This window comes from Actinoplanes sp. NPDC049265 (assembly GCF_043197135.1).
Classification (GTDB): domain Bacteria; phylum Actinomycetota; class Actinomycetes; order Mycobacteriales; family Micromonosporaceae; genus Actinoplanes.
In genome coordinates this window covers 1-115343 of record NZ_JBICSP010000013.1, presented here as the reverse complement: position 1 = coordinate 115343, position 115343 = coordinate 1, and the positions used below count along the sequence as shown (strand labels likewise).

94 protein-coding genes and 1 riboswitch are annotated in these 115343 nt (G+C 69.2%); of the genes, 51 read left to right on the top strand and 43 right to left on the bottom strand.

Features of this window, described 5'->3' with window-relative positions; genetic code table 11:
* Window positions 1-89: 89 nt before the first annotated feature.
* The 3 genes from ACGFIO_RS28260 to ACGFIO_RS28250 form a co-directional block, all read right to left on the bottom strand.
* Entirely contained in the window at window positions 90-824 is a 735-nt protein-coding gene (locus ACGFIO_RS28260) for an ANTAR domain-containing protein (protein WP_392830177.1), read from the bottom strand.
* Window positions 825-1549: 725 nt separating this feature from the next.
* Window positions 1550-2275, bottom strand: a complete 726-nt coding sequence (locus tag ACGFIO_RS28255; protein WP_392830175.1) for a GAF and ANTAR domain-containing protein — start codon at window positions 2273-2275, stop codon at window positions 1550-1552.
* Between the two features lie 41 nt (window positions 2276-2316).
* Entirely contained in the window at window positions 2317-2973 is a 657-nt protein-coding gene (locus tag ACGFIO_RS28250; protein WP_392830173.1) for a GAF and ANTAR domain-containing protein, read from the bottom strand.
* Window positions 2974-3537: 564 nt separating this feature from the next.
* Between ACGFIO_RS28250 and ACGFIO_RS28245 the strand changes: the two genes are divergently transcribed.
* A complete protein-coding gene (locus tag ACGFIO_RS28245) occupies window positions 3538-4608 on the top strand; it encodes a diacylglycerol/lipid kinase family protein (protein ID WP_392830171.1) in 1071 nt (356 codons plus the stop codon).
* A 237-nt stretch (window positions 4609-4845) separates the two neighbouring features.
* Here ACGFIO_RS28245 and ACGFIO_RS28240 read toward each other — a convergent pair whose 3' ends face one another.
* A complete protein-coding gene (locus ACGFIO_RS28240) occupies window positions 4846-5133 on the bottom strand; it encodes a hypothetical protein (RefSeq protein ID WP_392830169.1) in 288 nt (95 codons plus the stop codon).
* A gap of 156 nt (window positions 5134-5289) precedes the next feature.
* Here ACGFIO_RS28240 and ACGFIO_RS28235 point away from each other — a divergent pair, with 156 nt between their 5' ends.
* The gene (locus ACGFIO_RS28235; protein ID WP_392830167.1) at window positions 5290-5652 is read left to right on the top strand and encodes a hypothetical protein; all 363 of its coding nucleotides are present in this window, start codon (window positions 5290-5292) and stop codon (window positions 5650-5652) included.
* 91 nt (window positions 5653-5743) lie between these two features.
* On the opposite strand, the gene ACGFIO_RS28230 is transcribed toward ACGFIO_RS28235, so the two are convergent.
* Window positions 5744-6619 (bottom strand): LysR family transcriptional regulator, encoded by an 876-nt coding sequence (locus ACGFIO_RS28230; protein WP_392830165.1) that lies wholly within the window; start codon window positions 6617-6619, stop codon window positions 5744-5746.
* Window positions 6620-6739: 120 nt separating this feature from the next.
* On the opposite strand from ACGFIO_RS28230, the gene ACGFIO_RS28225 reads away from it, so the two are divergent.
* Both ACGFIO_RS28225 and ACGFIO_RS28220 read left to right on the top strand, forming a co-directional pair.
* Complete coding sequence (locus ACGFIO_RS28225; protein ID WP_392830163.1) at window positions 6740-7738, top strand: NADP-dependent oxidoreductase; 999 nt, start codon at window positions 6740-6742, stop codon at window positions 7736-7738.
* Window positions 7735-8136, top strand: coding sequence for a nuclear transport factor 2 family protein (locus ACGFIO_RS28220; protein WP_392830162.1), 402 nt, complete (start codon window positions 7735-7737; stop codon window positions 8134-8136). Before ACGFIO_RS28225 ends, ACGFIO_RS28220 begins: the two co-directional genes overlap by 4 nt.
* Before the next feature lie 86 nt (window positions 8137-8222).
* Here ACGFIO_RS28220 and ACGFIO_RS28215 read toward each other — a convergent pair whose 3' ends face one another.
* Window positions 8223-9395, bottom strand: coding sequence for a monooxygenase (locus ACGFIO_RS28215; RefSeq protein WP_392830160.1), 1173 nt, complete (start codon window positions 9393-9395; stop codon window positions 8223-8225).
* Between the two features lie 153 nt (window positions 9396-9548).
* Between ACGFIO_RS28215 and ACGFIO_RS28210 the strand changes: the two genes are divergently transcribed.
* On the top strand, window positions 9549-10820 hold the full coding sequence (locus tag ACGFIO_RS28210; protein WP_392830158.1) for a sensor histidine kinase: 1272 nt from the start codon (window positions 9549-9551) through the stop codon (window positions 10818-10820).
* Window positions 10817-11491 carry a response regulator gene (locus ACGFIO_RS28205; RefSeq protein WP_392830156.1) on the top strand — a complete coding sequence of 225 codons (675 nt, stop codon included), beginning with the start codon at window positions 10817-10819 and terminating at the stop codon, window positions 11489-11491. The genes ACGFIO_RS28210 and ACGFIO_RS28205 overlap by 4 nt, the downstream gene beginning before the upstream one ends.
* Window positions 11492-11670: 179 nt before the next feature.
* Here the strand turns inward: ACGFIO_RS28205 and metH are convergent, their stop codons facing one another.
* From metH to ACGFIO_RS28190, 3 genes are all read right to left on the bottom strand, one after another.
* On the bottom strand, window positions 11671-15447 hold the full coding sequence (gene metH / locus ACGFIO_RS28200; protein WP_392830154.1) for a methionine synthase: 3777 nt from the start codon (window positions 15445-15447) through the stop codon (window positions 11671-11673).
* Between the two features lie 241 nt (window positions 15448-15688).
* Complete coding sequence (locus tag ACGFIO_RS28195) at window positions 15689-16684, bottom strand: ribonucleotide-diphosphate reductase subunit beta (RefSeq protein ID WP_392830152.1); 996 nt, start codon at window positions 16682-16684, stop codon at window positions 15689-15691.
* A gap of 38 nt (window positions 16685-16722) precedes the next feature.
* Window positions 16723-19050 carry a ribonucleoside-diphosphate reductase subunit alpha gene (locus ACGFIO_RS28190; protein ID WP_392830150.1) on the bottom strand — a complete coding sequence of 776 codons (2328 nt, stop codon included), beginning with the start codon at window positions 19048-19050 and terminating at the stop codon, window positions 16723-16725.
* Window positions 19051-19171: 121 nt separating this feature from the next.
* Window positions 19172-19377, bottom strand: a riboswitch (cobalamin riboswitch).
* A 6-nt stretch (window positions 19378-19383) separates the two neighbouring features.
* Between ACGFIO_RS28190 and ACGFIO_RS28185 the strand changes: the two genes are divergently transcribed.
* From ACGFIO_RS28185 to ACGFIO_RS28175, 3 genes are all read left to right on the top strand, one after another.
* The gene (locus ACGFIO_RS28185; protein ID WP_392830148.1) at window positions 19384-20337 is read left to right on the top strand and encodes a hypothetical protein; all 954 of its coding nucleotides are present in this window, start codon (window positions 19384-19386) and stop codon (window positions 20335-20337) included.
* Window positions 20338-20543: 206 nt separating this feature from the next.
* Window positions 20544-21527, top strand: a complete 984-nt coding sequence (locus tag ACGFIO_RS28180) for a pentapeptide repeat-containing protein (protein WP_392830147.1) — start codon at window positions 20544-20546, stop codon at window positions 21525-21527.
* Window positions 21528-21535: 8 nt separating this feature from the next.
* Window positions 21536-22396, top strand: a complete 861-nt coding sequence (locus tag ACGFIO_RS28175; RefSeq protein WP_392830145.1) for an ABC transporter substrate-binding protein — start codon at window positions 21536-21538, stop codon at window positions 22394-22396.
* A gap of 19 nt (window positions 22397-22415) precedes the next feature.
* Here the strand turns inward: ACGFIO_RS28175 and ACGFIO_RS28170 are convergent, their stop codons facing one another.
* Both ACGFIO_RS28170 and ACGFIO_RS28165 read right to left on the bottom strand, forming a co-directional pair.
* Window positions 22416-22892, bottom strand: a complete 477-nt coding sequence (locus ACGFIO_RS28170; RefSeq protein WP_392830143.1) for a hypothetical protein — start codon at window positions 22890-22892, stop codon at window positions 22416-22418.
* A gap of 653 nt (window positions 22893-23545) precedes the next feature.
* The gene (locus tag ACGFIO_RS28165; protein WP_392830141.1) at window positions 23546-24658 is read right to left on the bottom strand and encodes a hypothetical protein; all 1113 of its coding nucleotides are present in this window, start codon (window positions 24656-24658) and stop codon (window positions 23546-23548) included.
* A 168-nt stretch (window positions 24659-24826) separates the two neighbouring features.
* On the opposite strand from ACGFIO_RS28165, the gene ACGFIO_RS28160 reads away from it, so the two are divergent.
* The 4 genes from ACGFIO_RS28160 (at window position 24827) to ACGFIO_RS28145 (ending at window position 29280) form a co-directional block, all read left to right on the top strand.
* Window positions 24827-25273 (top strand): hypothetical protein, encoded by a 447-nt coding sequence (locus ACGFIO_RS28160; protein ID WP_392830139.1) that lies wholly within the window; start codon window positions 24827-24829, stop codon window positions 25271-25273.
* A 31-nt stretch (window positions 25274-25304) separates the two neighbouring features.
* Window positions 25305-26111: a hypothetical protein gene (locus tag ACGFIO_RS28155; protein ID WP_392830138.1), complete on the top strand. Its 807-nt coding sequence runs from the start codon at window positions 25305-25307 to the stop codon at window positions 26109-26111.
* Between the two features lie 89 nt (window positions 26112-26200).
* Window positions 26201-27001, top strand: coding sequence for a hypothetical protein (locus ACGFIO_RS28150; RefSeq protein ID WP_392830136.1), 801 nt, complete (start codon window positions 26201-26203; stop codon window positions 26999-27001).
* Between the two features lie 65 nt (window positions 27002-27066).
* Window positions 27067-29280, top strand: coding sequence for a hypothetical protein (locus ACGFIO_RS28145; protein ID WP_392830134.1), 2214 nt, complete (start codon window positions 27067-27069; stop codon window positions 29278-29280).
* A 68-nt stretch (window positions 29281-29348) separates the two neighbouring features.
* Here ACGFIO_RS28145 and ACGFIO_RS28140 read toward each other — a convergent pair whose 3' ends face one another.
* Genes ACGFIO_RS28140 through ACGFIO_RS28110 form a run of 7 tightly spaced genes read right to left on the bottom strand, consistent with a single transcriptional unit; the run spans window position 29349 to window position 41530 of the window.
* Window positions 29349-29867, bottom strand: a complete 519-nt coding sequence (locus ACGFIO_RS28140; protein ID WP_392830132.1) for a monooxygenase family protein — start codon at window positions 29865-29867, stop codon at window positions 29349-29351.
* Between the two features lie 52 nt (window positions 29868-29919).
* Complete coding sequence (locus tag ACGFIO_RS28135; RefSeq protein ID WP_392830130.1) at window positions 29920-32133, bottom strand: alpha-galactosidase; 2214 nt, start codon at window positions 32131-32133, stop codon at window positions 29920-29922.
* Window positions 32130-35261, bottom strand: coding sequence for a glycoside hydrolase family 2 TIM barrel-domain containing protein (locus ACGFIO_RS28130; protein WP_392830128.1), 3132 nt, complete (start codon window positions 35259-35261; stop codon window positions 32130-32132). The genes ACGFIO_RS28135 and ACGFIO_RS28130 overlap by 4 nt, the downstream gene beginning before the upstream one ends.
* Window positions 35262-35272: 11 nt before the next feature.
* The gene (locus ACGFIO_RS28125; protein WP_392830126.1) at window positions 35273-38311 is read right to left on the bottom strand and encodes an alpha-mannosidase; all 3039 of its coding nucleotides are present in this window, start codon (window positions 38309-38311) and stop codon (window positions 35273-35275) included.
* A 7-nt stretch (window positions 38312-38318) separates the two neighbouring features.
* A complete protein-coding gene (locus ACGFIO_RS28120; protein ID WP_392830124.1) occupies window positions 38319-39212 on the bottom strand; it encodes a carbohydrate ABC transporter permease in 894 nt (297 codons plus the stop codon).
* A 1-nt stretch (window position 39213) separates the two neighbouring features.
* Window positions 39214-40155, bottom strand: a complete 942-nt coding sequence (locus ACGFIO_RS28115; RefSeq protein WP_392830122.1) for a carbohydrate ABC transporter permease — start codon at window positions 40153-40155, stop codon at window positions 39214-39216.
* Window positions 40156-40165: 10 nt separating this feature from the next.
* On the bottom strand, window positions 40166-41530 hold the full coding sequence (locus ACGFIO_RS28110) for an ABC transporter substrate-binding protein (RefSeq protein ID WP_392830120.1): 1365 nt from the start codon (window positions 41528-41530) through the stop codon (window positions 40166-40168).
* A 208-nt stretch (window positions 41531-41738) separates the two neighbouring features.
* Between ACGFIO_RS28110 and ACGFIO_RS28105 the strand changes: the two genes are divergently transcribed.
* Window positions 41739-42965, top strand: coding sequence for an ROK family transcriptional regulator (locus ACGFIO_RS28105; protein WP_392830118.1), 1227 nt, complete (start codon window positions 41739-41741; stop codon window positions 42963-42965).
* Window positions 42966-43077: 112 nt separating this feature from the next.
* Here the strand turns inward: ACGFIO_RS28105 and ACGFIO_RS28100 are convergent, their stop codons facing one another.
* From ACGFIO_RS28100 to ACGFIO_RS28080, 5 genes are all read right to left on the bottom strand, one after another.
* Window positions 43078-44079, bottom strand: a complete 1002-nt coding sequence (locus ACGFIO_RS28100) for an Acg family FMN-binding oxidoreductase (RefSeq protein WP_392830116.1) — start codon at window positions 44077-44079, stop codon at window positions 43078-43080.
* 88 nt (window positions 44080-44167) lie between these two features.
* Window positions 44168-45013, bottom strand: a complete 846-nt coding sequence (locus tag ACGFIO_RS28095) for an SPFH domain-containing protein (protein WP_392830114.1) — start codon at window positions 45011-45013, stop codon at window positions 44168-44170.
* A 218-nt stretch (window positions 45014-45231) separates the two neighbouring features.
* Window positions 45232-45768, bottom strand: a complete 537-nt coding sequence (locus tag ACGFIO_RS28090) for a hypothetical protein (protein ID WP_392830113.1) — start codon at window positions 45766-45768, stop codon at window positions 45232-45234.
* Window positions 45769-45859: 91 nt separating this feature from the next.
* Entirely contained in the window at window positions 45860-46591 is a 732-nt protein-coding gene (locus ACGFIO_RS28085; RefSeq protein WP_392830111.1) for a GAF and ANTAR domain-containing protein, read from the bottom strand.
* Between the two features lie 38 nt (window positions 46592-46629).
* Window positions 46630-47361 (bottom strand): GAF and ANTAR domain-containing protein, encoded by a 732-nt coding sequence (locus ACGFIO_RS28080; RefSeq protein ID WP_392830109.1) that lies wholly within the window; start codon window positions 47359-47361, stop codon window positions 46630-46632.
* A 220-nt stretch (window positions 47362-47581) separates the two neighbouring features.
* Between ACGFIO_RS28080 and ACGFIO_RS28075 the strand changes: the two genes are divergently transcribed.
* From ACGFIO_RS28075 to ACGFIO_RS28060, 4 genes are all read left to right on the top strand, one after another.
* The gene (locus tag ACGFIO_RS28075; protein WP_392830107.1) at window positions 47582-48145 is read left to right on the top strand and encodes a GNAT family N-acetyltransferase; all 564 of its coding nucleotides are present in this window, start codon (window positions 47582-47584) and stop codon (window positions 48143-48145) included.
* Between the two features lie 361 nt (window positions 48146-48506).
* A complete protein-coding gene (locus ACGFIO_RS28070) occupies window positions 48507-48800 on the top strand; it encodes a hypothetical protein (RefSeq protein ID WP_392830105.1) in 294 nt (97 codons plus the stop codon).
* Window positions 48801-49329: 529 nt separating this feature from the next.
* Complete coding sequence (locus ACGFIO_RS28065; RefSeq protein ID WP_392830103.1) at window positions 49330-50088, top strand: ATP-binding protein; 759 nt, start codon at window positions 49330-49332, stop codon at window positions 50086-50088.
* Between the two features lie 194 nt (window positions 50089-50282).
* Window positions 50283-50570: a hypothetical protein gene (locus ACGFIO_RS28060; protein WP_392830101.1), complete on the top strand. Its 288-nt coding sequence runs from the start codon at window positions 50283-50285 to the stop codon at window positions 50568-50570.
* A gap of 157 nt (window positions 50571-50727) precedes the next feature.
* Here ACGFIO_RS28060 and ACGFIO_RS28055 read toward each other — a convergent pair whose 3' ends face one another.
* Window positions 50728-50856 (bottom strand): hypothetical protein, encoded by a 129-nt coding sequence (locus ACGFIO_RS28055; protein WP_392830099.1) that lies wholly within the window; start codon window positions 50854-50856, stop codon window positions 50728-50730.
* 317 nt (window positions 50857-51173) lie between these two features.
* On the opposite strand from ACGFIO_RS28055, the gene ACGFIO_RS28050 reads away from it, so the two are divergent.
* A complete protein-coding gene (locus ACGFIO_RS28050; RefSeq protein WP_392830097.1) occupies window positions 51174-51578 on the top strand; it encodes a DUF5994 family protein in 405 nt (134 codons plus the stop codon).
* Between the two features lie 138 nt (window positions 51579-51716).
* Window positions 51717-52784 (top strand): fatty acid desaturase family protein, encoded by a 1068-nt coding sequence (locus ACGFIO_RS28045; RefSeq protein WP_392830096.1) that lies wholly within the window; start codon window positions 51717-51719, stop codon window positions 52782-52784.
* Window positions 52785-53013: 229 nt separating this feature from the next.
* On the opposite strand, the gene ACGFIO_RS28040 is transcribed toward ACGFIO_RS28045, so the two are convergent.
* Both ACGFIO_RS28040 and ACGFIO_RS28035 read right to left on the bottom strand, forming a co-directional pair.
* Window positions 53014-58683, bottom strand: coding sequence for a PQQ-binding-like beta-propeller repeat protein (locus ACGFIO_RS28040; protein WP_392830094.1), 5670 nt, complete (start codon window positions 58681-58683; stop codon window positions 53014-53016).
* Window positions 58684-59226: 543 nt separating this feature from the next.
* Window positions 59227-59643, bottom strand: coding sequence for a hypothetical protein (locus ACGFIO_RS28035; RefSeq protein WP_392830093.1), 417 nt, complete (start codon window positions 59641-59643; stop codon window positions 59227-59229).
* 167 nt (window positions 59644-59810) lie between these two features.
* On the opposite strand from ACGFIO_RS28035, the gene ACGFIO_RS28030 reads away from it, so the two are divergent.
* From ACGFIO_RS28030 to ACGFIO_RS27975, 12 genes are all read left to right on the top strand, one after another.
* Complete coding sequence (locus tag ACGFIO_RS28030) at window positions 59811-61505, top strand: sensor histidine kinase (RefSeq protein ID WP_392830091.1); 1695 nt, start codon at window positions 59811-59813, stop codon at window positions 61503-61505.
* Window positions 61502-62140, top strand: coding sequence for a response regulator (locus tag ACGFIO_RS28025; protein ID WP_392830089.1), 639 nt, complete (start codon window positions 61502-61504; stop codon window positions 62138-62140). The genes ACGFIO_RS28030 and ACGFIO_RS28025 overlap by 4 nt, the downstream gene beginning before the upstream one ends.
* 244 nt (window positions 62141-62384) lie before the next feature.
* Complete coding sequence (locus ACGFIO_RS28020; RefSeq protein ID WP_392830087.1) at window positions 62385-63893, top strand: hypothetical protein; 1509 nt, start codon at window positions 62385-62387, stop codon at window positions 63891-63893.
* Window positions 63890-66001, top strand: a complete 2112-nt coding sequence (locus ACGFIO_RS28015; protein WP_392830085.1) for a tetratricopeptide repeat protein — start codon at window positions 63890-63892, stop codon at window positions 65999-66001. Before ACGFIO_RS28020 ends, ACGFIO_RS28015 begins: the two co-directional genes overlap by 4 nt.
* 309 nt (window positions 66002-66310) lie before the next feature.
* Complete coding sequence (locus ACGFIO_RS28010; RefSeq protein ID WP_392830084.1) at window positions 66311-66442, top strand: hypothetical protein; 132 nt, start codon at window positions 66311-66313, stop codon at window positions 66440-66442.
* On the top strand, window positions 66439-66528 hold the full coding sequence (locus tag ACGFIO_RS28005) for a K(+)-transporting ATPase subunit F (protein WP_392830082.1): 90 nt from the start codon (window positions 66439-66441) through the stop codon (window positions 66526-66528). The genes ACGFIO_RS28010 and ACGFIO_RS28005 overlap by 4 nt, the downstream gene beginning before the upstream one ends.
* The gene (gene kdpA / locus ACGFIO_RS28000; RefSeq protein WP_392830080.1) at window positions 66528-68177 is read left to right on the top strand and encodes a potassium-transporting ATPase subunit KdpA; all 1650 of its coding nucleotides are present in this window, start codon (window positions 66528-66530) and stop codon (window positions 68175-68177) included. The genes ACGFIO_RS28005 and kdpA overlap by 1 nt, the downstream gene beginning before the upstream one ends.
* 74 nt (window positions 68178-68251) lie before the next feature.
* Entirely contained in the window at window positions 68252-70369 is a 2118-nt protein-coding gene (gene kdpB / locus ACGFIO_RS27995) for a potassium-transporting ATPase subunit KdpB (RefSeq protein WP_392830078.1), read from the top strand.
* A gap of 5 nt (window positions 70370-70374) precedes the next feature.
* The gene (locus tag ACGFIO_RS27990; protein WP_392830076.1) at window positions 70375-71238 is read left to right on the top strand and encodes a potassium-transporting ATPase subunit C; all 864 of its coding nucleotides are present in this window, start codon (window positions 70375-70377) and stop codon (window positions 71236-71238) included.
* A gap of 23 nt (window positions 71239-71261) precedes the next feature.
* The gene (locus tag ACGFIO_RS27985) at window positions 71262-73760 is read left to right on the top strand and encodes a DUF4118 domain-containing protein (protein WP_392830074.1); all 2499 of its coding nucleotides are present in this window, start codon (window positions 71262-71264) and stop codon (window positions 73758-73760) included.
* Window positions 73757-74434 (top strand): response regulator, encoded by a 678-nt coding sequence (locus ACGFIO_RS27980; protein WP_392830072.1) that lies wholly within the window; start codon window positions 73757-73759, stop codon window positions 74432-74434. The genes ACGFIO_RS27985 and ACGFIO_RS27980 overlap by 4 nt, the downstream gene beginning before the upstream one ends.
* Before the next feature lie 168 nt (window positions 74435-74602).
* Window positions 74603-75445: a hypothetical protein gene (locus tag ACGFIO_RS27975; RefSeq protein WP_392830070.1), complete on the top strand. Its 843-nt coding sequence runs from the start codon at window positions 74603-74605 to the stop codon at window positions 75443-75445.
* Window positions 75446-75694: 249 nt separating this feature from the next.
* Here the strand turns inward: ACGFIO_RS27975 and ACGFIO_RS27970 are convergent, their stop codons facing one another.
* On the bottom strand, window positions 75695-77125 hold the full coding sequence (locus tag ACGFIO_RS27970; RefSeq protein WP_392830068.1) for an alpha/beta hydrolase: 1431 nt from the start codon (window positions 77123-77125) through the stop codon (window positions 75695-75697).
* Between the two features lie 174 nt (window positions 77126-77299).
* On the bottom strand, window positions 77300-77995 hold the full coding sequence (locus ACGFIO_RS27965) for a hypothetical protein (RefSeq protein WP_392830066.1): 696 nt from the start codon (window positions 77993-77995) through the stop codon (window positions 77300-77302).
* A 574-nt stretch (window positions 77996-78569) separates the two neighbouring features.
* On the opposite strand from ACGFIO_RS27965, the gene ACGFIO_RS27960 reads away from it, so the two are divergent.
* From ACGFIO_RS27960 to ACGFIO_RS27950, 3 genes are all read left to right on the top strand, one after another.
* Window positions 78570-79541 carry a hypothetical protein gene (locus tag ACGFIO_RS27960; RefSeq protein ID WP_392830064.1) on the top strand — a complete coding sequence of 324 codons (972 nt, stop codon included), beginning with the start codon at window positions 78570-78572 and terminating at the stop codon, window positions 79539-79541.
* A gap of 212 nt (window positions 79542-79753) precedes the next feature.
* Window positions 79754-81346, top strand: a complete 1593-nt coding sequence (locus ACGFIO_RS27955; RefSeq protein WP_392830062.1) for a hypothetical protein — start codon at window positions 79754-79756, stop codon at window positions 81344-81346.
* Window positions 81347-81503: 157 nt separating this feature from the next.
* On the top strand, window positions 81504-81836 hold the full coding sequence (locus tag ACGFIO_RS27950) for a hypothetical protein (protein WP_392830061.1): 333 nt from the start codon (window positions 81504-81506) through the stop codon (window positions 81834-81836).
* A 105-nt stretch (window positions 81837-81941) separates the two neighbouring features.
* Here the strand turns inward: ACGFIO_RS27950 and ACGFIO_RS27945 are convergent, their stop codons facing one another.
* From ACGFIO_RS27945 to ACGFIO_RS27930, 4 genes are read right to left on the bottom strand one after another with little or no spacing between them, the layout of a single operon-like run.
* On the bottom strand, window positions 81942-82562 hold the full coding sequence (locus ACGFIO_RS27945) for a hypothetical protein (RefSeq protein ID WP_392830059.1): 621 nt from the start codon (window positions 82560-82562) through the stop codon (window positions 81942-81944).
* Window positions 82563-82567: 5 nt separating this feature from the next.
* Window positions 82568-83401, bottom strand: a complete 834-nt coding sequence (locus ACGFIO_RS27940; RefSeq protein ID WP_392830057.1) for a hypothetical protein — start codon at window positions 83399-83401, stop codon at window positions 82568-82570.
* Window positions 83398-83763 carry a hypothetical protein gene (locus ACGFIO_RS27935; RefSeq protein ID WP_392830055.1) on the bottom strand — a complete coding sequence of 122 codons (366 nt, stop codon included), beginning with the start codon at window positions 83761-83763 and terminating at the stop codon, window positions 83398-83400. Before ACGFIO_RS27935 ends, ACGFIO_RS27940 begins: the two co-directional genes overlap by 4 nt.
* On the bottom strand, window positions 83760-84440 hold the full coding sequence (locus ACGFIO_RS27930; RefSeq protein WP_392830053.1) for a hypothetical protein: 681 nt from the start codon (window positions 84438-84440) through the stop codon (window positions 83760-83762). Before ACGFIO_RS27930 ends, ACGFIO_RS27935 begins: the two co-directional genes overlap by 4 nt.
* Before the next feature lie 111 nt (window positions 84441-84551).
* On the opposite strand from ACGFIO_RS27930, the gene ACGFIO_RS27925 reads away from it, so the two are divergent.
* Window positions 84552-84845 carry a transcriptional regulator gene (locus tag ACGFIO_RS27925; RefSeq protein ID WP_392830051.1) on the top strand — a complete coding sequence of 98 codons (294 nt, stop codon included), beginning with the start codon at window positions 84552-84554 and terminating at the stop codon, window positions 84843-84845.
* Between the two features lie 368 nt (window positions 84846-85213).
* On the top strand, window positions 85214-86098 hold the full coding sequence (locus tag ACGFIO_RS27920; RefSeq protein WP_392830050.1) for a LuxR C-terminal-related transcriptional regulator: 885 nt from the start codon (window positions 85214-85216) through the stop codon (window positions 86096-86098).
* 35 nt (window positions 86099-86133) lie between these two features.
* Here ACGFIO_RS27920 and ACGFIO_RS27915 read toward each other — a convergent pair whose 3' ends face one another.
* The 5 genes from ACGFIO_RS27915 to ACGFIO_RS27895 form a co-directional block, all read right to left on the bottom strand.
* Window positions 86134-87504 (bottom strand): cytochrome P450, encoded by a 1371-nt coding sequence (locus ACGFIO_RS27915; protein ID WP_392830048.1) that lies wholly within the window; start codon window positions 87502-87504, stop codon window positions 86134-86136.
* Window positions 87505-87546: 42 nt separating this feature from the next.
* Window positions 87547-88497, bottom strand: a complete 951-nt coding sequence (locus tag ACGFIO_RS27910; protein WP_392830046.1) for a hypothetical protein — start codon at window positions 88495-88497, stop codon at window positions 87547-87549.
* Entirely contained in the window at window positions 88494-90035 is a 1542-nt protein-coding gene (locus tag ACGFIO_RS27905; protein ID WP_392830044.1) for a prenyltransferase/squalene oxidase repeat-containing protein, read from the bottom strand. The genes ACGFIO_RS27910 and ACGFIO_RS27905 overlap by 4 nt, the downstream gene beginning before the upstream one ends.
* A complete protein-coding gene (locus tag ACGFIO_RS27900) occupies window positions 90032-91120 on the bottom strand; it encodes a polyprenyl synthetase family protein (RefSeq protein WP_392830042.1) in 1089 nt (362 codons plus the stop codon). Before ACGFIO_RS27900 ends, ACGFIO_RS27905 begins: the two co-directional genes overlap by 4 nt.
* Before the next feature lie 591 nt (window positions 91121-91711).
* Entirely contained in the window at window positions 91712-92725 is a 1014-nt protein-coding gene (locus ACGFIO_RS27895; protein WP_392830040.1) for an acyltransferase domain-containing protein, read from the bottom strand.
* 168 nt (window positions 92726-92893) lie between these two features.
* Between ACGFIO_RS27895 and ACGFIO_RS27890 the strand changes: the two genes are divergently transcribed.
* Window positions 92894-93109 carry a hypothetical protein gene (locus tag ACGFIO_RS27890; protein ID WP_392830038.1) on the top strand — a complete coding sequence of 72 codons (216 nt, stop codon included), beginning with the start codon at window positions 92894-92896 and terminating at the stop codon, window positions 93107-93109.
* Window positions 93110-93133: 24 nt separating this feature from the next.
* Here ACGFIO_RS27890 and ACGFIO_RS27885 read toward each other — a convergent pair whose 3' ends face one another.
* The 3 genes from ACGFIO_RS27885 to ACGFIO_RS27875 form a co-directional block, all read right to left on the bottom strand.
* Complete coding sequence (locus tag ACGFIO_RS27885; protein WP_392830037.1) at window positions 93134-93895, bottom strand: SDR family NAD(P)-dependent oxidoreductase; 762 nt, start codon at window positions 93893-93895, stop codon at window positions 93134-93136.
* 98 nt (window positions 93896-93993) lie between these two features.
* The gene (locus tag ACGFIO_RS27880) at window positions 93994-95199 is read right to left on the bottom strand and encodes a cytochrome P450 (protein ID WP_392830036.1); all 1206 of its coding nucleotides are present in this window, start codon (window positions 95197-95199) and stop codon (window positions 93994-93996) included.
* A gap of 2 nt (window positions 95200-95201) precedes the next feature.
* On the bottom strand, window positions 95202-95873 hold the full coding sequence (locus ACGFIO_RS27875) for a TcmI family type II polyketide cyclase (protein WP_392830035.1): 672 nt from the start codon (window positions 95871-95873) through the stop codon (window positions 95202-95204).
* A gap of 213 nt (window positions 95874-96086) precedes the next feature.
* Here ACGFIO_RS27875 and ACGFIO_RS27870 point away from each other — a divergent pair, with 213 nt between their 5' ends.
* Both ACGFIO_RS27870 and ACGFIO_RS27865 read left to right on the top strand, forming a co-directional pair.
* Window positions 96087-97028 (top strand): aromatase/cyclase, encoded by a 942-nt coding sequence (locus ACGFIO_RS27870; protein ID WP_392830034.1) that lies wholly within the window; start codon window positions 96087-96089, stop codon window positions 97026-97028.
* Window positions 97029-97141: 113 nt separating this feature from the next.
* Window positions 97142-98083, top strand: coding sequence for a methyltransferase (locus tag ACGFIO_RS27865; protein WP_392830033.1), 942 nt, complete (start codon window positions 97142-97144; stop codon window positions 98081-98083).
* Between the two features lie 61 nt (window positions 98084-98144).
* Here the strand turns inward: ACGFIO_RS27865 and ACGFIO_RS27860 are convergent, their stop codons facing one another.
* Window positions 98145-98864, bottom strand: coding sequence for a TetR/AcrR family transcriptional regulator (locus ACGFIO_RS27860; protein ID WP_392830032.1), 720 nt, complete (start codon window positions 98862-98864; stop codon window positions 98145-98147).
* Window positions 98865-98976: 112 nt separating this feature from the next.
* Here ACGFIO_RS27860 and ACGFIO_RS27855 point away from each other — a divergent pair, with 112 nt between their 5' ends.
* From ACGFIO_RS27855 to ACGFIO_RS27830, 6 genes are all read left to right on the top strand, one after another.
* Window positions 98977-99948 carry an ATP-binding cassette domain-containing protein gene (locus tag ACGFIO_RS27855; RefSeq protein ID WP_392830030.1) on the top strand — a complete coding sequence of 324 codons (972 nt, stop codon included), beginning with the start codon at window positions 98977-98979 and terminating at the stop codon, window positions 99946-99948.
* Window positions 99945-100730 carry an ABC transporter permease gene (locus ACGFIO_RS27850; RefSeq protein ID WP_392830029.1) on the top strand — a complete coding sequence of 262 codons (786 nt, stop codon included), beginning with the start codon at window positions 99945-99947 and terminating at the stop codon, window positions 100728-100730. Before ACGFIO_RS27855 ends, ACGFIO_RS27850 begins: the two co-directional genes overlap by 4 nt.
* 67 nt (window positions 100731-100797) lie before the next feature.
* Window positions 100798-102273, top strand: coding sequence for an FAD-dependent oxidoreductase (locus ACGFIO_RS27845; RefSeq protein ID WP_392830028.1), 1476 nt, complete (start codon window positions 100798-100800; stop codon window positions 102271-102273).
* A gap of 247 nt (window positions 102274-102520) precedes the next feature.
* Window positions 102521-103723, top strand: coding sequence for a cytochrome P450 (locus ACGFIO_RS27840; RefSeq protein WP_392830027.1), 1203 nt, complete (start codon window positions 102521-102523; stop codon window positions 103721-103723).
* Between the two features lie 26 nt (window positions 103724-103749).
* Window positions 103750-105051 (top strand): beta-ketoacyl-[acyl-carrier-protein] synthase family protein, encoded by a 1302-nt coding sequence (locus ACGFIO_RS27835; protein ID WP_392830026.1) that lies wholly within the window; start codon window positions 103750-103752, stop codon window positions 105049-105051.
* Window positions 105044-106273, top strand: coding sequence for a ketosynthase chain-length factor (locus ACGFIO_RS27830; RefSeq protein ID WP_392830025.1), 1230 nt, complete (start codon window positions 105044-105046; stop codon window positions 106271-106273). The genes ACGFIO_RS27835 and ACGFIO_RS27830 overlap by 8 nt, the downstream gene beginning before the upstream one ends.
* A 66-nt stretch (window positions 106274-106339) precedes the next feature.
* Here ACGFIO_RS27830 and ACGFIO_RS27825 read toward each other — a convergent pair whose 3' ends face one another.
* A complete protein-coding gene (locus ACGFIO_RS27825; RefSeq protein ID WP_392830024.1) occupies window positions 106340-107344 on the bottom strand; it encodes a ketoacyl-ACP synthase III family protein in 1005 nt (334 codons plus the stop codon).
* A 219-nt stretch (window positions 107345-107563) separates the two neighbouring features.
* Here ACGFIO_RS27825 and ACGFIO_RS27820 point away from each other — a divergent pair, with 219 nt between their 5' ends.
* The 4 genes from ACGFIO_RS27820 to ACGFIO_RS27805 all read left to right on the top strand — a co-directional run bounded on the left by ACGFIO_RS27820 (window position 107564) and on the right by ACGFIO_RS27805 (window position 110710).
* Window positions 107564-107824, top strand: a complete 261-nt coding sequence (locus tag ACGFIO_RS27820; protein WP_392830023.1) for a phosphopantetheine-binding protein — start codon at window positions 107564-107566, stop codon at window positions 107822-107824.
* Window positions 107825-107864: 40 nt separating this feature from the next.
* Complete coding sequence (locus ACGFIO_RS27815) at window positions 107865-108674, top strand: methyltransferase domain-containing protein (protein ID WP_392830022.1); 810 nt, start codon at window positions 107865-107867, stop codon at window positions 108672-108674.
* Window positions 108675-109058: 384 nt separating this feature from the next.
* Window positions 109059-109742: a LuxR C-terminal-related transcriptional regulator gene (locus ACGFIO_RS27810; protein ID WP_392830021.1), complete on the top strand. Its 684-nt coding sequence runs from the start codon at window positions 109059-109061 to the stop codon at window positions 109740-109742.
* Between the two features lie 218 nt (window positions 109743-109960).
* A complete protein-coding gene (locus ACGFIO_RS27805) occupies window positions 109961-110710 on the top strand; it encodes an SDR family oxidoreductase (RefSeq protein ID WP_392830020.1) in 750 nt (249 codons plus the stop codon).
* Window positions 110711-110798: 88 nt separating this feature from the next.
* Here the strand turns inward: ACGFIO_RS27805 and ACGFIO_RS27800 are convergent, their stop codons facing one another.
* Complete coding sequence (locus ACGFIO_RS27800; RefSeq protein ID WP_392830018.1) at window positions 110799-111527, bottom strand: BTAD domain-containing putative transcriptional regulator; 729 nt, start codon at window positions 111525-111527, stop codon at window positions 110799-110801.
* A gap of 297 nt (window positions 111528-111824) precedes the next feature.
* Between ACGFIO_RS27800 and ACGFIO_RS27795 the strand changes: the two genes are divergently transcribed.
* Window positions 111825-115343: type I polyketide synthase (locus ACGFIO_RS27795; protein ID WP_392830017.1), on the top strand; the 3519-nt coding region annotated here is incomplete at its 3' end.

The following is a 115343-nucleotide window of genomic DNA, read 5'->3' as shown; positions in this document are numbered from 1 at the left end:
GGCGCGAGACGAGGCCGCCGGAGTCTGGAGCGACGGTCATCATCGTACGCCTGCCGCCGTGACTCGACCCGCGGTGCCCGGCGGCGAGGTCAGTTCACCGCGGTGAGGTCGGGGACGTTGGCCGGGTCGGAGACGATGGCCGCGGTCAGGTCGGCGATGCGGATGTTCCGGCGCCTGGAGTAGGAGCGGATCAATCGGAACGCCTCGTCCGGGCCGACGTCGAACGCGCGGATGATCACACCCTTGGCCTGCTCGATGATGATCCTGCTCTCGAGAGCGCGCTGAAGCTGGTCGGTCAGGGTCTGCGCGCGCTGCAGGGCACGCTGGTGCAGCAGTCCGATGGCGGCGACGTCGGCCAGGGCCTGCACGATCGGCATGTCGGCGTCGTCGAAACCGGCTCCCAGCGTCGCTCCGAAGACGTTCAAGGCCCCGATGATCTCCCGCCGCACCCGCAGCGGGAAGGCGTGCACGGATTGGAATCCGGCCGACACCGCGCGGGGTGCGAACAGCGGCCAGCGGCCGGACGCCGCGGGCAGGTCGGCGTTGACCACCGGACGGCCGGTGCGGAACGCCTCGAGACAGGGGCCTTCGTGGCTCTGCACCTGGAACAGCTCGAGCCACATGGCGTTGTCCTGCGAGGCCGCCATGAACTGAAGCTCGTTCCGGTCGTCGGCGAGCAGCATCCCGACGGCGGCGGCGCCGAAGAGGCTGGCCGTGCGGACCGTGAGCATGTGCAGGAAGTCGCGGAGGTCGAAATCATCGGTGAGAGTGTCGGCGACCTCGACGAAAATCTTCGACAGCTGGCTGGTGGACAGGGCCGTCATGACGGTGGCTGCCCGGCGGCTCGCCCCGTCGGCGCTGGACGACCCGTGATGCTGAATGGCGACATGACGCTCCCGTGGCCGTGTGGATGGCACGCGACGCCGGGGGCTGGGGCGACCGAACACCGAGGAAGGAAACGTCTCGGCGTCCACGGAGACTATACGCCGTGACGTGGCCAGGCATCGACGCAGCGTGGCGGGAGCTCCCGCCGCCAGCCAAGATCCGTCGGCCGATCGGGGCCACGCGTGCTCCGTCGACCACGGTGGCGCCGGGGGGTACCCGGTTCATTCGCGGGGCGGTATTTCCATCGTGCGTTTCGCGCCGTCCGGCCCGGTCGTCGCTCGGCCACTCGAGCCTCGGGCGATCTGGTTACCGCCTCGCTGAACGGGTATCGTTCGCAGACAGCACTCTCCGTCTCGGACGGAGATGCGCCGGCCGTCCAGACTCCGCGGCCTTCTCGTCATATTTCATGCAGAGCGGCCCTCGACGCGCCGTTCAGCTGGTCCTTAGGAGTCGCGCCATGAGCGCATCTGCTAGACAGCGGCCGAAGACCGCCGGCAGTGACTTCGCCAGCCTGAACCGGCGGATCGCCGCGGCCGGTCAGCTCGAATGCCGACCCGAGCTTTCCTCGCAAGCCGGTCGGTCCTGCGGGCCGCCGTCATAGGGGGGACACGGTCGGCCCGCAGGATCACCGTCGCGCCGCCGCCGGCGCCATCCGCCTGAACGATCAGTGACTGCCCAGATCAGGGAGATTGGGCAGGCCGGTGATGATGGCCTCGGTGACCTGGCCGAGGCGGCGGTTGTTCCGCCGTGCGAAGTCACGGATCAGGATGAACGCGTCGTCCGGGCTCACTCCGCGCGACTGGGCGACGATGCCTTTCGCCTGCTCGATGACGATGCGACTGTTGAGGGCACCCTGCAGCTGGCCGGTGAGCAACTCGCCGCGGTGAATGGCGCGTTCCTGCAGGAGGCCGATGACGGCGACGTCAGCCAGGGCCTGCACTATGGTGATGTCCGCCCCGTCCAGGTGGGTGGCGCGGGCGAACACGCCCATCGCACCGATGATGTCCTTGCGCAGGCGTAGCGGAAAGGCGTGCACCGACTCGAAGCCGGCCTGGGTGGCGCGGGGCGCGAACTCGGGCCATTTCCGCGTGGCCTCGGACAGGTTCACATTGGTCACCGGCCGGGTCGTGCGGAAAGCGTCGAGGCACGGCCCGTCACCATATTGCAGCTGGAACAACTCCATGAGCCGGGCGCTCTCGTCGGAGGCCGCCATGAAGGTCAACCGACCGCGCTCGTCCGCGAGCATCAACCCGGCCTCAGCCGTTCCGAACAGGCCGGCCACGCTCTGGGTGAGCATCTGCAGGAACTCCACGACGTCGAAGTCGTCGACGAGCGTGTCGGCGACCTCGACGAACAGCGTCGCGAGCCGTTCGGCGGAAACGGTGGTCACTGCGGTCTACCGCCCTTCTCCGAATACCGGACCGACGGCGGTCACGACTGGCCGCTATCGAATGAAACCCTACGCGCCACCACGTCGCGTGCCACGTCACCCAGAGCCTTGTCCTCGGCGTAGGCGTACGCGCGGAGCCTGGCCAACGCGTCTGCCAACGAGACGCCCAACTGCACCGCCACCATTCCCTGCGCCTGGAACAACTCGGCCCGCTGTCCCACCACCTCGTCGTCCAGTCCGTCGGCGGCCCTCCCGGGCGCGGCCCGCGCCTGACCGTCGAGCAAGGTCGTGACCGCGATGTCGGCGAAGGTCAACGCGTCCCGGAACTGATCGTCGGTCAAGGGGCCCACTTCGTCCCGGAAGATGTCGAGGGCACCCAGCCGCGCCGCGCCGATCTGCAGCGGGAAGGCGAACACGGCTCGGACACCCCGGTCGTGAAGCGCCGGCGCGTAACCGGGCCATCGGCCTGTCGTCCCGACCGAGAGGTCGGGCACGAGGACGGGCCGGCGACTGATGAACGCGTCCAGGCAGGGGCCCTCGCCCAGCAGGAACTGCAGGTCCTCGAGCGGTTCGTAAGCCGGGGCCGACACCGCGGCCACCCCTCTCAGCCCGCCGGCGGCCAGCACGCAGACGCCGGCGCCCGAGGCGGACAGAGCCCGTTCGGCGGCCCTGCACAACCGCCGTAGCGTTCCGGTCACGCCGTCGCGATCACCAGGCCGAGCCGGCTCGTCCGCGACTAGCCGAGCCACCCGGACGGTGGGCTCATCCACGACGACGGTCACTGAGGAGCCCGTCGCGTGGGAACCCGGCGGCGGGCGGGTGTGAGCGGCTTGTCATCGCTGAACTTCTCCCTGTCTCGGGGAAACCGCCGAGGACCAGGGCAGCAGCGCGTCCGAAAGTTTCCAGTAGGCCACACCCTACCGCCACGAAGGCGTCCACGTCGCGGCTCGGGCGGAGTGGGTCTGCTCGGGCGGGCCGGAACGTTCTCGCTCAAGGAGACGCCGGAGGCCCGACAGTGATTAGGCGAATAGTTTACGTTTCGCATTACGGGGCATTCGTTTCGATGAAGACCTCCCATCACGGTTCTCTGCTGAGTAGATCCCGGATCCACCGTTTCCGGGCCGATCGCGCCTGGTCAAGGCCGGCCGCGACCAGCAGGACGCCTGATCGACACGGACCACCGCCGCTGCCCGGGACACCGACGTCCCCGGCAGCGGCGGTGGTCCGTCTCCGGTCGCCGACCCAGACTCGAGGACACCACCATGCCAGCTCCGGCCCTGTCCCACCCGCCGCATGTCGGCGCGCTGCGTACCGCTGTCGTGGTCAATCCGTCGAAAGTGGACGACCTCGACGGGATGCGGCACACCGTCACCGCCGCTCTGACCGCGGCGGGGTGGCCCGAGCCCATGTGGCTGGAGACCACGCCCGACGACCCGGGCGCCGGTCAGACCGCCCAGGCCGTACGCGACGGGGCCGAGCTGGTCTTCGCCGGCGGGGGTGACGGCACCGTGATGGCTTGCGTGACCGCTCTGGCCGGGACCGAGGTCGCCCTGGCCGTACTCCCGGCCGGCACCGGCAACCTGCTGGCCGCCAACCTGGGTCTCACCGGCGACCTCGCCACCGGGATCGAGGTCGTCCTGCAGGGCGGACGGCGGCGCATCGACGTCGGCGCGGTCGGCGAGCAGAGTTTCGCCGTGATGGCCGGGATGGGCTTCGACGCCCACATGCTCGACGCGACCAACGCCACCGCGAAGAAGCGCATCGGCTGGCTCGCCTACGTCGGCGGCGCGGTGCGGCACCTACGGGACCGGCCCATGCGGGTACGCGTCACCCTCGACGACCGCCCGGCCTTCACCTGCCGCCCCCGCACCGTGATCGTCGGCAACGTCGGCCGGCTCAGCGGTGGGATGCGTCTGCTCGCCGAGGCCCAGCCGGACGACGGGCTGCTCGACGTGGCGATCCTCAGCCCGCGAACCCTGCGCCACTGGCTGGCATTGGGCTGGGGCGTGCTGCGCCGCAAGGGCGCCGTCCCGAACATGCGGACCTTCACCGCCGCCCGGGTGGAGATTCACAGCCGGCGGGCCGAGCCACGCCAGCTCGACGGCGACCTCATCGATGCCGGCAAGCACCTGCTGGTCACCGTACGGCCGAAAGCGCTCGTGCTGTGCGTGCCGCAACCCGCCAACGACCCCGATCTCGCCCACGACGTGGCGGCGACGGATCGCGCCGCGGACGAGATCCGCTCGGATTCCGGGGTCGGTCATCCACCGGTCGAGCTCGGCCGACACGTAGCCCTTGTCCGCGATGGCCGGCTGTCCGGGCCGGGCCGCTAGCAGTTCGTGATCGTCGTCTGGCGGCCGAGACTCGGCCGGTTTACCGGCGATGAAGGGTGGCGAGGCGATAATGAAGCGAATGGGCCGCCTTCGCCAATCGCGAAAGCGACCCGATTCGTTTGGCTGGCGCTGCGACGGTGCGGATCTCGATGTCGATCAACGACGCGAATTCATCGCGTCGCCCGAGTCACTGGAATCAGAATCAGGATTCCCGCTGAGCTCCGTTTTCAGGCAGCGTCAGCAGCTGCGCAGATAGTCGAATTGGGCGGTCGGGTAGCGGCTCCATACGTTCTGACCGGTGTGGGCCAGGACCCAGTAGCAGTCGCTGTCCGGTGCCGCGGTCCAGACCACCTGAACGTGGTATCCACTGTCGCAGGAGTTGAAGATGGCGCCAGAGGTCGGCGACGAAGACCCTCGCCAGGTCACGCACGACGGAAGCGCGGCCTGAGCCGGCGACGCCACAGCGAACGTCCCGGCGCCGACCGTGACGGCACAGGCCGCCAGAATTGCTCGAACTTTTTTCATCAGCGTTTTCTCCCCACGTGGATTGTCATTCCATCACAGCGCCAACGCGACCACCGTCAGGGCTATTGCCCACCGTCCACCACGGGACGGTTTTGGTGGAGACGCACAGCGAACATAGCGACGTGCATCGATCGGGTCAACGGTTGAGGGATTGATTTGAACGCGTTGGCCGTCCGATTGCGGAATGCAGCACTTCTCAATACGGAATTCAGCAAGGCGTACAGCCGGCCCCGGCCCGTCGACGAGTCGTCGTGGGACGGCACCTTCCGGTTCGATGTGGACTTCCCGAGCGGCGCCGCGCGGTTCGGCGACACCTTCCACCGCGCCGACACGCTGGACCTGCCCGCGGGCGCCGGCACCTACACCGTGACCGTTCAGCACACGGGCCGGACCGAAGAGTTCCAGAAGGTCACCGAACGCAACGGGAAGCTGGTCGGCTGGACCAGTGACGAGGAGGCACGCGAGCTCGGCCGCAACGCCGGCATCGAGCGCTATCTGGTCACCATCGCACTTCAGTAATGCATCCGTCCTTCAGGTGAGCGTCGTCGGGCCGTCCGGCTCGGGCAAGCCGACCCTGCTGAACGTCCTCACCCCGGCCGGCCGGTCTCGGTCAGGCGGCCGAAGCGGTCAGGACGGTCCCGGCCGCCCGCCGGAGACTCTCGATCATCGGATTGGGGTCGTCCTTGCGGCTGACCAGGACGACCTGGCTCGGTGGAGCGTCCTCGACCGGGAGGGTGACGAGGTCGGGACGCAGTGAGCTGCGGCGATCACCGACCGGCAGCACGGCGATGGCCCGGCCGCCGGCCACGAGTTCGAGCTTGTCCTCGTAACTCTCGGTCGGCGGCACGCCGGCCCCGAGGATCCGGTACGAGGTCCAGTCCGTGGTCTCGTACGCGCAGGGGGCCTCCTCCTCGCCGGCCAGTTCGTCCACGGTCACCGAGGCGCGGCCGGCCCAGGGGTGACCGTGCGGGACTACGAGCATCCGGGGCTCTTCGTACAGCGGAGTGGTGACCACGTCGCCGGCGGCGAGCGGCAGCGGCGCCCGGGCGATCAGGGCGTCGACCTGCCGGTCGGACAGAGCCCCGACGTCGCGGCAGCTCAGGTGCCGGGTGGTGATCTCCGCGTGCGGGTGGCGGCGGCGCAGTTCCCGTACGGCGGCGGTGATGACCAGGTCCTCGACGTAGCCGATAGTGATGCGTTCGGTCGCGGCTTCGCTCCGTACGGCCAGCTCGGCCTGGTGGGCGGCCTGCAGGAGCGCCCTGGCCCGGGGAAGGAACGTCTGGCCGGCCGCGGTCAGCCGGGTGCCCTGGGGTACGCGGTCGAGCAGCCGTGCGCCGAGATGCTTCTCCAGCCGCTGGATCTGGCGGCTCAACGCCGGCTGGGCCAGGTGCAGCTCGGCGGCGGCCCGGCCGAAGTGCTGGTGGGCCGCCACCACGGTGAAGTAGCGCACCAGCCGCAATTCCAGGTCCTGTCCGGGATCGTTCATGCGTCCAGCGTACGTCTCATGCCGTTTCGGAATATCGGGTTGCCGGACCGGTCTTGGACGACCGTGCCGTCACCGGCCTTGACTGGGGGAGCAACGTTTCCGCGAGAAAGCACAGGCGTGATGAAGGCGATTCAGTTCCACGAGGCGGGCGGCCCGGAAGTCCTGCGGTACGACGAGGTGCCGATGCCCGAGATCGGCGCGGGCGAGGTGCTCGTCCGGGTACGCGCGGTCGGCATCAACCCGCCGGACTGGTATCTGCGCGAGGGGATGAAGGTCATGCCGCCCGAGCTGAGGCCGGCGCTCGACTTCCCCCTGACCCCGGGAACGGACGTGTCGGGCGTGGTCGAGGCGATCGCCCCCGGCGTACGAGAGTTCGCCGTCGGTGATGAGGTCTTCGGGATGCTGCGGTTCCCGGGGTTCGACGGCCGGGCGTACGCCGAGTACGTGGCCGCGCCGGTCTCGGACCTTGCTCGCAAACCGGCCGGTATCGATCACGTGCAGGCCGCCGGGGCGCCGATGGCCGTGCTGACAGCCTGGCAGTATCTGGTCGATCTCGGCCACGACGTGCCGAACCCGTTCACCGGTACGGTGCACCGGCCGGTGCCGATCACGGCGGGAACGACCGTGCTGGTCAACGGGGCCGCCGGCGGGGTGGGCCATTTCGCCGTGCAGCTGGCGAAGTGGAAGGGCGCCCACGTGATCGCCGTCGCCTCGGGCCGGCACGAGCAGTTCCTGCGCAAGCTCGGCGCCGACCAGTTCGTCGACTACACGACGACGCGGGCCGAGGACGTGACGAGCGACGTGGACGTGGTGATCGACGCGGTCGGCGGCCCGGACAGCGCGCGCTTCCTGAACGTGCTCAAGCGCGGCGGAACCATGCTCCCGGTGTTCTTCGCCGAGTACGACCCGGAGGTGACGGCGGGTCTGGGGGTCACGGTCTCGACCGCCCAGGTGCGCTCCAGCGGCGCCCAGCTGGCCGAGATCGGCCGCCTGTTCGACGCGGGCAAGCTCCAGGTCGGCGTGGACAGCACCTACCCGCTGTCCGAGGCGGCCGCCGCGCACACGCGAGCCGCTCAGGGCCACATCCAGGGCAAGATCGTGCTGACGGTGATCCCGTGACCGCCGACCTGCGGCAGGTGGTGGCCACGTACGCCCACGCCCTGGACGAGCTCGACGTGCCCGGGCTGGAAGCGATCCTGACCGAGGACACCACCTGGACCTTCACGATGCCCGGCCCGAGGGTGCTGGGCCCGGTCACCGGCCGGGCGGCGGTGCTCGGCTTCGTCCGCGACGGCCACGCGGCGCAGACCGGGAAGGTGCGGCACCATCTCGGCAACGTGATGGTCAAGACGGCGGAGGCGGACACCGCGGAAGTGCGGGCTTACCTGGTGCAGACGCGGAACACCGGCGAGAACGTGCAGGTGATCTCGACCGGGGTGTACGCGTTCGGCCTGCGCCGGTCCGGCGACGGATGGCGGATAGCCGACCTCACCTTGGCGCTGGACAACCCTTTGTAGGTCCACATCCGCGCCCGGGCTTCCCGGCTGATGGGTCAGCAGGAGAAGCCCGGGCTGGATGATCCCTCAGGGCCAGGGACGGCGGGTCAGCCGCGGAAGCTGACGGTCAGCAGGCCGAGGCACATCTCATCGCTGGTGCCGTCGCCCCAGACCACGTAGCGCGGCGGCAGGGTCTTGAGCTGTGGCAGCTGCCGGCGCAGGCTCGCGTCGTGGGTGCACGTGACCCGCAGCTTGTCGCCCGGGTTGACGTCAACGGGCGTGGCCAGGGGGCGCAGGCGCTGGTCGTCGAAATTGAACTCGGGCACGTCGATCAGGGTGCGGGCCTTCGGCGTACCGGGATTGAGCTCGACCTTGATCGACCGCCCGAGCAGGTGCATGTGCCCGAATCCGGCATAGACGGTGGCCGGCCGCGGCACCGGGATGTCGCAGTGCTGGGTGTTCCCGGGGACCGGCTTGCCGTTGCTGCACATGTCGATCATGCGCTCCTCGAGCGTACCGACGTCGGCGCCGAACCGCCGGCCGACATCCGCGAGCGAGGCGGCCCGATCGCACAGCGGGCCCGACTCGCCGGCGGCGCAGGGCAGCTCGGTGGGCGCCTGCACCGGCCAGGTCACCAGCCGCTTGGTGTTCGCGGTGCCGTCGGTCAGCCGCAGCCGGACGGTGGACTGGTCCGATCCCTTGTCCGTGAGCAGGTTGTAGTGGATCTGAAGGATCATCAGGCTGCCGGGTTCGAGGCGGAAACCCGCGTCCTGGTCGAGCAGGGTCTCACTTCCGCCCGGTGTCCACGTGTCGACCCATGCGGAGTCCTGCTCGTCCGCCAGGCCGTTGCCGCCGAAGCAGGTCCAGCCCTCGCCCGGCGCCTCCTTGTCCTTGGCGTGGGCGGCCGCGGCGCTGCCGGGCCCGACCGCGAAGACGATGGCGTGATGCACGATCGGGATGTTCCGCGGCTGGAACTGGGCTCCGGTCAGGAACGCCGGTTTGGTCAAATGTGGATCGACGATGATGCAGCGGTACTCGTCGGTGCCGCCCGAGGGAGCGGAAGGGGTGTAGGACTCCGGCATGCCCAGGTTGACGAACCGTTCACCGGCGCGCAGCGGAAGCTGCGGAGCCGCGCCGGCCGCCTGGTGTCCGCTGTGTACGCCGGCGGAGGCGGGAGCGGCGGCGGTCTCGTCCGGGCCGGTGTCCGACGCGCAGGCGGTGATCACCGTCAGCGATGTCACCGCGGCCAGTACGAGTGCCCAGGTCCGAGGCACGATCACGGTTTTCCTCCTTGATTCGCCCTGTTTGGCCATCACGTTCCGAACGCTAGGCCCCGTGCGGGCGCGGCCGGTCGTACTGTGGTCTGATTTCCGGCTACGGAGTGGTACCCCGGTACCACCCGCCGTGGCGCCGGCGGGCCTAGCGTGAACGGGGTGACGGCTGACGAAGCGGTGTGCGACGACGACGGCGCCAACATACGGGTGGTCTCGCTGGTCGACCGGCAGCTCGAGATCGGACGCCACCTCCTGCGGTGGGACGCGGGCAACCGGTGGGCCATGGACACGGTCACCGTGGTGGCCGTCTTCCTCGGGTTCGGCCTGTCCGACGCTCTGTCCGGGCACGGGTCGTCGGACTCGCCGGTCGTCTTCGCGCAACTGCCGCCGGCGCGGATGCTGCTCCTGCAGGCCGCGCTGATCCTGCCGCTGTGGTGGCGGCGCCGGGCACCGCTGGCGACGTGCTCGGTGGTCCTCGCCGTCGCGGTGGCCCAGTGGACCGCCGGAATCATGCTGAAGGCCGACTTCGCCGTCCTCGTCGCGATCTTCAGCCTGGTCCTGCACGGTCGCCTGCGCAGTCTGCCCTGGGTCGCGCCCTGGGCGGCCGGGGCGGTGGTCGTGGGCGCGGTCCGGCTGACCGGAGACGCCTTCTACATCGCGTTCTTCCTGCTCAGCAACATCACCGCGGCGGTCGCGCTGGGTGTCGCCATCCGGATCCGCCGGGCCCAGCTGGCCGTCCTGCGCGAACGCGCGGTCCGGCTCGAGGTCGAACGTGACCAGCGCACCCGGCTGGCGGCGGCGACCGAACGCACCCGGGTCGCCCGCGAGATGCACGACATCGTCGGCCACAGCCTGGCGGTGATCGTCTCGCTGGCCGACGGCGGCGCCTACGCCGTGCACACCGACCCGCGGCGGGGCGCGGAGGCGCTCCGGCTGATCGCCGACACCGGCCGGACCTCCCTGACCGAGCTGCGCCGCATGCTCGGCGTCCTGCGCGAGGCGGGCGACAAGCCTGACCTCAGCCCGCAGCCCGGCCTCGCCGACCTGGAGTCGCTGTGCCGGCAGATCGCGGCGGCCGGGCCGCGGGTCGACTACTCCGACACCGCGGCGCTGCACACCCTCGACGTGGGCGTTCAGCTGGCCACCTACCGCATCGCGCAGGAGGCGCTGACCAACGCGCTCAAGCACGCGGGACCGCGTACCCGCATCGATCTGGCCCTGCGGGTCGACGGCCGCCGCGTTCGGCTCCGCGTCCACGACACCGGGCCACCTGCCGGTGAACGTCCCGCGCCGGCCGGCGGCGAAGGCCTCGGCATCGTCGGCATGCGCGAACGCGCCGGTCTGTACGCCGGAACGGTCACCGCCGGTCCGGCCCGCGGCGGCGGCTGGACCGTGCGGGCCACCCTCGCCCTGGAGAGCGAACCGGCATGATCACCGTGCTCATCGTCGACGACCAGCCGCTGCAGCGCTTCGGCTTCCGCATGCTGCTGGAGAGCAACCCCGACACCGACGTGATCGGTGAGGCCCGCAACGGCGCCGAGGCGGTACGCCAGGCCACCGAGCTGCGCCCCGACGTGATCCTGATGGACGTACGGATGCCCGGCCTGGACGGCATCGAGGCCACCCGGCGGATTGTGGCCGAGGGCGGACGATCGCACATCCTCATGCTCACCACTTTCGACCTCGACGAGTACGTCCACGCCGCCCTGCGCGCCGGCGCCAGCGGTTTCCTGCTCAAGGACGCGTACCCGGAGGAACTGCTGGCCGGGATCCGGGCCGTCGCGGCCGGCGACGCGGTGATCGCCCCCGCCCTGACCCGCCGCCTGCTCGACGCGTTCGCCCAGCACCTGGGCCCCGCCGACGATCAGCCGGCCGACTCGCGGCTGGGGCGGCTGACCGACCGGGAACGCGAGATCCTCGTCGCCGTCGGCCGCGGCTGGACCAACCGGGAGATCGCCGAGCGGCTGACCCTGTCCGAGTCGACGGTCAAGACCCACGTCGGCCGGGTCCTGGCCAAGATCCGCGCCCGGGACCGGGTCCAGGCCGTCATCTTCGCGTACGACCTGGGTCTCACCCGCCCGAACCGGACCCTCGGAGAGTGACCTGCCCCGTCGTTCAGCGGACAGCGAGCCCCTTCCTCCGGTCGGTGGCGCGCATGTTCAGATCGGCTCGCCGTGGCCGGAGTTGAGCATGTGCCGCACCGCGTGATGAGGTGCTGTCCTGCTTCTCACCTGCGGTGCGCGGATTCCGCACCCAGCCGCCGTGACCGGCTGTGTCCGTGTCAGTCGTTGTCGGAGCGGTAGCCGAGGTTGGGGGCGAGCCACTTCTCAGCCTCGGCGACGGTCCAGCCCTTGCGGGTCGCGTAGTGCTCGACCTGGTCGCGGCCGATCTGGCCGAGGACGAAGTACTGCGACTGCGGGTGCGAGAAGTAGAGGCCGCTGACCGCCGCGCCGGGCCACATGGCCATGCTCTCGGTCAGTTCGATGCCGGTGTTGGCCTGGACGTCGAGCAGTTGCCAGATGGTCTGCTTCTCGGTGTGTTCGGGGCAGGCGGGGTAGCCGGGGGCGGGCCGGATGCCGACGTACTTCTCCTTGATCAGGTCCTGGTTGTCGAGTTTCTCGTCGGGCTGGTAGGCCCAGAACTCGGTGCGGACCCGCTCGTGCAGGCGTTCGGCGAAGGCCTCGGCCAGCCGGTCGGCCAGGGATTCGAGCAGGATGGCGCTGTAGTCGTCCATCGCGGCCTTGAACTCGGTGATCTTGTCGGTGATGCCGAGGCCGGCGGTGACCGCGAACGCGCCGACGTAGTCGGACAGGCCGGTGTCCTTGGGGGCGATGAAGTCGGCCAGGGAGCGGTGCGGGACGCCGGTGCGGTGTTCGGTCTGCTGCCGCAGCTGGCGCAGCGTGTGGAGCACCTCGGTGCGGTCCTCGCCGGTGTAGAGCTCGATGTCGTCGCCGGCCGCGTTGGCCGGGAACAGCCCGATGACCCCGGCGGCCCGGATCCACTTCTCGGCGATGAGTTTGTCGAGCATCGCCTGCGCGTCGTCGTAGAGCTTGCGGGCGGCCTCGCCGCTGGCCGGGTTGTTGAGGATGTCGGGGAAGCGGCCCTTCATCTCCCACGCGTTGAAGAAGGGCTGCCAGTCGATGTACCCGCGGAGCTCGCTGAGTGGGTAGTCGGTGAAGGTCTTGACGAACTGGTGGGCCGCGGGCGCGGGCCGGCCGTCCTGGTGCAGGCGCGGGGACTGCGCGGCGATCAGCCGGGGGCGCGGCGGCCGGTAGCCGGTCCAGTCGATCGGCGTACGGTTGGCCCGGGCCGCCGCGATCGGCAGCATCGGCTTGGTGTCGGTGCGGGCGGCGTACCGCTCGCGCAGCGCCTCGTAGTCGGTCTTGATCTCGGCCAGCAGGCCCGGCCGCTGCTCGTCGGAGAGCAGCGCGGCGACGACCGGGACCGAACGGGACGCGTCTTTGACCCAGACGACCGGGCCGTGGTATTTCTGGTCGACTTTGACCGCGGTGTGCGCCCGGGAGGTGGTGGCCCCGCCGAGCAGCAGCGGGATTTCCAGCCCGCGGCGTTCCATCTCGGCGGCGAAGCCGACCATCTCCTCCAGCGACGGCGTGATCAGCCCGGACAGCCCGATGATGTCGGCGCCGTGTTCCTCGGCCGCGGCCAGGATCTTCTCGGCCGGGACCATCACGCCGAGGTCGATGACGTCGTAGTTGTTGCACTGCAGGACGACGCCGACGATGTTCTTGCCGATGTCGTGCACGTCGCCCTTGACGGTGGCCAGCACGACGACGCCGTTGCTGCGGCCCGCGGTCTCCGGGGTCTTGGTCGCCTCGATGTAGGGGATGAGGTACGCGACGGCCTTTTTCATCACCCGGGCCGACTTGACCACCTGGGGCAGGAACATCTTCCCGGCGCCGAACAGGTCGCCGACGACGTTCATGCCGGCCATCAGCGGGCCCTCGATGACCTCGATGGGCTGGCCGCCGCGGGCCTCGATCAGCGCCCGCAGTTCCTCGGTGTCGGCCTCGACGTGGTCGTCGAGGCCCTTGACCAGGGCGTGGGTGATGCGTTCCTCGACCGGCAGCGACCGCCAGGCGTCGTTGACGGCCTCGGCCTTGCGCCCGTCGCCGGCGAACTCGGTGGCGATGTCGAGCAGCCGCTCACCGGCGTCGGGACGGCGGTTGAGGATCACGTCCTCGATGCGTTCACGCAGCACCGGGTCGACCTCGTCGTAGACGACCAGGGCGCCGGCGTTCACGATGCCCATGTCCATGCCGGCCGCGACGGCGTGATAGAGGAAGACCGCGTGGATGGCTTCGCGGACGGCGTTGTTGCCCCGGAACGAGAACGACACGTTGGACACGCCGCCGGAGATCAGGGCGCCGGGCAGGTTCTGCTTGATCCAGCGGGTGCCCTCGATGAAGTCGACGCCGTAGTTGGCGTGTTCCTCGATGCCGGTGGCGACGGCGAAGATGTTCGGGTCGAAGATGATGTCCTCGGCCGGGAAGCCGACCTCGTCGATCAGGATGCGGTAGGCCCGCTCGCAGATCTGGCGGCGGCGTTCCAGGTTGTCGGCCTGTCCGTCCTCGTCGAAGGCCATCACGACGACCGCGGCGCCGTACTTGCGGCACAGTCTGGCCTGGGCCCGGAACTTGTCCTCGCCCTCCTTCAGGGAGATCGAGTTCACGATCGGTTTTCCCTGTACGCAGCGCAGCCCGGCCTCGATGACCTCGAACTTCGACGAGTCGATCATCAGCGGGACGCGGCTGATGTCCGGTTCGGCGGCGATCAGCTTGACGAAGCGGTCCATGGCCGCGACGCCGTCGATCATGCCCTCGTCCATGTTGATGTCGATGACCTGGGCGCCGTTTTCCACCTGCTGCCGGGCGACCGAGAGCGCGGTGGGGTAGTCGCCGTCGCGGATGAGGTTGCGGAACCGGGCCGAGCCGGTGATGTTGGTGCGTTCGCCGACGTTGACGAACAGCGACTCGGCGGTGATGTTGAGCGGCTCCAGCCCGGACAGCCGGGTCGCCGCCGCCGGGGTGGCCGGCACCCGCGGGGTGAGGCCGTCGACCGAGGCGGCCATCGCGGCGATGTGGTCGGGGGTGGTGCCGCAGCAGCCGCCGAGCACGTTGAGCAGGCCGCTCTGGGCGAACTCCAGCACGATGGCGGCGGTCTGGGCCGGCAGTTCGTCGTACTCGCCGAACTGGTTGGGCAGACCGGCGTTGGGATAGCAGGAGACGAAGCAGTCGGCCAGCCGCGACACCTCGGCCAGGTACGGTCGCATCTCCTGCGCGCCGAGGGCACAGTTGAGGCCGACGAGCAGCGGCCTGGCGTGCCGTACGGAGTTCCAGAACGCCTCGGTGACCTGCCCCGACAGCGTGCGCCCGGAGGCGTCGGTGATCGTGCCGGAGATCATCACCGGCCAGCGCCGCCCGCGTTGCTCGAACAGGGTCTCCAACGCGAAGATGGCGGCCTTGGCGTTGAGCGTGTCGAAGATCGTCTCGATCATCAGGATGTCGGCGCCGCCCTCGACCAGGCCGTTGGCCTGCTCCAGGTAGGCCTCGACGAGTTCTTCGTACGAGGTGTTGCGGGCGCCCGGGTCGTTGACGTCGGGTGAGATCGACGCGGTCCGGTTGGTCGGGCCGAGCGCGCCGACCACGAACCGGGGTTTGGCCGGGTCGGCCTCGGTCGCCGCGTCCGCCTCCAGCCGCGCCAGGCGGGCCGACTCGAGGTTGAGCTCGTAGGCCAGCTCCTGCATGCCGTAGTCGGCCAGGGAGATCCGCTGGGCGTTGAACGTGTTGGTCTCGATCAGGTCGGCGCCGGCCCGCAGGTATTCGCGGTGGATCTCGCGGATCGTGTCGGGCTGGGTGAGCGAGAGAAGATCGTTGTTGCCGCGTACGTCGGACGGCCAGGCGGCGAACCGTTCGCCCCGGAAGTCCTGTTCGCTGAAGACGTGTCGCTGGATCATCGTGCCCATCGCGCCGTCGAGCACGAGGATCCGTGACCGGAGAAGCTCGGTCAGCTGGGCCGTGGCGTCCGGGCGCAAGAGCATCCGGCGATTGTCTCAGGCGGAACGGCCAACCGGCCAATCCGGCTCATCCGTGATGGCTCAGATGTGAGGGACGCCGCACTATTTCCGGATCGGGACGAACAGGCTTATTCGCGGCATAAAGGAAGGCCGGGCGGAGTCGAGGGGGCGACTCCGCCCGGCGGAGGGGGATGAGGCTTCTACTCCCCCCAAGCGCCCGGCGAACACACGGGGGCGGGGGAGGAACGGCGGTGCGGCCGTCCGGTCAGAAGTCGTCGTCGAAGCTGACGCTTCCGGTGACGCCGACCTGATAGGCGGAGACGCGCCGCTCGAAGAAGTTGGAGAGCTCCTGCACGTCCTGCAGTTCCATGAAGGCGAACGGGTTCTTGCTGCCGTACAGCGGCTCGATGCCCAGCACACCGAGACGCCGATCAGCGACGTGCTGCAGGTACTCACGCATGTCGGCCAGGGACATCCCGGAGACGCCCTGTTCGAGCAGGTCGGCGGCGAACTGGACCTCGCACTCGACGGCCTCGGAGAGCATGTCCCTGACCTGCTGTTCCATCGCGGCGTCGAACAGGTCGGGCTCTTCGGAGCGGACGGTGTCGACGACGTCGAACGCGAAGGCCATGTGCATCGACTCGTCGCGGAACACCCAGTTGGTGCCCGACGCGAGTCCGTTGAGCAGGCCGCGGGAGCGCAGGAAGTACACGTACGCGAAAGCCCCGTAGAAGAACAGGCCCTCGATGCAGGCGGCGAAGCAGATCAGGTTGAGCAGGAACGCGCGCCGATCGTCTCGGGTCTTGAGTTCCCGCATCTCGAAGATCGAGTCGATCCAGCGGAAGCAGAATTCCGCCTTGCGGGCGATCGATGGGATGTTCTCGACCGCGGCGAACGCTTCGAAGCGCTCCTTCTCGTCCGGGACGTAGGTGTCGAGCAGGTTCAGGTAGAACTGGACGTGTACGGCCTCCTCGAACAGCTGGCGGGACAGGTAGAGCCGGCCCTCGGGGGAGTTGACGTGCTGGTAGAGGTTGAGCACCAGGTTGTTGGCGACGATGGTGTCGCCGGTGGCGAAGAACGCGACCAGCCGGGACACCAGGTGCTGCTCGGCGGGGGAGAGCTTGGCCAGGTCGGCGAGGTCGGTGTGCAGGTCGACCTCCTCGACGGTCCAGGTGTTCTTGATGGCGTCCTTGAACCGGTCGAAGAAGTGCGGGTACCGCATCGGCCGCAGGGTCAGGTCCATGCCGGGGTCGAGCAGCATGCGCCTGTCGTCGGTCGCGCGGGGGGAAGGAATCGTGGTCACTGGCAGGCCTCGCAAGACTCGGGGTTTTCCAGGGAGCAGGCGATCGCCTCGTCGACGACGACCGTCGAGACGGCCGGAGCGATCGGCACGGTCGCCTGCTGAATGCGCGTCGCGGGGCGCGAGCGCAGGTAGTACGTGGTTTTCAGCCCGGTCTTCCAGGCGTAGTTGTACATCGAGGAGAGCTTGCCGATGGTCGGTGCGCTCAGGAACAGATTCAGTGACTGGGACTGGTCGATGTAGGGCTGCCGGGCGGCGGCCAGGTCGATCAGCGCCCGCTGCGGGAGTTCCCAGGCCGTGCGGAACAGTTCTCGCACGTCCTCGGGAAGGTCGGCGATGCCCTGCACGGAACCCTCGGCCCGCTTGATCTGCTCGCGGATGGCCGGGGTCCAGAGGCCGCGCGCCTTCAGTTCGCGTACCAGATAGGTGTTGATCTGCAGGAACTCGCCGGACATGGTCTCGCGCTTGAACAGGTTGGACACCTGCGGCTCGATGCACTCGTAGCAGCCGGCGATCGAGGCGATGGTGGCCGTGGGAGCGATGGCGATCAGCAGGCTGTTCCGCAGACCGCGCTCGGCCACGCGGGCCTTCACGGCCGCCCAGCGCTCGGCCTGGGTGACCTCGGTGCCCCACAGTTCGTGATGCAGATCGCCCTTGGCCGCGCGGGTCTCCGCGAAGGCGGGGTGGGCGCCGAACTGCTCGGCCAGGCCGGCCGAAGACTCCAGCGCGGTCAGGAAGATCTCCTCCTGAACGCGGGTGGACAGTTCCTTGGCCTCGGCCGAGTCGAACGGCAGCCGCAGCCTGAAAAACGCGTCCTGCAAGCCCATCAGGCCCAGGCCGACCGGCCGCCAGCGCGGGTTCGACGCTTCGGCCTGCTTGCTCGGGTAGAAATTGATGTCGATCACCCGGTCGAGGAAGACGACGGCGGTGCGTACGGTCGACCGCAGCTTGTCCCAGTCCACGCCGTCGGCGGTGACGTGGGCGCCAAGGTTGATCGAGCCCAGGTTGCAGACCGCGGTCTCGTCGTCCGAGTTCACTTCGAGGATCTCGGTGCACAGGTTGGACAGGTGGATGTTGTTGCCCGGGGCGCCGGTCTGGTTGGACAGGCTGTTCGAGCGGTCCTTGAACGTCATCCACCCGTTGCCGGTCTGAGCCAGGGTGCGCATCATCCGCCCGTACAGATCACGGGCCTTGACGGTCTTGACGGCCTTCTTCTCGGCGGCGCGGTAGGCCTCGTCGAAGGCCTCCCCGTAGAGGTCCGGCAGCTCCGGGGCGTCGGACGGGTCGATCAGCGACCACTCGCCGTCGGCTTCGACGCGGCGCATGAACTCGTCCGGGATCCAGTTGGCCAGGTTGAGGTTGTGGGTGCGCCGCGAGTCCTCGCCGGTGTTGTCGCGCAGCTCGAGGAACTCCTCGATGTCGGGGTGCCACGGCTCGAGGTAGACGCAGGCCGCACCCTTGCGCCGGCCGCCCTGATTGACCGCCGCCACACCCGCGTCGAGCGTCTTGAGGAACGGGACGATGCCGTTCGACTTGCCGTTGGTGCCCCGGATGAGCGCGCCGCGGCCGCGGACCCGGGACCAGGAGATGCCGATGCCGCCGGAGAACTTGGACAGCTTCGCCACCTGGTGGTAGCGCTCGTAGATCGAGTCCAGTTCGTCCTTCGGCGAGTCGACCAGGAAGCACGACGACATCTGGGTGTGCCGGGTGCCCGAGTTGAACAGCGTGGGCGAGCTGGGCAGATAGGCCAGCGACGACATCAGCCGGTAGAAGCCGATCGCCTCGGCCGGCGTCTGCGACAGACCACAGGCGACGCGCAGCAGCCAGTACTGCGGAGTCTCCACGACCTCACGGGTCTCCGGGTGGCGTAGCAGGTAACGGTCGGCCACGGTACGCAGCCCGAAATACTCGAACCGCAGGTCCCCCGCGACGTCGATGGCGTCGTCCAGCTTCCGGGCGTTGCGGGTCACGAACGCCAGGGTCCCGTCGCCGATCAGCCCTTGCTGGTGGGCGTAGCGGATGGACTGCGAGAAACTCGCCACCCCTTGGCCACGGACTTCCTTGTCCACGTACGCCGCGAGCAGACGCGCCGCCAGCCTCGAATACTGAGGCTCCTCGCCGATCAGCTCGGCGGCCGTCTGGATCGACAGCTTGTCCAGCTCGGCGGTGGTCGCCCCGTCGTACAGGCCGCTGATCGTCTTGGTCGCCACCCGCAGCGGGTCCACCTCGTCGAGGTCCTCGACCCAGCGTTCGACCGCCCTGACGATCTTGTTGACGTCCACCGGTTCGGTGTCGCCATTACGTTTGCTGACCTGCATCATCGTCATCGTCCCCCTTACGCCGCAACCCAAAAGGCCGACGAGCGCGCAGGGGTACGCCACCGGGCGCCTGTCAGGGCGCCGGCTGTCGGCGTCGGCCGTCCCGCGCGGCCTTCGACCGCCGCACACTCCTCGCGTGCGGCGCGCTGGCAGGTCTTCGGACTCGCGGGCGCCGTACTCGTTCCTACTGACCGTCGCTTCCCAGGCTCGCGCCCAGTGCTTCATGACGGCGTTCGTTCCCACTCACCGCTGCGGGGCAGTCCCGGACTCACACCGGGTTCCCTCTTGCCTCGACCCTCCCGGATGGAAGATCGAACCAGCTGCGAGCAACACCATATATGGATGCCGGTCCGGAAGGGCAACACCACATGGTGTGTCGGCGTGTCGCGCACCTCACGTCACCGTGGGTGCGTCGCCGGTCGCGCACGGCGGTCCTTCCCCGACCTGGACAAGGTGGACCGTTCGGCCCTCACGCAACCCGATCAGCTAATTATCAAGAGCATCGGTTGTGATCTCCGGCCGCCCGGTGAAACAATTTTCGGCACCTGTTCGCACGGCAAAATCGGGGAGATTTTCATGGGAAAGTTAATGCGCGCCGTCGCGGCGGCAGCTACCGGATTAGCGATTGTCGCGGTGATCCCGGCCGCATCGTCGGCGACCGCCGATAAAGGCGGAAAATCAACTTCGGTAACTGTACGCGTCGAGGGCGAGAGCGGCACTATATTCGAGCACATCATTCAGACGACCGGGCACGACGTCACCACCGTCGCGGGCGGGACACACCACTGCGACGGCACCAACAACGGAGCGAACCCGCGCCGCGGCGCGACGCCGACCAGCGCCCTCGACGACGCGTCCAAGGCGGCCGGTTTCACCTGGGACGCCACCTATTCGACCAGCTTCGACGACTTCCTGGTCACCAGGGTCGGTGGGGACGCGCAGACGGCCACCCAGTTCTGGGGCATCCTGGTCAACGGCGCGCTGACCCCGGTGGGTGGTTGCCAGGTGGTCCTGCACCGGGGCGATGAGGTGCTGTTCGCCTTCGACGCCTTCGCCAAGAACCAGGTGCTCTCGCTGCGCGGTCCCGGCACGGTCCACGCGGGGCGAACGGCCACCTACGTGGTGACCGACCGGTCCACCGGAGCGCGCGTCGCCGGTGCCTCGGTCAACGGGACCGTCACCGACGCCTCCGGCACGGCGAAGCTGACCTTCCCGGTGCCGGCGCAGGTGACCGTCAAGGCGGACAAGGCCAATGCGATTCGCTCGAACGCGGTGACGACGAAGGTGGTCAGGTAGCTCCCGGACCCGAGGGTACGGCCGGGTAACCGATGAACAGGCCGAGGCGGGGCCGGCGCAACAGTTCAGGGGCGGAACGTACGCCCGCGCCGGCACCGCCACCGACCCCCACGGCGGGCCACGCTCCAGCACCCACGCCCGCGGCACCGCAACCGGACCGGCTCCACAAGGCCACGGCGATCAGCACGTCGATCGGCACCCTTCTGGTGGGTGTCGCCGCCGTCATCGCCCTGGTCTTCAGCACCATCGCCACCCGCGCGACCAACGACACCGTCACCGCGGCCAAGAAACAGGTCGAGCTCACCCGCCGGCAGGTCGAGCTCACCGAACGCGGGCAGATCACCGACCGGTTCACCGCCGCGGTGGAACAACTCGGCTCGGACGACTCGGAGGTCCGGCTCGGCGGGCTGTACGCCCTCGAACGCATCGCCAAGGACTCCGAGACCGACCAGCCCGTCGTCATCGAGGTGGTCGGCACCTTCGTACGGGAGAACGCGAAGCCGGCCGGCACCCCGCCGGCCAAACCGGTGAGCCCTCCGCGAGCCGAGCCGGCCGAGGTGCCGCCCCCGGCCGTCGACGTCCAGGGCGGAGTCTCGGTCATCGGCCGCCGCGAGATGCGAGCGGTGGCGGACATCATCGACCTCTCCCACATCAACCTCGCGGGACTCGACGCCAACATCCCCGACCGGCCGGCGCAGAACTTCGCCAAGGCGCTCCTGGAAGGCACGGACCTCAGCTCGGCCGACGTGGGGCGGGTCAATTTCACCGGGGCCCAGATGCGCGACGTGCGGCTGGTGGCCGCCTCCGGTTCGCGGTCGAACTTCACCATGACGGCCATGAGTCACGCCGACCTGACCCGCGCGGAACTCAACGGGGCAGTGATGCTCGGCGTTCGGCTCGACCGGGCCACGGCCCGGCGAGCCGCGTTCGACGGCGCCGATATGAGCAAGGCGATCCTGGTCAACGCCGATCTGCGTGACGCCCAGCTCGGCGGCGTGAACTTCATGGAAGCCAACCTGGTCAACGCCGACCTGCGGTCCGCCTACCTCGGCGGGGCGCAGTTCCCGAAGGCCGACCTGACCGGCGCCAAGGTCACCGCCGATCAGCTCAACACGGCCGTCGTGGACGGCACGACGAAGTTGCCCCGGGGCCTTGCCCTGATCGACGGCAAGGTCCGCACCGTCCCGTGAGGAGCAGCATGCGGAAAATCCTGACCCTTCTCATCGTCGTCATCGGCGCAGCCGGCTCCCTCACCGGCTGCGGTACCGCACGCGACGTGACCATCGCCAAGACGAGGATCGTGTCCCTGTCGCCGACCGCGACCGAGACCCTGTTCGCCATCGGCGCCGGGTCGAGCGTGATAGCGGTCGACGACAAGTCCGACTTCCCGGCCTACGCGCCCCGGCAGAAGGGCCTGTCCGGCTTCCAGCCCGACTCCGCGAAGATCCTCGCCTTCAAACCCGACCTGGTCATCATCGCCAACGACTTCACCGACACCACCGGGGTGAAGCTCACCGAAGCGTTGCAGAAGAAGGTGAAGGTGCGACTCGCGGAGGCGCCGTCCACGTTGGAAGGCGTTTACCAGCAGATCACCGAGCTCGGGGACGCCACCGGCTACCCGGGCGGCGCCGAGGACCTGATCGCCAAGATGCGTACCCAGATCGATGACATCGTCAGCGAGGTGAAGCGCCGACCGCAACCACCGCGCTACTACCACGAGATCGACGGCCAGTTCTACACGGCGACCTCACAGACCTTCGTCGGATCCATCTACAGCCTCTTCGGCCTGCTCAACATCGCCGACCCCTTCGACACCCGGGGCAACGGCTACCCCCAGCTCAAGCCGGCCGACATCGTGCAGGCCGACCCCGACCTGATCTACCTCGCCGACTCGACCTGCTGCAACCAGTCGGCCGGTTCGGTGACGGCCAGACCCGGCTGGAACACGATCAAGGCAGTGCACAACCGCCAGGTGTACGTCCTCGACGACGCCGTCGCCTCACGGTGGGGGCCACGCGTCGTCGACCTCACCCGCGCCATCGCGGCGACTCTGAAATGAGCCACACCGCCCGTTCGCTTCAGGCCGAGAAACCGAGCTCCGCGACGTACGCGTGATCGGCGGAACGCAACGACAGTCCCAGCACCACGAAGTCGTCGTACAACCCCGGCGGAACCTCGGTGTCGACCCGCACCCGGACAGACAGGTGGGCCGGTGACGCGATCCCGTCCAGATCCACGGCGACGTCCTTGCTCCCGCCGTCAGCGGTGGTCAGCCGGACCGCGGTCAACTCGGTCTCGGTCGAGTGCGTCGGATCACCCGCCGACGTCTGATGCGCGATCACGGTCACCAGGTGCCCCGGGTAGCCGGCGAACGTCTGCACCGACTCCGTCCGCAGCACCAGCACCACGGAGTCGTCGCCCGCGGCATCGATCTTGCGAAGCGTGACCGGAAGCTCCAACGACAGCCCCGCATAGGAAGCGTCGCCGTAGACACCGGGCTCATCACCGACGTGGGAACGCCCCTGCCAGATCAATTCCGAATTCTGAGAAAACATGACAAACCTTTCCCCGGGATGTCTGCCGACCAGCGCCAATCCTATAGGCCCGGCCACTCAGAAAACGTGTTCAGCTCCGTCGGTGGCCGCATGTCGCGGACCGAGAAAATCTCACCTTGATTCCTGGTGATCAAATTGCACGAAGATCGTTGTGGGAGGCTGAACCGGCGATATCCCACGGCCGGACGCCGGTGGCCCCGCTGAGCAAAGACCTCATGATCGGGGCGGGCCGACCATGAATGTCGCGATCTTGAATCTCATTCCCCGGAATAGACGCGCACGAGATAGGCAAGCAACGTTGCGCATAGTAAAGTCGTAAAGCCGCCTCGGGAAAGTGATCTCCGCATCGGATGCCTGCGTCCGCTGTGCTCGTCGTCGCAGGCGCCTATCGACGTTGATGTCGAGGAGGTGAGGCATGGAGGGTGTCGTTGAAGTGACCGATGCGCCACTTCGGTGAGTCCGCACGGTCAGCCGCGATATTGCCACGAAACCAGGGTTTCGGAGGGAAGAACTCCTGGCTAAACTCGTGTTCGAGGTTGAGTAGCCAGGAGTGCCCCAAGATTCACGTCATGCGGCATCGCTGCAAGTGTCTCAATCACTTGCAGCGGGCTGCGACGGAATCGTGTTGGATTTCGATCAGCCCTCGCCCATGTTCACTTGCCTCCTTTCAATGATCGTTCCTCGTCCCAGGACCAACGAAGGCCATATTTCCGGCCTTGTTCGCAGCTCAAGAATTCATGATCGACGAACCCGTTGGGAGCGATCTCGAGAACTTCCGGCGCCGAGCCTTCCGGCGGCCTCGCTCCCTCAACCTGAACGCCGAGATCGAAGAACCAGCACATCGAAGGAAGATCGACCGGGTCGAACTGGGCGCGAACGGTGAGGGCTCGCATGCTCAATCCGCGGACCTCGTAGAGAATCGTCGGACGGCAGGGCCGCTCCGAGCCGAAGTGGATGCTGTAGGCGAAGAAGTATTTGTCCCCGGCCCGGAGGCGGCGCGAGAACCGGAGCCGACCTGAGCGCCCGCCCTGCGGCAGGTCGGTCAGCGGCCCGTCCAGGGCGCAGTTGGCCAGGGGTTCGATCTGGACGGGCGCGTCCGGCTCGTTGTAATACCAGCCGACGGCCTCGTAGTGGTCCACTTCGTCGTGCGCCGTCAGCCACCGGTAGCTGATCGACTGGATGCCGCGCCGGCCCCGGAACCGGTAGAGGACGTCGGTACGGTCGAACGAGATCGGGAAGGTCGTGGCCGGGATGTGGGGCTCGGTCTTTCGGTATTTGTCCCAGCCACCTGTGCGGTTGAGTTCCATCATGCGCTCGCCGAGGCGCTTCGCCAGGTGGTGAGCGGCCGTGAGCCAGTATCCCCGGTATCGCTCGAGCGGGTCGTCGCTGCCGGAGTAGACCGGTTCCTCAGCCTGGGCGGCGTGGCGCCAGCGGCCGGCTACCGAGTCGAACTGACGGCCGACGTAACGGTCCTGCGGCAGCCGGAAGGCGGCCTGCGCGGCGGCTCGCCACCGCGGGTTGTCGATCGCGTTGACGAGCTCGTGCAGGACGTCCAGCAATGCCGCGGCTTTCCCCTCCACCTCCCACCCCGTCGGGAAGTGAGGCAGATCCAGCAGTTCCGGGCTGTCCTGGAGCAGCCGCAGGGCATTGGGCCCCGGTCCACGCACCATCTTGCGAAGAGCAGCCTCGGGTGAGCCTGCCGGTGGTTCCCCACCCCCAGGTCGTCTGGGCACCTCATTCCCCTCCCCGCTCGTCAACTTCGCCATGTTGCACCCCACCGGGTGGGGAGTGCTTTCCTGCAAGCAAACGAACAGCAGCGACAGTTCGTGAGCGTACGGCAACGTCCACTGTGCGGAGGAATCAGCTCGCCGATGCTGATTCGCATTTAGCGAGGCTGTGCGACCGTCCGCGCATTGTCGCCAACAGTATCGGCGATGAGTGATCAACAGGTCAGTCGTGCCGTGGAGACGATAACGGGCGACCGCCTTGAACCTCAAGCCAAGACACTCGGAGGGAGGCTGATCCGCATGGAGCCGCGTTCGGCATCGGAGCACCTCGAGAAGATCTGCGATTTCGTGACGTACGACCTTGGCTGGTTGAGTGCGGCATGCGACCGCGGGGAACTGCCGTTGGCCAAGTTCCTGCACCATGTGCGCCGGCAGACCACGGGTGTGCGGACAACACTCGCCTTGCTGGAACAGCCCGACGATCGACTCATGTATGGCTGCCTGCTGGAAACCTTCAGGGCGTGCGATGCCATAGCCGCGCGACGGATCCAGCGCCACGATTGGGTGTTGACGATGCTCCCCGAGCTGGCGGCGGCGCTGTCGTCAGGTCCGCGCGTGCGGGACGTCCGGCCCGCCCGTGTACGGGCCCGATGACATGCGGATCGACAGACGGCGCGGCACAGCGGTGGCCGGTCTGTCGTTCGTGCTGGCCCTCTGCATGCCCGTCATGGAACGCGCGCAAGGGGCACCGACCGAGCGACCGTCGGACGAAATGGTCGTCTACTGCCTGATCGATGAGCGACGCGTACGCCTGGTCGAAGCCGCGATCCTGCTCGGATCGGCCCGCACCGGCAGCACACCCGAGCGCCTGCACCTGGCCGGCGGCGCGGTGATTGACGTCCGGAGCTGGCCCGTGGTGTCACCGGACAGCTTCGGACGGGCCTGCGAGGCCCTGCGCTCGGCCGAATATCCGCCCCCGGGGTCACGGCCGCAAGCGGGCGCCGCCCCGTCGATCACGCCGGTGCTGATCTCCGGGACCACCGGCGTCCTGCTGACCTTCATGCTGATGGAGTGGCGCCTGGCCCGGGATCGTCGCCGCGCCACCGCCGACCGCCTCCGTGCCGGCGGCGTGCGGTTTCGTCGCGCGGTAGGTGTGATTGTCAACCAGCGGCTCACTGCCGTCACCGTCCACCCGGATGCCGTCGCGTGTCTTGCCCACCGCGACGATCTGAGCTCGGACGTGGCCAAAGTCCTCCTCGATGAGCCGGGATCCTCCATCGGGCCGCGGGTGCTGAAGATGCTGGCGGACGCCACCATGATCGACGCCCTGACGACCGCGAGAGCGCAGTCGTCAGCGCAACGGCAGGCCACGATGCGCGCCCTCACGGACTGGGCATTGAGCGTCGAGGTCGCTGTCGAGCAGCTGGCGCGGGCGGTCGAGAAGGCCTTCCCAACGAGGCTACGTACCAACGGCGGGGTGGCTGACCGATGACTGGGAATCCCTTCTTGCTACCCGGGCGTGGCCTGGACAATCGCGATCCTCTGTGCCCGTGGGCCGATCCTGCGCATGACGAGCTCTACGTGGACATAGGCAACTCGCTCGAGGAGTACAACAAGTTCGCCGCGATGGTCGACGTCGCGGCCGAGGTCCGTCGGGTGGCCACGCTCTTCGTCGTCGTGGGCGACGTCGGTTGCGGCAAATCCGCCTTCCTGCATCGTTGCGTGTCGCGGCTGCGTAACGCCATCGGTCTGGAGACCGTGGTGTTGTTCGACCTGGCCAACGAGACACGCTTCGGAGTCGAGGCCCGGGTCCAGGCCGATCATGTCGCGCGCCGGGTCGTGGATCTCGCCGAGTCGGACGGCACCTTCGCGCAGCAGGATCAGGAGCGCCTGGACCGCAAGGCCCAGGACCCGCACCAGACCTTCCCGTTCCTGGCGGACCTGCTCAACCGGACCGGCCGGCACGGTGTCGTGATATTGCCGCCCGTGGAGGTCGCCGAGACCTTACGGATCTACGCGAACCTCGCCCGTCCTGGCCTGACCTTCTTCGTCGAGACGAGCAACGTCGATCTGCTCCGGGAAGTACCGTTTCTCATCACAGCCGCCCGGTTGTCGCTGCACCGGCTCAACCCATTGCGGATCGGCGACGGATGGCGCTTCATCCAGGCACGGCTCGGCCCGCAGCCGGCCCAGATCCGCATCCGGCGCGAGACGGCGGTCGAATACATGCGCACAAGGATCCGCGGGCAAGGACAGATCAGTATCCGTGAGCTCGAACTCACGTGCCGGCACGTCTACGCCGAAGCTGCCGAGAGAGCTTCAACCGAGATCGACTTCTCAGACTTCCAGAGTTACTACATCAGGCGGGGAGTGTTGAGGTGAACACCTTTCATCAGTCGGCCGGGGCAAGGGACCGGCTCGCCTTCAACCCCTTCCCGGCCGCCGCCGTGGCCAGCCCGATCTCCAGCGGATCGGCGGAACCGTCGCTGACCATCGAGACAGAGGCCATCAGGTCCGCACGGCGACACATTCTGGCCTACCTCGGGTCGGCCGGTGACGACGACGGGGCTCCTGGCCGCGGAACCGTGTTCACGGTCGTGGGCGAGTACGGCACCGGCAAGACGCACCTGGCATTGCACATGCTCAGGCAGATTTCCGATTCCGACGACCTGGACGTTGTCAGGCCGATGTACCTGGACGCACCGGGAGGGGATGTCTTCACGCTCTACCGAGATCGCTTCATCCCGAAGCTCGCCTCACTCGACGTGAACGATCGCGTGCTCGAGTACTACGCCGATGTCGTGGCTGAGGCGCTCAGCTCGTCGGACCTGACCGCACCGCTCGCCTCCCGGCTCAGCGCTCGAGACGTCACTGCTGAGAACGTCATCCAAGACCTTGGCCTCATGGAGTCCGACCTGCGGCGCAGGTTGTGCGACCGGCTTCGGCGAGTGACCCAGCGGGAGGACTTCGCGACCGCCTTGACTCTCTACCCGCGGCCCGAGTTCCGCCACGCGGTCTGGGAGTGGTTCCGCGGCGCCGACCCCGACGCGGCCCTGGTCGAACGTGGCATCGAATCGAAGATTCAGTCGGAGGAGGACGCGCTGGCCGCCATCGGGGTCTTCGCGCTGCTCTATGGGCATCAGGGCAAGCGTCTTGTCGTCGTCTTCGACGAGATGGAGAAGATCCTGTCGACGTCAGGGGCGGATGGACGGACGGCCCGCGTCGCCCAGGCGTTCAAGCGTCTGTTCGAGATCGCCCACGAGACCAACTCCCTGTTTGTCCTGTGCGGATTGCCTGACTTCCTCGACGCCCTGCCGACCGACGTACGGCAACGGGTCAACGATGTCCTGTGGCCGGGACGCCTGAACAACGCGAACGTCACCGAATACATCCAGGGAGTCTTGACCAGGGCCTTCGGCGTCAGCGACATCGCGCCCTTCACGGAGGCCGGCATCGGGTATCTCACCGAGCTCGCCGGTGGGAACGCGCGCGCCGTCGTCCGACTCTGCTACCTCAGCTACGCTCGCGCGGTGGGCGAGCGGGCGCGGGTCGATCCGCCGTTCCTCCGGGAGGTGGCCCGCGAACAGTACGAGGCGGAGCGCACCGACGACGTCGCCCAGGACATCGAGAATGTGCTCACCCGCTCCGGCTGGCGCTACGAACGCGACGTCGAGTTGAAGATTCCGAAGTCTCGTGCGCGCGCCGGCCAACGGGTTGACTTCTGGCTGCCCATCGGGGATGCCGGCGCCGGTTGCGCGATCGTCATCTCCCCGTCCGTCCTGCAGGACGGCGACGTCACGAGCCTGACCAAGACGCTCACACGAGCCTCCACACCCCAGGCACGACGGTCGTTCCTGCTGGTCATCAACGGCTATCTGTCGGAAGCGAAGCGCCCCGTGCTCGAGGCAGCCTACGACCGGGTGATCACCCGCGGGACCGTGCAATTCACATCCGCGCTGACCGACGCGGTGCACGCCCTGGTGACGCAGGTGGACGTCCATGTTCGGGACGCGACCATGATGCGGGTCAACGACCAGCTCGATCGGCTTGTCCGGCAGAACATGGCCCTGCAGTCGGCGATGGAGCGGCTCGGCCGCCAGAGTTCAGCGGGCGAGGCCATGAGCGACGCCGCGGAACTGGGGCTGCGGCGCGTGTTCGGGCGGCTCGCCGGCGCTCAGAGCACGGAGTTCCCACCCGACTTCAGCAAGACGCGTACGGTCTTCGATGGAATACTCCGCCGTCTCGACGCCGTGGTGGAGCCGATAGATCTGATCCTCTCGACCGCCCCGCCCACCAAGCGGCCGGTCCGCTCGCTCAGCGCGCAGCTTCTGAGCTCACCCGACCTGTTCACCGGGGCCTCGTGCGCCATCATGCTTCGCAGCGTCACCCTGTCGTTCCGCCGGGGCGTCGTCTCCCAGCTCAACACCGTGGGTCGGTTGGACTCGCAAGACTTCGCCGGCGACATCGCCGATCTGTGCGGAGCGATGAACAGCACCATGAACTCGTCCGGCATCCGGCAACTGGGTGCGGCTCTCGACAAGTGGACGAGGGTCGTGGGTTCGCACGCGGAGGAGAGGCCTCTGATCGACACCCTCCGCCGGCTCGGTGCCGACGTCCACCACGCCATCACGCGCGACCTCGAGGACTCGACGGTCGGTTAGCCGGCAAGGCACCTTCCGAGCGGGAACGATCGGACTGCCGAGAGGTGTCCGTGCCGTGGATGAGGCCGCTAGTGCTCGGTCCCGGGGGTGTAGAGGTCGTCCTCGGTGACGACCGGGGCGATGTCGTCCTCCGGGCGGCCGACCCGCGCGGCCGCGCCGAACATCGCGCCGCGGGCCGGGTGCACCGGGGCGAAGGACGCGAAGCCGCGGCGCTGCGGGATGTCGTCGTAGACCGCCTCCATGCCGCCGCGCAGTAGGTAGGTCTCGTGCCAGAAGCCGGTGCCGCCGCTGTCGCGCAGGAAGTCGCGCCACCACCGGCGGTGCGGCTCGGAGCGGGCCCAGGCCAGCAGCGCGGGCAGGTCGCGCCAGTACTGGCGGATGCCGAGGTGCATGGGGAACAGCGACCACAGGAGCGGCTCGTGTGCCAGCAGGCCGTCCGGTTGGTCGTCCGACCGGTCGATCCGCGGGCCGCGGGCGATCAGGGTGCGCAGGCCGTAGAGCCGGTTGACGCGCATACCCAGATAGACCACCACCAGGTCGGGATAGGACGACAGGTCGACGGTCTCTCGATTGACGCGGCTCAGCATCGCCGGATCTCCTTCCGGTCAGGGATCCTCCGATGGTAGGGCCGCGCACCGATCATCCACCTGATCCGTACGAGCCTTGTCCGACCTCCTCCCGCACCCGCAGGACCACCACCCGCTCGGGACGTGCGCCGGGGATGCGGAGTCCGGTGACGGCCAGAGCCCGACCACTCAGGACGATGCCGGTGCCGTCGTGGTACCAGGACGGCGGCGCGAGGCCGTCGTCCGGCGCGCCGACGACGACGGGAACGACGCGGTACCGCCGGTCCGGGTCGAGGCCGGGCAGCGTGAACCGCCCCCGGGGCGAACTCTCGTAGCGGCTCAGGTAGCCCAGGAACACCAGCGCCTCCGACCGGTCCGCGCTCACGACGCCGTGGATGGACAGGGTGGGGTCGCTGTCGTCCGAGCGGATCACGTCGCCGGTGTGCAGCAGCTCCCGGTGCGCCTTGTGGAACGCCACCCACTCGGCGAGGTCGTGGATCTCGCTCGCCGAGGCCTTGGCGAGGTCCCATTCGATCCCGAAGTGCCCGCGGACGGCGGTGCCGGCCCGGAACGACAGCTCGTGCCGCCGCCCGGTCGTCTCGTTGACCGGCGAGCCCACGTGCGCTCCGACCAGTTCGGGCGGGAGTAGCTGCATGGTCCACAGGTCGATGCCCTGGCGTTCGAGAGGGTCGACGCAGTCGCTGGCCCAGACCCGGTCCGTACGCTCGATGACGCCGAGGTCCACGCGCCCACCACCGGAGGAGCAGGACTCGATCTCGAGCCCCGGGAAGCGCCGCTTGAGCTCGTCCATGAGGCGGTACGCCGCGAGCGTCTGCCGGTGCACGCCCGCGGCGCCGGTCGGCAGGCTGCCCGCGTCGACGAGGTCACGGTTGTGGTCCCACTTCACGTAGGCGATGTCGTAGTCGGACAGGACCCGGGACATCTGTTCCAGGACGTGGGCGTAGGCCTCGGGGCGGGCGAGGTCGAGGACCTGTTGGTGCCGGCCGCGGACCGGGAGTCGTCCGCCGGTCTGCATGACCCACTCGGGATGCGAGCGGGCCACGTCGCTGTCCTCGTTGACCATCTCGGGCTCGAACCACAGCCCGAACTCCATCCCGAGCTGGGTGACCCGGTCGACCAGCGGGGACAGGCCGTCCGGCCACACCGTCTCGTCGACGACCCAGTCGCCGAGACCGCGCCGGTCGTCTCGGCGTCCGCGGAACCAGCCGTCGTCGAGGACGAAGCGCTCGATCCCGAGTGCGGCCGCGCGTTCGGCGAGGTCGACGAGCCGGTCGACGTCGTGGTCGAAGTACACCGCCTCCCAGACGTTGAGCGTGACCGGCCGGGGCCGCGCGGGATGGGTGGCCCGGCCCCGCAGGAAGCGGTGGAAGCGGCGTGCCTGGTCGTCGAGCCCGTCGCCGTACGCCGCGTAGAGCCAGGGCCCGCGGTAGTCCTCGTCCCGCCCGAGCCGGACCTCACCCGGGAGCAGGAGCTCGCCGCCGCCGATGACCTGCGCGTCGGTGGCGAGGCGTTCCGCGAAGTGCCGGTGGTTGCCGCTGAAGGCCACGTGCACACCCCAGACCTCGCCGCGGGTGAAGCCGAAGCCGGGGACACCGGCACTGAGGATCGTCGCCGCGTCGTGGCCGGTGCGTCCCTTGCGGCCCTCGCGGTCGTGGATCCCGGTGACGAGCGCGCGGCGCTGCGGGATGCGCTCCTTGCTCCAGCGGCCCGCGAAGTCGAGGATCTCCCGCGCCCGAGAGGGGATCGGCATGGCCAGGCTGAGGTCGCTGACCGTGTACGCGGTGCCGCCGTGGTTGGTCAGGCCGGCCCGGGTGCGCAACAGCCCGCTGGCCAAGAGTTCGACCTCGAGTTCGAGACCGAGCATGGCCACCTCGTCACGGGCGTGGAACACGATGGCGCAGGGCCCGCCGTCCACCAGCCCGTCGTCCACGGTCGCTCCGGGCCCGACGTCGAGGCTGGTCACCTGGAACCGGGGTGACCAGTCCGCGCCGTCGCGGTGCCCCGCGACGCCGGGCCGGCCCGGCCAGCCGGCGTGATGTTCGGGGAGGATGGCCAGGCGGACCGGCTCGTCCACGACGTTCCCCTCGCGGGGCTCCACGTCCGCGGTGCTGAGCGCGCGCAGGTCCTCCCTCGACTGGGCACCCAGTGCGGCACCCCAGTGCACCACGGCCGGCAGCCGGCCCCGCGTCGAGTCGAGGACGACGCTCACACCGGCCGCGGTGAGGTGCACGAGCACGTCCGGCGCGGACTGTGGCACGTCCGTCACGACAGCGCCGTCAGACGCAGGTCGAGGGTGCGCGTCTCGGGACGCAGGAGCGCGTCCGGCCACGCGTCGGGTCCACAGGCCCGTGAGCCCAGGCCGTTCTGAGCCGCGTCCAGGTAGAGGTGGCTGTGTCGCGGCGTGGGCAGCTCGTGCTGGTGCGTCGCCTGGCCCACCTCCTGCGCCGTGTGCCGCGCCAGGGTGAACCCCGGTCGCCGGCCCTGATGGTCCGCGGCGGCCTCGACCCGGAGCCAGTCCCCGCCGGCCGTGCCGAGGTCCAGGCTGCGCAGGTCGCTGCGGTGACCGCTCTCCTGGGGCCACGCGTAGGGGAACGTCAGGTCGGCGATGCCGGCCTGGTAGCGGCCGACGAGTACACCACGACGGGAGTCGGGGTACGACTCCCCGGGACCCGTGCCGAACCACGCCGCCCGGTCCACCTCGACGGGCAGGTCGAGGCGGACACCCAGTCGGGGCCACACGAGGTTCCAGCGGGAGGAGGGGATCAGCCGCAGGCCGAGCCGGACGCCGTCACCCTCGGCCTGCCAGAGCTCCTCCACGGTGACCGAGAGGCGCGAGTCGGCGGCGGCCCAGCGGCTGCTGCGCCGGAGCCCTTCGGCGGTCCGGTGCAGGCTCACCAGACGTCCGTTCATCCGGTCGAGGCCGGCGTCCCGCCACTGGGCGGCGTACGACGGCCCCGGCGTGCCCAGTCCCAGGTGCTCCATCGGGTCGGTCGCGTCGTAGCTGCCCAGGTGCGAGCCGGCGTCGTTGTCGGTCGGGGCGCGCCAGAGAGCGAGCAGCGGACCACGGACCGGCGAGCCGGCCAGGGCCACGAGGTGGCCGTCCGCGAAGTCGGCCGGGCCGATGGAGTAGTCACCCGTGCGGGGGAGCGCGGTCTCGTTCGCCGGCCTCCTCGTCGGCTTGGTGGCGACGGGACCGGTGGGAGCGGTCGAGGCCTGGGCGGAGGCCAGGACGTGGCCGGCCGGGGCCCACGCCGTCTTGTCACGCAGTGCCGCCGAGACGGTGAACCACTCCTCGCCCGCTCCGGCCCGCACTCCCTCGCCGGGCAGCGTCAGCTCGGCCACGGCGGTGCCGCCCGCTGCGACGGGTCCGCCGTCGTCCCCCACGACCTCCAGCACCCCCTCGCGGACGACCCGGCCGTCGTGCTCGAGGCGCCAGGGAAAGACAAGGTCGTCCGTCGGCGCGGAGTGCCGGGCGTTGGTGACGGTCACGACGACGCCGCGCCCGTCCGTGCGGACGTCGAAGTGGATCGGGGCCACCACCGCGGCGAACTCGACGAGGCCCGGTGTGGGTGTCCCGTCCGACAGCACCATGCCGTCCATGCAGAAGTGGCCGTCGTGGACGCCGGTCTCCCCGAAGTCACCGCCGTAGCCGAAGTACTCCACCCCGTCCGCCGTACGGGTGCGCAGGCCGTGGTCGCGCCACTCCCAGACGAAACCGCCGTGGAGCCTGGGGTAGCGCCGCACGAGGTCCTCGTAGAGGTCGATGCCCCCGGGGCCGTTGCCCATCGCGTGGACGTACTCGCAGAGCAGGAAGGGCCTCGTGCGCTGCCGGGCCGACTCGGCCACGGAGGCCTTCTCGAGCGCGCCCGTCGAGTCGCTGCCGATGCTCACGACCTCGGCGATCGAGGGGTACATGCGCGAGTAGACGTCGGTGTACTCGCCGGCGCGGTCGCCCTCGTAGTGGACGGGGCGCTCCGGGTCGCGCGCGTGGACCCACGCGGCCATGGCGGCGAGGTTGGCCCCGGTGCCCGACTCGTTGCCGAGCGACCACATGACGACGCTCGGGTGGTTCTTGTCCCGCTCGACGGTCCTCTCGATGCGGTCGAGGAAGGCGTCACGCCACCGCGGGTCCTCGCTCGGGTTGCCCATCCACTCGTCGATGCCCGGCGCCAGGGCGCTGCCCCCGTGGTGGAAGGAGTGCGTCTCCAGGTCGCATTCGACCATGACCCAGAAGCCGAGCTCGTCGGCGAGGTCGAGCATCCGCGGGTGGGGCGGGTAGTGCGCGGTGCGGATCGCGTTGACGTTGTGGCGCTTCATCAGTTCGAGGTCTCGGCGTACGAAGTCCTCGTCGAAGCCGCGGCCCAGATCGGGATGGGTGTCGTGCCGGTTCATCCCGTGCAGGACGACGCGGCGGCCGTTGACGAGGAAGCGGTCGCCGACGACCGCCACGGTCCGGAACCCCAGCCTGAGCGAGACCGTCTCCGCACCGCCCGCGGAGACGACCGTCGCGTCGTACAGCCGCGGTCGCTCCGCCGTCCAGGGCCGCACGACGCCCACGTCCACGGGTGCGGTGTCGTCCGGGGCCGCCCACTCGACGTCGACCCCGAGCTCGGGGATCCGCAGCCGCACCGGGTACGCGGTGTCCGCGGCCGTCAGCTCGGTGGTGACGAGTCCGTGCCCGCTGGTGTGGTCGTAGTCCGCCCGGAGCCAGACGTCCTCGATGCCACCGACCGGCCGGGCCTGGAGGGTGACGTCACGGAAGATGCCGGGGAGCCACCACTGGTCCTGGTCCTCGACGTACGTCGAGGCCGACCACTGGTGCACCCGTACCGCCACGGTGTTGACGCCGGCCGTCACGACGCCGGTGACGTCGAACTCACTCGCGAGCCGCGAGCCGGTGCCGACGCCCACCTCGGTCCCGTTGACCCAGACCCGATAGCGCGACTCGACGCCGTCGAAGCGCAGGACGACGGACTCGTAGGTGCCGCGGTCGAACCACTCGGCCGGGACGACGACGGTGCGACGGTGGTCGCCGGTGGGGTTCTCGTCCGGCGTGAACGGCGGGTCCTGCGGGATGGGCAGCTGCACGTTGGTGTACTGCGGCGAGCCGTAGCGCCCCTCACCGTGCAGCACCCAGTGGCTCGGCACCGGCAGGGTGTCCCAGCCGGAGTCGTCGTAGGCGGGCCCGGCGAACGCGTCCGGTGCCTCGCCCTCTGGCAGCACCCCGGGTGCGCCGAGCGTGCCCGGCACGCCGGCCAGGAGGCGGAACCGCCAGTCCCCGTGGAGCGACAGGTGGGGCGCGTCCGTGTGGAGCCACGACCGCGCCCGCCGTCGTGGGCCACTGCCGGGGCCGACGTCGTACAGGTAGGAGATCGTTTCCTGGTCCTGGGGCAACGTTGGTCCTCTCATGCCGCGGCGCGTGGCGCGCGAAAGCGCAGGGTCAGCAGTTCGAACGGCCGCAGGGTCACCTCGACCCGGCGTGGCTCGACCCGCTGGACCGCGCTGTCACCGGTGGGACGTTCGAGCAGGTCGGTGGCCTCGACGGCGTCCCAGTCGACCGAGGTGGTCACGGCCGCCGGGGAACGGTCGCCGTGGGCCTCGTAGAGCCGCAGGACGAGGTCGCCGCTTCCGTCCTCGGCCAGTTTGACCGCCTCGACGACGACGGCGGGGTTCGACACGGCGACGAGCGGAGCCACGGGCGCGCCGTGCCGGGCGCGCAGGGGGAGGTGCTGGCGGTAGCCGTCGGCGACGGCCTCGGGAATGCCACCGGGCCGCAGGCTGACGGTGAAGCTGTGACGCCCCTGGTCGGCGGAGGGGTCGGGGTACCGGGGCGCACGCAGCAGCGAGAGCCGCGCCATCACCATCGGGCGCCCGGACGGTGCCGCGATGGTCCGCAGGTCGTGGCCGTACACCACGTCGTTCGCGATCGCCACGCCCCAGCTCGGTTCGCCGACGTGGATCCAGCGATGGGCCACGGTCTCGAAGCGCGCGGTGTCCCACGACGTGTTGCGGTGGATCGGCCGGTGCAGGTGTCCGAACTGGAGCTCCGACGCCGCCCGGTCCGCGCGCACGTCGATGGGGAAGGCCAGCTTGAGCAGCTTCTGCGACTCCTGCCAGTCGATGTCGAAGGCCAGGTCGAGGTGGCCGTCGACCACGCTGATGCGAACGTCGACCGCCGACTTTCCGATCTCGTGCCGGACGACTACCGCGTCGCTGTCACCGCGCACCCAGGCCGGTTCGAGGAGCTCCCGGCCGGAGCGCTGGTCCTCCTCGTTGATGTCCCAGGCGTCCCACTCGCGGGGGGTGTCACGCAGCAACTGCAGCACCCCGCCCGCGGTCCCCTCCGGGAGGACCTCACGGCCGGCCACGAGGTCGCGGATCGAGACCAGGGCGCCCCGGTCGTCGACGACCACCCGCAGCCGGTCGTCCTCGAGGACCCAGGCCCCGTCCTTCGCGCGTGGTGCCGCCGGTGCGGGCACGGGCGCCGGACCGATCCCCATGGCCGGAACGCCGTGCTGCGCCAGGGGACCGGCGTTCGCGGCCAGCGGCACCTCATCGTCGCTGTCACCGTCACCGGTCAGGGCGGCCAGCGCGGTCTCGATGAGTTCCTCGAGCAACGATTCGACCCGCGCGTACCCGGCTTCGGCGTCCTGGTGAACCCAGGCGATCGCGGTGCCGGGCAGGATGTCGTGGAACTGCTGGAGCAGGACGGTACGCCAGGCATCCTCCAGCTGTGCCGCAGGATACGCGGCGCCCTTCAAGATGGCCGCCGTGGCGGCCCACAGCTCGGCCTGGCGCAGCAGTGCCTCGCTGTGGCGGTTGCCGCGCTTGGTCTTCTGCTGCGAGACGAGCGCGCCTCGATGAAGTTCGAGGTACATCTCACCGACCCATACCGGCGGCGCCGGCAGCTCCGCCTCGGCGGCGGTGAAGAAGGACGTGGGGTCGGTCAGGCGGACGCGGGGTGAGCCGTCGAGGTCGGCCTTGCGTGCCGCCATCGCCAGCATCTCCCGGGTCGGGCCGCCTCCTCCGTCGCCCCAGCCGAAGAGGCCGAGCACCTCGCGGGCCACGCCCTTCTCGCTGAAGTTCCGCTCGGCGCGAGCCAGGTCGGGGCCGTCGAGGTCGGAGTTGTAGGTCTCGGCCGGGGGTAGGTGCGTGAAGATGCGGGACCCGTCGATGCCCTCCCAGAGAAAGGTGGAGTACGGGATGGCGTTCGTCTCGTTCCAGGACGGCTTCTGGGTGACGAAGTAGCGTGCGCCCGCCGCCGTGGCGATCTGCGGCAACGACGCGGTGTAGCCGAAGGAGTCCGGCAGCCACACCTCGTCCGACTCGACCCCGAACTCCTCCAGGAAGAACCGCTTGCCGAGAACGAACTGGCGGGCCAGCGCCTCGCCCCCCGGCATGTTGGTGTCGGACTCGACCCACATCCCCCCGACCGGGCGGATGCGGCCCGCGGCGACGGCGTCTCGAACCCGTGCGTAGAGCCCCGGCTGGCGCTCCTTCAACCAGGCGTACTGCTGAGCCGAGGAGGCGGCGAAGACGAACTCGGGGTCGCGCTCGATCAGGTCGAGCACGTTGGCGAACGTACGCGCCACCTTGCGCTCGGTCTCGCGGGTGGGCCACAGCCAGGCACAGTCGATGTGGGCGTGTCCCACGGCCGCGACGCGAAGGGCGCCCGCCGGCGCCTTCGTCGACAGGACCGGCGCGAGGGCCTCGCGCCCCTGCGCCGCCGTACCGGGCACGTCGTCGGGGTCCATGATGTCGACCATCCGCTCGAGGGCGCTGACGATGGCCGCCCGGCGCATGCCGTCCGGCGGCAGCACGTCCACGAGCCCGTCGAGTGCGGACACGTCCTGCAGGAGCTCCCACACGACGATGTCGCGTCGGGCGACCTCGATGCGGCGCAGGGTGTAGTGCGGCTCGTCGCCGGAGGTTCGCAGGTCACCGAGCAGGGTCGGCTCGTACTCGTGGGGGACCTGCACCACGGGGTTGGCCGCGGCCTCGATCAGGAGGCGGAAGGGGCCGTGCTGCGGCAGCGGCACCCACGCGTTGAGCGGCTCGATCGCCTTCACGATCGAGCCGTCCGGTCGGTAGGCCGTGGCCTCGGCCTGGAACCCGGGCTGCTCGGCGGTGAAGCCGAGGTCGACGACGAGCTCGGTCTCCTCCGGCGCCCAGGCGGTGGGAGCGACGCCCCGCACGTCGAACCACACGGTGTCCCACGGCCGGCCCCACGGCATCCCCATCTCCACCGGCTCGAAGCGCTGGCCGCGGGCCTCGTCGAAGGGGACGGGCTCACCGCCGACGACCCAGGCGCTCACCTCGACCGGCCGGGTCTCCGAGTAGACCGCCGGGGCGAGGCGGAACCGGGTGAACCGGCGGACCCGCTGCATGGCCAGGGCGATGCTGTCCAGACGTACGCGTCCGTGGGGGTTCTGGTCGACGGTCACGAACTGGTCATCCCTTCAGCGCCCCGCCGAGGCTGGAGCGCAGCAAGTGCTTGCGGACGAAGACGTAGAGGATCGCGGGCGGCGCCATGTAGACGATCGAGCTGGCGGCGAGCAGGCCCCAGTCGACCTGGTTGTGCTCGCTGAAGGCGCGGAAGAGCCCGATGGACAGGGGGTAGAGGTCCTGGCTCTGGAGCATCACCAGGGGAGTGAGGAAGTCGCCCCAGACACCCATGAACGTGAGCATGGCGGCGGCGCCCAGGCCGGGTCCGACGAGCGGGAGTACGACGCGGCGGATGGCCTGGATGCGGCTGCTGCCGTCGAGCCAGGCCGCTTCCTCGAGCTCGATCGGCACGGCCGAGACCGTCCCCTTGAGCAGCCACAGGGTGATGGGCAGCTGCAGCACCGCCTCGACCAGGATCAGGCCGTGCAGGGTGTTGGTGAGCTCGAGCTTCACCATGATGAGGTACAACGCCACGATGGTGGCGGGCGCCGGTACGACCCTCACCAGCAGGATGCCGAACATGAACAGCCGTCGTCCACGGAAGTCGAACCGGGCCAGGGCGTAGCCCCCGGCCAGCCCGAGGACGAGGTTGATCGCCGTCGCGCCGACGCCGATGATGAGGCTGTTGACGAGCAACCGAGGAGTGGCCGACTCGGTGAAGAAGTGGACGAAGTTGTCGAGGGAGAGGGAAGGGGCCTGGACGTTGGGGCCGGCGTTGGCGTCGACGGCGCTGAGCACGACCCAGGCGAAGGGTACGACGCAGAAGACGACGAGCAGGGCGATCAGCATCGAGCCCAGCGCACGCTTCACGATCTCGATGCCGGTGAGAGGCCGCTTCGCCCTCGGCGCGACGAGGTTCGCCGTGCGCGACGGCTTCCGGCGGCTCGTGACGGTGGTCATCTCACACCTCGACCTTCGCGAGGCGGACGTAGACCAGGCCGAGGACGAGCACCAGCGAGAGCAGGATCATGGAGGCGGCGCTGCCGATGCCGATCTGCGAGAACTGCAGGGCGCGCTCGTAGATGTAGATCGCGGTGATCGTCGTACGCCCCCCTGGACCGCCCTGGGTGAGGAAGTAGACCAGTCCGAAGGCGCCGATGGTGCTGATCGTGGTGAGGAGCAGGTAGAGGAAGACCGGTCCGCGGATGAGTGGCAGCGTGACGAAGCGGAAGACCTGCAGGGCTGTGGCGCCGTCCATGCGCGCCGCCTCGATGAGCTCGCCGGGGACGTCCTCGAGCGCGGCCTGGAACATGATCATGGCGAAGGCGATGCCGCGCCAGATGTTGACGACGACGACGGACGCCAGGGGTACGACCTGCAGCCAGTCGGTGGGATCGGCGCCGAACAGCCCGGTCAGCCGGTTGAGGGTGCCCGCGGAGTTGTTCGACAGCACGCTCGCCCAGGCCAGGGACGCGACCACCTCGGGAACCACCATCGGCAGGAGGATCGCGGCGCCGACGAGTCCCTTCCCCCGGACCCAGGGCCGGGCCAGCAGGACGGCGGCCGTCATCCCGAGCACGGTCTGGCCGATGATCGCCGAGTAGAGGACGAACTCGCCCGTCCGGCCCAGCGAGGCCAGGAACTCGGAGTTCGACAGCAGGTAGGTGTAGTTGTCGGCGCCGACGAACTGCGGGTCGCGCGCGGCGAACCCGGTCAGCTGGGTGTTGGTGAGGCTGAGGTACGCGCCGTACACGGCCGGCGCCAGGATGAACACGACGATGAGCAGGGCCGCCGGTCCGAGCAGCAGCAGGACCACGGGCCAGGTACGTCGGGGACGCCGCTTCGGCGACGCCTGCCCGGTGGGGCTGGCCGCCGCCGAAGCGGTTGCGGCGGTGGTGGTCATGGGTGGGTGGTCACTCCTTGACGAGGTTGGGCCCGAGGAGGTCCGTCGCGTTCTTCAAGAACGCGTCGTAGGCCTGCGCGCCGTTGGCCTTGCCGTTGATGATGAGCTCGGTCGCCGCGGCAACGGCCTGGGCCACCTGCTCGGAACCGTCCCCGGTCGGTACGTAGACGCTGGTCGCGAGGTCTTTGCCCGCTTGCAGGAGCTTCGGCTCGTCGGCGTACGGCTTGACGCCGGCGAGGTCGTCGCGCGGCGACGCGGCACCGGAGCTCACCAACTGGTCCGCGAGGGGCTTGCCGGTGGAGAGGTACTCGGCGAGGAGCATTGCCGCGTCCTTGTGCGAGGACGAGACCGGGATGCCGTAGCCGAACCCGAGGCCGCTCCACCCGAAGGGCGAGTCACCGCCGCGCAGGCCGGGGTACTGCCAGGTGTCGACCTTCTCGTTGAGGCCCTTGATGGGCGCCTTGCCGTCCGGCCCCCAGTCGAACTTCCATCCTGAGGTGCCCTGCGCCGAGACCTGGATCTTGCCCGCGGGGAACTTGACGTACTTCGTCGGTTCCCAGGGGTTGGGGTTCTCGAGGTCCTGCACCGGGAGCAGGCCCTTGGAGTACATCGTGTAGTACAGGTCGAACACCGCTCGGAAGCCGGGGCTCTTGAGGTCCCACTTGCCGGTCTGAAGGCTGTAGTAGTTCTTGTCCGTGCCGCCGAGGATGGGCTGGAAGCCCTCGGTCCACGTGCTACCGCCCCACGCGGTCCCGGCCGGGATGACGATGGGATTGCCGCCGGTCCTCTGCTTGATCTGCTCGAGGCGGGCGATGAGATCGTTCCAGGTGGCCGGCTGGGCGGTGTCGACGCCGAACTCGGTGAGCTGGTCCTTTCGGTAGAAGAGGTTCTGCACGCCGGTCTCGTGCGCGAGGGCGTAGATCTTGCCGTCCTGGCGGACCATGGCCTTCTTGATCTGCGGGTAGTAGTGGTTCCACCCGTCCCAGTCCTTGAGGTAGTCGTCCAAGGGGGCGAGGTACCCGGCGCCGGCCCACCCCGGGACGAGGCTGTCGCCGATGTCGATGAGGTCGGGGGCCTGCTTGGCGATGAGCTGCTGGGTGACCTTGGTCTTGAACTGGTCGTCGGTGAGGACGTCGGCGACGAGTTTGACCTTGATGTCCTTGCCCTGCTTCTTCATCTCGGCCTCGAAGCCGGGGATGAGCTTGCCCACCGCGTCGATGCGCGTCTGTTGGAACTCCATGACCGAGATGGTCACCGGTCCGTCGCTGCCGTCCTTGCCGCCGTCGCCGCCATCGCTCCCACCGGAGCAGGCGCCTAGCACGCTCGCCACGACGGTCCCGGCGGCGACGATGGCGATCACACGTGTCCGCTTCATCGCGTCCTTCTCCTGCTCACGGGTCGTTGGGCTATTTTGCCCAACCGATGGGGAAAAGCAGTTGTGACAGTAATCCGTCGTTAACACGCCGGTCAAGAAGTGCTGCACTTTTCGCTCGCGAGTCGGTCGAGCAGGAGCCGGTCGCATCTTGGCCCAATCGGTGGGAGAATGGGGCGTCACGGGTGCACGCCCGGCGACCGACAGACGTGTGAGGGAGGCCGAGGTGCTGCGCGGGAGCAACCTGCTCCGCCTGGCGGACTACAACCAAGCGGTCGTCCTTGACCTCATCCGCCGCGACCCGGGACGCAGCCGAGCCGACGTGCAACGCACCTCCGGGCTCTCCTCGCAGACCATCTCGAACATCGCTCGTCGCCTCATCGAAGGCGGGATGGTGGAGGAGAGCGCGCCGCTCGACGCGGTACGGGGGCGGCCGAGCATCCCCCTGAGCGTCAAGGCCGACGGAGCGTTCGCCGTCGGCGTGCACCTCGACCCGGCCCGCCTCACACTGCTGCTGCTCGACCTCGCCGGCGAGGTCCGCGAGCGGCTGCAGCTGCCCATTCCCCGCGACCTCAACCCACGCGACGTGATCTCGCTCATCGCCCTCAACACGGGCCGGCTCATCAGCGCCGCCGGGGCCGATCGACAACGCGTGCTGGGTCTCGGCGTCGCGGTGCCCGGCCCCCTCGACGTCGTCAGCGGTGTCCTGCTCGACCCGCCGCAGCTCCCTCGGTGGCACGACGTGAGACTGCGGGCCGACCTCCACGACTTCACCGGCATGCCGGTCCTGCTGGACAAGGACGTCACGGCGTCGGCCACGGCCGAGCTGCGCACCTCGGCCGGCTCGGACTTCCTGTTCCTCTACCTCGGGTCCGGTGTCGGAGCCTCCGTGGTCACCGCCGGCCAGGTGCTGCGCGGCGTGAGCAACAACATCGGCGAGGTCGGCGACATCCTCGTGGACCCCTCCGCCGAGGACCTCGGCTGGGGCGGGCGACGGGGTGGCCTGGCGGCTGCCTGCGTCCCCGAGGCGCTGGTCATCCAGGCCGCACAGGCCGGGCTCATGCCGCTGCCCGACCTGACCGACTACTCGGCCATCGACGACGCCTGCACCCTGCTGTCGCAGCTGGCGGCCTCCGGCGACCCCAAGGCCTCCGACCTCCTGCGGCGGGCGGCCCACCGCGTCGCCGTCGGGATCGGAGTGCTCGTCAACTTCCTCGACGTCTCACGCGTCGTCGTCGGCGGGCCGATCTGGGACCGCCTCAGCGAGGCATTCCTCCCCGTTCTCGAACCCGCGGTCCGGGACGAGCTCATCGTGCCGCGGCAGTCGTTCTCGGTCGCGGGTTCCGTGGTGAGCGAGCAGGTCGCGGCGCTGGGCGCGGCGGAACTCGTGATGGACCACTTCCTGGCGCCCCGGGCCAGCGTCCTTGTCATGGACTGAGGGTCGAGCACGACCGAATGCTGCCCGCGGCCGCTCACCCGGGCTCAGTGGATCGATCTAGGTCGAGCTCACTCGGATATCTCTTGGTCGCCTGGCCGCGATACGTCGCTGATCACGAGGCTCCTCGCCGTGGTCCGACGGTCCGCTCGACGGGCAGCCGCTGCGTGAGCGGCGGTTTCACGGCGTCCGGGTTCAGCGCACCGAACCGGAGGACGAGATACGGGTGGCCCGGGCCGGGAAGCAGGCGCCTGATGGTTTCGCGGGTGTCGGGGACCTCGATGGTGGCGCTCAGCGGCCGGACGGAGATCGCGAGTTCGGTGGCGGTGAGCCAGACCGCGGACAGCGACTCGCCGGCCCGCAGCCAGTCGAGGTCGCCTTCCCCGGCCCCGTAGAGGACCGCGAAAACAGCGGCCCGGTTGCGGGTGTCGGCGATGTCCGTGTCGCCGGGGCCGAAGTCTCGTCGTGGCGCCGTACCCGGCGAGGCTCTTCGGGGAAGGGTGGTAGGAGTTCCGGTGCCGAGGGTCCGGAAACCACCGACCCAGTTCGTCGACTCCTTCTGTGCGGCGGGGTCGTCGGCCTCGACGTGCTGAGCGTGGTCGGTGGCGGCGGCCAGGTCGAAGATCTGGCGGGGTCGTAGCAGGTGCAGCCGGGTGCCACGTGACTCGGCAGCGGCGGCGATGGAGCGCAGAGTGTCGGCGTCGACCGGAGTTCCGGCCATGGGCCGGCGGTCGGTGTGTCGCAGTCCGATGGTCTGCAGGCGTCGGGTCGCGGCGGGCTCGATCGGGATGCGGGCGTCGACGCGGACGGTCGCGAGGTGGCCGGGTCTGGCCGCGTTGGGCAGGCGGGTGACGATGCTGTGCCAGCCGTCCGCGGCGAGGCTGATGAAGGCGTGGTGCAGTGCTGCGCCGCAGCTGAGGATGGACAGTTGACGGGTCGGGGCGGTGGCCGCCAGGGTGCGGCCGTCCTGGATCCACAGCTCGAGCTGGTCTCCGTGCCGCCGCCAGCGCCATGGTGGTGCGTGGTCAATTGATGGGGCATGACCGGCCGCGGTGGTGGCGTTGTTCAGCGCCAAGGTCACCGCCTGGGCGTCGAAGGTCCGGGACGAAGCCATCATGCTCTTCCTTCGCACGGGCCGGGCACGGAGCCCGCTGCCGAACGCCCCAGCGACGGGTGGTCCAGGTGTGCGATGAGGGTTGCGGTCATCAGAATTCGGTCGGCAGCTGTGTGCCGTTGAGGGTCGGCGGCTCGGTCGAGTTCGAGCCGCGCGGCGGCGCGGTGCGCGCCGCGGTGTTCTCCCGGGCGAGGAACGAGCCGAGCTCGCCGATGGTGCTCATCAGCGGGGCCGGGAACACCACAGTGCTGTTCTTGTCGACGCCGAGTTCCACGAGGGTCTGCAGGTTGCGTAGTTGAAGAGCGAGAGGGTGCGCCATCATGATGTCCGCGGCGGCGCCGAGCGCGTCCGCGGCGAGTGCCTCACCCTGGGCTGCGATGATCTTCGCGCGTTTCTCCCGCTCGGCCTCGGCCTGCCTGGCCATGGCGCGTTTCATCGTGTCGGGCAGTTGGATGTCCTTCAGCTCGACGAGCGTGACTTCGACACCCCAGTCCTCGGTGGCGCCGTCGAGGATGGTCTTGATGTCGACGTTGATCCGGTCGGTCTCGGACAGAGTCTCGTCGAGGGTGTGCTGACCGACGACCTTGCGCAGTGTGGTCTGGGCGATCTGGTTGATCGCCACGCCGACGTTCTCGATGGCGACGACCGACTTGACCGCGTCGACGGCCCGGAAGTAGGCGACGGCGGAGACGTCGACGCTGACATTGTCCTTGGTGATGATGCCTTGCGACTGGATCGGCATGGTGACGATCCGCAGGCTCACCCGGTGCAGCACATCGGCGAACGGGATGATCGCGGTCAGCCCGGGCCGCCGAACGCCGATCACCCGGCCCAGCCGGAACAGAACTCCCTGCTCGTACTGCTTGACGACCCTCAGCGCGAGGGACGCCAGGACGAGGATCACCAGGACGATGACGACGATCCACAGGTACCGCATGGAGAATCCTGACTTCGGCCGTGGCCGGATAGTCGTGCCCGGGGACAACATCTGACAGCGACTGCTCGGTCGCTGCGGGGGCGAAGAAACGCCGGAACACCGCGAAGGCCGACCGGCCACCAGGGTCCAGGGCGACGTGCCAACCCTACGCCCTGTTCCCAGTCCCCGGCCGTATGGGCGAGGCCCGATCAGGGGAGTCTGATCGGGCCTCCGGTCGTTCAGGTCAACAGCAGACGATCGACCGGCCGGCGCAGAAGAGCCGCGATTTCCAGCTCGGCGTACGTCGGTCGCGGGCCGTCCACGGCGGTACGCCCGCCCGTCCGCGCCGCACCTCGCGTGGCCTCGGCGATGCGCCGTCGCGCGATGCCGGTTATCCATCCGGTCACGTCGGCCTCGGCCATGCGCCGGCAACCCGCCAGCCACCAGACCTCGAGGTAGGTGGCGGCAAGTATCTCGTTGACCCGGACAACGCCCGTCTGATCGATCGCCAGCTCGGCGCGGACAGCGTCCGAGGTCCGCTCGAACAGGGCTGCGAAGGCCGGCACGCTACCCCGCGAGATCAAATCGATCAGGGCGGCACAGGTGGCCTTCTGGAGATCGATGCGTACCGCTCCGGCACGCGGCAGGCAATCGGGGTCGGGGTCGAGGCAACCGTCGGTCACGGCAACTCCAGGGCGTCGAAGATCGAACGCCGCCGAGGTCCGGAGCGACAGGCTCGGTGTCGAGCCACAACAAAGAAAATACGGGGTGGTCATCGCCGGAGCCACCAGGTCGCCCGATCGGGACCACAGGGCGGGTTTCCGGCCCGATGTGCCGGCCGTCCGCCCACGTCGGGCCGGCTGATGATCAGTGGGGGAGGATCCGGCCGGCGAGGCCGGGTTCGGTGGTGATGGCATGCGCGACATCGGTGAGTTTGCGATTGTGGTCGCGGGCGTACCGGCGGATCGCGGTGAACGCGTCGTCGACGGAGACGCCGCACGCCTGCGCCACCGCCCCTTTGGCCTGTTCGATGGAGATCCGGCTGTTGAGCGCGCCCTGCAACTGCTCGGTGAGGATCTCGCTCTGGCGGATCGTGCGTTCCTGCAACAGCCCGACCGTGGCGATGTCGGTGAGGGCCTGCATGATCGATATGTCGGTGTCGGTGAAGTCGCCGCCCTTGGTTCCGCCGAACACGTTGAGCGCACCTATCGCGTGCTGCCGTACCCGCATCGGGAAGGCGTGCACCGACTGGTAACCGGCCGAGGTCGCACGAGGGGCGAAGTGGGGCCAGCGGCCGGCGGCGGCCCCGAGATCGACGTTGATGACCGGCTGCGCGGTGGTGAACGCTTCCAGGCAGGGGCCTTCCGCGTTCTGCAGCTGAAACAGCTCCAGCAGCTTGGCGTTCTCGTCGGAGGCGGCCATGAACTCCAGACGCCCGAGCTCGTCGGCCATGACCAGCCCGGTGGCGGCGGCACCGACCAGGCTGGTGGCCCGTTCGGTGAGCGTGTGCAGGAAATCGATGAGGTCGAAGTCGTCGACGAGTGTGTCGGCCGCCTCGACGAAGATCGCCGCGAGTCGTTCCGCGGAAACGGTGGTCATGCCTGCCTCCCGGCTAGCTGTGCAAGATTCGGGGTCGGTCATGGGCGGTCCTGGTCGAAGCGGAGACGTTGCGCGACGACGTCGCGCGCCACCTCGTCGAGACGGCGGCTCTGGGCGTACGCGTACGCCCGCATCCGGACCAGCGCCTCGCCGAGGCTGACGCCGAGCTGGACCATGACCATTCCCTGGGCCTGGAACAACTCCGCACGATGCCCGACGTCGACGGTCAAAGCGGACGGCATCGTGCCGTCCCCGGTGCGGGCGCTCGTGTCGCCTTTCCGGTCGAGCAGCGCCTCCACTGTCACGTCGGCGAAGGTCAGCGCCAATGGCAGGTCCGTGCCGTTCAGCGGGCCGGCCCGCTGCCGGAACACGTCGAGGATGCCGAGGCGGGCGGCGCCGATCTGCAGCGGGAACGCGAACTCCGCGCGTACGCCGTCCCGCACGGCGGCCGGCGCGTAACCGGGCCAGCGGCGGTGCGTCGCGTCGAGGTCGAGGTCGGGGACCAGGACGGGCCGGCGGGTGGTGAACGCGTCGATGCAGGGTCCCTCGCCCGTGATGAATTGCAACTCCTCGACGCGTTCGCTCAGCGGATCGGAGGCGGCGCACATCCCGGGGGCGCCGTCGTCGGTCATCACGCTGATGCCGACGCCCGAGGCCGACAACGCCCGCGCGGCTGCCTGGCAGACATGGTGCAGGAAGACGGCGGTCGACATGCCTGGCCGCGTGGTGTCGGCGACCAGCCGGCGTACGGTCTGCGCCTGATCATCCATCGCTTCCACCATCGCGACCCGCCTCGTTCACCCCGCGGAACGATCGCCTGCTTGCCGGCATACGTCGCATAGCCGCACCTTTCGTTCTGGTGCCGCCAAGGGCCGGGGCAGCAGGTCCGCAAGGATCGTATCGTGGCGCCGGTGTGCCATCGGGGCCGCTCGTCCAGGGCGGCACCGGAAAACGTTTGATCGTCGCGGCGGCGTCGGCCACGATGCCCTCGTGCACACCTACCTGACCACCGAGCGCCTGATCCTGCATCCCTTCACCGGCGCCGACGCGGACCTCCTGATCGAACTGGACAGTGACCCGGCGGTCATGCGTTACCTGACCGGCGGTGAGCCGACCGCACCGGAAACCATCCGCGAGCGGGACCTGCCGAGCATCCTCGCCGGCTACGAGCGGACCGGCGGCGAGTTCGGGGTGTTCGCCGCGCGGACCAGGGACAGCGGTGATTTCGTCGGCTGGTTCTTGCTGCGCCCCGAGCGGGAAGGCCCACTGGACGAGGTCGAGCTCGGCTACCGGCTGCGCCGGGCGGCGTGGGGCAAAGGGTACGCCACCGAGGGCTCGCGAGCCTTGCTCACCAAGGCGTTCACCGATCTTGGCGTGCGCGTGGTCTGGGCCGAGACGATGTCCGTGAACGGGGGCTCCCGCAAGGTTCTGGAGAAGGTCGGGATGACGGTGACGGAGACTCTCGAGACCCCCGACGACATGCGGATGATCGAGGGCGCCGAGGACGGCGGCGTGCGGTACGAGATCACCAGAGAGCAGTGGGAACAGCGTTAGCCGGCCTCGGCCGCGGACAGCGCGGAGCCGACGCCTCCCACACGACCGGCTGAAGGTGTGCCGCGTCCACAGTAGGCGTACAGTCACACCTGCTACCCCAGACCCCGGCGGCGTGACATGTCCGCGACGGCCCACAGGCGGGGTTCCGTGGACGAACCGAACGCAGGCACCTTCTCAGCGTGACACGCGTTGCTGTCTGCGCCCATCTTGCGCGTCGGCGTGCTGCGTTCCGCGGTTCAAACCTCTCGTGTCTCCGCGAGGAAGGCATCACGCGCTCTGTTCGTGCGGTTGTCCATGCTCCCCATCAGTACTTGGAGGCGCCATCGTGAGCCACCCTCGCAAACATCGACTTCGCAGCGGCATGCTCGCCGCCGTCGCGACCCTGGCCGTCGGGCTGCCCATCGCTCTGTTCGGCGGCGCAACGGCAGCCTGGGCCGCTGTTCCCTGCGTGGTAGGGCCCGGAGTGACGCAGACCGACACGACCGTGACCGGAAGCCCCGGCAACGACACGATCGATTGCGGCGGAACGAACCCCGGAAAGATCATCAACGGCAACGGCGGCAACGACACGATCACCGCTACGGCCTTCGATGACACCGTCAACGGCGGCGACGGTAACGACACTCTCACCGCGGGCGGTGACACGACGATCTGAAAAGCTTCCATGGCAACCCCTGCCGTTGGCGGAACATCGATTCCACCCGCCGACAGGCGAACGGCTCGTCGACGTCGATCGGGTGCGGGAGGCGGCCGACGAAGCCATGGGCGCGCGGCCGAGTTCGCCACGCAACCGGCTCCAGGAGCCCGACTCTCACGCGGACCCCCTGCGTCCTGGAACTCTGCCGGCCGTGAACGGGGCCGCCGGAGTCTGGAGCGACGGATGTCAGCGTACGCCTACCGCCGGCGCCGGGGCGCGGCAGGCGGATCACGTCACCGGTGCTCTTGGGCCGATCGGTATATCGTTTAGCCGGTGTCGACTTTCATGGTCGTCGCATGCTGCTCCAGTCCCCGGCGGCGCACCTGTCGAGCGCATGTCCAACTGGAGCAGCGGTGATCAATTCAATATCAGGGAAGCGCTCCTGTGACCGGAGCCGATGGTGACCGCCGGGGAACAACGCGAGTGGCTGCAGCCACTCCATCCCCCGCATTTCGTCACCACCGGAACACACGGTCGCGGGACGTCGGTGCGAGTCACCGCCGACGCCAGCACCACGGTGGTCGAGATGACGGTGTGCGGCCGGTGGTCACCGCAGCTCGGCCACCAGGTCACCGTCGGCCTGCAGCGGTGTCTGGCCGGACCTTGTGAGGCGGTCATCCTCGACGTGCACGGCGTGGTCGACCCGCGCGCGGTGAGCACGCCGTACTGGTTGGCGGCGCAACGGACGGCACGGCTCGGGCCGGCTCCGGTCCACCTGGCGTTCTGTGCACCACCGGCGTCGATGCTGGACTACCGGCTGCGGCACCATCTGAAAGCCACGCAGCTGCTGTTCGCAACGATGCCGCAGGCCCGCGTGGCCATGGGTGGCAAGGTGTCACGGTCCGAGCGTCTGCAGGTCCGCCTGGCGCCCCGGCCCACGTCCGTACGAGCCGCCCGCGACCTCGTCGCCCGGGCGTGTCTCAGCTGGCAGCTCTCCGGCCTCCGAGCCGACGCGGCCCAGATCATGTCCGAACTGGCCGCCAACGCGGTGGACCACGCCGCAACCGAGTTCGTGGCCACCGTGTTCCGACGCGGCGGTCGTCTCCACCTGGCCGTCCGTGACGGGGACGCCCGATATCCGCTGCTGGCCGCGGCCGCGGAGGGCATCGCGTCGGCGTCGGCGTCGGTCGCTGAGCGGGGGCGGGGCCTGGCGTTGGTTCACGCGATCGCCGCCGCGTGGGGAGCGACGCCGGCCCACGGCGGCAAGGTCGTCTGGGCGACCGTGTCCGCGGACCCGCGTCCATAACGGGAGCGGGACCCGATCCGGCTCCTTCCCGGTCGGCCGGCGGGACACCATGGCCCGGAGTATCACCGACGAGGAAGCCGCCAAAATCAACTGGTCGCCGGCCCTGCTGGTCCACCGTCCTGGTGGAAGCGTGCCGCAGGACGGCGCGATTCTGACCGGTGGACGAACGCGAAGCAGGGTAACGTTGCCGGTATATGGCTACCTATCGCAGCGCCTCGACACTTCTGTCCGCGGACGGCACCAAGACTCACGGCACGGCCGCGCTCTTCACCGAGCCCGCGCACAAGGACGGAACCCAGCCGTGGGCAGGCGACTTCCGGGTGGCGAACGGCGCCGGCAAGGTCCCCAAGAATGCCGTCGGACGAACCTTCGCCCTGGAACTGCCCGACGGCAGTACCGGCAAGGTCGTGGTGCAGAGTGTCAAGAATGGAAAGGGCGGCGTCACGCTGGCGCTGATGGGCGAGGACGCGCCGCCGTTCTGATCCGCGGTGGGCCGGCACCGCACCGGGGCCGGCTCACCAGCTCGATCGAGTTCGCACCCGGCCGGTGACGGCGCTCATCGAAAGAGTGATGCCAGGCTCGCGCGCCCGCCTCGATCGGCACACCCGCGAGCCGATGGACCTCGCCGGAAACCCGCGGTCAGTGGCCGGTTGACGGGATGTGCGAAGCAGACTTCTCCGCGATCTTGGCCTTCTTCGCCGCGCGCTTCTCCTTGATGCTGCTGCCCTGCTTCTTCCGGTCTTCCTTGTGCGCGGATTTGTTAGCCATGTGCACTCCTCGTATCGCGCGTGCCCGGTCGGCCCGGTCGGGCCGACCGATGGGTCATCTTGGCGGTCGGGATCTTCCTGACAGGGGAATGCACCGGCACAGCGAACAGGTTCAACGTACTCCTCACCACCCGGACGGGCCGGGTCAACCGCCCGCGAGTCAGGCTCGGCCGAGGCGATCAGCCGGCGCCCCTCCACCCTACGCGCCCGGGTCACGGCAGCGCGTACCGTAGAGGTCTCAAGGCCTCGGTAGACCTCGTCCTAGCCTGTCAGTCGGGTGGGCCCGCGCCTGCGTTGGTCCCGGACGACGGGAAAGCCATGGCATCTCTGCACCACATACCCGATTCGCCGCCCGCCACCGATCCGCCACGGGTCTGGCTCGAGCCGGTACGCGACCATCACCTGCTGCTCGACGGCAGCTGGTGGCCCGGACCGGACGATCTCGGCGCCGAATTGAAGGCCCTGCTGCCCGTGCTCGACCGGGTGCGTGGACCGGTGGTGCGCGTGCTGCTCAGCGCGGCCGGTTGGACCTCCCGGCCGCATCACGTGGTGGTGGGCGATCGTACGGTCAGCATCGGCTATTTCTCCGATCAGCCGCCGTCGATGATGACCGTCCTCTGCCGCGACGGTGGCACTTTCATGATGCGGGTCGCCCCGTCGAGCCGGACCGCCGACGATGCGCCTTCCACGCCCGACCCGTTTACCGCCCGAGCCTCCGGGTAGTACCGAACACATCGTGGTTGCCGCCTAGCTCGCGGTGACGCGCCGGCCGTCCAGACTCCGCGGCCTCGTCATCAGTTTTCGTTCGCCGTCCCCGTCGACGTTGTCGGGCCCGGCGAGCAGGTTCTTAGGAGTCGCGCGATGAGCGCACCCGTAATTCAGCGGCCGAAGGCCGCCGGTAGTGACTTCGCTGCCTTGAATCGCCAGATAGTCGCGGCCGGACTACTCGAACGCCGGCCCGCCTACTACGCCGTCCGGCTGAGCGCCGTGGCCGCGTTGTTCGCCGGTGGATGGCTGCTCTTCTTCGTGATCGGCTCGTCGTGGTGGAACATCGCGGTGGCCGGGCTGCTGGGTGTGGTGTTCTCGCAGGCCGCCCTGCTGGCTCATGACGTGGCTCACCGGCAGGTGTTCCGGACGAAGCGGCCCAGCCAGATCGCGGGCCGGATCGCCGCCAACGTCGCCGTCGGGATGAGCTACGGCTGGTGGATGGACAAGCACACCCGCCACCACAACAACCCCAACCATGACGATCTCGATCCGGACGTCCGGCCCGAGCTCCTGATCTGGGCGACCGATTCGGCCTGGGGCCGGCGCGGGGTGAAGGGGTTCGTCAGCCGTCATCAGGCCGGGCTGTTCTTTCCGCTGCTGACGCTGCTCAGCATCGACCTGCGCATCTCGAGCATCAAGGCGCTGCGCCGTCCGGGCATGAAGCGTCGCGGCCTGGAGGCCGGCCTGATGGCGTCGCATCTGGTCGCCTATGCCGCCGCGCTGCTGCTGGTGCTGTCCCCGTTGCAGGCGCTGGTGTTCTTCCTGGTGCACCACGCGGTGTTCGGGGTTTATCTCGGGATGACGTTCGCGCCGAACCACAAGGGCATGCCGCATCCGACCGGCGACGAGGACTATCTGCGCAAGCAGGTGCTGACGTCGCGCAACGTCAAGGGCGGCTGGCTGACCGACGTGGCCCTCGGCGGTCTGAACTATCAGATCGAGCATCACCTGTTCCCGGCGATGCCGACGCCGAATCTGCCCAAGGCGCAGCCGATCGTCCGGGCCTACTGCGAGCGGGCCGGCGTCTCGTACGAGGAGACCGACCTGATCACGTCCTACCGGCAGGCCCTGCGTCACCTCCATGCCGTCGGAGCCCCGCTGCGTCGGGCGCGGCCCGGTGGTGGACGTACCGCCGCGCACTTCACCCCGACGCCCCGCTGACCTTCCGCTCCCGGCGGCACGGCCGGGAGCACCGAGCTTTTCTCGCAGTTGGGTCGGTCCTGCGGGTCGCCGTCGGAGGGGGATGGCGGCCGGCCCGCAGGACCGCCTCGTCACCAGCCGGCCCGCTCGTCGGATTTCGCACTCCTTTTGGAAGGTCGGAGTAATAACGAGGGGTAGTCCCTCCGCGACGGCGTGCCGCGGCTGGAGTCGCGGGACGAGGGCGAGCGCGTCATCGTGCCGGCAGGGCCACGATCAGCGAGGTGGGAGCCATCCCCACGTAGCTGACTCGAACCACCGCGACCGATGTCAGCGCCGGCGCCTGAGCACGATCGACGGTCAGTTCGAGGACGTCGCCCTTGACGTGGACGTCGAGCCAGCTCGCGTCGGTGTCGGCCTTGACCTCGCGACCGTCGTCGTCGCTGACCTGGATCACGGACGGGTGGTCGCGGGACATCGGGACGAAGGCATCGTTGAACCCGGGCGCGCCTGTCGGTCCGTGAGCAGACTCGCTGTTTCCGGCGTTGTCGACCGACCAGACCAGGATGCTCGCGTTGTCGGCGATCTCCACGGGCTCGGTGTAACGCATCGGGCGGTCGTCGATGACGAGCCAGGTGTCGCGGATGCCGGCGCCGTAGTCGTGGGCGCGGACCGTGACCATTCCGTCGGCGACGGTCGCGTCGGTGTGCGGGGCGGCGTGATCGGTCGATCCGGCCGCATCGAGCAGCCGCAACTTCAAGGTCCGAGGCTTGCCACGTAGGGCTGCGGCCTGGACGGACCGTGGTAGGCCACCGTTCTTCGGCACGTGCACGGTCACCGTCTCACCGGCCGACATGTCGGTCGGGGGAAGCACAAGTCCGTCTCCATAGCGGTCGACCCGGAGTTCCGTCTCGGTACGCGCGAGGGCCGTCATTTCGATGTCATAGTCCTGATCGTTCGGCAGGGTCACCGAGGCGTTTCCCGCTCCGATGGCGCCGAGGAAGGTCATGGGCCGGTACCGTGCACCGGGAATCTGCTCGTTCAACGGCGCCGGCGCGCCCTCGGGAGCCGCGCCCAGATGTCTGCCCTTCCCATCCGTGATGCGGAGCCTGACCATGCCGCGAACCCCGACGTCGAGCGGTCCTGCCGCATCGTTGTCCGCGGACCGGCCGAATACCGGAAGAGACACATTCGACAGCCTCATGTCCTCCGGCACACCGGCCGGTGATGGCGTGTTCGGCTGTCGCAGGAACGGGAGTCCGGCCGCCGCGGCCTGCGGCTGGCTCGACACGTTACCGGCAAGGATGTCGTTGAGCAGGCTGAGTGAGAACCCGTAGTTGGGCAGATCCGAATGTTTCATCGTGCACGCTGTTTCGACGTCGTTCGTCATGGCGGCGACGACCTGAGCGCACCCCGGAGGAGCCGGTGCACCCGGGGCGGGCGTCGGCATGGCGCCGGCCGGCAGTACGAACACGCGGTCGTCGGCGGCTGAGGTCACTCCCACTGCGCTCTTGTACGGCACCGTATTGTCGCCGTCCGCCGTGATGGCACGTTGCCATGCCGGCCGAGACGGGCATTCCATCAACCACTCGACGGGGTTCAACAGTATGCTCAGGCCGGTACAAGCCATCGTCGGCCCGTTGCTGGTGAACGATCCGACATCAGTGGCGGAGCCCTCGCCGATGACCCGGTAGTGGAATGTGGTTCCGGTCCCCCCGCTGAAATCCTCCAGCGCCACCCCGCCGGGCTGCCCCGGGGGGGCCCAGAAACCGGCAGCCGCGCTTGCCAGCATAGGGTTCACGGAGGCCAGGTAGCTGTCGAGCGTGGCTCGGTTGCTGACCACGATGTTCGGATTGCTGATCAGAGTGCGGTTCACGATGCGTCCCTGCCGCACCTGGCCCTGATCGTCGAACCAGGTGGACGAATTGATCGACTGGTCGTAGGCGGTCGGCCAGTTGGCGGAGATCTGCTGCACCTTCCAGGGCTGGAAGGCGATGCCCCAACCGGCATCCGCGAGGTTATCGAAGAACTCTCCAGGCACACGCACACCCCAGTCGTCGCCCATCGAGAGGATCTTCAGCGTCTTGCCGACTCCGCCGAAGGCGCCGCCGAAGCTGATCTCCTGATCGATGAGTCCTGGCCGTTGCAGGTATGCGAGCCGGGCGACGGGCCCGCCTAGGCTGTGGGTCACCACCGCCACCTTGTCGATCGGCTGCCGGCCTGGCCGTACCGGATCGGTGTCGACGGCGGCGACGTCCGGGCGGGCTAGGACTCCGCTGATGAATGCGTTGAGCGCAGTAGCCTGGGCGGGCATGCCGATGCGCCAGTCGAAGGGGAAGGCGTAGACGCCGTTGCTGCCTGAGCCTAGCGGCCGGGTGCGGGCCGCTCCGTGCGCGTCGGTGAGTGGCATCCCGCGGCTGTCCGTCGGCACCAACCCGTTCCCGATGCTGGTCGTGCCGGTGAGGAACGCCAGCAGGTCCTCGTAGACCGGCAGGTAGGTGAAGCCTTTGATTCCGGCCAGAATCGGGTTGAGGGTCAACGATCGCAGAACTGGATCGGCGGCCGACGGGCCGATCTGCGGATATACCGGAGTTCCCGAGGGAGTGAAGGCCAACAGATCCGGATAGCCGACCCCGCTCCCCACCGAGGGGTTCGGAAAGAACGGAGGTACGCATGGTATCGGTATCGATAGGCACAGCGTGCTGAAGACGGTCGCGAACGCGATGCTGCACCATATGATCATCGAGCACAGTGCGAGCATCGACTCGATCCCCGGGTGCGGATCGAGGAATTCCGGGCCGATCCAGACTCGTGGCCCCTGCGGGTCGGTGGTGGCCGGATCCGCCGTCAGGAGACCGGGCTGGGCTGCGACGTTGCAGAGCAGGCAGACAGCAGGGAAGCCGTGCACCTCGCCGCCGTAGGACCCCACCAGCGGCGCTGTCACGTTCAGCGGAGTTCCGCTGGTGCCGGCGACGAACACGATCGGGATGTCGAGGCGGGGAGTCTGCAGATACGACCGGGCCAACGGCCGGAGGACGCCGTTCGGCCGAACCGGCTGTCTCGCGTCGTTGAGCCACAGGTCCAGATCACCCATGTGGTCCCACGCTGGGTCGGTGCTACGGGCGAACCGGACCGCCGCGACGGCGGACACGGTGTCGGCGCTGCTGGCCGGGAGGGCGAAGAACGTCCGTGGTGGCCGGTTGGGAACGGTGAAGAGCAGAGGCCACGTCGGCGCGGCGGGATCGTCACTCGGCTCGACGGCGAGATTCACCCGCTGGCCCGTACCGAAGATCGGATCGACGGGAATGTCGGTCATGGTGATGGTCAGTGTCATGCCGTTGGTGACCTGCCGAGCGTACGTAGGCAGCGGCTTGTCGTCCCGGCTGATCTCCATGCGGGGATGCAGGCGGGTGAAGGAACATTCGGCGACGGCACAGGTCGTTCCCAGCCCGAGAGTCGTGGCGACATTCGACTCTGTCCGCAGTGGACCGTCGACGACTCCGTCCGGGACGACGACGGTGAGCACCTCGCCATTGCCGCTGACATCGCCGTCCACGACTGTTCCGTACAGTGGCGTGCCCGACGACGACGGGAAGACGACCCGGGTGCTCGCCGCCGGCGCGAGGTCGAAGCCGCGGCCGAACACTCGGATTCGGGCGCCTGGAACAGATCGGCGCTGCACAGCGTCCAGGGGCTTCGGCAGGACGACGAACGGGACCGCCGCCCGGCCGATCGCGGTGATGACCGTGACCGGGCCCGTACCGGCGAGTCCCGGGATCCGGACGCTGAGCACACCGAGGCCGCTGGCGGGATCCACCCGGGCGCCCACCACTTGGGCCGCAAGCGGCGCGCTTCGCCGAGCATGAGTGAACCAGACCTGGTTCGCCTCGGGGTGGAGCAGGTCGAAGCCGCGCCCGAAGACGTCGATCACGTCGTCGGGTGTGCCGCTACTGCTGCCGAGATGGTCGACCGTCGGCTTCGCGAACTTGGACAGGTGGTAGCTGGGGAAGGCGCCGGCGGCCAGGGCCGGGCCCAATCCGCCGTATCCCCGGCCGGACAGGGCGCCAATCCACGATGACGAGCCATCGGACACGGTCACGGCGAGTTGGCTGCCGTCCGGCGACCAGGTGGGATCGGAGTAGCGCTGGCCGGCCTTCGCCACCGAGGTGAACCGGCCGGGTCCGTCCAGCTCGAGTCCGGCGATGCCGACGGTGTCGTGGTAGGCGAGCCATCGGCTGTCCGGCGAGAACGCCACCGCCCGGGTAAGGCAGTCCGGATCCTTCCGTCCCATGGACAGGGTACGGATCACCTGGGGGGTGACACGCAAGTCAATCACGACGACATTGCCCGATGTGTCACGGCATTCGTTCCAGGCGATGCGCCGTCCGTCTGGCGAGAACGTCGGGTTCGCGGTCTTCAGGCCCGGCCCGACGAGTGTCGCCGCATCCGCGGCGGAGATTCCCTGCGACCGGGCGAAGTCCTCCGCTGTGAACGTTGTCCCCGCGCCGACCGGCATCCGGGTGAACCGGACCGTGGGCGAGCCGCCGGTGGTGTCCGTGTACGCCACATAGTCGCGCCGATCCCGTAGCATCGGCTGACCGTCGTCGTTCCGCTGGCTCAGTGCCGGACCGTGTTGTATCGCCCCGACCGGGAAATGTTGAGCGTCGCCGGCGACGCCGTTGCCGACGAACGTCACCGGCCCACTGTCGCCCAGCCAGGTGAGCGCGCTCGGATCTCGGGCGTACGAGGGCTCGCTCGAGCCGGTCGCCAGTTCGATGTCTCTCGCCGGATCCACGACCCCGTAGGTCTCGCGTAGGGTGCGGACATCTCCCGCCAGGCCCGTGTAGGCGAGCTTGAACCCGTCCTTGTCATCGAGGGCGTGCACCGTCTGACCCTGAGGGACGTACAGCCGGCCGCTGCCGTCGATCGACGGTGCCGACACAGCGTCGGCGCCGGGCAGTTTCACGGTCCAGGCGAGGTGCGAGCCGTTCGCGGTCAGCCAAGGGGCGAAGCCGGACACCGTGTTTCCGGCGGCGATGTATGCGTTTCCGGCGCCGTCCATGCTGATGCCATGGCCGGGGTTCGCCTTGACCGGGAGCGCCTCTTCCCACATCTGATGATTTTGGTGCATCCAGATCAACCGGTCCGTGGTGGCGACGGCCAGGTCTGCGCTGGGTGTGGCCGTCAACGCGGTCACCGCGCCGTCGATCTTGACGAGCCAGTCGGCGTGGTCGCAGTCGCTGCTGACCGCCGCCACGACGCCGTCGGCGAGACCCACGTAAATGGCCCGTTCCTGGACGGTGACCGCTCTGACGGGCGCGGTGCCCACCGCGAACGTCGACCGCACCGCACCGGTCCGGCGGTCGAGGCACACCAGGTCGCCGCCGTGTGAGCCGTACACGATCTCCGCCTTCTCGCCCCCCGGGAACGGCACGTAGCTGGGAGACAACGCCAGCTCCGGCCCGTCGACGACGTCCGGGCCAGTTGACCAGTCGCCCGTCGCCGACGGGGAACGCGCATGCAGCGCCCCGTCGGAGTCCTGGGCGTAGAGCTGGTTTTCCGTCGGGGTCCGCAGGGTGGCGAGGACTGGGGTAGTGATCCCGGCCGGCATCTGACGGCTCCACAACACTTGTCCCGTGCTGGCGTTCGCCACGGCCAGAATGCCTGACGTGGTTCCCACGGAGATCCATTGCTGGTCTTCCGTCGCCGTCAGCGAGGGGGTATGCCGTAGCTCGCCACCGAGCGACGTCGACCAGAGTCGCACTCCCGCGGAGTTCACTGCGGACAACTCGCCGGCGGTGGTCGCGACGAACGCGCGACCGCGCCTGTCGATCGCCGGCGCTTCAACGACGTCCCCCGCGACCTTGACGGGCCACGGAACGCCCAGCAGCGTCGGATCGTCGGGCCCGGCCACCTGCGCCACCGAATACCGCGCAGTGTCGTGTCCGGACATCGGCCACGGCAGGGCAGCCGTACCGACGACGCGCGGCCCGGTCTCCGCCTCCGGTAACGCGTGGCCCGTCGCCGGGACAGCTACAGCGACCGCGGGCGGCGGGGCGGGCACGGGATCAAGAACCGGAAGCTCATCCTCCGCCGACCCACCGGCCCGGATCGGACCGGCCGGAACCGGCGCGGCCGCTGGTCGCGTGTCACCTACCCACACCGCCGGACTGAGGCAGAGAGCACAAGCCACGGCCGCGATTCGCCGATGCCATCGCAGAATTCTCATCACCACTCCTCAGCGGTCAATTGAGGCAGCCGTCTCTCAGCGTGCATGGGAGACGGGACGACGGCGTCACCCGATGCCGGGGCAAAGACCGTGGATTTCCGTGATTCTGGCCGGACTCGCCGCGGCGGCAGGCCATTCGACCCACGGCGGATGCGCTCGGCGGTTGGCTCGGTGTCGCTCGCCACACGCGGCTGACGTCACTGCTGATCTCCGACATCGCGCTCAGCGGGCAGGAATTTACTGCGCCTGTTCACAAAGTGCGGCGAGTCCTCGCCGGACGATCAGAGCCGCCAGCGGCTTCGCGAGCGATGTCGGCACATTTCCGCTCAGGAGTTCGAACACTCCCGCGACCACGTCGGCGCCCTGAGGTTCGACCGCCGACAGCAGTGTCTGTCGATGTGGGCAGATCAGCCGTCGTGCACCCGGCAGCAGGCGGTTCGCGACCTGCCGCCCGTAGCGGACCAGATCCTCACTGCTCTGTAGCAAGGCCGGTGGGTTGTTCCGGTGGGCGATTTCCACGAGCAGCGACGACTCGTCGAGCCTGTTCAACCGGCGTAATTCGAGGCGGTCCTTGAGGTCAAGGGCTCCGTAGAACAGGCGGTTCGTTCCCCACCCGACGAGTCTGACCAATGGGGCCGCGAAGTATCCGTACATCGTTTCCCCCTCTCCACACCATCGTCGAACGCCGGCCGGCCGCGCGTCGTCACGCCGGTCCGTGGTCTGCCTGTCACGGATTCCGCTACCGGAGTCGGCTTCGTGACAGCAGACCGCCTTGGCTGTCGATACGCTCCACCTGTAACAGTCCGGCGGAGGCGACTGCGATGGGCACGGTGCGGCGTCGCGCGTGGGGCTCCATCCTGGTGGCCGGAGTGTCGGCGGAGGCCGGGCTGATCGGGCTCAGCGCGTACTGGGGTCTGCGGCTGGACCTCCGCGGCCGGCCGTACGTCCTGTCCGACGTGGCCGTTGCCTGCTGTTTCGCCGCGGGGGGCCTGCTCGCCGTCGCGCTTCGCCCACACCGCCCCGCTTCCCGGATCCTGGCCGCGCTCGGGCTCTGCGTCGCCGTCGCCACTCCGTACGGGCTGGTACTGCCTCCTTCCACGCCGGTGGTGCTGGTCATCAAAGTCGTCGGCGAGCCCGCCTACTGGCTGCAGTTCGCCCTAGCCGGGCACTTTCTGCTCAGCTACCCGTCCGGGCAGCCGGATCGACCGTTTACCCGCCGGCTGGTCCGGGCGGGTTACCTCGTCGCCGGGGCCGGGGGCGGGCTCACCACGGCAGCGCTGGTGGCGGCCGGGCGCGACAGCGCCACGTACCGATGGCTCTCGGCGGCCCTGTTGGTCGTCTGGGCCGCGCTGGGCGTCGTTCTGGCCGGCACGGTCATCATGCGCAGGGCCAGGTCACTGCCGTGGCGTCGCCGGGCGGCGCGTCCCGTCGTCGGTGCGACGGTCGCGGCGACCGCGGTGCTCGCGGGCGGGTTCCTGCTGCTGCTCCTGGGCTCGGCCGGCGCCGCGGCCGTCTATGCGGTCGTCTCGTGGACCGCGGCGCTGGCTCTCCCGATCGTCCTGGTCTCCGATGTGGTCCGCGACAAGCTGGCGATGGCTGCGATCGGTGAGTTCGTCCAGCAGATCGGCCACAGCGACACCGACGAGCTGGAGCGGTCACTCGGACGGGTGCTGCAGGACCCGACGCTGCGCCTGGCGATGCCCACCGAGCATGGTCCGCCGACGCCGCGCGAGCACGACGCACGGCGGATGTCCACGCACGTGGGCGTCCCGCCGATTGCGGTGATCGAACACGACGCCAGCCTCACGCGGGCCGAGGCGGCTTTCCGGTCGGCCATCGCGGCGGTCGGTCTGGCACTGGACAACACTCGGTTGCAGGCCCGGGTGGAGGAACAGCTGCGGGACATACAGGACTCTCGTCAGCGCCTGGCCCGTGCCTCCGACGAGGAGCGCCAACGCATCGAACGGGACCTGCACGACGGCGCCCAGCAGCAACTACACGCCATCATGTGCCGGCTGGCGACGGTCCGGCGCGAAACATCCGACCCGGGCTTGCGGAGCACGATCGACGGATTGCACACCGACCTGCGGAGTGCGGTCGCCACGCTTCGGTCGCTGGCCCACGGTGTGCGCCCACCTGCGCTCACCGACCAGGGCCTGGGCCCGGCGCTGCGGGTGCTGGCGCGTCGTGCGGCCGTTCCGGTTGAGGTGCACACCGCCGGGTCCAGGCGCTTCGCCCCGGTCGTCGAGGCGACCGCGTACTACGTCGTCAGTGAGGCGTTACAGAACGTCGCCAAGCACGCCGCCGCGGCCCGGGCGTACGTTCGCGTCGAACCGTGCGGCGAGACCCTGGTGGTGCAGGTGTCGGACGACGGACCAGGCGGGGCTTCGACCACTGCCGGCACCGGTCTGCTCGGGCTGACCGACCGGGTGAGCGCGATCGGTGGACGGCTGACCATCGAATCAACGCCCGGCGCGGGCACCCGGCTCCGGGCGGAGCTGCCGTGCGAGCCGTGATCGTAGATGACTCCCTGATCGCCCGGGAGGGGCTCCGCCACCTCCTGGAGTCCGAGGAGCATCAGGTTGTCGGCGTGGCCGGCCAGGCCGACGAGGCAGTACGGACCGTCGCCGCTACGTGCCCCGACGCGGTGATCCTCGACGTCCGGATGCCGCCAACACACACCGACGAGGGCATCACCCTGGCGATCTCGTTGCGCCGGCAGCATCCCCGTCTCGCTGTGCTGGTGTTGTCCCAGTACGCAAGCCCGGAGTTCGTCACCCGGCTGCTGGAGGGCGGCGCCGCCAGGACCGGGTACCTGCTCAAGGACCGTATTTCCGAGCCGGACGAGGTGCGCAACACCCTGGAACGGCTGCTCGACGGCGGGACAGTCGTCGACACCACGCTGGTCGACGAGTTGCTCGCCGCGCGGCGCGACCCGGGCGGGCTGGCCCGGTTGACCACGCGAGAGGCGCAGGTGCTGAGGCTGATGGCCGAGGGCCGGTCCGATCGGGGCATCGCCGCGGAGCTTTTCGTCTCGCTCAACACGGTCAGCACGCACGCGCAGCGGATCTTCCACAAGCTCGACCTACCCGGCGCCGCGCACGACAACCGGCGGGTGCTAGCCGTGTTGACCCTGCTCCAGCGGAGGTGAGGTGGCCGAATCCGTCACCCAGGGTAATCTACCGACGCATCCTGGTCCGTGGCGGCCGCCAGGTGGCGTCGGTCAGCCGGCGTCCTACGGTCCAGCGGCGCCCATTGACGCGTTCTTGACGGAAGTCTCATCACGGTCCGTGACGGGCGTTATTTTTTCGTCAACGTTTCCGTTCCGGCCGCCGATCCGGGTCGGTGGCTTGCCAAGATTCCTGCGCCCCCGCGTGTATCCAGGGAAAGGCAGCATGGATCTGGTCACCCCGCCGGCCGTCGTGCCCGCGCGACATCGTCGCGGGGCCGGTGTGCCGCCCGCGCCGCGAACCGGCGACCCGAGCCCCGCGCGGCCCCGGTCGACGGCGCGGCGTCGCGAGCCGGCCGGTACGCCCGCCCGGGTCCGGTTGCTGGCGCTCACGGTCGCCCTTCTGGTCGCTGTGCTGGCCGTGCTGATCACCCTGGAGGTGCGGCGGGAGCGGGCCGGCCTGGCCGTGATCGGTGAGCAGACCGCGCCGGTGGTGATGGCCAGCAGCGACCTGTACTTCGCGCTCAGCGACATGGACGCGCAACTGGCCAACATTCTGCTGGTCGGTGACGAGACCGGCCTCGGCTTCACCCGGGACGAGGCTCTCACGATCTATCGGGACCGGCGTGGGGAGGTGAGCGCCGCGCTGCAACGCGCCGCCGAGACCGCGGACGCCGATCCGAGGGCCGCGCAGGCGGTTCGCGGCATCCTCGACGCCCTGGGCCGGTACGAGACGCTGGCCGCTCAGATGATCCTGCTGGACGGGCAGGACCCGCATCCGGCCGGCCGGCCCGCCGCGCCCACCCTGGCGAAGTACCGCCAGGCCACCGATCTGCTCAAGGCTGAGCTGCTGCCCGCGGCGCAGGGGTTGATCGACCGCAACACCCAGATCCTCGAGGACACCTACCAGCGGCAACGTGCGGTGACCTTCGCCGTCCGGGAGTGGGTCGTCGCCGCCGGGGCCGCCGCTCTCCTCGCCGTGCTGTTGCTGCAGGTATATCTGGCGCGCCGGTTCCACCGTTGGCTCAGCCCGGCGCTGGTGCTGGCCACCCTGGCCGTGGCGGGGCTGGGCGCGGGGGGTCTGGTGCTGACCACCGACGGCGCGGAGTACCTGCGGGTGGCCAAGAAGGACTCGTTCGACTCGGTGCTGGCCCTCAACCGCGCGCGGGCGGTCAGCTACGACGCGAACGCCGACGAGAGCCGCTACCTGGTCGACCCGCGACGCGCGGCCGCGTACGAGAAGGCGTTCTTCGGTAAGACGGATCAGCTGGTGAGCCTGGACGGCGCCACGTTGCCGACCTTCGACGGACGGCTCGCGGCGGCGTTGCGCGACTACCGCGCCGGCAAAGGGGCCGGCTGGCAGGGCTTCTACGGCAAGGCGTTCCGCAACATCACGTTCGAGGGTGAGGACACCGCCGCCGAGCGGACGCTGGTGGCGTACCAGACCTATCAGGTCGACGACCGCCGCATCCGCGCGCTGGCCGGGAGCGGGCGGCTGAGGGCGGCCATCGCGTTCTGCACCAGTTACCAACCGGGTGACTCCAACTACCACTTCAGCGCGTACGACAAAGAGCTCGCGGCCTGGATCGGCATCAACGAGGGCTGGTTCGAGCGCAGTATCCGCGACGGCGAGCGGCAGCTGGCCGGCTGGACGATAATCCCGGCCGCGACCGCGTCGACCGTGCTCGTGCTGCTGGTGCTGGGTGTTCGTCGCCGTGTGGGGGAGTACCGATGATCTCCTGCCGGCAGGACGGGTGTGCGGGCTCCTACGCCGCTGACGGCTACTGCGACGAGTGCGGGCTCAAGGCCGGGCCCGACGGTGCGGTGGCCGCGCCGGCCCGGACCCGGGTCGCGGCGCGGGGCGGTCTGGGCGCGAATCTGGTCATGGTGCCGCCGGTGCCGCTGCGCGACCCCGCGGCGGCGGTGCGGGCCGACCCGATGGTGCCCGAGTACCAGCGCTTCTGCGGACGCTGCGGGGAGCCGGTCGGTCGTGGGCGGGAGGGACGGCCGGGGCGTACGGAGGGGTTCTGCGCCAAGGACGGGACGCCGTTCTCGTTCGTGCCCCGGCTGGCCGCCGGTGACCTGGTCGACGGCCGCTACGAGATCCTCGGTGCCCTGGCGCACGGCGGGATCGGCTGGGTCTACCTGGCCCGTGACCGCAACGTGAGCGACGCGGCAGCCGAGCGCTGGGTGGTGCTCAAGGGCCTGATCGACACCGCCGACGAGGGCGCGGTCGCGTCGGCGATCTCCGAGAAGCGATTCCTCGTCGAGGTCGATCACCCCACCATCGTCAAGATCCACGATTTCGTACGCCATCCTGATCGGCGTGGAGGCCACCCGGTCGGCTACATCGTCATGGAGTACGTCGGCGGCCGGTCTTTGGGAGAGCTGGCAGCCGCTCGCGGAGGGCCGCTGCCCCTGCCGCAGGTGCTCGCCTATGCCTTGGAGGTGTTGCCCGCGCTCGGCTACCTGCACGGCCGCGGGCTGCTGTTCTGCGACTTCAAGCCGGACAACGTGATGCAGTCGGAGGAGCAGCTCAAGCTCATCGACCTGGGCGGGGTGCGCCGGATCGGCGATAACGACTCGGTGCTGTACGGGACGCCCGGCTACGAGGCGCCGGAGGTCTCGCGGGACGGGCCGTCCATCGGCTCGGACCTGTATGCGGTCGGCCGTGCGATCGCGCGGCTCAGCTTCCACTTCCCGGGCTTCTCCAGACGGCACGCGCACCGGCTGCCCGGCCGCGACGAGGTCGGCCTGTTCGTCCGGGAGGAGTCGTTCCACCGGTTCCTGCTGCGGGCGACCCATCCCGACGTACACCAGCGGTTCTCCTCCGCCGGCGAGATGGCCGAGCAACTGCTCGGTGTCCTGCGTGAGGTGCTGGCCGCCGCGGACGGCACACCTCGGCCGGGCGGTTCGGCCACCTTCACCCCGGAACGGCAGGTCTTCGGCGCGGCCGAGGGCGAGGTGACAGGCGTGCAGGTGACCGCCGCTCTGCCCGTACCCCTGGTGAACACCGACGACCCCGCGGCCGGCTACCTCGCCGCCTTGAGCGCGGCCACCGTCGCGACCTTGCGCGCCGCGCCGCTGCAAACCCTCGAAGTGCGGCTGCGCATCGTCCGCGCCCTGGTCGAAGAGGGCGATCCCGACGCCGCGACAGCCGAGCTGGCCGGCCTGCCCGACGACGGCACCGACTGGCGGTTGAGCTGGTCCGCCGGGCTGATCGCGCTCGCGGCCGGACGGTACGCGCATGCCCGGGTCTGCTTCGACGCCGTGTACGCGGCACTTCCCGGCGAACCGGGCGCGCAGCTGGCGTTGGCTGCGGCCTGCGAGCTGGCCGGGGATCGGGCCGGGGCGGCACGCCGGTACGAACGGGTGTGGCGGGTCGACCACGCCCATATCAGCGCCGCGTTCGGGCTGTCCCGGATGCGGCTGGCCGTGGGCGACCGGCCGGGCGCCGTGGCGGTGCTCGACGAGGTGCCGGAGACCTCCAGCCAGCAGGTGGCGGCCCAGATCGCCGCGGTGCGCGGCGGCATCGACCACCGGCCCGGCTCGCTGACTCGGGACGACCTACTGGAGGCCTCCACCCGGTTGGAGCGGCTGCGCCTGGACACTCGTCGGCAGGCGACGCTGGCCGTGGAGATGTTCCAGACCGCCCTGCGCTTCGTCGGCCGCTCGCGTCGGCCGGCGCCGGGATCGATGCTCGGGCACGGCCTGACCGAGCGTGAGCTGCGCTTCGGGCTGGAACGCAACTACCGGACCCTGGCCACCGTCGAGGAGAACGAGCGCGCCCGGCGCGCTCTGATCGACCAGGCCAACGAGGTGCGCCCGTGGACGCTGTTCTGACCCCGCCCGGCTTCAGGCCATCGTAGTGTTCGATTCGCGTCGTTGACGGCGGGCGGACGGATGTTGACGTCGTGGATAGGGCCACCGTCGACATCGGCCGGTCCCGCTTGTCAGCCGCGTCGAGGGGCCTGGCCGGATGGGCCCGCCGCGGCGTTGCGATGGAACGGTGCGGACCTCTGATGACGCGGGCGAGGATTCGAGGCGGCAGGACTGCCCGGCCCGTCGGTGGGCGTTAAGAACGCGTCAAGGGCGGGCGGTGCGGCGTAGTCATCGCGTTAACGCCCCTGCCGGTGGCCGCCCGGGTGAGGTGTGCTTCTTCCGGCAAGTACGCACAACCCCTCGTTCTGGAGGCCTTCAGTGGCTGATCTCGTGTTCGTCGTGATCACGGTGGTGCTGTTCGCAGCGCTGGCCGTGCTGATCCGGGCGGTCGAACGCTGGTGAGCGCCGTCAACCTCGTCGGCCTGATCGTGGCCGTCCTGCTCGGCGGCCTCATGGTCGCCGCCCTGCTGTTCCCGGAGAAGTTCTGATGGCCGGCTGGCTGTTCGTCATCACCCTAGTCGTCACCCTGGTGGCCGTGTACCGGCCGTTCGGCGACTACCTGTACCGCGTCGTCACCGGCAGGCGGAACAACGTGGTCGAGCGAGGCGTCTACCGCCTGGTCGGCGTCGACCCGGCCGCGGAGCAGACCTGGGGCGTGTACGCCCGTAGCGTCCTCGCGTTCTCCGCCGTGTCGATCCTGTTCCTCTACCTGTTCCTGCGTGTGCAGGACAAACTGTGGCTGTCGCTGGGCCTGCCCGCGGTGCCCGACCACATCGCCTGGAACACCGCGGTCAGCTTCGTCACCAACACCAACTGGCAGGCCTACTCGGGTGAGTCCACGATGGGCCATCTGGTGCAGATGGCCGGACTGGCCGTGCAGAACTTCGTCTCCGCGTCCGTCGGCATCGCGGTGGCGGTCGCGCTGATCCGCGGCTTCGCGAGCCGCGGCCACGGCACGCTCGGCAACTTCTGGGTCGACCTGACCCGGATCATCCTGCGGGTCCTGCTGCCGATCTGCGTGCTCGTCACGATCGTGTTCATGATCGCCGGGATGGTGCAGAACCTTTCCGGGGGTACGGACGTGACCACGCTGACCGGCGCCACCCAGCACATCACCGGCGGGCCGGTGGCCTCCCAGGAGGCCGTCAAGGAACTCGGCACCAACGGCGGCGGCTTCTACAACACCAACTCGGCGCACCCGTTCGAGAACCCGACGACCTGGACCAACTGGCTGGAGGTCTTCCTGCTCCTGCTGATCCCGTTCAGCCTGCCGCGGGTGTTCGGCCGGATGGTCGGGCAGAACCGGCAGGGCTACGCCGTCGTCGCCGTGATGGGCGTCCTGGCCCTGGCGGCGATCGCCCTGACCGTGGGCTTCGAGGCGCACGGCGGGGGCACGGTGCCACAGGCGGTCGGCTCGGCCATGGAGGGCAAGGACGTCCGGTTCGGCGTACCCGACTCGGCGACCTTCGCCGCGGCCACCACGCTCACCTCGACCGGCGCGGTCAACTCGTTCCACGACTCCTACACACCGTTCGGCGGCATGATGCCGATCGTCAACATGATGCTCGGCGAGGTCGCGCCCGGCGGCGTCGGCTCGGGCCTGTACGGTCTGCTGATCCTGGCCGTGATCACGGTGTTCGTCGCCGGCCTGATGGTCGGCCGCACCCCGGAGTACCTGGGCAAGAAGATCGGCGCCCGCGAGATGAAACTGGCCTCGCTGTACTTCCTCGTCACCCCGACCATCGTGCTGGCCGGCACGGCGGCGGCCTTCGCCACCGGCCACAACGCGACAGCGCTGAACGTGGGCCCGCACGGTCTCTCCGAGGTGCTGTACGCCTTCACCAGCGCCGGCAACAACAACGGTTCGGCCTTCGGCGGCATCACCGTCAACACGCCGTGGTGGGACACCGCGCTGGGCCTGGCCATGCTGGTCGGCCGTTTCCTGCCGATGGTGCTGGTGCTGGCGCTGGCCGGCTCCCTGGCCCGGCAGAAGGCCACCCCGGAGTCCGAGGGCACCCTGCCCACCCACCAACCCCTGTTCGTCGGGATGGTCGTCGGCGTCACCGTCGTGCTGGTCGCGCTCACGTTCCTGCCCGCTCTCGCTCTCGGACCCATCGCGGAGGGCCTGTCGTCATGACCCTGTGGACAAAGCCGGAAGATCGTCGTACCCCGGAGCTACATTCGGACCCACCCAGTGACGGGGTGGGGGAGGTGGCGGCGCCCGCACGACCGCGCGAAAAAGTCGGCAGCGGCCTGCTCGACCCGGCCCAGCTCTGGCGCTCCCTGCCCAGCGCCCTGGTCAAGCTCGACCCGCGCACGCTGTGGCACAACCCGGTGATGCTCATCGTCGAGGTCGGCGCGCTGTTCACCACCGTCCTGGCGATCACCGACCCGAGCGTCCTGGCCTGGGCGGTAACCATCTGGCTGGGGCTGACGGTGGTCTTCGCCAACCTGGCCGAGGCCGTCGCCGAGGGTCGCGGCAAGGCCCAGGCCGCGGCATTGCGTCAGTCCAAGACCGACACGGTCGCCCGCCGCGTTCTCGCCGGCGGCGCCGAGGAATCGGTGCCGGCCACCGAGCTGAGACAGGGCGACACGGTCATCGTCGAGGCCGGGCAGATCATCCCCGGTGACGGCGACGTGATCGAGGGCATCGCCAGCGTTGACGAGTCGGCCATCACCGGCGAGTCGGCGCCGGTGATCCGCGAGTCCGGCGGCGACCGGTCCGCGGTCACCGGCGGCACCCGGGTGCTGTCCGACCGGATCGTCGTGCGGATCACGCAGAAGCCGGGGGAGAGCTTCGTCGACCGCATGATCGCCCTGGTCGAGGGGGCCAACCGGCAGAAGACGCCGAACGAGATCGCCCTGAACATCTTGCTCGCCGCGCTCACGCTGATCTTCCTGCTGTCGGTGGTCACCCTGCAGCCCCTGGCCATCTTCTCCAAGGCGTGGCAGGCGGCGGCCCCGGACACGGCCGCGATCGACGGGAACGGGGTCACCGGGATCGTGCTGGTCTCGCTGATCGTCTGCCTGATCCCGACGACCATCGGGGCGCTGCTGTCGGCCATCGGCATCGCCGGCATGGACCGCCTCGTACAGCGCAACGTCCTGGCCATGAGCGGACGGGCCGTCGAGGCCGCCGGTGACGTCAATACCCTGCTGCTGGACAAGACCGGCACGATCACCCTCGGCAACCGGCAGGCGGCCGAGTTCGTACCCGTCGACGACGTCACCGCCGCGAGCCTCGCCGACGCCGCCCAACTGTCCAGCCTGGCCGACGAGACCCCCGAGGGCCGGTCGGTGGTCGTCCTGGCCAAGACCGATTTCGGGCTGCGTGAACGCGAGCCGGGCCTGATGACCCACGCCTCCTTCGTGCCGTTCACGGCACAGACCCGGATGAGCGGTGTCGACCTGAGCGCGGACGGCGGACAACCGGCCCGCGAGGTCCGCAAGGGCGCGGCCGCGGCGGTGATGAAGTGGGTCCGCGAGAACGGCGGACGCCCGACCGAACAGGTCGGCGAGATCGTCGACATGGTCAGCGGTACCGGAGGCACCCCGCTCGTGGTCGCGGAGCGGATCGCCGGACAACCCGCCCGGGCCCTGGGCGTCATCCACCTCAAGGACGTGGTCAAGGCCGGCATGCGTCAACGGTTCGACGCGATGCGGGCGATGGGCATCCGGACCGTCATGATCACCGGTGACAACCCGCGGACGGCCAAGGCCATCGCCGACGAGGCCGGCGTGGACGACTTCCTGGCCGAGGCCACCCCGGAGGACAAGCTCGCCTACATCCGCAAGGAGCAGGAGGGCGGGCGGCTGGTCGCGATGACCGGCGACGGTACGAACGACGCCCCGGCCCTGGCCCAGGCCGACGTCGGGGTGGCCATGAACACCGGCACGTCGGCGGCCAAGGAGGCCGGCAACATGGTCGACCTCGACTCCGACCCGACCAAGCTGATCGAGATCGTGGAGATCGGCAAGCAGTTGCTGATCACCCGTGGGGCGCTGACCACGTTCTCGATCACCAACGACATCGCCAAGTACTTCGCGATCATCCCGGCCATGTTCGCGGCCGTCTACCCGGGCCTGGACACGCTCAACGTCATGCGGCTGCACTCGCCCGGCTCGGCCATCCTGTCCGCGGTCATCTTCAACGCGCTGGTCATCATCGCGCTCATCCCGCTCGCCCTGCGCGGAGTGCGCTACACGCCGTCCGGCGCCGGCTCGCTGCTGCGCCGCAACCTGCTGGTGTATGGGCTGGGCGGCGTCATCGCCCCGTTCCTCGGCATCAAACTCATCGACCTGCTCATCCAGTTCATCCCAGGGATCTGACCACCATGCGACTTCCCAGCTGGCTCGCCCAGCACCTCGCGGCGCTGCGGGCGCTGCTCGTCCTCACCGTGCTCCTCGGCCTCGCCTACCCCCTGGTCATGGTCGGCGTCGGCCGCCTGCCCGGTCTGTCCGGCCGAACCGACGGCTCCCTCGTCACCGCCGGATCGAGCACGGTGGGCAGCCGGCTGATCGGCCAGGCGTTCACCGACGCGGACGGCAACGCCGACCGCAAGTACTTCCAGAGCCGGCCGTCCGCGGCCGGCGACGGGTACGACCCCACCTCCACCTCGGCCAGCAACCTCGGCCCGGAGAGCATCGTCGACACCCTGTCCGACAACCCCGACGACGCCTCGCCGAGTCTGCTGACCCAGGTTTGTGCCCGCAGCCTCGCGGTCGGCAAGCTGGAAGGCGTGAACGGCCGGCGCCCCTACTGCACCGCCGACGGCGTCGGCGCGGTCCTCGCGGTGTTCCGCCGCGACGGCTTCACCGGGCCGGTCACCCGTGTCGTGTCGGTCAACCAGACCGGCACACCGTTCCTGGCCAGCTATGGCGGCGTGCCCGTCGAACCCGCCCGGACCGGTGAGGACTACCAGGCCCTCGGCGGCGTCATGACCCCGATCCGCGGCGATGCTCCCGCCGAGCCGGCGGTGCCGGCCGACGCGGTCACCGCCTCCGGCAGCGGCCTCGATCCGAACATCAGCCCGGCGTACGCGCGCCTGCAGGCGCCGCGGGTCGCCCGGGAACGGAACATGGACGTGAACCGTGTTCGTCAGCTGATCGAGGACAACACCGACGACCGGGCACTCGGCTTCCTCGGTGAACCCGGGGTCAACGTGCTGACACTCAACCTCGCTCTCGACGGCAAGTAGCGACCAGGGGGGGCGGCGCCGACATGGCACGCGGAGAACTACGCATCTTCCTCGGCGCCGCCCCGGGCGTGGGCAAGACGTACACCATGCTCGAAGAAGCCCACCGGCGCGCCGAGCGCGGCACCGACGTGGTCATCGCCTTCGTCGAGACCCACGGGCGTAAGCACACCCAGGCCATGCTCTCCGACCTCGAACTCGTCGCCCGCAAGACCGTGCGGTACCGGGGGGTCGAGCTCACCGAGCTGGACCTCGACGCCGTGCTGGCCCGCAAGCCCGAGCTCGCCGTGGTCGACGAACTGGCCCACACCAACGTGCCGGGCTCGCGTCACGCCAAACGCTGGCAGGACGTGCACGAGCTGCTGGACGCCGGCATCGACGTGCTGACCACCGTCAACGTGCAGCACCTGGAGTCGCTCAACGACGTCGTCGCCCAGATCACCGGCGTCGAACAACGCGAAACCGTGCCCGACGCCGTGGTCCGGGCGGCCGGGCAGGTCGAGCTGATCGACATGACCCCGGAGGCGCTGCGCCGGCGGATGGCGCACGGCAACATCTACCGCCCGGAGAAGATCGACGCCGCGCTCGGCAACTACTTCCGCACCGGCAACCTCACCGCTCTGCGCGAGCTCGCCCTGCTGTGGCTGGCCGACAAGGTCGAGGACCAGCTCGGCCAGTATCGCGCCGACCACCGGATCGACACCACCTGGGAGACCCGCGAACGGGTTCTCGTCGCGCTCACCGGCGGACCCGAGGGTGACACCCTGATCCGTCGCGCGGCGCGGATCGCCACCCGGACCGCGTCACCCCGTTCGGGCGGCGCGGACCTGATGGCCGTACACGTCATCCGCAACGACGGCCTGGCCGGCGCCAACCCGGCGACCCTGGCCCGGCAGCGGGTCCTCGTCGAGAGCCTCGGCGGGACGTACCACCAGGTCGCCGGGGCGGACGTGCCGACCGCCCTGCTCGACTTCGCCCGCGCCGTCAACGCCACCCAGATCGTCCTCGGGGTGAGCAGCCGCGGCCGCTTGGCCCAGCTGTTCTCCGCCGGCGTCGGCGTCACCACCACGGCCCTGTCCGGCACGATCGACATGCACCTCGTCCCGCACGAACGGGCCCGCCAGGGCCGACGGGGCCGACGGATGCCCGCGGCGCTGTCCCGGCGCCGCCGGATCGCCGGATTCATCGCCACGGCCGCCGGGCTGCCGGCCCTGACCGGTCTGCTCGACGCTGGGCCGTCGCTGTCGCTGACCAACGACATCCTGCTGTTCCTGGCCGCCGTTGTCGGGGTGTCCCTGATCGGCGGCCTCTGGCCGGCGCTGCTCGCCGCGGTCGCCGGTTCCCTGATGCTCAACTGGTTCTTCACCCCGCCGGTAGGCCGGTTCACCATCGCCGAGGGCGCCAACCTGCTCGCCCTGGCCATCTTCGTGGTCGTCGCGATAGCGGTCAGCTGGGTCGTCGACACCGCCGCCCGCAAGACCCGGCAGGCCGCCCAGGCCGGCGCCGACGCGCAGACCCTGGCTACCGTCGCGGGCAGTGTGCTGCGCGGCGAACGCCCCCTGCCGGCGTTGCTGGAGCGGCTGAGGGAGACCTTCACCCTGGACTCGGTGACCCTGCTGGACTCCGGCACCGTGATCGCCGAAGCAGGCGGTCCGGCCTGCACCGCACCGGCCGATGCGGACGCCGAGGTCACCATCGACGACCACGTGACCATGCTGCTCAAAGGGCGGCCGCTGCAGGCCAGCGAACGGCGCATCGTCGAGGCCTTCGCCGCCCAGGCCACCCTCGCGCTGCGCCAGGAAAGGCTCACCGCCGAGGCCGCCGCGGCGAAACCGCTGGCCGAGGCGGACCGGATGCGTACCGCGCTGCTCGCCGCGGTCAGCCACGATCTGCGTACGCCGCTGGCCTCGGCCAAGGCCGCCATCGCCAGCCTGCGCAGCGACGACGTCGACTTCGACGACCACGACCGCAAAGAGCTCCTGGAGACCGCCGACGAATCGATCGACCGGCTCATCCGCCTGGTCACCAACCTGCTCGACATGAGCCGCCTGCAGGCCGGGGCGCTCGGCATCGCCCCGATCGACGTCGGCGCCGAGGAGATCGTCCCCCGCGCGCTCGACGACCTCGGCCCGCCCGGACGCACCGTGGAACTGCACATCCCCGACGACCTTCCCTACCTGCACGCCGACCCCGGACTGCTGGAACGCGTCCTGGTCAATCTGACCGCCAACGCCCTGCGGCACAGCCCGCCGGGCCGGCCCCCGGTCATCACCGCCAGCTCCCTCGGTCCGCGCGTCGAGATCCGGGTCATCGACCACGGCCCGGGCATCCCGGCGGACCGCTGGGACGACGTGTTCCTGCCGTTCCAGCGCCTCGGTGACCGGGACAACCACACCGGCGTCGGGCTCGGCCTGGCCCTGTCCCGCGGCCTGACCGAGGCGATGGGCGGCACCCTGACGCCCGAGGAGACCCCCGAAGGCGGCCTCACCATGATCGTCTCGCTGCCGGCGGTGGCGGCCCGATGACCCGCGTACTCGTCGTCGACGACGAACCCCAGATCGTCCGCGCCCTGAGCATCAATCTGCGCGCCCGCCACTACGACGTCGACGCCGCCCCCGACGGTGCCACCGCGCTGCACCAGGCCACCCGCCATCGCCCCGACCTCATCGTGCTCGACCTCGGTCTGCCCGACATGGAAGGCACCGAGGTCATCCGCGGTCTGCGCGGCTGGACCACGGTGCCGATCATCGTGCTGTCCGGCCGCGTCGGCAGCACCGACAAGGTCGACGCCCTCGACGCCGGCGCCGACGACTACGTCACCAAGCCGTTCGGCGTCGACGAACTGCTGGCCCGCATCCGCGCCGTCACCCGCCGCGTCCAGCCGCCGGGAGAAACACCCTCGATCGTCACCATCGGCCCGTACGCCATCGATCTGGCCGACCGCACCGTCATCGGCAGCGGCACCGAGGTCCGTCTCAGCCCCACCGAGTGGCAGCTGCTCGAACATCTGCTGCGCCACCCCGGCAAACTCCTCAGCCAGCAGGCGCTGCTGCACGACGTATGGGGGCCGCAGTACTCGACCGAGACCAACTACCTGCGCCAATACATGGCCCGGCTGCGCCGCAAACTCGAACCCGACCCCTCCCACCCCCGCCACCTGATCACCGAGCCCGGCATGGGCTACCGGTTCCGGCCCTGAAGGGCCGAGCATCCGTGGCCGCCAGGCGTTGTTGTCGTTGGCGCAGCAGCCATCCTGGCAGCCGCCCCCGTCGCCCGTCGTGGTGACGTTCAGGTGCGGGATGGGGCGGCGCAGCAGATGTCGCCGCGCCAGATGGCGAGCCGCGGGACCTGCACCTAGATTGCCGATATGTCTTTGGTTCGGCACCTGTGGCAACTGTACGAGCCCTTGCATGCGGTCACCTACTTCGCACCTCAGGCCCGGATCGCCTTCGAAGGCGCCGGACTGCGCGGGTTCTGGCGCGGATACTTCGCCGGGCGAGCAGCTCCGCTGGGCGCAGTGGCCGCCGCACCGGTGACTGCCTTGTTCTTCTCCTTCGCACCCGCCATGGTGGCTCGAGCCTTACCCGAGGTGTGGCAGCGCGTGTCACCGGAACAAGCCCTGGCTGCCCGCCTCCATGGTGCGGTGGACGCGTTGCGGGCCGTCCTGCCACCCGAGCCGCGGCGATGGGCGGAAGCCGCCGAGCTGTTGGAGGCCGCGGCCCAGGCCGCCGTGACCGACGGCCGGGCGCTCGGCGCGGCCAACGCGGCTCTGCCGCAGCCGACTGACGTACTCGCCCGGCTGTGGCACGCCGCCACCGTGTTGCGTGAACACCGCGGCGACGGGCACATCGCCGCTTTGGTGGCCGCCGAGATCACGGGCTGTCAAGCGCTGGTCCTACACGATGCGCTGCATGGCGACCGAGAACAACTGCAACCGAACCGGGGCTGGACCGACAGCGAGTGGGACGCCGAGGCCCGGGCCTTGGCGCAGCGCGGCTGGCTCGACCATGACGGCCGACCCACGGCGACGGGCCAGGCCGCACACCGAGCCGTCGAAAGTCGCACCGATCAGCTCGCCGCCCAACCCTGGACCACGCTCAGCTCAGCCGATCAGACCCGACTGGCAGACCTGCTGACACCGCTGGCCGACGCCGCCGACGCGGTCGTGCCCTACCCCAACCCCATGGGCGTGCCACGCGCTGTTCACTGACGTACGCCAAGAGGCACGACTCCGGGTCTCGCCCAGCGGGCGTCGAGCGCCGTTACCGGTTTCGCCCAGAAGGCGTACGCCGAGCTCGTTGCCGAGACGCTGATCGGCACCTCGCCGCGGGTGGCTCATCTCGTCGTCAAGGGAGTGATCGGGACTGGTCAGCGACACGAGCCCGATGCCGTGGCCGAACGGCTCTGGCGCCTGCACGCCGACTCGACGGACACCGTCGACGTGAGTGGACGGTAGGCGTCAGGTGATCGGCAGCACGGCGGCTACGGGCCAGCCGACCATCAGCGCTCCGGCCAAGCAGGTCTGCCACCAGGGCATCCCGCGACGCCACGCCAGACCGGCGATCATCAGATGAAGCACGACAAGCCCCGCGATCAGTGGTGCGACGAGCGCGAGAAAACCGGGGGCGAGGCCGACGAGGGCGGCCACCGGCACCGGAAGACAGACCACAGCCAGGACTGCTGCGCTGTACGGCGGACCGGCGACGGCGTGCGCCCCGCCGAGCAGGAGAGCGGTGGCCCCGACGAGTAGCCCGATGAGCAGCCAGTGCAGCCCGTGCGGCACGATCGTGGTGACGCCGAGCTCGATCGGCACGAGCACCGCCGTGGTGCCGGCGACGGCGAGCGCCGCCGGCGGCCACGCCGGCCTCGGCCACCGGACCCGCTGCCCGGCGCGTTTGCGCAGCACAACTGCCCCGATCACCAACATGGTCCCGGCCGAGGCCGAGTATCCGATGAGGTAGCCGGAGTCGGCAGCGGGAAGGGCCCAGGATCCCAGCACGCCACCGACCAGACCCGCGACCGGGGCGACCAGGGCCGCGCCGGCGATCCACCACCATCGCTCGCTCGGAGGCGGTGCCGGCCAGGGCGCCACGGGCGGCCGGCGACCCAGCACCGCGAGGATCAGCAGCAGCAGGCCGAGCAGGATCAGCCCGGCGCCGGCCACCCGGCCCTGGGGTGCTGTCACCGGCTGCTGGGGCCGATGCGGCAAAGCATCCTCGAGCCAGTGGGCGGCCTCCCGATGGGTACGATCGGCGTAGAGGACCCCGACGTGTTCGACGAACGGCACCGCCACCATCCGATCGCCTTCACCGGTCAGTGCCAGCCGCGAGGCGTCGTGCATGCCCTTCGGCTCCAGCGCGCCAAGGAGCAGGAGCAGATGCCGTGGCCCGGGGCGCACCGCCGCCGCCGTGCTGTCGCCCAGCGAGATCGCCACAGTGGCGGCGACCCGCTGATCGGCCGCCCCCGCACGGACCACGGCGGCCGCTCCCATCGAATGGCCGAGCAACGCCACCTTCGACGGATCGACCTCGGGCAGGCCGCGGACGTAGCCGACAACAGCGGCCAGTTCCCGGTCGATCTCGTCATCCCCGGTGAGCGGCCGGACGTTTCCGGCGTGCCCTGCGAGGTCAGGTAGGGCAACGACATAGCCCTGCCGCGCGAGAGTGTCGGCGAACGGCCGCATGAGCCGCCCCGACCCGGCGTACCCGTGCACGACCACAACGACCGGCAGCCGCTGCCCGCCGCCGCTGGGTTGAACCACCTCCACCGGCACGCCGCCGACCCGCACGGACCGCGATTGCGAACCCTGCCCAGCATGCCCGAGGCTGAGCGCTCCCGCCGCGACCAGCACCACCCCGAGAGCAGCACACGCCTTCGCCGCGATCGACATGTGCCGCACAGTATCGAGCGCCGGCAACGCATCGGGCTTCTCGTCGCCGTCCGCGATGTGCCGACCACAGTTCCCGAGCTGTGCCCGGTGTCCGTCGCCGTCGAGGTGGTGAGCTCAGACCGGGCAGCGGCCGCGCGCCGGTCAACAGGGAGCCGATCCGAGCGGCGGAGGGAATCATGGGGGTTGGCCGGGCGATGACAAAGCCTGTGTCAGGTCCGTTATCGCGGTGATGTATCGGTCGAGGTCCAATGCCGGTGGCCAGCGAGACACCAGCACGCGCAGGTGGCCGTTTTCCAAGTCGACGAACGGGACCTTGAAGAATCCCATTTCCTTGAGCTCGAGGAGCGCGACACGGGCAGGACCGGTGAGCGGCCTCTCCGCGCCGGATGCGCTTCGCGGCCAGATCTTGAATTGTCTGTCGAACGCGTCGTCGGCGGCGGACGGGCCGCCTGGTGTCGAGCTCCGGGCTCTCCGCCACTTGGCTTGAACATAACGTGGGCGGATTTCCAGCGAAGGTAGGGTGTCGTGCACGCGTAGCACAACCGTGGCGTACGCGGGCGCGCCGTCTTCGTCATCGCTCTTGCAGAGCAGCAGAACGGCTGGGCGATGCGCCACATCGCCGTGGGCGGCGGCGATGACTTGATGTCCATTACGCCTTCGCGGGTCGAACGGGCCGGCCCGGACGGCCACGAGTTCGTCACCCGGTGTCCAGCCGCTACGGGCGCACCACCGGTGGATCTCGTACGTCAGGGAGTCGCGTACCTCTTGCTCGACGCCGCGATCCGTGAGGTACATCCTCCACACGATCAGCGAAACGACCGATGTGGCGAGCACTCCCACCGCGATGACCGATATGAGAGCGTGATCCATCGATCCGCCTTCCATGGCCCCTGGTGACGCTGACGAAGGTGCCGTTGAGCCTCGCGTGGTTTCCGGCATCGATTCTTCCGCTGAGGCATCACATCTCCAGAGTCCAGATCCACCGACCTCATTGGACAGGCAGGAGTGTCGTCCAGGATGTTCAACCGAGAGATGACCGGGTGTCCATGCCGCTCCTGTGTGGCATGGACGAAGGACCCGTCGGGTGTCATGCTGCGCGGGTGGACAGCGACTTGAACCGTCAGGCTTCGCCACCGCGGCGATGACCTGTCTCGCTGCTGACGGCATGGCCCGCCTCAGGCGCACGACCCGTTCCCGTCCCTTGCCACTATGGGCACCCTGCTGAGACCCGACCGGACGCGATCTGGGAGCGCAGATGACGGCGTACCACGAAGATCAGGCACAGCCGGCGCCGAGGCGGCGTACGGCGGCTCCCTCCGCAGGCCGAGCCCAGGCGGCGGCCCCCTCGCTTCAGCGCGGCGCCGGTCCCGCGTCGGGCCTTCTGAGAGGTCTGCAACGTGCCGCCGGCAATCAAGCCGTCACGACCCTGCTCGCGCCACGAGCGGTGCAGCGCCAGCCGGCTCCCGTCGTCGCCTCGGAACGGCGACCGCTGAGCCCAGAGGCGATCGCGGCGCTGAGCCCGGCCGATCGGCTCGTCGCGGCTTTCGAGCGTGCGCCGATCGCCGCCGCCGTCCGCGCGCGGATCCTCGCCGTTCTGTCGCCGGAAGCGCTGGTGGCAGCGTTGCTGTCGTTCGCTGCGGTGTTCGCGATCTCCCAGCTCACTCCGGTGGGGTGGGCCGCGGATCTGGCGTTGGCGCTCAGCGTGGTCTTCGTCGGGGCCGGCCTGATCCGCGCCGCGCAGCACCTCGTCGCCTTCGCGGACGCCCGATCCGCGGCCACCGAGGAGCAGCTCGTGCAGGCCGGAAAGGAGTTCGCCGACGCGATCGCCGAGATCGGCGTCGACGCGGTCCTGCTGCTGCTCACCAGGAAGCTGGGTCCGTCCGGACCCTCCGGGGGCGCGCCGCCGGCCGCCGGCCCGGTCGTGCTGATGCAGCGGGGCGGCGCGCTCGCGGTCGTGGCTGTCAACACGGTTCCGGCGCAGATCGCGGCCCAGGCCGGCATCGCGGGCGGGGCGTTGATGTCGACCGCGTCCGGAGGTGGTGGTGGCGGAGACGGATCCGGAAAACCGGAGCGGGATCGGGAACAGACCGCGGCCGAGCGCGACTGGGAGAAGGCCGAGGCTGAGGCCGAGAAGCAGAAGGCGGCCGGCGGCCCGCCCAGGGACACCGAACACGGGCTGTTGCGACAGCTGGAGCGCGGGAAACTCACTGTGGAGGAGGTGGAGCTGCTGAAGCAGGCTTTCCCGCGCCGGCAACCGGACGGCGCGATCGTGAAGATCCTCAACAAGGGGCGCGGCCTGTACACGGTGGTGGTGACCAATGCCCAGGAACAAAGCGTCACGGTCATCCGGGACAAGACGAAAGTGGAGCTGCGCGGGCTGTCCCGCAATTACGACTGGGATCCGCCGTACGACTGAACGCCCGGCCGAAACGCGACCGCGCAGCATGACGGTCAGTGTCAGGACGATCAAGACCAGCACGGCAAGGCCGCCGCGGTACGCGTCGGTGTCCGGGACCGGAGCAGATGAGGTGGTCGTCGCCAACTCCGTTCACCCGGGAGTCGCTTGGGGTCCACTCTGGAGGTCTAACGTTCGGGCCGCGCACCGCGATCCCGACGCGAGGAGCCCTGGTGACACGGCACGAGCACGCCCGGTCCGAGGACGAGGGCCAGGAGGCCTCGACGCGGGCCGCGCCTCGAGCCGAACGGATCTCGCCGCACGCCGCGGCGATCCTGGCGCTGCAACGGCAGGCGGGCAACACGGCCGTCTCCCGCATGATCGACGGCCAAGGCCGGGGCATGCCCGGTGCGTGGCCCGAGGAAGCGCCGCCGGTGCCGGCCGCTCCTCCGCCCACGCCGGACCTGAGCACCTTCCCGGAGACGGCGGTCGACCTGCCGCGGCCGCGATCGAACAGCGCCCCTCCCGCGATGCAGAGCGTCCCGCCATCGGCGGCGGCAGCGCCCCGAGCGGCCACCCCGGACATGTCCGGCCTCGGCCATATGTTCGCCGAGCCCCGCCGTGCCGAAACCCCGGACATGAGCGGAATGAACCACCTCTTCGCTGAACCTCGTAGACCCGCGACACCGGACATGTCCGGCCTCGGCCATATGTTCGCCGAGCCCCGCCGTGCCGAAACCCCGGACATGAGCGGAATGAACCACCTCTTCGCTGAGTCAGGCAGACCCGCGACACCGGACATGTCCGGCCTCGGCCATATGTTCGCCGAGCCCCGACGCCCCGAAACCCCGGACATGAGCGGTATGGGTCGGCTGTTCGCCGAGCCCCGGCGGCCCGCAACACCAGATATGTCCGGCCTCGGCCATATGTTCGCCGAGCCCCGACGGCCCGGGACTCCCGACATGACCGGGATCGGGCAGCCCTTCCCGGTGCCCAAGCGGCTGGATGGGGACCTGGCCAAGGCCGTGGGGGCGGGCGTGGCCGCGGCCGTACCCCCGATCAACATCGCGGCCGTTAAGGCCGCCGGCGCGCCCAACCTGGTGGCCGGCGGCACCGGCATGGCCAGCGCCAGTGCGATCGGCGATGCGGCCAGCGAGGTCGTCAAGTGGATGCAGAGCGGGTCGATCAATCTGCCCAAGTTTCTCGGCGGTGTGTTGTCGGCCGGGGGGCTGGTCGTCACCGCCGCCGGTATCGGCGCCGGCTCGGACGCCACCCGGTATGTGGGGCTGGGCGTGCAGACCGTCGGGCTGGGGCTCAAGAGCGCCGGTGAGGCCTACAAGTGGGAGGACGGCGACGTCGACCTCAGCCGGATCCCGAGCGGCGACATCTCGAAGGCGGTCGGCGCGTTCGTGGCCGCCGCGTCGCCGATCCTTCAGGCCACGGCGATCGACGCGGTGCGTAGGTTCGAAGAGCACCAGCGGTCGACCGGCGGCACCGGGCCGGCGCCCACCCCGCCGATGGCCGTCGCGGCCGCGCTGCTGGCCGGGGGCAACGCGGGCGGTGACTTCTTCAGCGAGGTGGTCAAGGGCGTCCGCGACCGCAAGATCAACGTGCCGAAGATGGTCGGCGGCCTGCTCGGCATGATCGGCGCGGGGCTGACCGCGGGCGGCGTGGCCAGCGGGAACAGCGGTATCCGCTATGCCGGGCTCGGCTTCCAGGAGCTGGGCCTGATCGCCAAGAGCGCCGGCGAGGCCAAGAAGTGGGAGGACACCCGGATGGGCCGGGTACGACGCACGCACGTCGACCCGGACATCGAGATGGTCTAGCGTCCACGGCCGGGTCAGGACCACCCGAACGGGGTGTCTCGCTCGCCCGCACCACGTCGCCGGCCTGGCTTGGTTCATCGAAGCCCCTGATAGTGACGTCACATTGATCTTGGCCGCCCTCCTTTGGCAGCATCGGGACACCAACAAGGAGGATTAAATGCGAAAAATCATGACCCGCCTGGCTGTCGCGTCCGGGGTGGCCGCCCTCGCCACCGTCGCCCTGACCGGTCCGGCCTACGCCGACGAGGACCGCAGCGGTGGTGCCGTGACCTGCGAGTCCGGTCAGGCCGTGGAGTTCTCCGCCATCATCACCGACGGTTTCCTGTCGACGAAGTTCACCTGGATCCGCACGCCGGGCGCCGTCCCTCGCACGTACGGGCAGTCCTCGGGTCGCGTGGTCACCTGGAACACCGGTGAGCAGAGCATCGACTCCTGGTCGGCGTACACGGAGGCGAGCTTCGTGAACCTCACCGTCGCCTGCCGGGCCTGAACCGCGACACCCACCTGTCCCATCGCGTCAGACGATGCCGATCCGTGGTCGCGTCGTGCCGTGATCGAGGATCCATGCCGAAGTGCAAGGTGGTCGTGCCGGTGATTACCCGAGTTGGTTCAGTACTTCCGTGGCGACCTTCTCGAGGGTGCTCTTCTGGTCGCTGAGTGCCTTGTCCCAGGCGGATTTCTCCAGTCGCGGCCCGGTGCGGTGGATGGTCACCGATGCGTTGCTGGACAGGGTCCAGAGCTGGAGGGTGGCTTGGTCCTTGTGGATCGTCAGGTAGGCCCGGTCCTGGAATCCGATGTCGCGTATCGAATGCAGTACTTCGCCGGCGGCGATCGACCGGTTGACCTGGTCCTGGAAGTCCAGTGCGGTTTGTTCGTCGGCGGGGATTTGCCCGTCCCTGAGGTTGATTCGGACGGAGACGGCGAAGGCGCCCTCGCCTTCGCCCCAGGAGCAGTTGATGTTCTGCCCGATGAAGGTGCTGGTGTCGGCGGGGCTGGGCGTGCCGGAGCCGGTGATGTCGAGCTCGGCCTTTGTCGCCGGCGTCAGGGTGGGGCACGGTGTGTCGAGGTTCGACCATTTCCCGGTGTACGCCGCGGACGGCAGCGCCGACGGCGTGGTGCCGGGGCCGGCCGTGTCGCCGGGCCCGGTGCAGGCGGCCATCGCGGTCACAAGTCCGAACGCGGTGATCCGGAGCAGGCGGGCCCGAGGGTGCGTCATGCGTTTCATGATGCGACGGGGGAGGGCCATCGTCCGTCCGGGGTCAGTCCGGTGAGGTCGGAGTTCTCGGTCTGCAGGGCGAGGATCTGGTTGAGGACTTCCGCGATGCGGGTGCCCAGCGTGGTGACGTAGCCGATGGACTGCTCGACGGCGGTGCCGATCAGTTCGGACAGGTGCGACAGCGCGGCGATGACCTGGGTCAGTGCGCCGGCTTCGAGGGCGAGGATGTCGAGGCCGGTGGTGATGATGGTTTTCAGGATGGTGGCCAGGCGGTCGCCGAGGCTGGCCATGTAGGTCATGTTGGCGGTGGCGGCGTCGCCGAGGTAGGTGGCCAGCGTTTTGACCTTGCCCGAGGCGTTGGTGACGGCGTCCTGCTGGTCGCCGACCCGTTTCTCGTAGGTGATCTTGGCGGGGCCGCGCCAGAAGTCGATGTCGCCGGATCCGGTCATGTCGCCGTACATGCCGGTCAACGGCCGGTTCACCCGTTCGCCGAGGTCGTAGGCGCGGGAGAACAGCGACGCGACCGGTATCGAGCCGGCGACCGATTTCTGTGCTTGTTCGAGCAGCTTGTCGACTGCGGCTCGGGCCGTCTCGACCATCCGCTTGATGGTTTCGACGTTCTGCTTGATGTCACCCCAGACGGCCTCGTACATGATCTCGAAGAGGCTGCTGTCCTCGACCTCCTTGCGGACCTTGTCGAGGTAGGCGTTGATGCGGTCGATCAGATAGCCCCATTCGGCGCGGATCTGTTCAATACCGCGTTCGACCAGGCCGACCGCGTTCTCGAACGCCGCCAGTGATTGGGGCCGGTACTCGGAGCTGCCACCTGGTGCTGTCACTTCAGGCCCTTCGCGATCGCGTCGAAGCTCCGTGCGACGTTACCGTCGGTGCGCTCGTAGTCCGTGGCGCATTTCTTCAGCGCGTCTCCGAGTTCCTCGAACTTGGCCGACGCCTCGGTGAACAGGCTGGTGAGCCACATCTGAGTGCGGTCGTACGCGGCCCCCTGGTCCCCGGCGGTCATCGCGCCGACCCCGGACGCGTCGATCACGGTGAAGGCGGTCGGGGCGAGCGTCATCTCGGCCATGGCGCCGGCCACCGCGGCCATCTGGTCGGAGAACCCGTACCACTTGCTGCCCTCGGCGCGGATGCCGTCGGCGCCGGCCTCCAGCGCCTGCGGACTGTTCCAGACCGCGTCGCTCATCGCGTCTCCTCCGTGGTGACCCAATACTCGGGATCCTGCTCGCGGGACGCCTCCCGCAGCGCGGCCTCGGCGTCGCGGGCCAGGACCGCGCCGTCGCCGGCGGACACGCCGACAGGGCTCACGGTGGCGTCGGTGATCGTGAAGCCGGCCAGGTGGAGGCGGAACAGCCCGGCCGGTCCGGCGACGGTTCGCGGTTGCCCGGAGTCGCGCAGCTCGGCCATCCGTTCGAGGGCGTGCAGCAGCTGGTAGCCGTGGTCGACCTTTGCCTGGGCGGTCTCCCACCCGGCCGCTGGGTCGGCGAACGGTGGCTCCTCCGCGTCGGCGTTTGCCGGCGCTGGGGGCGTCGGCGCAGGTCTGCCGTTGCGGTGCAGGATGCCGGCCGCCAGCGTTGCCTTGAGCTGGGCGGCGCGCAGCGCGTCGAGGACGGCCGGGCCGGTATGACCGGGTCCGAGGGTCTGCCACCAATCGGAGCCCAAGCTCAGGTCGACGATGTCGCCGTGAACGTCGATGACCGCGGTGACGGTTCCGGTGGCGTCGGCGGCGGTGATGCGGTCCAGCCCGTCCACGCGGCGGCCGTACGCAGTGCCCGCCAGCGTCGTTTCGAGCCGGCGACCGTACTGCCGGACCTCGTCGGCCAGTCGCCTGTCGACGGCAGCGGAACCCGCGATGCTGAGCATCGAACCTCTTCCTCGTCAGGGTGACGACAGGTATCAAGAGGGGTGAATGCTAGCTGTCCAGGCACATAGCCGCAGCCCCTGGTGGTGTTGGACAACAGCTAGATTGGCGACATGTCAGCGTTTCAATCGCCGCAGGAGATCGCACAGACGCGTGAGGTGAGCGCCCTCGCCCTGCTGCAGGGACAGGCAGACCTGCGGGGATACCCGTACCGCCACTTGGGAGTGCTGGCCGACAGCAACCTGAGCATCCCGTTGCAGTCGGCGATCCTGATGGCTGCTGAACTGCTCAGCCAGTACGGATGGGAGCTGGTGAGCGTGGCAAACCCCTACCACTCCGTCGGGGCATTGGTCGGCTTCTTCCGCCGGCCGGCACCGTCGACGCCCTCCGGCACCAACGGCAACTGACGAAGGCCGTGCTGCGGTCACCGACGATCTCAGCTGGGTCATGCGCGGCGCCGGCTCGGTTGGCCTGGCGGAGCGACAGTGTGGAACTCGTCGCGCTGCGGAATGCGACGGTCCGAGCGAACCGGCAACAGCACCAGTCCAGTGCTGTTGCAGTATTAAGCGCCACGCCTCCAAATGAGCTGATGAACGTTCTTGACTCGGATACGTCTTAGCCGAATTCGCGTTCAGCCCCGGTGATCAGGGTAACTGTCGTGCGAGTCGGAACGGCGGTCATCGCGCTTGGCCTGCGCAAGTGCCCCGGATTACAAGGACATTTGCCCGACTGTGCGCATTGCCATCGAAACAACACTTCGTGTTAACTGGCCGAAGTGCGTTGGGCTGATCATCCGGGTCCAGCGTACTCGGATATTTCTTGCGCGAGATGCAGCACCTTCGAAAAGCAGAGCAAGCGGTCGGAGTTCCGCCGATCCGTCAGGGCTTGGCCGCTCGACTGGAGGGTCCACTTGACATCTCTTCGCCGCTTCCCGGGTGTCGCATTAGTGATTGCCGACGATGATGCGCTGGGGCTCCGTCTCACTCGGAAGGTGATCGGCAGCCATCCGGAGTACGTCGTCATCGCCGAAACCGCGAGCGTCCGGCACACGATCGACGTCTGCGACCACCGGCGCCCCGACGTGCTGGTGGTGTCCCGCTCGCTCCTCTCCGGCGGCGAACCGACGATGACCGACCTGATCTCCCGTACCGAGGCTGTGGTCGTCGTGGTGGCGATCGGTGCGAGCGGCGCGGCGGTGTGGCAGAGCATGAGTAGTGGTGCCAGCGGATATGTGCTGCGCGACCGGCTCGCCGACGATCTCCCCCCGGCGTTGCGCGCTGCCGAGACCGGCAACGCCTTCGTCTCCGCCCCGCTCACCCGCCAGCTGATCGGTTACCTGTCGAGCCGCGAGAACGCCTACGACGGTCCGGACCCGACCGACATCTCCCGCAGCCTGTTGCCGCGCGAAAGGGAGACGCTGTTGCGCCTGGCCGCGGGGGAGTCGACCGAGGAGATCGCGTCGGCCATGTCGGTGACCACGGCGACGGTTCGGTCCTATGTCTCCCGCATCCTGCGCAAGCTTGGCGTGCGCAGCCGAGGCGAGGCCGTCGCCTTCGCGTACCGGTCCCGTTTCTATGAACCGGGCCCGACGCCGCAAGCGAGACCTGGCAGAGTCGTCGAGCTCGCCGAGAAGCGGCTCCCGAGACGTCAGATCCGGTGAGCGATTCGCGTCGGCGGCCGCCCGGCTGGTCGTGGTCATGCGGGCTGCCTCCGGGGCATGACGACCGACAGGCCGTGGGGTTCGAGCATGACGGTTCCGGTCGGGCGTACCGCGTCGCTGTTGACCGGCCGCAGGTCGCGGTGGGCCGCGATGAAAGCGATCGAGGTCATCGCCTCGGCCCACGCGAACTGTTCGCCGATGCAGCGGTGCACACCCTCACCGAAGGGCATGAACGCCTCCGGGGTGGCGTCCCCCGAGCGCTCGGGCAGCCAGCGGTCGGGGTCGAAGGTGTCCGGGTCGGTGAACAGCCGCGGGTCGCGGTGCTGCGCGTAGAGCGAGTAGACGATCGTGCTCCCCGCCGGGATGTGGTAGCCGCCCAGCTCCGCGTCCTCCCGGCAGGTACGCGACAGAAAGGATGTCGGCGGGTAGAGCCGCAGCGCCTCCTTCACCACCCGCCGGGTCAGAGCGAGCTCGCCGAGCTGCTCGTGGGTGGGCGGTTCGCCGTCCGTCAACACCCGGTCCACCTCGGCGCGCACCGCCTCGAACACCTCGGGATGCCGGCCCAGCTCGTGGCAGCACCAGGACATGGCGAGCGCGGTGGTCTCCGCCGACGAGAGCAGGATGGTGATGACCTCGTCGCGGACCTCGCGGTCGGTCAGGCTCCGGCCCGTGTCCTCGTCGGTGGAGAGCATCAGCAGCGAGAGCAGGTCGACGCCGGTCTGCTCGGTCCGCCGGTAGGACGCGATCATCTCGTCGATGAACCCGTACATCTCCTGCATGATCGCGTCGAAGTGGCGGTTCACCGGCAGCGGAAGGTGCTCCACCAGCCCGGTCGGGTCCATCGCGCGCATGCTCACCGCGCGGGTTATCACGGGCAGAGTGCGTTTGACGATCGAGACCGCGTCTATGCCCCTGTCGCTCGAGAACAGCGCGCGTGTGGCGATCGTGATGGCCAGCGAGACGAACTCGGCCTTGAGCTCGATCGGACGGTCGTAGGGCAGCGAGGCGATGCGCTCCACGGCGGCGTGGCGCATCACGTCGGAATATCCGTGCATGCGCTTGCGGCTGAAGACGGGCAACACAAGGCGACGCTGGCGACGGTGCGCCGCGCCGTCGGCGGTGACCAGGCCGTCGCCCACCACCGCACGCGCCTTGCGGAAGTGCACCCCTCGCGGGAACTGGGCGGCCTCGGCGACCAGCATGCGGTGCAGCAGCCGGTGGTCGTTGACGAGGTAGGTCTCCATCGGGCCCAGACCCACCCGGACTACCGGGCCGTAGGCACGCGCCTCCCGCAGGAACCGCAGCCGATGGCGCAACAGTTGCCGGCCGTGGCCGATCAAGGGGAGCCAGGCCGGCGCACGCGGCGGACGCTTACTCTGCTGCTTGGCTCGTGCGGTGATGGACACCGGGTATCCGCCTTTCATTCACGTGGCAAGGAGTAGGTCGGGTCACCGACCCGATGAGCGGTAGCGCGCCGACCGTGCGGGCCAGCGAGCCGCGGCCGACATCAAGGACTCGTAGTGGCGGAGGTAGCGGCGCAGGTCCTCGTCCGGCCGCAGTCCGAAGTCGGCGGCCCTGGAGGACACGTCCTGGTAGATCCGTACGGCGCGTTCGCACATGCGCCGGGCGTGGGCCATCGCCTGGGGCTCGTCCCATCCGTATTCGTGCTCCAGGACGATCACGATGTTCGACGCGATGCCCGCACGGCGTTCCGCGGCGAGCGAGTAGAGGTCGTTGGCGATGCAGCCGTAGTCCGCCACGGCGCCGTCCACGAGGCGGACGATCGGGTGCGTACGCGTCTGTTCGTCGAGCCGCAGCCGGTCGACGAAGTAGTCCAGCTCGAGCTGCACCGTCATCGTGCTGAACACGCGTCGCATGACCATGTAGGTGGCGAGGTCGGGAATCTCCCTCCGGCTGCGCAGGTCAAGCTCCCAGAGCGTCGCGGACAAGTAGTGGCCGATCTCGGCGCGCAGCCTCGACGAGTCGAAGCCGGGGTCGATGCGCTCCACGTCCGCGAGGATTCGGCCCAGCAGCCGGATCAGCGGGTCGTCGCCCGCGTGCGCCGCCCGGCCACCGAGGATCTCCCGTACGGTCGCGTGCTGCTCGATCACCCGCCGGCGCCAGTCCCCGCCGAACTCCAGCCGGTCGCTCCACGCGTCGTCGAAGAGCACCAGGAAGGCGGTCCAGAGCGTGGCCACCTGCAGCCTGTCCTGGTCGGTGTCCGGATGGATCAGCGCCGCGGCCTCGCCCAGCGCGATGCCGTTCAGCACCGTCGCGCCGGCCACGCCGGTCAGTCCGACCTCGGCGCCGACCGCGCGCGCGTACTCCGCCGCGGCGCTGCCGCCGGGGTGCGACCGATCCGGGAAAGGGCACGGCACCAGCAGGGTCTCGGTGGTCACGAACGGGTCCTCCGCAGCCGGTGGGCCACGGCCAGACAGGTGGCGCGGATGATTCGGACGGGCGCGTAAACGTCCTTGGCGAACCACATCGCCGGGGGCCGGTCGGCAATCCCCTCGCGGATCCCGCGACGGGCCGCGGCCAGCGAGTCCACCAATTCAGGGCGTTCGGACGCGGCGCTCAGGTGGAGGATCCACGCCGCGTACGCGGTCTCCTCCACAGTGCCGCCGCCGAGTCCCCAGCGGTCGCCCTGTCGCTGGTCGAGCACCCAGGCCACGGCCCGTTCCACCGCCGGTCGCGCCGCTGACCCGCCGTACCCGGCCAGCGCCTGCACGCAGGTCGCGGTGGCATAGAACGGCGAACCGTGCCACTTGTCGGCCCAGCTGCCGTCCGCGTTCTGCGCCCCGATCAGCCAGTCCCGGGTCTTGTGCAGCACCGGTGCGTACTTCCGGGACTGGGCCGGGCGTCGGCTCGTCCAGTGGCCCAGCGCGTCCAAGGCGTGGGCGTTCGTCGTCGGCGAGCTGGTCCGCTCCTCGGGATAGGTGAAGAACTTGTCGCCGTCGAAGTACCGCAGCAGGATCGTCACGTCCGGGTCCCGGCCGTGGGCGTCCAGCGCGTAGAGGACCGCGGCCGTGTCGTCCGCGTCGACCGGCAGGCCGTCACCGCCCGGCGCTCCGTCGGGGCCCAGTGCGGCCTCGAGGCCGTCGAGCATCGCCGGGGATGCCTGGTGCGGGACGCCGTGGGTGTGGAACAGGTTGAGGATCCAGGACCGCTCGAAGTGCGGCATGGGCGCACCGATCGGGAACAGCCCACCGGTACGCCGCTGGACCGCGTCGAGGTAGCGTAGCGACCGGTGTCCGGCCGGCGGACGGGCGCCCAGCCAGGCCACCGTGGCCGCCGGGGAGCACCCGACACTGCCGGCGACCGGCGCGACGGCTGGGTCCTGCGGGCGGCCCGAGCCGACGATCTCCCAGCTGTACCACAACTTCGGCGGCACGGGCCGACCTGCCGCGGTCGCGCCCCGGAGCTGAGCGAGCGCCGAGGAAAGCGTGTGCGCCGGTACGCGCAGCGGCTCGTCGCCGAAGCTGTCGCCCTCCTCGGCCAGCCGCCGCAGCCGCTCGTTGATCACCTCGACCAGCCGCGGCACCAGCAACTCGATCGCCACCAGGTCGGGCAACGGCCCGGTCGCCTCCGCCAGCGTGCGCCGCAGCGACACCAGCGCGCTCGCGGCCGCGCGCCGCAGCTCGGCCCGCGGCACGACGCGGTCGACCGCGGCCCATCGGTGATAGGCGGTGAGCAGAGCCTCGGTCGCGCTGAGGCTGGTCACCAGGCGGAAGCCGGGGAGACCCCAACCGCCGTCGCCGGCCTGCTCGGTCAGCACGAAGCGCAGGCGCTCGGCGTGCCCGTCGAGCCAGGGCGCGTCGGAGACGACCCGGCCGCACTCGTACACCGAGGAGCTGATCCAAGCCCACTCGTCCGCTTCCGCCTCCCGCAGAAGCTCGTCCGCGGTCAGCGTGGTGAAGACCTGCGGGGCGCTCATGCCGTCCTCGCGGTCGCCGCGATCGCCAGGTCGCGCAGGGCGGCCCGCGCCTCGGCGCGGATATCCACCCGGTCCAGGGCGGCAAGCCCTCGCCCGCGCCGTTCCTCGATCATGTCCTCAACGGCGTGGACCGCCCTGGTCTCCTCGAGCACGACCCGGACATGCCGGGCGCCGTCCTCGGTCAACCGCGGGTTGCCGACCTGCGCGGCGAGCACCCGCCGCTGGTCCGGGCCGGCGGTACGCAGAGCGATCGCCAGCAGAGCGGTGCCCTTGCCGTCGCGCAGGTCCGCCAGGGCCGACTTGCCGGTCCGCGCCGGGTCGCCGAAGATGCCGAGCAGGTCGTCGCGCAACTGGAACGCCTCGCCGACCGGCACGCCAAAGGCCGTGAAGGCGTCGAGAAGCGCGGGCTCCGCGCCGGCCAGGGTCGCGCCGATGTGCAGCGGCCGCTCCACCGTGTACTTCCCGCTCTTGTAAATGGCGATCGACAGCGCGGTGGCCAGGTCGGGGTTCCCGGTGCCGGTGGTGGACAGATCCTCGTACTGGCCGAACATCAGCTCGGTACGCATAGCGTCGAGGAGTGGACGCACCGCACTCAGCACCCGGGGCGGCGCGCCGCAGCCGTGCAGCAGTTCGTCGGACCACACCATGGCCAGGTCACCGACGAGGATGGCGCTGTCGACACCGAACCGGCGGTCACGCTCCGGGTCGCCGGTCGCGCGGCCCGCCTCGAGCAGCCGGTGCAGGGTCGGCCGTCCGCGGCGCTCGTCGGACCCGTCCATGATGTCGTCGTGGATGAGCGCGAACGCGTGGAACAGCTCCAGCGACGCGGCTGCCCGCAGGATCACCGGGTCGCCCGGAGTGCCACCCGCCGCCACCCAACCGCAGTAGCAGAGCAGCGGCCGCAGCCGTTTGCCCCCGGACAGGACGTAGTCCCGCAGGATGGCGGTGACACCGGCCAGGGAGGTGCCGGAGGCGAGCGCGGCCTTCGCTTCGAAAAACTCGCGCAGGGTGTCGTCGACACTTTTCCGCACCACGTCGGGAGAGACACGGCTGCCGTCGATCGGGGGGTTTTCGGTGGTGGTCATCTATTCCGGAATTCCCTTCCTTCGGCTGCTCGATAGTCACCGTGGCACATCGGGGGAATCAGCTATGGCGAAAGATATCGCCGTCCGGGACCCTGCTTCAACGCCACGGATATCCACATCGAAGCCACGAGTGTTGACGGCTGGTAATGCGATCGTCGACCGTTTCGTCAGGTGGAGATGCACGTCAATACAAAACAGGGTCACCGGCATCGACCCGGCATCGGCGGGGTGGCCGGACGAGCGCCCGGGAACGGCAGGGAACGGAATCACTGCGAGTGACGCGTTCTCGCACGACCTTCAGCCGTTCTTCGCCGCGGACGCCACCGGCGATCGGCCGGCGAAACGTGCGGCTGGTCGACATGTACGCCAACCATCGATCAGATCCATGTCGGATACGACCAACCGGCGGCCAGCGGTCAGTTCCGCGGATATGTCGATACGATCGACATCACGAGTGGCTGACCCGCGCTCTGCGGACGCGGGTCCGGTTTCGCCCGGCGCTCAGCTGGTCGCGCACGCGTGTTCTGGGGTGTGGCTGACCACACCCCAGCCGCCAGCCGTCGACTCCCGAAGCATTGACGCCCTCGAGTATCAAGTCTGAGCGGTGCGGCGGAGGGACGGGTCTCCTCCGGCCAACAGTTCGGCGGCGGCCGTCCATGCCGTGAGGTCGGTGTCGTCCGCCGCCGGCTCGGCCGGAGCCAGCAGCGGCACGACCAGGCTGCGGCCGGACCGAACCGCTGGGTGACGGCGGGCAGCGGCGCTCAAGCTGCGATCCGCACTGCCGTCGAGGAGGATCAGGCCGGGTTGATGGCCCTGCTGGTCGAGCAGCGATTTGAGCGCCGGCCAGAAGAGGACCGGCAGGAGCAGCTGGTCGGCCCAGAAGGAAGGGTCGGTCGCCTGGGACGGGGTGACCGGCGCGGTCGTCCGACTGGAGATCAGCGTTGAGTGCGGTGGTCTCAGCCGCACCTCTCCCAACTCGCCGCGGAACCGCGCGGCGGTCGGCCGCATGACCGGGCTGTGAAAGGCATGGCTGGAGCGCAGGTGGCGAAGAGCGAAACCGGCCGAACTGAGCGCCGCCGACGTCCTCCCCAGCGCTGGTTCGGGGCCGGCCAGGATGCAGTGGCGTGGCCCGTTGATCGCTGCGAGGGCGATACCGGGCTCGAACGGCTCGGGCAGCTCGTCGGGCGCCGCGGCGACCGCCAGCATTCCACCGCGGCCGTCGGTGTGCAGAGTCCGGGAGCGCGCGGCGAGCAACGGCAGGAGATCTTCCGGCGGGAAGACGCCGGCCAGGCAGGCGGCCGCCAGTTCTCCTGCGCTGTGTCCGAGCAGGATGTCCGGTCCACCGGTCACGGCGTGCACCGCCTGGCCCAGGGCGTATCCGACGACGAGCAGCAACGACTGGGCGACGCCGACGTCGTCCAGGGCCGGATTGGGGGCAGGGCGCTGCCACTCGGCGGCCAGTTTGTCGCCGTCGGAGTCCAACGACCGGAACAAGCTGTCGGCGTACGTGGTGAACGCCGGCTGCCGGCCGTACAACTCGGCGCCCATCCGCTCGCGTTGCGCGCCTTGGCCGGGCAACAACAGCACTGTTCTGCGATTCGTCACGAGCACTCCCGGAGATTGCGGTCAGCGGTGCTCTAGCAGGGCTCGACGCCGTTACTGCATCGTCGGCCGGAGATGTCGTGGATCGATCGATGAGCGGTCGAGGGATCACCTGGGAAGAGAGACATGCGCAGAGGCGAAAGGGCTTCCCGCCGTACGCGACGGGCATTCGTGTTGAGGACTCTGTGGCGCCGGCTGCCGCGCTACACCGTGGACATGTTGGCGTGGTCGGTGTTCATTCCCGGCGCTGTGTCGGGCGAACTGATGGAGTACTGGCTGCGGAGGCAGCCCGGGCACAGCGACGCCGAACGTCCGCTGTCCCGGGCCGAGCGGAGGGAATGGGCGGCACTCGTGGAGCGGATCAATTCCCCGGACCGGTCCTGGTGACGGTCTGGCCTCCCGGGACGGCGATCACGAGATCGACATGCCGCCATCGATGGACAGTACCTGTCCGGTCATGTACTCGGCGTCCAGCAGAAGCGCGATGCCCTGGGCTACCTCGTCCGGAGTGCCCATGCGGTTGAACGCGGTCCGGCCCATGAGTGCGTCACGGTTCCCGCTCGGCATGTTCTCGGTCATCGCGGTGGCCATCAGTCCGGGCGACAGCGCGTTGACCGTGATCTGGAAACGACCGCACTCGAGGGCCAGGCTCCGAGTCATGCCCAGCACCCCGGCCTTGGCCGCGGAATACGCCGTCTGACCCCGGCTGCCGATGAGGCCGGCGGGCGAGACGACGTTGATGATCCGGCCCCAGCGAGCGCGCATCATGTCCGGTAGCGCGGCGCGGCAGGTATGGAAGGTGCCAAGGAGATTGACGGCGATGGTACGCGTCCAGTCATCGACGGCCTGGGTCGCCATGAAGCCGTCGTGACGCACCGCGCCGGCGTTGACGAGCACGCTGATGCCACCCAGTTCCGCACGCACCCGAGCCATCATGTCCTGCGTGGCGGCCCAGTCGGCGACGTCCGCCTGCACGACGGCACTGGGCCGGCGCAGTTCGGCGGCGAGCTTGTGGGCCCGGTCCGTGCCGGTGGTGCAGTGCAGGGCCAGACGGTAACCACGGCGGTCGAGTACCCGCGCGACGGCGGTGCCGAGTCCTCCGGACGCGCCGATGACCAGGGCTGTGCGTTCCTCGGCGTCCGGCGTGGCCGCAAGCCGGATGCTGTCGCTCACGGTGTCGCGTCCTCCTCGATGTAGGGGAGTCGTCGTGTCCGCCGGGCGTCGGCGGCTGGTGCCGGTCTCCGCGACCGGAGCGCGGAGACCGGCGATCTTCACCAGGTGAGCGGCATCTCGGCCGGACCGAAGGCCTGGATCGAGTGGTACTTGTATTTCAGTTCCGACTCCGGCACCGCCAGGGCGAGCGTGGGAGCCCTCTCGAACAGCGTCGTGAAGAAGATCTCCATCAGCTCCGGCACCAGGCGGTTCGCCGGGCACTGGTGCGGCCCGTGACCGAAGGTCAGGTGCCTGGTCGTCTTCTCCCGCATGAGGTCGAGGTGGTTGGGATACGGGCACACCGCCGGATCGCGGTTGACGGGCAGCGTCGGAACGACCACGCCGTCACCGGCCTTGACCAGGGTGTCGCCGATCCGTACGTCCTCGGTGGCGAGCCGCATGGGCGTTCCGTCGTTCACCGAGTAGAAGCGGAGCATCTCGTCGATCGCCACTCGGAGGCGATCCGGGTGGGCGAGCAGGGTCGCCCGCTCCTCCGGGTGGGACAGCAGGGTGAGTACGCCCAGCGCGAGCATCGTGGACGTCGAGTTGTGGATGCCCTGGGCGTTCGACAGCATCAGGGGGGAGAGCTTGAACCAGTCGACCTCGCCGTGTTCGTCGAGCTCACGCTGGATCAGGCGACTCATCAGGTCGTCGCCGAGATTCTTCGCCTTCTCCCTCAGCACCTCCTCCGCGTGCTGGTTCAGACGCGCGGCTGACGCCCTCTCCTCTTCCTCGGTGGCGGTCTGCATCAGCAGGTGCCACACGTTGTCACGCATCTTCTTCTGTTCGGCCTTGGGGACACCGAGGAAGATCTCCTGAAGGCGCCAGGCGATGGGGTACGCCAGTTCCATGACCAGGTCGACCGGCTTGTCGGTCCGGGCCAGGTACTCGTCGACTCGCTCACTCACCGCTTCGCGCAGCTTCGGCAGCAGCCGGGCGAGTCCGGCCGGAGAGAATTCGGCGATGACCGGCTTCTTCTGTTCCACGTGCTCCGGCCCGTCCAGGTTGATCATGAAGGGCGCGCAGTACTTCAGCTTGTTCAACGAGTTCGGCGTCATTTTCGGGAAGTCGTCGCTCATCTTGTCCGAGCTGAACCGCGGATCGGAGAGGACGAACCGGGCGTACTCGGGTCGCACCACCATCCAGGCCAGCTTTCCGGTGGGCAGCGTCACCCGGCCGATCCCGCGCTCGCGCAGCGTCTCGTACTCGGGAGGGAGCTCGTCCGGAAGTTTCCGCCGGATGGGGTGGGTCGGTAGTTCGGTCATTCTCACACCTCTGCAGCCCAGTAGTAGAAACGAGTGGCCAACGAATTGCCTGCCGGGTCGTACGGCGGGATGAGCTGCGTGAGGTCGTCGACGAGTTGGAGGAAACGAGGATCCCCCTCGGTCCACACCGCACTGATCACCTTGACCGGGTCGGGCTCCGCGAAGTCCTGGATGTGCAGGTAGATGCCGCGCCAGAGATACAGCTGACGGCGCAGCGTCCCCATGGTCACCGGGATGTCAGTCGCATCCGATTCGGCGAACAGCCGTGCCACCTCGGAGTTGTGCTCCTGCCGTTGGGTGTTCACGATCACCGCGCTGTACGTCTTCTCCAGGTTCTCCAGATGCTCGGCGGGCCACAGGTAGAAGCGCTCGGCCGCCGGCTGGTCGATCGGGCCGTCCCAGTCCTCCGTCCCGGCATGATCGCCGAAGTAGACCGAGAGGCTCTCATTCAGCTGAGCGCAGCGCGGATCGGTGGTCGCCACCCGACAGGCCTCGGCGTAATCCGTGACATCCCAGTCCTGCATGTGGACGTAGACGTCGGAGTAGACGAAGACCTGCCGCCGGCGTAGCTGGGGCAGCTCGGTGGCGGCCTTCTGGTCGAACTCCTGAAGGATCTTGGTAACGTCGGCGACGCCATCACTATCGAACTTGCCGACAGTGACAATGCTCGGCATATGCCTCTCCTCACGGTAGGCGGGCTGACTGTCCTGCCGCGTCACGGACCCTCGCAGGGCTCGTTTCGGGGACGTCGCGAGCGTGCGCCGTTGCCTTAGACGCCGAATCGACGCCTGGTCAACTCGAAGAGTCCTCGAACGCAGGTCGAGCGGTGACGGACATCGTCGAGCCCGACCACTCCGGGTTCTACGACGCTTGTGAGGTGTCTCGCCGTGCCGGACAACCACCAGAAGACCGAGTCTCGCGTGACGGTCGACGTCGCCCGTGACACGGCGTTCGACCTCGTCGCCGACGTCGGACGCTGGCCGCAGTACCACCCGTCCGCCGTGCACGCGGAGGTGCTCCACACCAACGAGAAGGGCGATCTGATCCAGTACTGGTCGCTGGTCAGCGACAGCGAGGTCCGTACCTGGCAGGCGGTGCGCCGCGCCGACCGGCCGGGACACCGCATCACGCTCACCCAGATGGACGCGGAGTCACCCGCCACCGGGATCCGCGCCGAATGGGTCTTCAACGAGCTGGCTCCGGATCGCACCGAGGTCGAGCTCCGTCACCACATCGAAGGGCCGGCGGAGGCCGATCTCGGTCCGCTCCTGGAGCAGATCACGAAGGACAGCCGGGAACAACTCGAAACTCTGCGTGACACGACCTCCCGGCTCACAGAGCTCGGCGAGCTGGTGGTGTCGTTCACCGACCCGTTGTTCATCGCCGGCTCCATCGAGGATGCCTACGACTACCTCTACCGGGCCGACCTGTGGCCTGAGCGCATCCCGCACGTGGTGGGACTGACCATGAGCGAGGAGGTACCGAACATCCAGTTCTTCGACATGGACACGAAGGGCCCGGACGGCAGTACACACACCGTGCGATCGGTGCGCGTCTGCCTGCCGCCGAAGCTGATCGTCTACAAGCAGATCTCCCTGCCGGCCATGCTGAACGCGCACACCGGCCACTGGAAGTTCACCGAGGTGCCCGAAGGCGTCGTCGCCGAAGCCCGGCACACCAGCACGATCAAGCCGTCGGCGCTGTCACTGCTCGGAGCGGGAACGACGATCGGCCACGCCCGCCGATTCCTGCGGCGCCTCCTGAGCGGCAACAGCATGAGCAACCTGACTCTCGCCAAGGCGTTCGCGGAAGAGCGGGCCGGCTTCTGAGGCGGCGGCTCACCCGTACCCGCCAGATCAATCGTCAATGAGGAGGAGCAATGGCCGAGAGGGAACCCGCCAGAGGCGGGGCGATATGGGCAGCGGCCGACCTGGTGACTCCTATGGCGATCCGCGTGGCGGCGACGCTGCGGCTCGCCGACCACATCGTCGCCGGCCTGCGGACGACCGAGGCGCTCGCCGAGGTGGCGGGGGCCGACCGGGACGTTCTGCGACGGCTCCTGGATCACCTCGTCGTCGCCGGAGTGTTGTCGAGCGCGGCGACCGGGGTCTACGACCTGACCGACATGGGCCGATACCTGTGTGACGGGCATCCCGACGACATGCGGTCGGTGCTCGACGTCGAGGGGGCGATCGGTCATGCCGAGCTCTCCCTCGTCCATCTGCTGCACACTGTCCGCACCGGCGAGCCCGCCTTCGCTCAGCAGTACGGCTTGGCTTTCTGGGACGATCTGTCGGCCAACGACGAGCGGGCCGAGTCGTTCGACGCGCAGATGGGCGCCCGGCTGGCGGCGCATGCGCCGGCCGTGGCCGCCGGATACACCTGGGGCCGGCTTCGTCATCTCGTCGATGTCGGGGGCGGGGACGGCAGCATGTTGATGGCGATTCTCCACAACAACCCCGATCTTCGGGGAACTGTCGTCGATCTTCCCGGGCCCGCGCGCCGAGCCGCCAAAGCGATCGCCGCCGCCGGGCTCGACCATCGGGCCGACGTCGTGGCCGGCAGCTTCTTCGACGAGCTCCCGGCGGGCGCTGACGGCTATCTGCTGTCCAGCATCCTGCACAACTGGAATGACGAGGCGGCCGCCCGGATCGTACGTCGATGCGCCGACGCCGCGTCCGGGACCGGAAGCGTTTTCGTCGTGGACTACTTCAACGATCAGAGCACCCTGACAGCGGGCGACCTACGCATGCTGTGCTATTTCGGCGGCCGGCAGCACACGCTCGAGGAACTGGGCGACCTGGCCGCTCCCACGGGTCTGCGTATCACCTCGGTCCTGCCGGCCGGCCGCATGTCGATCGTGGAACTGCGGGCACCTCGTTGAGCAGCCGTGCCGGGCGGTCGCTCGCCCTGAGCCCATGTCGTGTGTCACCGGCCGCGCGTGATCAACCCTTGTCGATGGCGCTCGAGTACCGGGCCTCGATGCCACTCAGGATGATCACCAGGCCGGTCTCGAACTGCTCGCCGGCCTCGGCGATCTCCGTGGCCTCGGTCATCTTGGCCAGATACGGGAAGTCGCCGGTCGCGAGGAGGGAAACGAGGTAGGGCTTCATGCGCATCCGCCAACCGTGCCGGTCGAGACCGGACTGTTCCGAGTTGGCCCGATCGGTCAGCTCGGCCTGGACGGCGCCGCTGACCCACGAGTAGATCAGGTTCATCACGTCGGTCGAGTCTTCGATGGTCAGGCCGCAGGCGCCCAGGACGGCGAGGTCACGTTCCATGCTCCGCAGGAAGTTGGGGCCGATGATCGGGCGAGTGGCGAGGAGTGGGGCCAGCCAAGGATGGCGTAGGAAGACCTTTCGTCGGCGGCGGGCCAGGGTGCTCAGATCGGTGCGGAGGTCGCCGGTCGGTTCCTGTGGCTCGAAGGCGGTCGCTTCGTCGATCATCACCGCCCAAAGATCTTCTTTGGTGGGGAGGTAGCGGTACAGGGTCATCGCGCCGGCACCGAGCTTCCTCGCGATGGTGCGCATCGAGGCGGCTTCCAGTCCTTCGGCGTCCGCGATGGTGATCGCCGTCCTGGCGATCTCACCACGGCTGTGCGAGGGCGCCGGGCCACGCGTCGGCTTTTCCGGTCGCATCCAGACAATCGGTTTTGGGTCCGGCACGGCTACAAGGGTACGCGCGCTCGTCGGCGCGCGTGTGTCCACCAGTTGCGTACACCGTACTCGGTAGTTACCTTGTAACCGCGTACACCGTACTCGGTCCGGGAGAGAGGGCATGGAAGAAGCCATCGTCTACACGCAAGACCTGCGGAAGCGGTTCGGGGATGTCGAGGCGCTGAGGGGGCTCGACCTGGCGATTCCGCCGAACATGGTCTACGGCCTGCTCGGTCCGAACGGCGCCGGCAAGAGCACGACCGTTCGCATCCTGAGCACGCTGACCAGGCCCACCTCGGGCAAGGCGGTGATCGCCGGCATCGACGTCGCTCATGCCCCGGGCGAGGTCCGGAAGGTGATCGGGCTGACCGGTCAGGACACCACGCTCGACGAGAAGCTGACCGGCCGGGAAAACCTGCGGATCCTCGGCCGCTTGTCGCGGCTGGGTGTGCGGGGGGCCCGGCGACGCGCGGACGAGCTGCTGGAGCGGTTTGATCTCGCGGCGGCCGGCGACCGGCTGACCTCCACCTATTCCGGCGGCATGCGGCGCCGCCTCGACCTGGTCGCGAGCCTGCTCCGGGCCCCCGCGGTGCTGTTCCTCGACGAGCCCACCACCGGTCTCGACGTGCGGAGCCGGATGGCCATCTGGGACACCGTGCGCCAGCTCGTCGCCGACGGCACCACGGTCCTGCTCACCACCCAATACCTGGAGGAGGTGGACCAGTTGGCGGCCTCGGTCGGCGTGATCGATCACGGTCATCTCGTCGCCGAGGGCAGTCCGGCTCAACTCAAATCGCAGATCGGCAGCCACATCGACGTCGTGGTGCAGTCCGACCACCACGTGGCGAACGCCATGGAGGTGCTCGAGCGGCTGACCGGTCGCCCGCCGGAGGCCGACGGATCGCACATCGTGGTCGCCGCGGTGCATCCGGTGCCGACCCTGCCGCAGATCGTGCGGGAACTCGACGCGGCCGGCGCGCTGGTCCGCGATGCCGGTATCCGGGAGCCCAGTCTCGACGACGTCTTCCTCGCCGTGACCGGCAAGCCCGTCAGCCCGGCGCAGCCCGCCGGTGAACTCGAGGTGGTGGCGTGAACCTCGTCGCCGACGGCTGGGTCTTGACCCAGAGGAATCTGCTGCGGGTGCGGCACGAGCCCGGAACTCTGATCACCATCATGGTGATGCCGACAGTGTTCGTGTTGTTGTTCGGTTACGTGTTCGGCAGTTCGATCGGTCTCACCGGCTCCGGCGACTATCGCGAGTTCATGATGCCCGGGCTGTTCGTGCTGGGCAGCGGGACCGCGTTGTCCTCGGCCATGGTGGATGTCGCCATGGATCAGGCCCGCGGGGCGATGGACCGCCTGCGCTCCCTGCCGACCAACCGAGTGGCCATGCCGCTCGGGCAGAGCGGAGCCGAGGCCTTCATCGGCGCGTACGGGCTGACGGTCATGATGCTGACCGGGTTGATCGTCGGCTGGCGGGCGCACAACGGCGTGCGGAACGCGCTGCTCGCCATCGGTCTCCTGCTGCTCTTCCGCTACACGCTGGCATGGGTGGGCACCTTTCTCGGACTGACGATCCGCAACGCGACCACGGCGGCCGCTCTCGCGCCGCTGACCCTGCCGCTGACCATGGTGTCCAACGCCTTCGTGCCCACCGACAGGATGCCGGGCTGGCTGCGGGCGATCTGCGAGTGGAACCCGCTCAGCGCGCTGGCCACGGCGACCCGGACCTTGTTCGGCAATCCGGTCTCCACCGACCCGGGCGCCGCCTGGCCCCTGATCCATCCGGTCACCGCGAGCCTGCTGTGGGCGGGGCTGCTGCTGGTGATCTTCGTGCCGCTCTCGGCGCGGCGCTTCGCACGAGCGGGTCTGTAGACCCGTTTCCGGTCGCCTGCGACACACGAATCAGACCGGGCCGGATCCAACCGAAGAGAGGGATGTCATGCGTGTCACTATTGTCGGGGGCGGCACCGTCGGGCTGTGCACCGCGGTTTTCCTGGCCCGTCAGGGAGTCTCGGTCCACGTTCTGGAACGCCGGGGCGAGGTCAACGACCATCCGAGAGCGTTCGGACTCACCGACCGGTCGGCGGAGATTCTCCGTGAAGCCGGCTTCGAGCTGAACACCGCGGAATTCGCCCGCGGCCTGATGTCCGGGCCGAGCCTGGACGCACTCACCGCCGTCACGAACAAGTTCGAGCGTCCGGAGATCGGTCCGGCGAAGCTCGGTAGTTGTCCGCAGGACCTGGTCGACCGGGCCGCGGTGACGCTGCTGCGCGGCCTCGGTGGCCGCGTGGACTTCGACAGCGAGGTCGTCGCCGTGGCCGAGGACGGCAGCGTTACGACCGCGGACGGCCGGGTCGTCCCGGGCGACTACGTGATCGGCGCCGACGGCATCCGGAGCAAGGTCCGGGCGCTGCTCGGCATCGGCGTCACCGGCCCGGGCGCGATCGGCCGGTCGCACATGCTCAACGTGTTGTTCCGTGCCGACCTGCCGGCCCCGCCGCTTTCCATGACGTTCCTGCGCAACGAACGGGCGTCCGGAATCCTGTACCGGGTCGACGAGCACGGCCGCTGGATCTTCCACATTCCCAACGGCGATCCGAAGTCTCCCGCCGAGCAGATCAAGCAGCAGATCAGGGACGCCACCGGCGTGACGGACGCCGAGCCGGAGATCATCAGTCAGCTGCCGTGGTCGCCGACGGCACACGTGGCTGACGTGTTCCGGAAAGACAAGTTCTTCCTCGTCGGGGACGCGGCGCACGCGGTGCCCCCGGTGGGGGGTTTCGGGCTCAACATGGGCATCGCTGACGGCCACAACCTGGCCTGGAAGCTGGCCACCGGGGGCGACGCACTGCTCGACACCTACGAGGCGGAGCGCCGGCCGGTCGCGATTTTCAGCATGAAGCAGAGCGTGATCCGTTCGGAGAACCACAATCTTCACTGGAACAACGACCCCGCTCTGGCCGCTGACCGTGCGGCCGTCGGCATGGCGGGCATCATGATCCCGGTCGTCGGCTACCGGTACGACTCCGCCGCGGTGATCGACCCCGAGCCGTTGCCGGACATGGAGAATCTTGTCCTCGACGGGTCTCCCGGCAGCCGTCTGCCGCACATCTGGCTCCGGGACGGAAGATCCACCATCGACCTCGTGAATGGTTTCACCCTCCTCACCGGGACCGCCGCCGACCATTGGCTCGATGCCGCGCGGAAGCTCGGCATCACCGCCCACGCGGTCGAGGGATGGGCCACGGCCGCCGGCATCAAGGAGGACGGCGCCGTGCTGATCCGGCCCGACGGGTTCGTCGGCTGGCGGACGGTGACCACGGCGGCCGCCCCTTCCAGCGAGCAACAACTGCGTGAGGCTCGTGACCGGATTCTGTGCCGGCCGGTTCCGAGCGACCTCGGCCAGGGAGTCTGACCTTCCCCCACCTCGATCTCGGTCTCGCGGCCGGCACCGGTAACGCCGGTGCCGGCCGCGTCCTGTTCGGCATCGGAGCGACGCCGGCCCGCGTTCGCGGTTCGAGCCGAACACGACTTCGGCTCGAACCGACGGCCCCAAGCTGGGCCTACAACATCGTCTTCCTGGCTGTCCGCGCGCCTTCGGCGTCACGGCGGTCCTGACCGTCTCGGTGACGGACTGAGCAGGAAAGCAGAGGGGGCAAGTCATGGACTTCGGCGCGGATCCCTATCCCGAATACGCGTGGCTGCGCGCGGAAGAGCCGGTCAAGCCAGTTCTGGAAGGCAAGGGCCTCTACGGATTGCTGGTGACCCGGTACGAGGACGTACGAATGTTGCTGGGCGATTCCCGGATGAGCAAGGACCCGCGGAACGCGCCGCCCGACTGGCAGGAGGCGGGCAAGGGCCGGCCGCTGGAGGACCGGACCGGCCTCGGGACCCACCTGCTCACCACTGACGCCGACGAACACACCCGGCTGCGGCGACTGGTCTCGACCGCGTTCACCGCCCGCCGGGTCGAGGGACTCAGGGACCAGGTGCGTCAGATCGTGGACGGACTGCTCGACGACATCGTGCCGCGCGGCCGTGTCGATCTGGTCACCGAGTTCGCCTTTCCGATGGCGATCACGGTGATCTGCGCGCTGCTGGGCGTGCCGGCGGCGGATCAGGAGATGTTCCGCCGGTGGACCAGGGACTTCCGTAAGTGGACGAACGACAACGACGACGCTCGGGCCGAGAACGGGAACGCGCGTCCGGTCGGACTGCGTGATCTTCTCGGTTACCTCACCGAGCTGGTCGAGAAGCGTCGCACCGAGCCGGCTGACGGTTTGGTCGACGCGCTGATCGCCGCCCGGGACGACGGCGATCGGCTGAACGAGACCGAGTTGCTGTCGATGATGTCCCTGCTCCTGATCGGCGGCTTCGAGACGACCGTCAACCTGGTCGGGAACGGCACGCTGGCCCTACTCCGAAACCCCGATCAGCTGGCCTTGCTACGGGAGAAGCCGGAACTCGTCGACTCGGCCCTGGAGGAAATGCTCCGGTACGACGGGTCGTTCGAGACAGCGACGTGGCGGTTTCCGCTGGAGCCCATCGAGGTCGCGGGTACCCGTATCGAGAAGGGCTATCCGGTGCTTCTGTCGCTGGCGTCGGCCAACCGGGACCAGGCGAAGTTCGGGGCGGCGGACGACTTCGACGTGGCCCGGTCCGACACCGGGCATGTGGCATTCGGGCGGGGCGCGCACTTCTGCCTCGGCGCCCCACTGGCCCGGCTGGAGGGGCGGATCGCCTTCGACGCGCTGTTGCGCCGGCTGCCCAATCTCGCCCTCGCTGTGCCGCCCGGGCAGCTGCGGTGGCAGCGGAGTCTCACGATCCGGGGACTCGAATCGCTGCCCGTGACCTTCGATGCCTGACCTCCGATATCAGGAAAGAGGCTCCCATGCCACAAGCTGCGCACACGAACGGTGAGCGTACGACGATTCGACGGGTCGCCATCACCGGACTGGGTGTTCGTGCCCCGGGCGGCGGAAACGCCAAGGAATTCTGGCAGTTGATCTCGAGCGGTACCTCGGCCGTCCGTACCATCTCGTTGTTCGACCCGTCCGGATTCCGCTCCCGGATCGCGGGTGAATGTGATTTGGACCCGGTGGGGGAGGGATTCACCGCGCAGGAGATACGCCGGTGGGATCGCAGTGCGCAACTCGCCGTCGCCGCGACCCGGGAGGCCGTCGCGGACGCCGGTCTCGACATCGAGGCGATCGACCCGTACCGCACCGGAGTCTCCGTCGGCAGCGCCATCGGCGGCACGATGAGCCTGGACCGCGAGTACAACGTGCTGTCCGACGGTGGCCGCGAATGGCTCCTCGACCACGACTACGCCATACCGCACCTCTTCAACTATCTCGTCCCGACATCGATCTCCGCCGACGTGGCCCGTGAGGTCGGTGCGGGTGGGCCGGTGGCATTGGTGTCCACGGGATGCACCGCGGGCATCGAGTCGGTCTCCCACGCGGCGGAGCAGATCCGCGTGGGCGCGGCCGACGTGATGCTGGCCGGTGGCACGGATGCGCCGATCTCGCCGGTCTGCGTGGCCTCCTTCGACGCGATCAAGGCGACGACCAACCGCAACGACGAACCGGTCACGGCGTCCCGGCCGTTCGACCGTACGCGCAACGGCTTCGTTCTGGCCGAAGGCAGCGCGATGCTGGTCCTCGAGGAGTGGAACCACGCACGACGGCGCGGAGCGCACATCTATGCCGAGATCGGCGGGTGGGGCGTCCGGTCGAACGGGTTTCACATGACCGGGCTGCGTACCGAGGGCACCGAGATGGCCGAGGCCATCGACGTGGCGCTCAAGATGGCGCACCGCACCCCCGACCAGGTGGACTACGTGAACGCACACGGCTCCAGTACCAAGCAGAACGACCGGCACGAGACTGACGCGTTCAAGCGCAGCCTCGGCGACCACGCGTTACGCACTCCAGTGAGCTCGATCAAGTCGATGATCGGCCACTCGCTGGGCGCGATCGGGTCGGTCGAGATCGCGGCCTGCGCCATGGCCATCGAAGCCGGATTGATCCCGCCGACCGCCAATCTGCACGAGCCCGATCCGGAACTGGGCCTCGACTACGTACCGCTGCAGGCAAGACCGGCCGATCTGCGGACGGTCCTGAAGGTGGGCAGCGGGTTCGGTGGCTTCCAGAGCGCCATGGTGCTGACGAAGGTGGACGCCGGTGAATGAGACGAGCGCGGTGGCGGGACGCGCGGTGATCACCGGGATCGGGGTCGTCGCACCGAACGGTTTCAACACCGACGAGTATTGGGACGCTGTTCTGCACGGGCGCAGCGGCATCGACCGGGTGACCCGTTTCGATCCGGCGCGGTACCCGGTTCAGCTGGCCGGCGAAGTGGCCGATTACGACGTGCGCGAGCACGTCCCCGGCCGGCTGGTTCCGCAGACCGACCAGGCCACCCGGTTGGCCCTGATCGCGACGGACGCCGCGATCAGCGACTCGGCCCTCGCGCTCGCCGCGGTGCCGGGCGGCCAGGTAGGCATCGTCACCGGCATCTCCGCGGGCGGCCTCGAGTACAGCCAGCGGGAGCTTGCGAAGCTGTGGAGCCTCGGCAGCGAGCACGTCAGCGCGTACCTCTCGTTCTCCTGGTTCTACGCGGTGAACACGGGACAACTCTCCATCCGGCACGGGATGCTCGGCTCCGGTGGTGTCCTGACCGGGCCCACGGCGGGGCTGGACTCCATCGCCCAGGCGAGCCGGTACGTGGCGGACGGTATGTCCGTGGTGATGTGCGGCGCGGCCGAGAGCACGATGTGTCCGCTCGGGTGGGTGATCGAGCTGACCACCGGCCGGATGAGCACCGTGCCCGACCCGGCGCGGGCTTACCTGCCCTTCGACGCTTCCGCGTCCGGTTATCTGCTCGGTGAAGGGGGTGCCATGCTCCTGGTCGAGGCCCCGGAGCACGCCGCCGCGCGGGGAGCCCGGTCCTACGGCGCGATAGCCGGCTACGCCACCACCTTCGACCGGGAGCCGGGCGACCCGCGAGCACCGGGACTGCGCCGGGCGATCGAGCTCGCACTGGCGGACGCGGACATGACACCGGCCGACATCGACGTGGTCTTCGCGGACGCGGCCGGCGTGGCCGAGCTCGATCGGGCCGAGGCCGCCGCGATTTCCGGCGTTTTCGGCCCGCGGGCGGTCCCGGTCACCGCGCCGAAGACGATGACCGGCCGGCTGTATTCCGGGAGCCCGGCGCTCGATGTGGCCACCGCGTCCCTGAGCATCCGGCACGGCGTCATCCCACCCACCATCAACGTGACCGATCCGGTCGGGTCCGATCAACTCGACCTGGTGGTCGGTGGGCCCAGGGAGACGACCGTGGCCACCGCCATGGTGCTGGCCCGCGGTGGTGGCATCAACTCCGTGATGGTGCTGACCGCGGCCGAGTGAACCCGGCACCACAGCGCGGCCCCCTTCCCGGACCCGTCACCGGGTCCGGGAAGAGGGCCGCTGTATTCAGGGCTGCGCGACGATTTCCACGACGGCGGTGGTCCAGGTGAAGCCCACGCCGACGCCGGCCAGCAAGCAGGTCTGACCGGGCTCGAGAGCGCCCTCCGCGACGAGATGAGCCAGCCCGGCGAACTGGTCGCCCGCCCCGAGGTGTCCGACCTGCCGTCCCCAGGACCAGGTGGAGCGCTGCGGGTCGATGCTGAACGGGCCGAAGTACTGGGCCCGCATCCGGGTCCGGCCCAGATTCGGCAGCAGGAACCAGTCGATGTCGCCGAACTTCACCTCCGCCTGTGCGCAGGCTCGGTCGAAGGCTTCACGCTGACCCGCCGCGATGCGGTTGAGCAAGCCCTCCACCCCGAGTTCGCGTGCCATCGAGTCGTTGCTCAGGTCGATCGGCGCGCGGGCCGCCAGCGGCGCGTCGCTGAACTGCTCTTCTCGGCTGCCGTGCTCCAACTCGCTGTCGGACACCGAGGCGAGCCCTCGGAGCTTGGCGAACCCGCTGTTCTTGGACAACACCACGGCGGTGGCACCGTCGCCGCAGACGGTCCCTGGGTCACTGCGCCACCGGTCGAAGCCGGGCAGACAGAACCGGTCGGCCGTGGTGATCAGGGCGGCCGGTCGGTCGCCGGCGCGCAGACAGCCCGCCGCGAGCTGCAAAGCGATCATGCCGCCGTTGGACATCTGACGTACCTCGACCGCCGGGTACGAGCCCCCGCCGGAGTGCCGCTGGATGTAGGACGCCGAGGGCCACATGTCGTGACCCTGGTGATAGGCGCAGGCGTGCAGCAGCAGCTGGAGATCCTGCGGCTCGACCTCAGCGCGCTGGAGCGCGGCCCGCGCGGCCAGCACCGCCATCTCCGGTGCGGACTTGTCCGCCGAGACACACACCGACTCGATGCCGGTGCTCCACACCCGAGTCCGGTTGGCGAGGCCGGCCAGTTCCGCCTCGTCGAGGGTCATGCGGCCGGGCAGCCATGAACTTGCGGCGGCGATGTAGAGATCGTCGCTCATCGTCGGCGTCCTCCTCCGGATCCGATCATTCGCTGTATCCGACGAGGATCGTCATTTCCGGCCCAGGCTCGTTCGAGGCCCAGGCGAAGCCGTGCCGGAAAGCTCCGGCACGCCCGGCGGCCAACCGCCGGACAGGCGCCGCGCACCATCGATCCGAACTCGACCGGGTGTCTAGGCCGTCCGGCAATGTTGGTTCCACAGCACGAGACGAAGGGGGCAATGATGGCGGCGTTCACCCATGCGGACCTGGTCGGATACATCCGCCGGGCGGCAGGCGACGACGAGGGGCTCGATCTGGACGGCGACATCGCCGACACCACGCTCGCCGACCTCGGCTACGACTCGATCTCGATCGTCGAGATGACGCTCCTGATCGAACGTGAGCTCAAAATCAGCCTGCCGGAGGACCGGGCCAACAAGGACACCACGCCCAAGGAGTTCGTCGAGCTGGTCAACGAGTTGTTGCCCGCCTCGATATAGCCGTGGGCCCGGTGGTCACCGGGCCCCGTGGGGAGATTCCATGTACCGCACAGAGCACGAGCAACGTTTCGACAACGACTCGGAGGCCGCTCCCGAGCAGCTGAGTTTGCTCGCCGAGATTCTCAATCGGGAGACGTTCGGCGTCCTGGGTGAGGTGGTCGGCGTCGGGCACGGCTGGCGCTGCTGGGAGGTGGGCGCCGGAGACGGCTCCGTCGCCCGGTGGCTGGCCGCCCGGGTGGGGACCTCCGGACACGTCGTGGCCAGCGATCTCAAGCCTCAGCACGTGCCCCGTCATCCACGGATCGAAGCGATCGAGCACGATCTCGCCGCGGATCCGTGGCCGGAGCCGGAGTTCGACCTGATCCACGCCCGGCTGGTGCTGATGCACGTCGCCGGCAAGGAGGACATCGCGACGAAGCTGGCCGCACATCTGCGGCCGGGCGGTGCGCTCGTGCTCACCGACTGGTATTGCGGTTGCGCCACCGAGGGCCTCTTCAATTCCCCGGTCGACGAATACACGGCCCGGATCTTCCAGTCCTATCATGACGGTGTGCACGAGCTCGCCCGTCAGACCGGGATGGATTTCGGATGGGCGTCGCGCACGCCCGAGATCCTGGCGGCCGCTGGCTACGAGAATGTGACGTTGCGCGACTATCAGGCGCCGGGGCAGGGTGGGTCACCGACCGCCCGGCTCGCTCGGCTGCACAGCGGCATGCTGGAGCCCTTCCTGTTGAATCAGACCGATCTGAAGCCCGCCGACCTCGACGTGATCAGGACGAAACTGCTTGACCCGGAGTTCGAGATGGTCACGAACCATACGTACACGACCATCGTCCGGGCGCCGAAGTGAGAGTTGACCGTCCGTAACGGACGGGCTCGGCCGGCCGGGCGTGGTGCCCCGGATGCGATGCGCGCTCCGGGGCCGGGCGACTCGGCGCCCGGCGGCCGGCGGTCCGTCAGAAAAACGGTTGACGATCTCGTGTTCCTCGGGTTGGGGCCCGGACCAAGTCGTCACGCATTGCAGGATATGTAATTTAACATTTGGGTGGTCGGCCCTGATGTGGAGGCTATCGCCTGTTCAAGGGCGGTGAGGCCGGGGTGGCCGCACGTCGGTGATACCTGCTACGTTGCTGTTCTGCCATTCTTGCCTTGTCAAGCGTATGGGCTTCGTCCTACGGTAGTGTTATGTCAGTAGGCATTCGGGGGAGCCAATGGCCTGTCTTGTGGCGCAGCAATGTCGAAAACCCGCTCCGGGCGGGAGTCGATCATGCTATCTGAAGATGATTCTCGGCTGCGTGTAGTCCTTATCTGCGATCATGCGCTGCTGCGCGAGTTGATGCGTGACGCGCTCGCGAGGGAGCCGGACATCGCCGTGGTCGACGACACCGCCAGCTGCGCCTCCGGGGTCCTGGTGTGCAAGACCCAGCAGCCCGATGTCGTGCTGCTGGACGTACCCAGCAACTCGGTGGCCGCGGTGGTGCGCGGCATCCGCTCGGTCTCACGGGCCACGAGAATTCTGGTGTTCAGCCGGCGCGACGATCCCATGCTGGTCCGCCAGATGCTCGACAACGGTGTCCGTGGCTTGCTGAGCAAATCGGTGAGCAGGTACGACCTGGTGTCGAGCATCCGCCTGGTGTGCGCCGACGACATCCGCGTCGTGTTGCACGTGTCGGCCGATGCGCTGACTTCGGTGGCCTCGGCGCCGAGCGACTCGGACGTTCTCACCAAGCGGGAGCTGGAGATTCTCTCTCTGGTGAGCCAGGCCATGAGTAACCGGCAGATCTCGCGGCAACTCGCCATCGCCGAGGGCACAGTGAAACGCCACCTGGGGATCATCTTCACGAAGCTCGAGGCGCGTTCGCGGCTCGAAGCGGTCAACAAGGCGGTCTCCATCGGTCTCATCACCGGTGTCGCATAAGCGTCTGTGATGCTGCCGGAAATGCATCTTCGCGGTTCGATCAAAGGCTCACTAGAAGCGTATTAGCGACAGCCAAGAGGCTCGTAAAGATGGGGCCTCATCGGGTTGTTGGCCTTCTGGGAATGCTGGTCTAATTGCTGCAGAGAGAACAGTCGTCTCCTGGTTTCTGGGCGATTGTCCGGAAGTAGCTGGGCCACACCAATGGAGGTTCGCGGACAGTGGTAAGCCTGAATGGCAAGACTGCGCTGGTGACCGGCGCTCGAACCGGAATCGGCTTCGGCATCGCCACCGCCTTGGTCGAGCGGGGTGCGAATGTGGTCATCACCTCGCGCAGTGAGGACAAGCTGCGAACGGCGGCCGCCGAGCTCGGCGACGACCGGGCCCTGGGCATCGCGGGTGACGCCCACGACCCCGAGCACCAGCGGGCTGCGGTGGCCGCCGCGATCGAGCGGTTCGGGTCGCTCGATCTCCTGGTGAACAACGTCGGCGGAACGGAACGCGACGGCCGGCGTCTGGTCGACACCGACGTGGCGGCGTACCGGCGCACCATCGAGCTCAACCTGACGACCGCACTGACCTGGGTTCAGGCGGCCTGGCACGGCTGGCTCGGCGAACATGGCGGCGCCATCGTCAACATCTCGTCCATCGCCAGCAAGCTCGCCGTACCCGACGGCACGTCGTACGGGACGGCCAAGGCCGCGGTGAACCACTTCACCCGGCAGATGGCGAACGAGCTCGCGCCCGGGGTGCGGGTGAACTGCGTCGAGGCCGGCACCGTGCTCACCGATTTCACCCGGCCGAACGTCGAGGGGCGCGAGGAGAAGGTGGTCGGCTCGGTCCCGCTCAAGCGCATCGGCAAACCCGCTGACGTCGGTGCGGCCGTGGCTTTCCTGCTCTCGGAGGACGCCTCCTGGATCACCGGACACACTCTCGTCGTCGACGGCGGCCGGCTGCTGCACAACAGGTAGCACGGCGGGCAGCAGGGCGTCAGTGCCGAATCGACGACCGTCCCCCCGTCGGTTCAGGATTCGGCACTGACGTCCCCCCACCCGACCCCTACTGACCGACCGGCTCCACCCATGACCGTTCCAGAGCATCCCAGTCCGACCAGGAGTCGCGTCCGGCCAGGATCTCCTGATGCAGCTGTTGGATCAGGTCCGACGGCTCCAGTCCCAGCTCGGTGGACAACGTCCGACGGAGGTGCTGGTACGCGACCAGCGACTCGTTCCGCCGCCCGCTGGAGGCGAGCGACTTGATCAGCTGAGCGTGGTACCACTCGTTGAACGGGTTGGTCAGCAGCATGGCCTTCAGTTCTCCGACGAGTTCCCGGTGCCGGCCCAGCATCGCGTCCGCCTGGATCCGCAGTTCGACGGTGTGCGTCCGTTGTTCCATGAGATGAACGGTGTGCGCCTGGATCGCCGGGCCGGGTTTGACATCGGCGAGCGCCGGTCCTGACCAGAGCCCGAGCGCTTGCCGCAGCAACCGTCCCGCCGTGGCCGGATCGCCGGCGGCGAGCGCCGCGCGCCCCTCCGCCGAGAGCCGCAGGAACGCCTCCAGATCGAGCTGGTCCGGCGCCACCCGGAGGATGTAGCCGGCGCCGGACGTGGCGAGCGCCTGCTCAGGAGTGTCGTCCGGTACTCCGGGCTCGAATTGACGACGCAGCTGATAGATGTAGGTCTGCGCGGTGGGGACTGCGCTTTTCGGCGGCTTATCGCCCCAGAGCTCGTCGATGATGGCGTCGAGCATGACGATGTTGTTCGCGCGGAGTAGTAACTGCGCCAGCACACGGCGCACCATCGGAGCGGTCGGTGTGCAGTCGCCTCGGTCGTTCGTGACAGTCAGTCGACCGAGAACCTGGAATCGCAACACGAGCAAACGCCTCCACATGACAGTGGGTGGAACGGCCTCGAACCAGACTCTGCCGATCCCTTGGAGTGCAGAGCAATGCTTCGGGGCGAAGGTCCCATGTGGGTGACCTTGTGGGTCGCGCCGTTGCAACTTTCTTCGCATTGCCATCTTCCCGTTAACTGCGTACGGCGCTATCGGGTCAGCCTCCTGTGAGCAAAAGGAGAGTCCGCTGTCATGCCCCAGAAACCTGAAGGAAACACTGGTCAGGACCTTGTCGCGGTCGTCGGTTTGGCCTGTCGCCTGCCGGGCGCCGCGTCGCCCGAGGAGTACTGGGAGCTGCTCGCGGCCGGCCGGGAGGCCGTTGCCGAGGTACCGGACGACCGTTCCGCGCACGTCGGTGCGGGGATCGCCAGGGCCGGACTGATCGGCGATGTCGCGGGCTTCGACGCGGGCTTTTTCGGGGTGTCGCCACGTGAGGCCACGGCGATGGACCCCCGGCAGCGGCTCGTGCTGGAGCTTGCCTGGGAGGCTCTCGAACGGGCCGGCCTCGACCCGTCGGCGGTGCGCGGCCATCGCGCGGGTGTCTTCCTCGGAGCGATGGGAGACGACTACGCGTCCTTGATGCACGACCGGGGCACGGAAGCGATCGACAGCTTCACCCTCTCCGCGTTGCAACGCGGCATCCTGGCCAACCGGATCTCGTTCTTCCTGGGACTGTCCGGCCCGAGCCTGGTCGTGGATACCGCACAGTCCTCAGCCCTGGTCGCCGTGCACCAGGCGTACGAGAGCGTGCGCCGGGGAGAATCGGCGTGGGCGCTCGCGGGCGGAGTGAACCTGATCCTCGCACCGGAGTCGACGCTGACCGCGGGCAGGTTCGGTGCGCTGTCGCCCGACGGCCGGTGCCACACCTTCGACGCTCGCGCGAACGGCTACGTGCGCGGCGAGGGCGGCGGCATGGTGGTGCTCATGAGGCTGGCCGACGCCGTGGCGTACGGCCTCGACGTGGTGTGCGTGATTCGCGGCGGTGCCGTGAACAACGACGGCGGCGGCGAGCAACTGACCACCCCGAGCCGGTCGGGACAGGAAGACGTACTGCGAGCCGCCATCGTCAGCGCGGGAATCGACCCCGCCGAAGTGAGCTACGTGGAGCTGCACGGCACCGGTACACCGGTGGGGGACCGGGTGGAGTCAGCGGCGCTGGCCTCGATCTTCGCCGATCGTACGCGTCCGCTCGTGGTGGGGTCGGCGAAGACGAACGTCGGACACCTCGAAGGAGCAGCGGGCGTCGCCGGCTTCATCAAAGCGGCGCTTTCCGTCCAGCACGGCCAGGTGCCGGCGAGTCTCAACTTCACCGCGCCGCCCGACGACATGCCGCTCCTTGAGCTGGGCATCGAAGTCGCGACCGAGCTGCGCGGGTGGCCGGGCGACGGGCCCCGGGTGGCCGGCGTGTCGTCGTTCGGGATGGGCGGGACGAACTGCCACCTGGTGCTCGGACAAGGACCGGACCGGGCGCGAACCGGGGCGCCCCGGTCCGGGGGCGGGGGTCTCATCCCGTGGCTGGTGTCCGGCGGCACCGCAGAAGCCTTGTCACCGCAGGCGGAGACGCTGTACGGCCATGTCGCGGAGCCGGGTGCTCCGGATCCGCTCGACGTCGGATACTCGCTGGCGACGACTCGCGCTGCCCTCGTACACCGCGCCGTCGTGATCGGCGCCGACGCGGCCGAGCTGCACACCGGCCTGAACGCCCTGGCCGCCGGCAAACCATCGCCGAATGTCGTCACCGGTGTGAGCGCTGAGGGCGGCACCGCATTCATGTTCACCGGACAGGGTGCGCAACGAGTCGGGATGGGCCGCGAGTTGTACGCGCGGTTCCCGGTGTTCGCCGAGTGTTTCGACGCGGTGTGCGCGGAGCTGGATCCGTTGCTGGGCCGAGGTCTGCGATCGATCGTCTGGTCGGACGGCGAGCTGCTGGGCCAGACCCGGTACACGCAAGCAGCACTGTTCGCACTGGAGACGGCGCTGGCCCGGCTGGTGGAGTCGTTCGGAGTCCGCCCGACCCACCTGATCGGTCATTCGATCGGCGAGATCACCGCGGCGCACGTCGCCGGTGTGCTGTCGCTGTCCGATGCCTGCCGGCTCGTCGAGGCGCGCGGACGGTTGATGCAGTCGGCGCCGTCGGGTGGGGTCATGGTCGCCGTCAACGCGGGCGAGGATGAGGTACGGGCGCTGCTGGCCGAGCCGGGCGTGAGTATCGCTGCTGTCAACGGACCCCGGTCGGTCGTGATCTCCGGCGACCCCGATCCGGTGCTCGCCGTGGCGGACTCGCTACGTGGCAAGGGTGTGAAGACCCGACGGCTGAAGGTCAGCCATGCGTTCCACTCGCATCATCTCGACGGCATCCTGGACGAGTTCGCCGGCGCGATCGGCGGGCTGACTTTCCGTACGCCGCGGATCCCGGTCATCTCGAACCTGACCGGACGACCCGCCACCACGGAGGAGCTGAGCGACCCGGCCTCCTGGTCCCGCCAGATCCGCAGCGCCGTCCGCTTCGCTGACGGCGTGCGCTCCCTGCGTGAGGCGGGTGTCTCGCGCTTTCTCGAGCTCGGTCCGGACCCCGTGCTCACCGGCATGGTCCGGGAGACCCTCGCTGATCCGGCCGTGACGGCCGTGTCAGCGCTGCGCACGGGGCGGGAGGAGGCCCGCGCTCTGGTGAGAGCGCTCGGCACCGTGTACGCCGCGGGGGAGGACGTGGACTGGACTCCACTGTTGAGCGGTGGCCGTAGGGTCGCGTTGCCCACCTACGTCTTCCAACGTCAGCGCTACTGGATCGGCGAGGCTCGTGGGCGTGCACCTGTGGCGGCCGAGGTCGCCGGCCCGACCCACGCCGAACCATCACCTGAGGTCGTCGAGGTCACCGAGCCGGCCGCGTCCGCGTTCGCCCGGGACGGCTTGCTCGACCTGGTCCGCATTCACCTCGCGGCCGTACTCGGATACGACCCGACCGACATGTCGCCGCAGACCTCGTTCAAGAGTCTCGGGCTGACTTCGCTCACCGCGGTCGAGCTGTGCTCCGGACTTTCCGCAGAGCTGGGCCTGGTCCTGCCCGGATCGCTGGTGTTCGACCATCCCACGCCGCACCGGCTGGCGTCGTACCTGGACGCGGAGCTCAACGGGCAACGCGACACGAGCGGCGCGCTCCCGGCACCGCATCCGGGCGAAGGCCTCGCCGACGATCCCGTGGTGGTGGTGGGGATGGGGTGTCGGTATCCGGGTGGTGTGGGTTCGGCGGAGGGTTTGTGGGAGTTGGTGGTGTCGGGGCGGGATGCGGTGTCGGAGTTGCCGCGTGATCGTGGCTGGGATCTGGACAACCTCTTCGACGCCGACCCGTCGGCCTCCGGACGCACCTATGTGCGGCATGGCGGATTTCTGGACGATGTCGCCGCCTTCGATGCCGGCTTCTTCGGGATCTCGCCGCGTGAGGCGCTGGCGATGGATCCGCAGCAACGGCTCCTGCTGGAAATCGCCTGGGAAGCCCTCGAGGACGCGGGAATCGAATCCGGGTCTCTGCAGGGAAGCCGGACCGGTGTCTTCATCGGCGCCATGCCGGGCGATTACGGCCCGCGCCTCGACAACCCGTACGGCGGAGTGGACGGATACGTGCTTACCGGGACGACGGGGAGTGTGTTGTCGGGTCGGTTGGCGTATTTCTTGGGTTTGGAGGGGCCGGCGGTGACGGTGGATACGGCGTGTTCG

Coding starts and splice junctions, on each gene's coding strand:
- ACGFIO_RS28260 (WP_392830177.1), bottom strand. CDS start 824: ATGACGGCCCTGTCCACCAGCCAGCTGTCGAAGATTTTCGTCGAGGTC.
- ACGFIO_RS28245 (WP_392830171.1), top strand. CDS start 3,538: ATGCCAGCTCCGGCCCTGTCCCACCCGCCGCATGTCGGCGCGCTGCGT.
- ACGFIO_RS28240 (WP_392830169.1), bottom strand. CDS start 5,133: ATGAAAAAAGTTCGAGCAATTCTGGCGGCCTGTGCCGTCACGGTCGGC.
- ACGFIO_RS28230 (WP_392830165.1), bottom strand. CDS start 6,619: ATGAACGATCCCGGACAGGACCTGGAATTGCGGCTGGTGCGCTACTTC.
- ACGFIO_RS28225 (WP_392830163.1), top strand. CDS start 6,740: ATGAAGGCGATTCAGTTCCACGAGGCGGGCGGCCCGGAAGTCCTGCGG.
- ACGFIO_RS28205 (WP_392830156.1), top strand. CDS start 10,817: ATGATCACCGTGCTCATCGTCGACGACCAGCCGCTGCAGCGCTTCGGC.
- metH (WP_392830154.1), bottom strand. CDS start 15,447: ATGCTCTTGCGCCCGGACGCCACGGCCCAGCTGACCGAGCTTCTCCGG.
- ACGFIO_RS28195 (WP_392830152.1), bottom strand. CDS start 16,684: ATGCTGCTCGACCCCGGCATGGACCTGACCCTGCGGCCGATGCGGTAC.
- ACGFIO_RS28190 (WP_392830150.1), bottom strand. CDS start 19,050: ATGACGATGATGCAGGTCAGCAAACGTAATGGCGACACCGAACCGGTG.
- ACGFIO_RS28185 (WP_392830148.1), top strand. CDS start 19,384: ATGCCGGTCCGGAAGGGCAACACCACATGGTGTGTCGGCGTGTCGCGC.
- ACGFIO_RS28175 (WP_392830145.1), top strand. CDS start 21,536: ATGCGGAAAATCCTGACCCTTCTCATCGTCGTCATCGGCGCAGCCGGC.
- ACGFIO_RS28170 (WP_392830143.1), bottom strand. CDS start 22,892: ATGTTTTCTCAGAATTCGGAATTGATCTGGCAGGGGCGTTCCCACGTC.
- ACGFIO_RS28165 (WP_392830141.1), bottom strand. CDS start 24,658: ATGGCGAAGTTGACGAGCGGGGAGGGGAATGAGGTGCCCAGACGACCT.
- ACGFIO_RS28160 (WP_392830139.1), top strand. CDS start 24,827: ATGAGTGATCAACAGGTCAGTCGTGCCGTGGAGACGATAACGGGCGAC.
- ACGFIO_RS28140 (WP_392830132.1), bottom strand. CDS start 29,867: ATGCTGAGCCGCGTCAATCGAGAGACCGTCGACCTGTCGTCCTATCCC.
- ACGFIO_RS28120 (WP_392830124.1), bottom strand. CDS start 39,212: ATGACCACCGTCACGAGCCGCCGGAAGCCGTCGCGCACGGCGAACCTC.
- ACGFIO_RS28115 (WP_392830122.1), bottom strand. CDS start 40,155: ATGACCACCACCGCCGCAACCGCTTCGGCGGCGGCCAGCCCCACCGGG.
- ACGFIO_RS28110 (WP_392830120.1), bottom strand. CDS start 41,530: ATGAAGCGGACACGTGTGATCGCCATCGTCGCCGCCGGGACCGTCGTG.
- ACGFIO_RS28100 (WP_392830116.1), bottom strand. CDS start 44,079: ATGATGGCTTCGTCCCGGACCTTCGACGCCCAGGCGGTGACCTTGGCG.
- ACGFIO_RS28095 (WP_392830114.1), bottom strand. CDS start 45,013: ATGCGGTACCTGTGGATCGTCGTCATCGTCCTGGTGATCCTCGTCCTG.
- ACGFIO_RS28090 (WP_392830113.1), bottom strand. CDS start 45,768: ATGACCACCCCGTATTTTCTTTGTTGTGGCTCGACACCGAGCCTGTCG.
- ACGFIO_RS28085 (WP_392830111.1), bottom strand. CDS start 46,591: ATGACCACCGTTTCCGCGGAACGACTCGCGGCGATCTTCGTCGAGGCG.
- ACGFIO_RS28080 (WP_392830109.1), bottom strand. CDS start 47,361: ATGGATGATCAGGCGCAGACCGTACGCCGGCTGGTCGCCGACACCACG.
- ACGFIO_RS28070 (WP_392830105.1), top strand. CDS start 48,507: ATGCTCGCCGCCGTCGCGACCCTGGCCGTCGGGCTGCCCATCGCTCTG.
- ACGFIO_RS28060 (WP_392830101.1), top strand. CDS start 50,283: ATGGCTACCTATCGCAGCGCCTCGACACTTCTGTCCGCGGACGGCACC.
- ACGFIO_RS28055 (WP_392830099.1), bottom strand. CDS start 50,856: ATGGCTAACAAATCCGCGCACAAGGAAGACCGGAAGAAGCAGGGCAGC.
- ACGFIO_RS28050 (WP_392830097.1), top strand. CDS start 51,174: ATGGCATCTCTGCACCACATACCCGATTCGCCGCCCGCCACCGATCCG.
- ACGFIO_RS28045 (WP_392830096.1), top strand. CDS start 51,717: ATGAGCGCACCCGTAATTCAGCGGCCGAAGGCCGCCGGTAGTGACTTC.
- ACGFIO_RS28035 (WP_392830093.1), bottom strand. CDS start 59,643: ATGTACGGATACTTCGCGGCCCCATTGGTCAGACTCGTCGGGTGGGGA.
- ACGFIO_RS28030 (WP_392830091.1), top strand. CDS start 59,811: ATGGGCACGGTGCGGCGTCGCGCGTGGGGCTCCATCCTGGTGGCCGGA.
- ACGFIO_RS28020 (WP_392830087.1), top strand. CDS start 62,385: ATGGATCTGGTCACCCCGCCGGCCGTCGTGCCCGCGCGACATCGTCGC.
- ACGFIO_RS28015 (WP_392830085.1), top strand. CDS start 63,890: ATGATCTCCTGCCGGCAGGACGGGTGTGCGGGCTCCTACGCCGCTGAC.
- kdpA (WP_392830080.1), top strand. CDS start 66,528: ATGGCCGGCTGGCTGTTCGTCATCACCCTAGTCGTCACCCTGGTGGCC.
- ACGFIO_RS27990 (WP_392830076.1), top strand. CDS start 70,375: ATGCGACTTCCCAGCTGGCTCGCCCAGCACCTCGCGGCGCTGCGGGCG.
- ACGFIO_RS27985 (WP_392830074.1), top strand. CDS start 71,262: ATGGCACGCGGAGAACTACGCATCTTCCTCGGCGCCGCCCCGGGCGTG.
- ACGFIO_RS27980 (WP_392830072.1), top strand. CDS start 73,757: ATGACCCGCGTACTCGTCGTCGACGACGAACCCCAGATCGTCCGCGCC.
- ACGFIO_RS27975 (WP_392830070.1), top strand. CDS start 74,603: ATGTCTTTGGTTCGGCACCTGTGGCAACTGTACGAGCCCTTGCATGCG.
- ACGFIO_RS27970 (WP_392830068.1), bottom strand. CDS start 77,125: ATGTCGATCGCGGCGAAGGCGTGTGCTGCTCTCGGGGTGGTGCTGGTC.
- ACGFIO_RS27965 (WP_392830066.1), bottom strand. CDS start 77,995: ATGGATCACGCTCTCATATCGGTCATCGCGGTGGGAGTGCTCGCCACA.
- ACGFIO_RS27950 (WP_392830061.1), top strand. CDS start 81,504: ATGCGAAAAATCATGACCCGCCTGGCTGTCGCGTCCGGGGTGGCCGCC.
- ACGFIO_RS27945 (WP_392830059.1), bottom strand. CDS start 82,562: ATGACGCACCCTCGGGCCCGCCTGCTCCGGATCACCGCGTTCGGACTT.
- ACGFIO_RS27935 (WP_392830055.1), bottom strand. CDS start 83,763: ATGAGCGACGCGGTCTGGAACAGTCCGCAGGCGCTGGAGGCCGGCGCC.
- ACGFIO_RS27930 (WP_392830053.1), bottom strand. CDS start 84,440: ATGCTCAGCATCGCGGGTTCCGCTGCCGTCGACAGGCGACTGGCCGAC.
- ACGFIO_RS27925 (WP_392830051.1), top strand. CDS start 84,552: ATGTCAGCGTTTCAATCGCCGCAGGAGATCGCACAGACGCGTGAGGTG.
- ACGFIO_RS27905 (WP_392830044.1), bottom strand. CDS start 90,035: ATGAGCGCCCCGCAGGTCTTCACCACGCTGACCGCGGACGAGCTTCTG.
- ACGFIO_RS27900 (WP_392830042.1), bottom strand. CDS start 91,120: ATGACCACCACCGAAAACCCCCCGATCGACGGCAGCCGTGTCTCTCCC.
- ACGFIO_RS27880 (WP_392830036.1), bottom strand. CDS start 95,199: ATGACCGAACTACCGACCCACCCCATCCGGCGGAAACTTCCGGACGAG.
- ACGFIO_RS27875 (WP_392830035.1), bottom strand. CDS start 95,873: ATGCCGAGCATTGTCACTGTCGGCAAGTTCGATAGTGATGGCGTCGCC.
- ACGFIO_RS27865 (WP_392830033.1), top strand. CDS start 97,142: ATGGCGATCCGCGTGGCGGCGACGCTGCGGCTCGCCGACCACATCGTC.
- ACGFIO_RS27855 (WP_392830030.1), top strand. CDS start 98,977: ATGGAAGAAGCCATCGTCTACACGCAAGACCTGCGGAAGCGGTTCGGG.
- ACGFIO_RS27845 (WP_392830028.1), top strand. CDS start 100,798: ATGCGTGTCACTATTGTCGGGGGCGGCACCGTCGGGCTGTGCACCGCG.
- ACGFIO_RS27840 (WP_392830027.1), top strand. CDS start 102,521: ATGGACTTCGGCGCGGATCCCTATCCCGAATACGCGTGGCTGCGCGCG.
- ACGFIO_RS27835 (WP_392830026.1), top strand. CDS start 103,750: ATGCCACAAGCTGCGCACACGAACGGTGAGCGTACGACGATTCGACGG.
- ACGFIO_RS27825 (WP_392830024.1), bottom strand. CDS start 107,344: ATGAGCGACGATCTCTACATCGCCGCCGCAAGTTCATGGCTGCCCGGC.
- ACGFIO_RS27820 (WP_392830023.1), top strand. CDS start 107,564: ATGATGGCGGCGTTCACCCATGCGGACCTGGTCGGATACATCCGCCGG.
- ACGFIO_RS27815 (WP_392830022.1), top strand. CDS start 107,865: ATGTACCGCACAGAGCACGAGCAACGTTTCGACAACGACTCGGAGGCC.
- ACGFIO_RS27810 (WP_392830021.1), top strand. CDS start 109,059: ATGTCGAAAACCCGCTCCGGGCGGGAGTCGATCATGCTATCTGAAGAT.